89 protein-coding genes (1 of these 89 running past the window's edge) are annotated in these 115,343 nt (G+C 61.5%); 42 read left to right on the top strand and 47 right to left on the bottom strand.

Going from position 1 to position 115,343, the window contains the following annotated elements; translation table 11 throughout:
- The 3 genes from JFN91_RS12810 to JFN91_RS12800 form a co-directional block, all read right to left on the bottom strand.
- A protein-coding gene (locus JFN91_RS12810) for a glycyl-radical enzyme activating protein (protein ID WP_199389587.1) crosses the window boundary here: on the bottom strand, nucleotides 1-577 show its 5' portion. It extends 314 nt beyond the left edge of the window; 577 of the gene's 891 nt are visible here — the first part of the coding sequence; it begins with the start codon at nucleotides 575-577; the stop codon falls past the left edge of the window.
- A 161-nt stretch (nucleotides 578-738) separates the two neighbouring features.
- A complete protein-coding gene (locus JFN91_RS12805; RefSeq protein ID WP_199389586.1) occupies nucleotides 739-1,689 on the bottom strand; it encodes an aldo/keto reductase in 951 nt (316 codons plus the stop codon).
- 15 nt (nucleotides 1,690-1,704) lie between these two features.
- Entirely contained in the window at nucleotides 1,705-1,908 is a 204-nt protein-coding gene (locus tag JFN91_RS12800) for a SlyX family protein (protein ID WP_199389585.1), read from the bottom strand.
- 150 nt (nucleotides 1,909-2,058) lie between these two features.
- Between JFN91_RS12800 and JFN91_RS12795 the strand changes: the two genes are divergently transcribed.
- On the top strand, nucleotides 2,059-2,727 hold the full coding sequence (locus tag JFN91_RS12795; RefSeq protein ID WP_199389584.1) for a hypothetical protein: 669 nt from the start codon (nucleotides 2,059-2,061) through the stop codon (nucleotides 2,725-2,727).
- A gap of 217 nt (nucleotides 2,728-2,944) precedes the next feature.
- Here the strand turns inward: JFN91_RS12795 and JFN91_RS12790 are convergent, their stop codons facing one another.
- The 6 genes from JFN91_RS12790 to JFN91_RS12765 form a co-directional block, all read right to left on the bottom strand.
- The gene (locus tag JFN91_RS12790) at nucleotides 2,945-3,706 is read right to left on the bottom strand and encodes a TSUP family transporter (protein WP_199389583.1); all 762 of its coding nucleotides are present in this window, start codon (nucleotides 3,704-3,706) and stop codon (nucleotides 2,945-2,947) included.
- The gene (locus tag JFN91_RS12785; protein ID WP_199389582.1) at nucleotides 3,707-5,911 is read right to left on the bottom strand and encodes a hypothetical protein; all 2,205 of its coding nucleotides are present in this window, start codon (nucleotides 5,909-5,911) and stop codon (nucleotides 3,707-3,709) included.
- 96 nt (nucleotides 5,912-6,007) lie between these two features.
- Nucleotides 6,008-6,592 carry a D-glycero-beta-D-manno-heptose 1,7-bisphosphate 7-phosphatase gene (gene gmhB, locus JFN91_RS12780; RefSeq protein ID WP_199389581.1) on the bottom strand — a complete coding sequence of 195 codons (585 nt, stop codon included), beginning with the start codon at nucleotides 6,590-6,592 and terminating at the stop codon, nucleotides 6,008-6,010.
- A gap of 42 nt (nucleotides 6,593-6,634) precedes the next feature.
- Entirely contained in the window at nucleotides 6,635-7,204 is a 570-nt protein-coding gene (gene gmhA / locus JFN91_RS12775) for a D-sedoheptulose 7-phosphate isomerase (RefSeq protein WP_199389580.1), read from the bottom strand.
- Nucleotides 7,205-7,237: 33 nt separating this feature from the next.
- The gene (locus JFN91_RS12770) at nucleotides 7,238-8,251 is read right to left on the bottom strand and encodes a glycosyltransferase family 2 protein (protein WP_199389579.1); all 1,014 of its coding nucleotides are present in this window, start codon (nucleotides 8,249-8,251) and stop codon (nucleotides 7,238-7,240) included.
- A gap of 42 nt (nucleotides 8,252-8,293) precedes the next feature.
- Nucleotides 8,294-9,337, bottom strand: a complete 1,044-nt coding sequence (locus JFN91_RS12765; protein ID WP_015720676.1) for a rod shape-determining protein — start codon at nucleotides 9,335-9,337, stop codon at nucleotides 8,294-8,296.
- Between the two features lie 240 nt (nucleotides 9,338-9,577).
- On the opposite strand from JFN91_RS12765, the gene JFN91_RS12760 reads away from it, so the two are divergent.
- Nucleotides 9,578-11,158 carry a peptidylprolyl isomerase gene (locus tag JFN91_RS12760; RefSeq protein WP_199389578.1) on the top strand — a complete coding sequence of 527 codons (1,581 nt, stop codon included), beginning with the start codon at nucleotides 9,578-9,580 and terminating at the stop codon, nucleotides 11,156-11,158.
- 99 nt (nucleotides 11,159-11,257) lie between these two features.
- A complete protein-coding gene (locus tag JFN91_RS12755) occupies nucleotides 11,258-12,148 on the top strand; it encodes a phosphoribosylaminoimidazolesuccinocarboxamide synthase (protein WP_199389577.1) in 891 nt (296 codons plus the stop codon).
- Between the two features lie 139 nt (nucleotides 12,149-12,287).
- Here the strand turns inward: JFN91_RS12755 and JFN91_RS12750 are convergent, their stop codons facing one another.
- Nucleotides 12,288-12,644, bottom strand: a complete 357-nt coding sequence (locus JFN91_RS12750; RefSeq protein WP_199389576.1) for a YtxH domain-containing protein — start codon at nucleotides 12,642-12,644, stop codon at nucleotides 12,288-12,290.
- A gap of 167 nt (nucleotides 12,645-12,811) precedes the next feature.
- Between JFN91_RS12750 and JFN91_RS12745 the strand changes: the two genes are divergently transcribed.
- On the top strand, nucleotides 12,812-13,915 hold the full coding sequence (locus JFN91_RS12745; RefSeq protein ID WP_199389575.1) for an NAD(P)-binding domain-containing protein: 1,104 nt from the start codon (nucleotides 12,812-12,814) through the stop codon (nucleotides 13,913-13,915).
- A 121-nt stretch (nucleotides 13,916-14,036) separates the two neighbouring features.
- Here the strand turns inward: JFN91_RS12745 and JFN91_RS12740 are convergent, their stop codons facing one another.
- The 10 genes from JFN91_RS12740 to JFN91_RS12695 form a co-directional block, all read right to left on the bottom strand.
- Complete coding sequence (locus JFN91_RS12740) at nucleotides 14,037-15,254, bottom strand: hypothetical protein (protein ID WP_199389574.1); 1,218 nt, start codon at nucleotides 15,252-15,254, stop codon at nucleotides 14,037-14,039.
- A gap of 45 nt (nucleotides 15,255-15,299) precedes the next feature.
- A complete protein-coding gene (locus JFN91_RS12735) occupies nucleotides 15,300-22,688 on the bottom strand; it encodes a PKD domain-containing protein (RefSeq protein WP_199389573.1) in 7,389 nt (2,462 codons plus the stop codon).
- 214 nt (nucleotides 22,689-22,902) lie between these two features.
- A complete protein-coding gene (locus JFN91_RS12730) occupies nucleotides 22,903-23,385 on the bottom strand; it encodes a hypothetical protein (protein WP_199389572.1) in 483 nt (160 codons plus the stop codon).
- A gap of 29 nt (nucleotides 23,386-23,414) precedes the next feature.
- Nucleotides 23,415-24,116 carry a C39 family peptidase gene (locus JFN91_RS12725; RefSeq protein WP_199389571.1) on the bottom strand — a complete coding sequence of 234 codons (702 nt, stop codon included), beginning with the start codon at nucleotides 24,114-24,116 and terminating at the stop codon, nucleotides 23,415-23,417.
- Between the two features lie 11 nt (nucleotides 24,117-24,127).
- The gene (locus JFN91_RS12720; protein WP_199389570.1) at nucleotides 24,128-24,481 is read right to left on the bottom strand and encodes a hypothetical protein; all 354 of its coding nucleotides are present in this window, start codon (nucleotides 24,479-24,481) and stop codon (nucleotides 24,128-24,130) included.
- A gap of 105 nt (nucleotides 24,482-24,586) precedes the next feature.
- Nucleotides 24,587-25,726 carry a hypothetical protein gene (locus JFN91_RS12715; protein WP_199389569.1) on the bottom strand — a complete coding sequence of 380 codons (1,140 nt, stop codon included), beginning with the start codon at nucleotides 25,724-25,726 and terminating at the stop codon, nucleotides 24,587-24,589.
- Between the two features lie 117 nt (nucleotides 25,727-25,843).
- The gene (locus tag JFN91_RS12710; RefSeq protein ID WP_199389568.1) at nucleotides 25,844-26,188 is read right to left on the bottom strand and encodes a hypothetical protein; all 345 of its coding nucleotides are present in this window, start codon (nucleotides 26,186-26,188) and stop codon (nucleotides 25,844-25,846) included.
- 251 nt (nucleotides 26,189-26,439) lie between these two features.
- A complete protein-coding gene (locus JFN91_RS12705) occupies nucleotides 26,440-27,957 on the bottom strand; it encodes a sigma-54 interaction domain-containing protein (RefSeq protein WP_199389567.1) in 1,518 nt (505 codons plus the stop codon).
- Between the two features lie 87 nt (nucleotides 27,958-28,044).
- Nucleotides 28,045-29,034 carry a transporter gene (locus JFN91_RS12700; protein ID WP_199389566.1) on the bottom strand — a complete coding sequence of 330 codons (990 nt, stop codon included), beginning with the start codon at nucleotides 29,032-29,034 and terminating at the stop codon, nucleotides 28,045-28,047.
- A gap of 514 nt (nucleotides 29,035-29,548) precedes the next feature.
- Nucleotides 29,549-30,340 carry a tetratricopeptide repeat protein gene (locus JFN91_RS12695; RefSeq protein ID WP_199389565.1) on the bottom strand — a complete coding sequence of 264 codons (792 nt, stop codon included), beginning with the start codon at nucleotides 30,338-30,340 and terminating at the stop codon, nucleotides 29,549-29,551.
- A 155-nt stretch (nucleotides 30,341-30,495) separates the two neighbouring features.
- On the opposite strand from JFN91_RS12695, the gene ptsP reads away from it, so the two are divergent.
- The gene (gene ptsP / locus JFN91_RS12690) at nucleotides 30,496-32,838 is read left to right on the top strand and encodes a phosphoenolpyruvate--protein phosphotransferase (protein WP_199389564.1); all 2,343 of its coding nucleotides are present in this window, start codon (nucleotides 30,496-30,498) and stop codon (nucleotides 32,836-32,838) included.
- A gap of 41 nt (nucleotides 32,839-32,879) precedes the next feature.
- Here ptsP and JFN91_RS12685 read toward each other — a convergent pair whose 3' ends face one another.
- Nucleotides 32,880-33,116, bottom strand: coding sequence for a YtxH domain-containing protein (locus JFN91_RS12685; protein WP_199389563.1), 237 nt, complete (start codon nucleotides 33,114-33,116; stop codon nucleotides 32,880-32,882).
- A gap of 192 nt (nucleotides 33,117-33,308) precedes the next feature.
- On the opposite strand from JFN91_RS12685, the gene JFN91_RS12680 reads away from it, so the two are divergent.
- Nucleotides 33,309-34,649 (top strand): peptidylprolyl isomerase, encoded by a 1,341-nt coding sequence (locus JFN91_RS12680; protein WP_199389562.1) that lies wholly within the window; start codon nucleotides 33,309-33,311, stop codon nucleotides 34,647-34,649.
- A gap of 328 nt (nucleotides 34,650-34,977) precedes the next feature.
- Here JFN91_RS12680 and JFN91_RS12675 read toward each other — a convergent pair whose 3' ends face one another.
- From JFN91_RS12675 to JFN91_RS12660, 4 genes are all read right to left on the bottom strand, one after another.
- Nucleotides 34,978-35,493, bottom strand: coding sequence for a ferritin (locus JFN91_RS12675; RefSeq protein ID WP_199389561.1), 516 nt, complete (start codon nucleotides 35,491-35,493; stop codon nucleotides 34,978-34,980).
- 127 nt (nucleotides 35,494-35,620) lie between these two features.
- Entirely contained in the window at nucleotides 35,621-36,427 is an 807-nt protein-coding gene (locus tag JFN91_RS12670) for a glycosyltransferase (protein WP_199389560.1), read from the bottom strand.
- Nucleotides 36,409-37,146 (bottom strand): class I SAM-dependent methyltransferase, encoded by a 738-nt coding sequence (locus JFN91_RS12665; RefSeq protein ID WP_199389559.1) that lies wholly within the window; start codon nucleotides 37,144-37,146, stop codon nucleotides 36,409-36,411. Before JFN91_RS12665 ends, JFN91_RS12670 begins: the two co-directional genes overlap by 19 nt.
- 171 nt (nucleotides 37,147-37,317) lie before the next feature.
- On the bottom strand, nucleotides 37,318-38,079 hold the full coding sequence (locus JFN91_RS12660; RefSeq protein ID WP_199389558.1) for a slipin family protein: 762 nt from the start codon (nucleotides 38,077-38,079) through the stop codon (nucleotides 37,318-37,320).
- Between the two features lie 144 nt (nucleotides 38,080-38,223).
- On the opposite strand from JFN91_RS12660, the gene JFN91_RS12655 reads away from it, so the two are divergent.
- From JFN91_RS12655 to JFN91_RS12635, 5 genes are all read left to right on the top strand, one after another.
- Complete coding sequence (locus tag JFN91_RS12655; protein ID WP_199389557.1) at nucleotides 38,224-39,600, top strand: sigma-54-dependent transcriptional regulator; 1,377 nt, start codon at nucleotides 38,224-38,226, stop codon at nucleotides 39,598-39,600.
- 325 nt (nucleotides 39,601-39,925) lie between these two features.
- Nucleotides 39,926-40,537 (top strand): hypothetical protein, encoded by a 612-nt coding sequence (locus JFN91_RS12650; RefSeq protein WP_199389556.1) that lies wholly within the window; start codon nucleotides 39,926-39,928, stop codon nucleotides 40,535-40,537.
- A 109-nt stretch (nucleotides 40,538-40,646) separates the two neighbouring features.
- Complete coding sequence (locus JFN91_RS12645) at nucleotides 40,647-41,009, top strand: hypothetical protein (protein WP_199389555.1); 363 nt, start codon at nucleotides 40,647-40,649, stop codon at nucleotides 41,007-41,009.
- Between the two features lie 14 nt (nucleotides 41,010-41,023).
- Nucleotides 41,024-41,653: a DUF3592 domain-containing protein gene (locus JFN91_RS12640; protein WP_199389554.1), complete on the top strand. Its 630-nt coding sequence runs from the start codon at nucleotides 41,024-41,026 to the stop codon at nucleotides 41,651-41,653.
- Nucleotides 41,654-41,726: 73 nt separating this feature from the next.
- Nucleotides 41,727-42,095 carry a hypothetical protein gene (locus JFN91_RS12635; RefSeq protein ID WP_199389553.1) on the top strand — a complete coding sequence of 123 codons (369 nt, stop codon included), beginning with the start codon at nucleotides 41,727-41,729 and terminating at the stop codon, nucleotides 42,093-42,095.
- A gap of 77 nt (nucleotides 42,096-42,172) precedes the next feature.
- Here the strand turns inward: JFN91_RS12635 and JFN91_RS12630 are convergent, their stop codons facing one another.
- Nucleotides 42,173-42,511: a type II toxin-antitoxin system HicB family antitoxin gene (locus tag JFN91_RS12630; RefSeq protein ID WP_199389552.1), complete on the bottom strand. Its 339-nt coding sequence runs from the start codon at nucleotides 42,509-42,511 to the stop codon at nucleotides 42,173-42,175.
- Between the two features lie 113 nt (nucleotides 42,512-42,624).
- Here JFN91_RS12630 and JFN91_RS12625 point away from each other — a divergent pair, with 113 nt between their 5' ends.
- The gene (locus JFN91_RS12625) at nucleotides 42,625-43,794 is read left to right on the top strand and encodes a hypothetical protein (RefSeq protein ID WP_199389551.1); all 1,170 of its coding nucleotides are present in this window, start codon (nucleotides 42,625-42,627) and stop codon (nucleotides 43,792-43,794) included.
- A 428-nt stretch (nucleotides 43,795-44,222) separates the two neighbouring features.
- Here JFN91_RS12625 and JFN91_RS12620 read toward each other — a convergent pair whose 3' ends face one another.
- The gene (locus JFN91_RS12620; RefSeq protein ID WP_199389550.1) at nucleotides 44,223-50,696 is read right to left on the bottom strand and encodes a fibronectin type III domain-containing protein; all 6,474 of its coding nucleotides are present in this window, start codon (nucleotides 50,694-50,696) and stop codon (nucleotides 44,223-44,225) included.
- 987 nt (nucleotides 50,697-51,683) lie between these two features.
- On the opposite strand from JFN91_RS12620, the gene JFN91_RS12615 reads away from it, so the two are divergent.
- Nucleotides 51,684-52,214: a GNAT family N-acetyltransferase gene (locus JFN91_RS12615; protein WP_236015119.1), complete on the top strand. Its 531-nt coding sequence runs from the start codon at nucleotides 51,684-51,686 to the stop codon at nucleotides 52,212-52,214.
- Between the two features lie 34 nt (nucleotides 52,215-52,248).
- Here JFN91_RS12615 and JFN91_RS12610 read toward each other — a convergent pair whose 3' ends face one another.
- The 3 genes from JFN91_RS12610 to JFN91_RS12600 form a co-directional block, all read right to left on the bottom strand.
- Complete coding sequence (locus tag JFN91_RS12610; protein WP_199389548.1) at nucleotides 52,249-52,605, bottom strand: DUF1622 domain-containing protein; 357 nt, start codon at nucleotides 52,603-52,605, stop codon at nucleotides 52,249-52,251.
- A gap of 745 nt (nucleotides 52,606-53,350) precedes the next feature.
- Nucleotides 53,351-54,004, bottom strand: coding sequence for a hypothetical protein (locus JFN91_RS12605; RefSeq protein WP_236015118.1), 654 nt, complete (start codon nucleotides 54,002-54,004; stop codon nucleotides 53,351-53,353).
- Nucleotides 54,005-54,162: 158 nt separating this feature from the next.
- Complete coding sequence (locus JFN91_RS12600; protein ID WP_199389547.1) at nucleotides 54,163-54,483, bottom strand: hypothetical protein; 321 nt, start codon at nucleotides 54,481-54,483, stop codon at nucleotides 54,163-54,165.
- A 34-nt stretch (nucleotides 54,484-54,517) separates the two neighbouring features.
- On the opposite strand from JFN91_RS12600, the gene JFN91_RS12595 reads away from it, so the two are divergent.
- Nucleotides 54,518-54,955, top strand: coding sequence for a PaaI family thioesterase (locus JFN91_RS12595; protein WP_199389546.1), 438 nt, complete (start codon nucleotides 54,518-54,520; stop codon nucleotides 54,953-54,955).
- Between the two features lie 11 nt (nucleotides 54,956-54,966).
- Here the strand turns inward: JFN91_RS12595 and JFN91_RS12590 are convergent, their stop codons facing one another.
- The 16 genes from JFN91_RS12590 to JFN91_RS12515 all read right to left on the bottom strand — a co-directional run bounded on the left by JFN91_RS12590 (nucleotide 54,967) and on the right by JFN91_RS12515 (nucleotide 73,371).
- Nucleotides 54,967-56,091 carry a phosphatase PAP2 family protein gene (locus JFN91_RS12590; RefSeq protein ID WP_199389545.1) on the bottom strand — a complete coding sequence of 375 codons (1,125 nt, stop codon included), beginning with the start codon at nucleotides 56,089-56,091 and terminating at the stop codon, nucleotides 54,967-54,969.
- A gap of 86 nt (nucleotides 56,092-56,177) precedes the next feature.
- Nucleotides 56,178-58,619 (bottom strand): hypothetical protein, encoded by a 2,442-nt coding sequence (locus JFN91_RS12585; RefSeq protein WP_199389544.1) that lies wholly within the window; start codon nucleotides 58,617-58,619, stop codon nucleotides 56,178-56,180.
- A 62-nt stretch (nucleotides 58,620-58,681) separates the two neighbouring features.
- The gene (locus tag JFN91_RS12580; protein ID WP_236015117.1) at nucleotides 58,682-60,169 is read right to left on the bottom strand and encodes a hypothetical protein; all 1,488 of its coding nucleotides are present in this window, start codon (nucleotides 60,167-60,169) and stop codon (nucleotides 58,682-58,684) included.
- A gap of 196 nt (nucleotides 60,170-60,365) precedes the next feature.
- Complete coding sequence (locus JFN91_RS12575) at nucleotides 60,366-60,707, bottom strand: DUF192 domain-containing protein (protein ID WP_199389542.1); 342 nt, start codon at nucleotides 60,705-60,707, stop codon at nucleotides 60,366-60,368.
- A complete protein-coding gene (locus tag JFN91_RS12570) occupies nucleotides 60,708-61,310 on the bottom strand; it encodes an outer membrane beta-barrel protein (protein WP_199389541.1) in 603 nt (200 codons plus the stop codon).
- Nucleotides 61,311-61,352: 42 nt separating this feature from the next.
- Nucleotides 61,353-62,267, bottom strand: a complete 915-nt coding sequence (locus JFN91_RS12565; RefSeq protein ID WP_199389540.1) for an Ig-like domain-containing protein — start codon at nucleotides 62,265-62,267, stop codon at nucleotides 61,353-61,355.
- 151 nt (nucleotides 62,268-62,418) lie between these two features.
- Nucleotides 62,419-63,330, bottom strand: a complete 912-nt coding sequence (locus JFN91_RS12560) for a type II secretion system F family protein (protein WP_199389539.1) — start codon at nucleotides 63,328-63,330, stop codon at nucleotides 62,419-62,421.
- Between the two features lie 9 nt (nucleotides 63,331-63,339).
- Complete coding sequence (locus JFN91_RS12555; RefSeq protein ID WP_199389538.1) at nucleotides 63,340-64,302, bottom strand: type II secretion system F family protein; 963 nt, start codon at nucleotides 64,300-64,302, stop codon at nucleotides 63,340-63,342.
- Nucleotides 64,303-64,316: 14 nt separating this feature from the next.
- Nucleotides 64,317-65,621, bottom strand: coding sequence for a CpaF family protein (locus tag JFN91_RS12550; protein WP_199389537.1), 1,305 nt, complete (start codon nucleotides 65,619-65,621; stop codon nucleotides 64,317-64,319).
- A 26-nt stretch (nucleotides 65,622-65,647) separates the two neighbouring features.
- The gene (locus tag JFN91_RS12545; protein WP_199389536.1) at nucleotides 65,648-66,766 is read right to left on the bottom strand and encodes a response regulator; all 1,119 of its coding nucleotides are present in this window, start codon (nucleotides 66,764-66,766) and stop codon (nucleotides 65,648-65,650) included.
- 24 nt (nucleotides 66,767-66,790) lie between these two features.
- On the bottom strand, nucleotides 66,791-67,882 hold the full coding sequence (locus JFN91_RS12540; RefSeq protein ID WP_199389535.1) for a TadE/TadG family type IV pilus assembly protein: 1,092 nt from the start codon (nucleotides 67,880-67,882) through the stop codon (nucleotides 66,791-66,793).
- Nucleotides 67,861-69,411, bottom strand: a complete 1,551-nt coding sequence (locus JFN91_RS12535) for a type II and III secretion system protein family protein (protein WP_199389534.1) — start codon at nucleotides 69,409-69,411, stop codon at nucleotides 67,861-67,863. The genes JFN91_RS12540 and JFN91_RS12535 overlap by 22 nt, the downstream gene beginning before the upstream one ends.
- 36 nt (nucleotides 69,412-69,447) lie before the next feature.
- Nucleotides 69,448-70,368: a Flp pilus assembly protein CpaB gene (gene cpaB, locus JFN91_RS12530; protein WP_199389533.1), complete on the bottom strand. Its 921-nt coding sequence runs from the start codon at nucleotides 70,366-70,368 to the stop codon at nucleotides 69,448-69,450.
- Between the two features lie 24 nt (nucleotides 70,369-70,392).
- Nucleotides 70,393-70,872, bottom strand: coding sequence for a TadE family protein (locus JFN91_RS12525; RefSeq protein WP_199389532.1), 480 nt, complete (start codon nucleotides 70,870-70,872; stop codon nucleotides 70,393-70,395).
- A 189-nt stretch (nucleotides 70,873-71,061) separates the two neighbouring features.
- Nucleotides 71,062-71,262, bottom strand: coding sequence for a Flp family type IVb pilin (locus tag JFN91_RS12520; RefSeq protein WP_215907373.1), 201 nt, complete (start codon nucleotides 71,260-71,262; stop codon nucleotides 71,062-71,064).
- A gap of 642 nt (nucleotides 71,263-71,904) precedes the next feature.
- On the bottom strand, nucleotides 71,905-73,371 hold the full coding sequence (locus JFN91_RS12515; protein WP_199389531.1) for a sigma-54 interaction domain-containing protein: 1,467 nt from the start codon (nucleotides 73,369-73,371) through the stop codon (nucleotides 71,905-71,907).
- Between the two features lie 189 nt (nucleotides 73,372-73,560).
- Here JFN91_RS12515 and JFN91_RS12510 point away from each other — a divergent pair, with 189 nt between their 5' ends.
- From JFN91_RS12510 to JFN91_RS12420, 19 genes are all read left to right on the top strand, one after another.
- Nucleotides 73,561-74,970, top strand: a complete 1,410-nt coding sequence (locus tag JFN91_RS12510; protein ID WP_199389530.1) for an ATP-binding protein — start codon at nucleotides 73,561-73,563, stop codon at nucleotides 74,968-74,970.
- 173 nt (nucleotides 74,971-75,143) lie between these two features.
- Nucleotides 75,144-75,341, top strand: coding sequence for a GSU3473 family protein (locus JFN91_RS12505; protein WP_199389529.1), 198 nt, complete (start codon nucleotides 75,144-75,146; stop codon nucleotides 75,339-75,341).
- 849 nt (nucleotides 75,342-76,190) lie between these two features.
- Nucleotides 76,191-76,823, top strand: coding sequence for a DUF4255 domain-containing protein (locus JFN91_RS12500; protein WP_199389528.1), 633 nt, complete (start codon nucleotides 76,191-76,193; stop codon nucleotides 76,821-76,823).
- A gap of 52 nt (nucleotides 76,824-76,875) precedes the next feature.
- The gene (locus tag JFN91_RS12495; protein ID WP_199389527.1) at nucleotides 76,876-78,312 is read left to right on the top strand and encodes a phage tail sheath family protein; all 1,437 of its coding nucleotides are present in this window, start codon (nucleotides 76,876-76,878) and stop codon (nucleotides 78,310-78,312) included.
- 139 nt (nucleotides 78,313-78,451) lie between these two features.
- Nucleotides 78,452-78,889, top strand: coding sequence for a phage tail protein (locus JFN91_RS12490; protein ID WP_199389526.1), 438 nt, complete (start codon nucleotides 78,452-78,454; stop codon nucleotides 78,887-78,889).
- Between the two features lie 10 nt (nucleotides 78,890-78,899).
- Nucleotides 78,900-79,337: a phage tail protein gene (locus JFN91_RS12485; protein ID WP_199389525.1), complete on the top strand. Its 438-nt coding sequence runs from the start codon at nucleotides 78,900-78,902 to the stop codon at nucleotides 79,335-79,337.
- Between the two features lie 116 nt (nucleotides 79,338-79,453).
- A complete protein-coding gene (locus JFN91_RS12480; RefSeq protein ID WP_199389524.1) occupies nucleotides 79,454-79,609 on the top strand; it encodes a DUF5908 family protein in 156 nt (51 codons plus the stop codon).
- Nucleotides 79,609-80,313: a CIS tube protein gene (locus JFN91_RS12475; RefSeq protein WP_199389523.1), complete on the top strand. Its 705-nt coding sequence runs from the start codon at nucleotides 79,609-79,611 to the stop codon at nucleotides 80,311-80,313. Before JFN91_RS12480 ends, JFN91_RS12475 begins: the two co-directional genes overlap by 1 nt.
- Entirely contained in the window at nucleotides 80,310-82,079 is a 1,770-nt protein-coding gene (gene vgrG / locus JFN91_RS12470; RefSeq protein WP_199389522.1) for a type VI secretion system tip protein VgrG, read from the top strand. The genes JFN91_RS12475 and vgrG overlap by 4 nt, the downstream gene beginning before the upstream one ends.
- Nucleotides 82,080-82,277: 198 nt before the next feature.
- Nucleotides 82,278-82,547 carry a PAAR domain-containing protein gene (locus tag JFN91_RS12465; RefSeq protein WP_199389521.1) on the top strand — a complete coding sequence of 90 codons (270 nt, stop codon included), beginning with the start codon at nucleotides 82,278-82,280 and terminating at the stop codon, nucleotides 82,545-82,547.
- 3 nt (nucleotides 82,548-82,550) lie between these two features.
- Nucleotides 82,551-82,994, top strand: coding sequence for a GPW/gp25 family protein (locus JFN91_RS12460; RefSeq protein ID WP_199389520.1), 444 nt, complete (start codon nucleotides 82,551-82,553; stop codon nucleotides 82,992-82,994).
- A gap of 5 nt (nucleotides 82,995-82,999) precedes the next feature.
- On the top strand, nucleotides 83,000-86,713 hold the full coding sequence (locus tag JFN91_RS12455) for a baseplate J/gp47 family protein (RefSeq protein WP_199389519.1): 3,714 nt from the start codon (nucleotides 83,000-83,002) through the stop codon (nucleotides 86,711-86,713).
- Nucleotides 86,710-90,132 carry a hypothetical protein gene (locus JFN91_RS12450; RefSeq protein ID WP_199389518.1) on the top strand — a complete coding sequence of 1,141 codons (3,423 nt, stop codon included), beginning with the start codon at nucleotides 86,710-86,712 and terminating at the stop codon, nucleotides 90,130-90,132. The genes JFN91_RS12455 and JFN91_RS12450 overlap by 4 nt, the downstream gene beginning before the upstream one ends.
- Before the next feature lie 15 nt (nucleotides 90,133-90,147).
- Nucleotides 90,148-94,545, top strand: coding sequence for a SprB repeat-containing protein (locus tag JFN91_RS12445; protein ID WP_199389517.1), 4,398 nt, complete (start codon nucleotides 90,148-90,150; stop codon nucleotides 94,543-94,545).
- Between the two features lie 137 nt (nucleotides 94,546-94,682).
- Nucleotides 94,683-95,213 (top strand): REP-associated tyrosine transposase, encoded by a 531-nt coding sequence (locus tag JFN91_RS22290; protein WP_199389516.1) that lies wholly within the window; start codon nucleotides 94,683-94,685, stop codon nucleotides 95,211-95,213.
- A 117-nt stretch (nucleotides 95,214-95,330) separates the two neighbouring features.
- A complete protein-coding gene (locus JFN91_RS12435; RefSeq protein WP_199389515.1) occupies nucleotides 95,331-96,716 on the top strand; it encodes a contractile injection system tape measure protein in 1,386 nt (461 codons plus the stop codon).
- 10 nt (nucleotides 96,717-96,726) lie between these two features.
- Nucleotides 96,727-100,335: an eCIS core domain-containing protein gene (locus JFN91_RS12430; protein WP_199389514.1), complete on the top strand. Its 3,609-nt coding sequence runs from the start codon at nucleotides 96,727-96,729 to the stop codon at nucleotides 100,333-100,335.
- Complete coding sequence (locus JFN91_RS12425; protein ID WP_199389513.1) at nucleotides 100,332-100,961, top strand: hypothetical protein; 630 nt, start codon at nucleotides 100,332-100,334, stop codon at nucleotides 100,959-100,961. The genes JFN91_RS12430 and JFN91_RS12425 overlap by 4 nt, the downstream gene beginning before the upstream one ends.
- Complete coding sequence (locus JFN91_RS12420) at nucleotides 100,948-102,300, top strand: ATP-binding protein (protein ID WP_199389512.1); 1,353 nt, start codon at nucleotides 100,948-100,950, stop codon at nucleotides 102,298-102,300. The genes JFN91_RS12425 and JFN91_RS12420 overlap by 14 nt, the downstream gene beginning before the upstream one ends.
- 112 nt (nucleotides 102,301-102,412) lie before the next feature.
- On the opposite strand, the gene JFN91_RS12415 is transcribed toward JFN91_RS12420, so the two are convergent.
- Nucleotides 102,413-102,919 carry a hypothetical protein gene (locus JFN91_RS12415; RefSeq protein WP_199389511.1) on the bottom strand — a complete coding sequence of 169 codons (507 nt, stop codon included), beginning with the start codon at nucleotides 102,917-102,919 and terminating at the stop codon, nucleotides 102,413-102,415.
- A gap of 181 nt (nucleotides 102,920-103,100) precedes the next feature.
- On the opposite strand from JFN91_RS12415, the gene JFN91_RS12410 reads away from it, so the two are divergent.
- From JFN91_RS12410 to JFN91_RS12370, 9 genes are all read left to right on the top strand, one after another.
- Nucleotides 103,101-104,315 (top strand): molybdopterin molybdotransferase MoeA, encoded by a 1,215-nt coding sequence (locus tag JFN91_RS12410; protein WP_199389510.1) that lies wholly within the window; start codon nucleotides 103,101-103,103, stop codon nucleotides 104,313-104,315.
- Between the two features lie 320 nt (nucleotides 104,316-104,635).
- Nucleotides 104,636-105,466: a c-type cytochrome gene (locus tag JFN91_RS12405; RefSeq protein ID WP_199389509.1), complete on the top strand. Its 831-nt coding sequence runs from the start codon at nucleotides 104,636-104,638 to the stop codon at nucleotides 105,464-105,466.
- A complete protein-coding gene (locus JFN91_RS12400; RefSeq protein WP_199389508.1) occupies nucleotides 105,466-109,074 on the top strand; it encodes a nitrate reductase subunit alpha in 3,609 nt (1,202 codons plus the stop codon). The genes JFN91_RS12405 and JFN91_RS12400 overlap by 1 nt, the downstream gene beginning before the upstream one ends.
- Nucleotides 109,075-109,243: 169 nt before the next feature.
- A complete protein-coding gene (narH, locus tag JFN91_RS12395) occupies nucleotides 109,244-110,698 on the top strand; it encodes a nitrate reductase subunit beta (protein WP_199389507.1) in 1,455 nt (484 codons plus the stop codon).
- Complete coding sequence (gene narJ / locus JFN91_RS12390; protein WP_199389506.1) at nucleotides 110,695-111,240, top strand: nitrate reductase molybdenum cofactor assembly chaperone; 546 nt, start codon at nucleotides 110,695-110,697, stop codon at nucleotides 111,238-111,240. The genes narH and narJ overlap by 4 nt, the downstream gene beginning before the upstream one ends.
- On the top strand, nucleotides 111,234-111,899 hold the full coding sequence (locus tag JFN91_RS12385; RefSeq protein ID WP_199389505.1) for a respiratory nitrate reductase subunit gamma: 666 nt from the start codon (nucleotides 111,234-111,236) through the stop codon (nucleotides 111,897-111,899). The genes narJ and JFN91_RS12385 overlap by 7 nt, the downstream gene beginning before the upstream one ends.
- A gap of 287 nt (nucleotides 111,900-112,186) precedes the next feature.
- Nucleotides 112,187-113,572: a NarK family nitrate/nitrite MFS transporter gene (locus JFN91_RS12380; protein ID WP_199389504.1), complete on the top strand. Its 1,386-nt coding sequence runs from the start codon at nucleotides 112,187-112,189 to the stop codon at nucleotides 113,570-113,572.
- Nucleotides 113,573-113,689: 117 nt separating this feature from the next.
- A complete protein-coding gene (locus JFN91_RS12375) occupies nucleotides 113,690-114,427 on the top strand; it encodes a sulfite exporter TauE/SafE family protein (protein ID WP_199389503.1) in 738 nt (245 codons plus the stop codon).
- Between the two features lie 265 nt (nucleotides 114,428-114,692).
- Complete coding sequence (locus JFN91_RS12370) at nucleotides 114,693-115,073, top strand: endonuclease domain-containing protein (protein WP_199389502.1); 381 nt, start codon at nucleotides 114,693-114,695, stop codon at nucleotides 115,071-115,073.
- The last annotated feature ends 270 nt before the right edge of the window (nucleotides 115,074-115,343 follow it).

Raw genomic sequence — 115,343 nt, 5'->3', positions numbered from 1 at the left:
GGGCGTTGCCGAGGCCGGTTCCCTTTTGGTGCAGCGCGTCGTCGGCGCACTTCAGGTCGAAGAGGAAGAGGTCCACCAGCGGGGCGATCTCGATGAGGGTTTCCGGTGGGCAGAGCGCGGCCGTGTCGACGGCGGTATGGATGTCGTGAGAGCGGCAGGCAGTGAGAAGCGCTTTCAGGAAGGCCGGTTGGCAGAGCGGTTCGCCCCCCGAGAAGGTGACCCCGCCCCCCGACTCCTCGAAGAACATGCGATCCTTGAGGATGTTCTGCAGCACCTGGTCCACGGTAGTTTCGGCCCCGAGCAGTTCGCGAGCCCCGGTGGGGCAGGCCTCCGCGCAGTCGCCGCAGGCCCGGCACGCCTCGCGTGGTTGCAGTCCATCGTGGCAGGCGAGCAGGCAGGCGTCGCACGAGATGCAGCGGTTTTGCGACCAGGCCGTTTGGGGCGTGGCGGTATGGCTTTCCGGGTTATGGCACCACCAGCACCGTGCCGGGCACCCTTTCAGGAAGACCGTAGTGCGTATGCCGGGTCCGTCGTGCAGCGAGTAGCGTTGCACGTTGAAGATGATACCCGTACTCATAGCCTTCTCTCCCCCTCAGCCCCTTACGCTCTGCCAGCTTTCACCAGCTTTCACCAGCTTTCACCAACTTCACACGCTCTCACCAACTCTTTCGGTGTCCACTGCGTCCACCGGGTCCACCAGGTCCACCGCGTCCACAAAAAGACCGACCGACCGACCGCCTACACCACCCTAATCATAAACTCCGGGCACGCCGCCCCGCAGTACCCGCACAGGATGCAGGTGTCGTCGTCCACCTTCGCCTTGCCGTCCACCATGGCCAGGGCGTTGTTGGTGCAGGCCGGCACGCAGGCGCCGCACCCCTTGCAGAAGGCCTCCATGATGGTCAGCTTGCGCCGCCTCCCCTCCAGGGTGTTCCACAGTGTCTCGTCGGCGCGCCCTTCCTGGAACAGCGCCAGGTTCCCGTCGATCTCCGCCTCCGACAGCATGCCCAGGGCGATGCCGTGCACCCCGGTGAGCCCCAGCACGAAGCGCAGGCTTTCCCGCGCCGTGGAGATGAGGTTTCCCCCGGCCAGCGCCTTCATGGCGTAGACGCCCTTCCCCGCCGCGGCGCAGGCCGCGATGGCGGCGGCCATCTCCTCCTGCGTGCCGTCGATGATCCCCATGCCGGTCCGGTTGATGAGGGGATGCACCACCTCGATCTCCGGATGCTGCACGGACTTCACCATGGCACTCACGAAGTGCGAGGAGAGCCCGACGTGGGCGATCTTCCCCTCCTCCTTCATGGCGAGCAGCGCCTCGATCACCTCCGGGCGCTCCACGAACGGATCGGCCACCCGGGCGCCGTGCAGGTGCACGATGTCCAGCCGCTCCAGGCCCAGTTCGGTAAGCGCCCGCTCCACGTGGCCGCGCGCCGCCTGCGCCGTGTTGGCGTGGGTCTTGGAGGCGATGAAGACCTCGCCGGTGAAGCCGGCCAGGGCGGCACGGATATGCGGGTAGGTCTGGTACAGTTCGGCGGTGTCCAGGAGGTTCACGCCGCGCTCCAGCGCGTAGCGGATCAGGCGCCCCCCCTCTTCAGGGGAGAGCGCGGCCTGCAGGGGGCCGAGCGGAAGGGTGCCGAAAACGAGGGGATTGATGCTGAGACCGGTACAGCCGAGGGCAACTTTCTTCATGTGATTCCTGTTCGGTTAGTAATGGGGCGGAGGCTCTTCTTCGGAGGGGAGCCTGTTTTCGGAAGCGCTCAGGCCGCGCAGGTGTTCCTTGATGATCTTCAATTCCTTGGTGAGCTGGTCGATGAGGGCCTGGTGCCCGGTGACCACCTCGTTCAACTGGTCGATGATGTGACCCTGGTGCATGATCAGCATCTCCATGTCAGTCAGACGCTGTTCCATAGTGAGCTCCTTGTATGCCGGTAGTGAAGCAGGCAAAAGTTTAACCTGATTCAGAGCGATAGCCAAGATAAAAAACTTCAAAAACCGGACGGATTCTGATAATTTCGCTGTCGCTTTGAGCACGAAAAGTGCGCGGCACAGGAGGAAGCGATGCAGGAAACACCGAAGTCGAGCAGCGAGCGTCATATCGAAGCCATCATGCAGCACCTGGAGCCGGGGAGCGACCGGTACGAGGTGTTGGACAAGGCGAAAAGGTTCAAGTCGTCGTGGGTCGAGCTGGGCGAGAAGCTGCTGGATGTCAGCAAGAGGGGTCGTTTTCGCGAGTGGGGTTACGGGACCTTTGAAGAGTACTGCGTGCAGGAGATACGCATCAAGCGCGGCACCGCCGAAAAGCTCACCATGGCCTACCGGTTCATGGAGAAGGAAGAGCCGCAGTTATTGGACCGCCGCGAGGAGTTGCGTCCCCTGCCCGACTTCAGGTCCATCGACCTGTTGCGTCAGGCCAAGGAAGAAAAGGGGTTTACCGCCGAAGAGTATGGCGATTTGAGAAAGCGAGTGGTCGAGGACGACAAGAGTCACCCCACCGTATTGAAGAAGTTCAAGGAAGTAGCCGCGCTGCGTGAAGAGCCCAACCCGTTGGTGCCCTTGAAAGCCGCCGTATCGGCCGCGAAGCGGTTGGACAACGCGTTGCGTCTTTTGGAAAGTGTGCCGCAGGCCTATGTGCAGCAGGTAGCCGAGCTATTGGGTCACCTGGAGCAGGAGTTGAACGCCCACGACCTGGGTGCCGAAACCGAAGCCGGCAACCTGCGCGAGCTATAGCCGCGCAGGAGCCGCCCCACGCTTTAGTCCACCGGTTTTCTGAGTCCCCCGTCCACTTTTGTCCATCGTGTCCACCGGGTCCATGTCGTCCACCTGCGGTTGCCACCACCGGTCCCTGTGGCGGCTCTACCGCCCCCGTCCACCCGCAGTTGCCACCACCGGTCCCTGTGGCGGCTGCGCCGCCCCCGTCCACCAGTAGCCCCCGGCTGCGCCGGTGCTACCGGTAGCTGTCCCAAAACAGCTTCGCCGTCACCGCCAGCACCGAGCAGATGAACACCGGTCTCACGAACCGGGTCCCCTTGTGGATCACCAGCCTCGCCCCCATGCGTGCGCCGACCGCCTGCCCCGCCCCCATCAGCAGTCCCGCCCAGATCAGCACGTGGCCGCCCGCCACGAACACCACCAGCGACACGATGTTGCTCACGAAGTTGAACAGCTTGGTGTACCCGGTCCCCTTGCGCATGTCGAAGCCGAGCCCGAGCATGATGGCGATCACCCAGAAGGAACCGGTCCCCGGTCCCAGGAAGCCGTCGTAGAAGCCGAGCCCCAGCCCGGCTATGGTGTAGAAGAGCCGGCGCGGCAGGCGCGGGTGCACCTCTTCTGCGCCCAGCTTGGGCGTGAAGATGGTGTAGCAGAGGATGCCGAGCAGCAGGAACGGGATGCACTTCTTCAGAAAACCCGGGTCGATCTGCTGCACCGTGTAGGAGCCGAGGATGGCGCCGATGGTGGTCCAGATGACGCCGGGGAGCGCGTCGCGCAGGTTGACCGTGCCCGCCTTGACGAAGTGCGCCATGGCGGAGCAGGAGCCGAAACTTGCCTGCAGCTTGTTGGTGCCCAGCGCCGCCTGCGGCGGCAGGCCGATGCCGAGCAGCACCGGGATGGTAATGAGGCCGCCACCGCCTGCGATGGCGTCGATACAACCGGCGACCGCGCCGGTAAGGAACAATACGGGAAAAAGAACCGGTGAAACTTCCATCATCTAACTGCCACTCCCCTGCCTGCTGTTTTCGTTGCGTTTGCGGTATGCCGTGTAACTCTGCCGTGCTATCGATACTGCCAATGGAATCTCTTTCAATGCGATGCTTTCATCAGCTACTGCCTGCGCCACGTGGTACATCCGTTGCCAGGGGATGGGCGCCTCCCCCGCTGCCGCCTTCAGCCAGAGCGTTTGCAGCACCAGCCGCTCCAACAGGACCGGTCGCTGCTGCTCCAGCACCTGGTCGCACAGCCGCTCCAGCACCGTGGCCGCCTTGACCGGCTTGCCCGCGCCACGGGCCGCCTCGATGACCCGATCCACCGCGCTCCCCTCCACCCGCCAGTTCCCGAACAGGGCGCGGTAGCGGTGCCACTGTCCCGACTCCTCCAGGGCGAGCAGCTCCTCGCTGGCCGGGGACCGGCTCCGCAGCTGCCTGTCCCCCTCAGCCTTGCTGCCCCCTTTAACCTCTTCGGCCAGTTGCTGCAGCATGTCCGCAGGGTCCAACTGGATCCCCTTCCAGTGGTCCCTCCCCAAAAGCTCCGCCGCCCGCACCAGCCAATGTCCCGGCACCCGCCCCGCCTCGGTGCCGGCGGCAAGCGCCATGCCCAGGCGCAGGTCGAGGTACTCCCCCGTTGACGCAAGGCAGCAGCGCCGGCTGCGGGCACCCCTGACGAAATCCTCCCGGTCCCTGCGCGTCTCCAGGCGCACCACGGAACAGTCGGTGATGCCGCCCCCTTCCTGCAGGGTCAGCGTGCAGCCGGCATAGGCAGCCTGGTCGGCGACGATGACGTGAAAAACCTGGGACCCGGAGCCGTCCAGGCAGCTCGCGTAGACGGTCTCCTCGCCCGGCGCCTCCAGGTGGGCGCACGGCACTCGCGCCCGGCGCGCGTTGTTGATGGTCTGGTCCACGATGCCCCGGGTCGGCTCGGCAAACCAGTTGCGCGCCATGATCAGGCGCCTGAGCGTTGAGGGAGTCACCGTCGCCCCCGCCACCGCGACCAGCATCCGGGCCACCTCGCGGGAAAGCTCCGGTTCCGGATTGAAGACGAGCAGCGCGGCGATCTCGCGCAGAAAGGGTGCATCGGCGGTCAGAAGTTCCCAGGTCAGCCCCGGCCTCAGCTCCGGGTCGTTCACCGAGAACAGCTCCAGGATCTCCTGGGCACCGGCAAAGGGACAGGCAATCCCCGCCGAGGCGAAATGCCGCAGTATGCCGGAGACGAACTCCTCGCTGGAGCCAGCGCGGGGGTCGAGTTGCCCCTGCGCCTCGCCCTCGCCCTCCCCAGCCCGGCAGATGGCCTGCAGCTCGGGGATCAGGTTCAGGCGGCTGTTGAGCAGGATATCGGTCACCGAGAGGCGCAGCTCCATGCTGCTTCGCTCACGGTATATCCGCAGCGCCAGCGCGCTTTGCAGCCGCTGCAGCTGCTGCCGCGCCCCCGGGCGCCCCCCCTCCGCTTCCACCTGGTAAAACTCAAGGGCCAGGGAGAGGATCCTCAGCGCCGCGGAGACCCGGTCGTGGTCCGCCGCCGCGTCGCGCCCCAGGGCCGCCAGCAGGGTCGCCAGTTCCTCAACCGCCAGGGGATCGGCCAACAGGTGGCGGTGCAGTTCGTCCTGCAGGCTGAGCAGGATGGAGATGGACGCGCTCACCCCGGCCCGGGCAAACAGCTCCACCAGGCGCATGGTCCCCGACGGTCCGCCCTGCGTGGTGCAGGTGGGCTGGGGGCAGCCGGGGGTGAAACCGTGCCGGACCGACTCGGTCAGCATGGTCTCCAGGTCGGGTGCCGGCATGGCGCGGTAGAAGAGGTCTCCGGGCAGGGGGAACGGAGTGCCGCGGTAGGGCATGCCGTCGATCAGTTCCCGCACCTCGCCGTAGCGCTGCTTCATGCGCGCCACCCACTCCGGACGCGCATTCAGGGTGTGCACGCAGAAGTCGAGCAGTTCGTCGGCGTAGGGGACCTGGTAGCTGGAGCCGTCCAGGTAGGGGCCGGTGAAGGGGCCGTCGCAGTCGAAGCCCAGGCAGATCATCGCCTTCTGGCGCTGCTTCTGGTCCAGCACCAAGAGGGCGACGCGGCGGCAGTCGCAGCCGGGGCTGGTGCAGTAGCACTCGACGAAGGCGTAGCTCCCCTTCGGGATCCGTCCGCTCTGCGCCAGCAGTTCCAGGGTCATGATCGACTCGGCTGCATTCGGAAAGATCTGGTGGTACGGCTTCATGCCCACTCCATCGAAAAAGGCCGCTCCGGACGGTTTTCAAAACCGGTCCGGTAGCGGCCGCTAAAAGGAGGCGGTCGTCACTGCTGCGCTGCCGGTTCAGCGTTTCTTGCGCTTCCCCTTCCCTTCGGCGACCAGGATCGCCTCGACCGCCGCCTGCAGGTCCTCGTAGGCCCGCACCCCCTTGGGGAGACGCGCCGAATCGGTGGCGCCGTAGCCGGTCCGGACCATGAGCGCGCGGCAGCCGGCGTTGAGTCCCGCCTCGATGTCGGCCAGCTTGTCGCCGATCATGTAGGAGCGGGCCAGGTCGATGTCGAAATCGCGGGCCGCCTGCACCAGCATGCCGGGCGAGGGTTTGCGGCAGGAGCACTCCACCCGGTAGTCGCCGACGCCGTGCTCGGGGTGGTGCGGGCAGAAGTAACAGGCGTCGATGGTGATGCCGAAGTCGCCCAGTTCCTCGTGCATGCGGTCGTGGATCGCCGCCAGCGCCGCCTCGTCGTACAGGCCGCGCCCGATGCCGGACTGGTTGGTCACCACGATCAGGAGAAAACCGGCGTCCTTGAGCCGCTGCAGGGCGTAGGGGACCCCGGGGATGAGGCGGAACTCTTCCACCCTGCTCAGGTACTGCACCTCTTGATTGATGGTCCCGTCCCGGTCGAGAAAAACCGCCCGCCGCTGCTCCATGGTGCCCCTGGCCTTTCCCGCTGCCTTAATCCCGCCGCGCCGTCATGAAAAAAGTTTCCGTTCCACCAGGTCGCACAGGATGTGGATCATGGTGATGTGCCCCTCCTGGATCCTGGGGGTGTCGTTACTGGGGACCACCAGGGAGAGCTCGGCCACGTCCTTGATGCTCCCGCCATCCTTGCCCAGGAGGGCCACGGTGCGACACCCCAGGCCCTTGCCGGTCTCCAGGGCCAGCTGCACGTTGGGCGAGTTGCCGCTGGTCGAGATCCCCACCAGCACGTCTCCCGGGCCGGCATGCGCCTCCACCTGGCGGGAGAAGATGCGTTCGAAGCCGTAGTCGTTGCCCACGGCGGTGAGGATCGAGGTGTCGGTGGAGAGGGCGATGGCCGGCAGCGCGCGCCGCTCCAGCTTGAAGCGCCCGACTATCTCGGCGGCGAAGTGCTGCGCGTCGGCAGCCGAACCGCCGTTGCCGAACACGAGGAGCTTCCTCCCCTCGGCCAGCGCCCGGGCCAAAAGCGAAACGGCGCTCTCCAGGGACGGACAGAGGTCCCTTTCGAGCGCCGCAATGACTTGGGCGTGGGCCTGGAGCTGGGCCTTGATCTCTTCTTTCATCAACCCTCCGCGCCGCGGCTCCCCGCGGCGATGCTAGTGAACCCGGCCCCTGATCCGCTCGGTGAGCTCGGAGAACGAGAGGTAGCGCTCGCTCCAGGGGAACGGCATGCCGTCCACCGCGGTCACCGGCATGGTGCCGGGGCGTTCGCCGATCAGCTTCTCGTAGAGGCGGCGCTTCATGCCGTCCCAGGACAGCCGTGGCAGCGGCACCAGTTTCACGTTCTCGTGCAGGCAGCAAAGCCCGGACTGCCGGGCCGCCTGGCTCAGCGCGTGGGGGAGCAGCACGGTGTAGCTGTCGCCGTGGCGCGCCCCCTGCACCAGCAGGTCGAGCTTCTGGCGCAAAAGCTCCACTTCGACCCCCTTGGGCACGTGCAAGAGGAAACTCCCCCCCTCGCCCCAACGGTCGCGGAACGCGGTCATGCTGCGCTGCAGGGTCTCCTGGCGCCTGAGTTCCGACCCCAGCGGCACCTCCTCCTGGTGGTGCACCGCGGGACCCGGCACCTGGACGGTGAAGTACCCCTTGGCGCAGGCGCGCCGGGTGAAGTCTTTGAGGCACCAGGCGCCGCCGTCCAGGTGCTCGTCCAGCCCACCGATCTCGCGGTAGAGCTCGCGGCGGATCACCATGGCGGCGAAGGAGCCGCTCTCCACCTCGCAGGGGCCCTCGCACGGGTCGCCCGGATCGAGGCAGGGAAGCAGGATACCCGCCTCGGGATGCTGCTCGGCAAATTGCAGCAGCGGATCGAGCCAGCGGGCGGTTACTATGCTGGTGTTGCGCACCAGGGCCAGGAAAGGGGCCTTTGAGCTGTCGAAACCGCGGTTCACGGCACGCACGAACCCGATGTTGCTGTCGTCGCGCATCAACAGGGCGCGCTCTTCCAGCCCGTCCGCGAACTCCTGCAACATCCTCTCGGTGTCGCGCTCGGAGCCGCAATCAACGATGATGAGCCGGGCGTTCGGGGTGTGGTTGATCAGGTTGACCAGGCAGTTTCGAGTCTCGTCGGGCCGGTTCCATACGGGTATGATGACGTCTATGATAGCGTCGGTCATGGGCATCCCTCGGGCAGAAACGGCAAATGGGAGAACGGGAAACTAGGAGCTGACCGCTACGTTGCGCAACAGCGCGAGTTCGTCGAGCACCTTGCCGGACCCGAGCACGACGCAGGAGAGCGGGTCTTCCGCGGTCACCACGGGAAGCCCGGTCTCCTCGCGCAGCAGCACGTCGAGGTTTCGGAGCAGCGCGCCGCCGCCGGCCAGCACGATACCCTTGTCCACCAGGTCGGCCGCCAGTTCGGGCGGGGTACGCTCCAGGCAGTTGCGCACCGCGTCCACGATGGCGGTAACCGGCTCGGAGAGCGCCTCGCGGATCTCGTTGGAATCGATCTCGGTGGTCTTGGGGATCCCGGAGACCAGGTCGCGCCCCTTGACCTCCATGTGCAGCAACTGGGTGCCCGGGTATGCCTCGCCGATCTCGATCTTGATCAGCTCCGCCATGCGGTCGCCGATGAGCAGGTTGTACTTGCGCTTGATGTACTGAACGATCGCCTCGTCCATCTTGTCGCCACCCACGCGGACGCTCTTGGTGTAGACGATGCCGGCCAGGGAGATCACGGCCACCTCGGTGGTGCCGCCGCCGATATCGACGATCATGTTGCCCGAGGCCTCGGTGATGGGAAGCCCGGCGCCGATAGCGGCCGCCATCGGCTCCTCGATCAGGTACACCTCGCGGGCGCCGGCGGACTCGGCACTCTCCTTGACGGCGCGCTTCTCCACCTGGGTGATCCCGGAGGGGACGCAGATGACGATCCTGGGACGGACCAGGGTCTTTCTGTTATGGACCTTGTGAATGAAGTAGCGCAGCATCTCTTCGGTGATGTCGAAGTCGGCGATGACCCCGTCCTTCATGGGCCGGATGGCCGTGATGGTGCCGGGGGTGCGACCGAGCATCTTCTTTGCCTCCATCCCTACGGCAAGCACCTTCTGCTGGCCGTTTGGCATCTTCTGGACCGCCACCACGGAAGGCTCGCGCACCACGATCCCCTTGCCCTTGAGGTAGACGAGGGTATTGGCCGTGCCGAGGTCGATGGCGAGGTCGTTAGAAAACATGCCGAAAAGGGCATCGAAAATCTTGAGCATGCAAGAACTCCTTTGAATTTACGCGATAACCGGGCCCGTGCCCGGCTCAAAGGTGGAAATATAGCAAATGGGACAGGCGCTTGCAACAAAGAAAACCCGTGTCATGGCACACGCCTGGCACGGGCCGGCCGGTATACTGCTTCATTCTACCGTTGCTTTTGCGATTAAAGTATATTATCATTCGCCACTCTTGATTATGAAATAGACTCAATCTTATCAGCACAAAGGAGCCGAACCGGAATGCTAGGCGTAATGAGGAAGTACAAGCAATCCATCGTCATCAAGGTTGTATTCATTGTCATCGTTCTTTCTTTCATAGGGACCATCTTCCTGGTCTGGGGCAAGGGCGGCAGTGACGGGCGCGGTGGCAAGAGCTATGCGGCAACGGTAAACGGCACCAAGATTTCCCTGGATGAATTCCAGAAGAGCTACTACCGCACCCGCGGCCTCTACGAGCAGATCTACGGCCGCACCCTTACCCCGGAACTGGAAAAGCAGATGGGGATCAAGAAGCTCACCATCGACACCCTGATCGACAACGTCCTCATCCTGGCCCAGGCTGACAAGATGGGCATCAAGGTCAAGAAGGACGAGGTTGCCGCCGAGATCGCCAAGATCCCCGCCTTCCAGAAAAACGGCGCCTTCGACTTCGGTGTCTACCAGCAGACCCTGAAGGCCAACCGCATCACCCCCAAGGACTTCGAGGAGTCCCAGGAGCAGGAGATGCTGCTGCAGAAGACCCGCAACAAGATCAAGGAAGCCGCCACGGTGACCGACGCCGAGGTTAAGGAAGCCTACAAGAAGCAGAACGACAAGGTGAACCTTGCCTATGTCTCCTTCTCCCCCGCCGACGTCAAGGGGAGCATCAAGCTGACCGACCAGGAGCTCACCACCTACCTGCAGGACCACCAGAACGAGTTCAAAACCCCGGAGCAGGTATCCGTCGCCTACACCCTGGTCAACCCGGCCCAGCTGGCTGCCAAGGTGAACGTCACCCCGGAAGAGGTGCAGACCTACTACCAGAAGAACATCGACCGCTACCAGGGCAAAGGGGGCATCCTTCCCTTCGCCGAGGTGAAGGACAAGGCCACCGCCGACGCCCAGAAGCAGAAGGCCGCCAAGGAGGCCTACGAGCAGGCCGCCGCCGCGGTCAACAAGTTCAAGGGCAACGCGGACCTGGACGGCGCCGCGGCTTCCCTGGGCGGCAAGGTGGAAAAGACCCCGCTGTTCACCGCCAAGGCACCGGCAGCAGCGCTGGCCGGCGAGAACGAGGTGGTTGCCCGCGCCTTCGCCCTGAAGCAGGGTGAGCTGGGTGGCCCGGTGGAAACCGCCAAGGGGATCTACCTGGTCAAGGTGCTGGACAGGAAGCCGGCCGCCGTTCCGCCGCTGGCCCAGATCAAGGGCGCCGTCGAAGCCAAGGCCGTCGAGGTCAAGGCCGCCGATCTGGCCAAGAAGAAGGCCGAAGAGGCGCTGGCACAGCTCGCCAAGGGTGGCGTCGCCGCCAAGGAGACCGGCAGCTTCGGCTTCGCTCCCACCGGCCAGGTGCCCACCATCGGCGCCTCCCCCGAGATGATGGAGGCGGCCTTCACCCTGAACGCTCCCAACCAGGCCGCCAAGCAGCCCTTCAAGGTAGGCGACCGCTGGTACGCCGTTGCGCTCAAGTCCCGCACCGAGGCGCCGCTAACCGGCCTCGCCAAGGATTCCGGCACCATCAAGGCGGCCCTTCTGCCCAAGAAGCAGCAGGAGGCCCTGGACAAGTGGGTCAAGGAGCTGCGCAGCAAGGCCAAGATCGACATCAACCCGCTGGTGCTCCAGGACTAAACGGGAAACAACACAGGTTACAGTGCGAGGTGGAGGGTGCGGGTGCACTCTTCACCTTTCACTTTTCACGCTCAGCGCGAATAAAAGGAGAATGCACCAATGACAACACCGGTACTCAACACTGACTTCCCCGGCCTCAAACTTGCCGCACGCGGGAAGGTGCGCGACATCTACGACCTCGGGGAGACGCTGCTCATCGTCACCACCGACAGGATCTCCGCGTTCGACGTCATCATGAACGAGGGAATTCCCCACAAGGGATACGTCCTGACCCAGATCTCCGCCTACTGGTTTCGCCAAATGGAAGACATCATCAAGAACCACATCATCTCCACCGATGTGGCCGATTTCCCCGCCGAGTGCCAGCCCTACGCCGACGTCCTGGCCGGCCGCTCCATGTGGGTGAAGAAGGCCCAGCCGCTGGCGGCCGAGTGCATCGTGCGCGGCTACATCTCCGGCTCCGGCTGGAAGGACTACCAGCAGACCGGCGCCATCTGCGGCATCAAGCTCCCGGAAGGGCTCAAGGAGAGCGACCGCCTGCCGCAGCCGATCTTCACCCCCTCCACCAAGGCCGAGCTCGGCACCCACGACGAGAACATCTCCTTCGAGCGGATGTGCGAGATCTGCGGCAAGGAGATCTCCGAGAAGGTGCGCGACGTCACGCTCAAGATCTACGAGAAGGCGCGCGACCTGGCCGACCAGAAAGGGATCATCATCGCCGACACCAAGTTCGAGTACGGCATTTACGAAGGCGAGCTGATCATCATCGACGAGTGCATGACCCCGGACTCCAGCCGTTTCTGGCCCAAGGACAGCTACCAGCCGGGTGGTCCGCAGCCCTCCTTCGACAAGCAGTTCCTGCGTGATTACCTGGAGACCCTGGACTGGGGTAAGACCGCTCCCGCCCCGGCGCTTCCCGAGGAGATCGTCAGGAAAACCGGCGAGAAGTACATGGAAGCCCTGGTGAAGCTCACCGGCAAGGGGATTTAAGGCAGATTGAGACAAAGATTAAGATAAGGTAGAGGCAACAAAAAGGCCCCGCGTCGTCAGATGCGGGGCCTTTCTTTCGTTCAGAGTACCCTCGCCCTTTGGGAGAGGGTGGCCGAAGGCCGGGTGAGGGCGCTTGCCCCTACCCTATTAATTTGGCCAGCCTCGACCTCTCCTTCATCAGCCGCGCCTCGCCGTCCTCGAGGGCCTTCAGGAGCCCCTTCTTGGCACCGTAGGCCATGTCCTTGCCGCGGTCCAGGATCTCTGAGGCCCGCTCGCCGACCGCCTCGGCCATCTCCCCCACCTGCTCGGTGAAGTCCTCTACCGCCTCCAGGGCATCCTCACCTTTGCGGCGCGCCTTCTTGGCGTAGCGACCGAGTTCCTTGCGGGTTTTCTCGCCGCTTTGCGGCGCATACATAAGTGCCACCCCTGCCCCGATGATCCCTCCGGCCAGGAGCAGCAGCGCCCCAACCATCACCTTGTTGTCTCTTTCGGCCATAGCCCCCTCCTCCTTCGCCAGCGTTGTTTTTTTCGGACTGCCTCCCTATACTACCCGATGCCGACTCTTTGCCAAGCCCGCTTCTCATTATTGCTAGGAAGCACCCGGCCAAACGTGTATAGTTGTACCGTTATAGAACACCCAGTAAGAGACCCGCGAGGAGCACCATGGATCAAAAATACGATGTACTTATCGTCGGCGGAGGCCCCGGTGGAGTGGCCGCCGCCTACTTGTGTCACAAAAACGGCCTGAGCCATATCCTGATCGAGTCCGGCAAGTCGATCTTCCAGGGCATCGCCAACACCTATCCCGAAGGGAAGAACGTCTATCCGTCCAAACCTAAGGAAAACCCGGAGCCGTTCCTGGTGGAAGAGCTGCGTCCGCCCGACAAACCGGTCACCGTGGAGAAGTACATCCAGTACGTGCAGCACTTCGTCCAGCACGAGGGGCTCAACGTACTCACCGACACCCAGTTCGAGAACATCGAGGAAGGGCGCGAGTACCTGAAGGTGCACACCTCCCGGGGCACCTTCCAGGCGAAGAAGGTGCTGCTCGCCTTCGGCAGCTCCATCCCCAAGGAGCTCTCCGTGTACGGCGACGCCAAGATGGTCGCCAAGGGGCTCGACGATCCCAAGAAGTACATCGGGGTGCGCACCCTGGTGATCGGCGGGGGCAACTCCGCCGCCGACGTCATCATCTCCATCCTGAAGGAGAAGCGTAACGCCAACGACAAGGAACCGGTGTACTGGGCGCACATGGCCGAAACCTTCGACGTCAACAAGGAAACCGCGCAGCGTTTGGGCGAGGAGATCCTGTTGGGTGGCAACATCAGGCTCTTGCCCGGCGCCACCCCGAGGATCGGCGAGGTCGATGACGAGGGTGTGGACCGGCTGGTAATCCGGGTCAGCGAGGACAAGATGGCCGGCGGTATCGAGCGCTACCACGCCATGAGTTTCCCGATGAAGAACGTCATCGCCTGCATCGGCAGCCAGGGCCCGACCTCCATCTACGACAAGATCGGCGTACAGACCATCGCCTGCGCCGAAGGTGTCTGCCAGGTTGCCAAGGAAGGCGATCGGTTACTGCTACTCACTGCCGATTTCGAATCCACCAGGAAGGGGGTCTACGTGATCGGCGGGGCTATCTCCCCGAGCTACATGCGTATCAACCAGGGAGCCATCCAGGAAGAGCGTCATCCCAACCTGATCTACACCGCCGTCAACGACGCCCACCACGTCATCGAGGCCATGCTCAAGAAGATCAAGAAGTAAGCAAGAGGGACAGGCTCCATGAGGTGCCTGTCCCTTTGGCGGAACGCTTCTTTCAGCTCAGCCAGCTTCCCCAGACACTAAAGCGCATCCTTTCAGCTCACCCAAGCACTCCCCTCCCTTATCACTGGCCGATCTCCACCCGCAACCCCGCGATCTCCGCGCCGTATTTATCCACCGCCTTGAACCAAAGCACCCCGAAATCCGAGGGAAGATAGCTAACCCCCACGGGGAGGTCGCAGACCACGGTCAGGAACTCACCTGTCGGCGACCCCGTGGCCTGGGGTATGGAGACGGTGAGCGTCGCCGGAGCCGTCTGGCTTGCCGGTTGGAATACCCCCATGGTGTAGAGATCCGAGGGGAAGACGCCGCTGGCCACCACGGCCAGTGCATCCGTCTGCCGGTATGCGAAGTCGGTGACCTTGACCGACGCCCCCGGCGGGAAGGCGAGACGCACCGTGATGCCGTAGATGGAGCTCCCCGGCGCTAGGGTGCCTGCCGTGGCCAGATGCAGGGTCATGGTACCGCCGCCGGCATTGGCGAGATTGGTGGCCGCGGCATCGGTCACGCCCGTCTGATTCTGCGGCGAGGCAAGGTATGCCGACAGGGAGCTCTGAAAGCGCTGGCCCAGGTCGGGAGAAAGCGTGCTGTCCCCGGCGAGGTCGGCGCCGTACGCGGCCAGGCAGGCGTCGAGGTTCCCCCCGTAGTAGTCTCGCACCATCTGGGAGAAGGCGGCCAGCGCCAGGGCGTAGTCCTTCTGCTCCTGCCCGGTGCCGACCTCGGCGAAGTCGCTCGCCGTGGCGGCGATGGGCTGCGTGGTGAGAATGTCGACCTTGAAGAGCTTGGAGATGAGCTTGTTTGCGCTGTCGATGCGGGTGGCGATAAGCGGCGTCCCGGCCGCGCGCACGGCGAGTTCCGTCAAGGGGGTGATGGCGACCTGCATGGTGCCGGCTACGGTCGTGGTTGCCGCCCTTAGGGGCGCCGTCGCCGGGATGGTTTGCGGTTGCCCGGTGGCCTCGTCGAGGTAGCTGCCTCCGGACACGGTGAACAGCGCCGCCCCGGTGATGTTGACGCTGGTCGTGTACTGGCCGAAGCCGTTGGTGACGGTCCCCCCCAGCCGCGCCCCCACCGCGCCGTTGCTCGCCAGGGCATAGATCTCGACATTCCCGTTTTGTATGATCCCCTTCGAGGCGGTTCCTCCAACCCTCTTCAGCACCGCATTAGGTGCCGTACCTCCGCCGGTGTTGTTTTCCGGACCCTGGAAGCCACCCGCGCTGCATCCCGCAAGCAGCCCCGCCATACCCACCACCAGCACCGCGCACACATTCAGACCTTTCCCCATGCCGATCCTCCCCTGTGATGATCCCCCTTGCGCCCCCACGCCAACCTATCCCGGCGGCGCCAGCGATCCGACGATGACGCGCAGGATCAGCACCGCGTCGCCGATGTCTATGTTCCAGTCGGGTGCGGGTGCCCCTCCCACCAGGGGGGCCAGGTCCCCTGAGACCAGGAAGCCGTCCAACTGAGGCCGCATGCCGACGGAGACCTGCAGGGCCAGCAGGGCGTCGCTTATGTCCGTCTTGCCGTCCCCGTTCAGGTCCCCGGTCGGGGTGGCGTAGATGACTCTCCTGGTGGCGACCGTGGCGCCTCCGGTCTCGTTGGTTGCGGTGACGGTGACCGGATAGAGCCCCTTGACGGTGAGCGGTACGGTCTGGCTGAACTGCCCGTCCACCACCGGCGGGGTATAGAACTGTCCGTTGACCGCTATGGTCACCCTCACTGTCGTCACCGTGTCCGTCGCCGTCCCCGCTATCAGGAGAGAGTTCTGCCCCGGCCGCACGTCGCCAGCCGGAGCGGTAAGGGTCAGTATCGGCACTTGCGTCTCGTAGGTGACCGTGATGACGCGGGTCGAAGAAAGATTCGCCTGTGTGACGGCCGTAAGCGTAACGGTGGTCACTCCCAGCGCAAGGTTGTCGACGAGCTGGCTGAACAGGGAGCCCGCCAGCACGGATATGCTGTAGTCGCGCACGCCGGAAGGGCCGGAGACATGGATCCCCAGGGCACAGTCGTGGTCGACGCTCCCGGTAATCATGAGCTGGGACATGTTGGTCTTGTATTCGCTGCCCCCCGGTGCGGTGAGCGTAATGGTGGGCACCGCCTGATCGAGGACCACGCTGCTGGTCGAGTGGCTCGCGTTCCCGGCGAGATCTATGGCCACCACCGTGATCACGTTGGTTCCCGAGTTGAGCTGGATGGTTTTGCTGAAATTCCCCTCTGGGTCCACCGTCAAGCTGGCGCCGTTTAGCTGCAGCGACTGAAGACCGCTCAGGGCGTCGACGACGCTGCCCGAAACCGTGAACTGCTGCAAGCTGGTGTAACTGTGGTCGGGCGGCAGAGCAAGCGAGAGCGACGGAGAGGCCAGGTCCCAGATCAGCGTGGCGTCGCTGGTGGAAACGTTGCCGGCCTGGTCGGTGCTGGTGAGCCTGAGCAGGTAGGTACCCTGCTGGTCCGCGCTCACGGTGGTGGCGAGAGCGTCGGGAGAACCGAAGGTAAGGCTCCCCGGCCCGCTCGCCTGGCTCCACCGGAAGGTGAGCTGCGTGGTGCCGCTGGCAAAGCCGTACTGGGTGAACGTCGCATTGTGGGCGCTGCTTGGACCGGCGCTTACCACAGGAAGCTGCGTGGTCCAAAGCAGGGCCAGGGTGTCGCTGGAGCGGTTGCCGGCCACGTCGGTCGCGGTGAGGCGCAGCGAATAGCTGCCGTCCGCGGTGGCCGATATCTGCGGCGCCAAGGCGGTCACATCGGAAAAGGCGATGTTCCCCGGTCCTGAGAGCTGCTCCCAGCGGTAGCTGAGAGGGGTCGCATCGCCGGCCGAGGCGGCCGGAATAAAGGGAGCGTTGACCACCCGGCTCCCCCCCGCCGCGACCTGGGGCGCCGTGGTATCCCAGGTGAAGGAGACCTCGATCATACTGCTGTTTCCGGCGGCGTCGGTCGCGGTGCATTGCAGCCGGTAGGCGCCGTCCTGGTCAGCGCTGGCGCTCGTGGTGGCGCTCCCGGGCGATCCGAGAGACACGGTTCCCGGTCCGGATAGCTGCTGCCACAGATAGCCAAGCGGTGTGGCATCGCTTGCGCTCACCGTGACATCGACGGCGACGGCGGTAGTGACCGGCAGCGGCTGGACCATGAACGGCGCCGTAGTGTCCCAGGTGATGGCGACGTCGCTGCTGCTGCTGTTGCCGGCTGCATCTGCGGCGGTCAACCGGAGCACGTAGACGCCATCGCGATCCATGGCGACCGTCGAGCTCGCCGCTGAGGGGGGATCGAAGGTGACGGCACCGGGGCCGCTGACCTTGCTCCAGGAAAGCGTGGTGCCGGTTGCGTCGACGACGCTTCCGGACTGGAGAAAGGGTGCGTTGGCGGTACGCCCCGCTCCCGCGTTCACCGTCGGACGGGTGGTGTCCCAGACCATGGTGCTGTCGGAAGAGGCGCTGTTGCCGGCGGCATCGGTCGCGGTCAGCCGCAGGGTATAGCTGCCGTCCGCGTTGGCGGAAATCTGCGGTGCCAGGGCTTCGGGGTCGGAGAAGGCAACCGAACCAGGCCCGGACAGCTGCTGCCAGCGGTAGGTGATGGCATTGGCGTCGCTTGCGGTCGCAGCGGGGGCGTAGGGGGAGTTGCTCACCCGGCTCCCCCCCGCATCGACCCGGGGCTGGGTGGTGTCCCAGGTGAGGGTCACATCGGCCGACGCGCTGTTCAAAGCTTCGTCCGTAGCGGTCAGGCGCACAACGTAGGTACCGTCCAGGTCCATGGAAACCGTTGTGCTGACCGAGGCGGGGGAACTGAAGACGACCGTTCCCGGCCCGCTCACCTTGCTCCAGGACAGCGTCGTCGCCGTGGCGTCGGACACGCTCCCGTTCTGGCTGAACGCGCTGTTTGCTGCATGCGCAGGACCTGCGCTGACCGTCGGGGAGGTGGTGTCCCATACCACAGCGACATCGGATGAGGCGCTGTTCCCCGCGGAGTCGGTTGCCGTCAGGCGAAGCGTGTAGCTGCCGTCCTTATCCATCGCGACCGTCGTACCGGCGGCTGACGGGGAGCCGAAGCTGACCGTCCCCGGCCCGCTCACCTTGCTCCAGGAAAGCGTGGTGGCCGTCGCGTCGGATACGCTCCCGGTCTGAGTGAAGGCGCTTCCCGCGGTGCGCCCTGCCCCGGCCCCGACTGCGGGAAGCGTCGTATCCCAGACGATGATCACTTCGCCGTAGCCCCTGTTGCCGGCGCCATCCGTTGCCGTCAGTCGAAGCAGGTAGCTGCCGTCCTTGTCCATGGACACCGTCGTACTGGCGGCTGACGGGGAGCCGAAGCTGACCGTACCGGGTCCGCTCTCCTGACTCCAGGAAAGCGCGGTGCCGGTGCTGTCGGCAACGCTCCCGGACTGGGTGAAGGCTGTGTTGGCCGTGCGGGGCGTACCGGCACTGACCGACGGGAGCGTGGTGTCCCAGATCAAGGTAACATCCGAGGAGGCGCTGTTCCCTGCGGCGTCGGTGGCCGTCAGGCGCAGCAGGTAGCTGCCGTCCTTATCCATGGATACCGTCGTGCTAGCGGCGGACGGGGAATTGATGACAACGGCACCCGGTCCGCTCACCTTGCTCCAGGAAAGAGTGGTGGCAGTAGCGTCGGACACGCTGCCGGTCTGGACGAATGGGGCGCTCGCCGTGCGACTGGAACCTGCACTGACGGTCGGGGGGGTGCTGTCCCACACCACGGCGACATCGGCGGACGCGCTGTTGCCCGCGGCGTCGGTGGCCGTCAGGCGCAGCAGGTAGCTGCCGTCCTTATCCATGGATACCGTCGTTGCGGCGGCGGACGGGGAGCCGAAGCTGACCGCACCCGGCCCGCTCACCTTGCTCCAGGAGAGCGTGGTCGCCGTCGCGTCGGACACGCTCCCCACCTGGGTGAAGGCGCTCCCCGCGGTACGCCCTCCCCCTGCGCTCACCGCAGGGAGGGAGGTATCCCACACCACCGTAACGTCGGCGGCGGCGCTGTTCCCCGCGGCGTCGGTCGCCGTAAGCCGGAGCAGGTAGCTGCCGTCCTTATCCATGGATACCGTCGTGCTCGCGGCGGACGGGGAGCCGAAGCTGGCCGCCCCCGGGCCGCTCACCTTGCTCCAGGAAAGAGTGGTGGCCGTCGCGTCGGACACGCTCCCCACTTGGGTGAAAGCGCTCCCCGCAGTGCGCCCAGCGCCTGCGCTCACCGTCGGCGAGGTGGTGTCCCACACCACCGTCACGTCGGCGGAGGCGCTGTTCCCCGCGGCATCGGTCGCCGTAAGGCGCAGCAGGTAGCTGCCGTCCTTATCCATGGATACCGTCGTTGCGGCGGAGGACGGGGAGCCGAAACTGACCGCACCCGGGCCGCTCACCTTGCTCCAGGACAGCGTGGTCGCGGTCGCGTCGGATGCGCTCCCGGTCTGGGTGAAGGCGCTCCCTGCGGTGCGCCCTCCCCCCGCGCTCACCGCGGGAAGGGAGGTATCCCACACCACCGTAACGTCGGCGGAGGCGCTGTTCCCCGCGGCGTCCGTTGCCGTCAGGCGCAGCAGGTAGCTGCCGTCCTTATCCATGGATACCGTCGTGCTCGCGGCGGACGGGGAGCCGAAGCTGACCGTCCCCGGCCCGCTCACCTTGCTCCAGGAGAGCGTTGTCGCTGTCGCGTCGGAAACGCTCCCGGTCTGGGTGAAGGCGCTCCCCGCGGTGCGCCCTCCCCCCGCGCTCACCGCGGGGAGGGAGGTGTCCCACACCACCGTAACGTCGGCGGAGGCGCTGTTGCCCGCGGCGTCCGTCGCTGTCAGGCGGAGTGTGTAGCTGCCGTCCGTATCCATGGATACCGTCGTGCTCGCTGTGGACGGTGAATTGATAACGACGCTACCGGGCCCGCTCACCTTGCTCCAGGACAGCGTGGTGGCCGTCGCGTCGGATACGCTGCCGGTCTGGACGAATGGGGCGCTCGCCGTGCGGCTGGAACCTGCACTGACGGTCGGGGGGGTGCTGTCCCAGACCACGGCGACATCGGCGGACGCGCTGTTGCCCGCGGCGTCGGTGGCCGTCAGGCGCAGCAGATAGCTGCCGTCCTTATCCATGGATACCGTCGTTGCGGCGGAGGACGGGGAGCCGAAGCTGACTGCACCCGGCCCGCTCACCTTGCTCCAGGACAGCGTGGTCGCCGTAGCGTCGGAAACGCTCCCGGTCTGGGTGAAGGCGCTCCCCGCGGTGCGCCCTCCCCCGGCGCTCACCGCGGGAAGGGAGGTGTCCCAAACCACCGTAACGTCGGCGGAGGCGCTGTTCCCGGCGGCGTCGGTCGCCGTCAGGCGCAGCACGTAACTGCCGTCCTTATCAATGGATACCGTCGTGCTCGCGGCGGACGGGGAGCCGAAGCTGACCGTCCCCGGGCCGCTCACCTTGCTCCAGGACAGCGTGGTCGCCGTAGCGTCGGACACGCTCCCGGTCTGGGTGAAGACGCTCCCCGCGGTGCGCCCTCCCCCCGCGCTCACCGCGGGAAGGGAGGAATCCCACACCACCGTAACGTCGGCGGAGGCGCTGTTCCCGGCGGCGTCCGTCGCCGTCAGGCGCAGCACGTAGCTGCCGTCCTTATCCATGGATACGGTCGTTGCGGCGGCGGACGGGGAGCCGAAGCTGACCGCCCCCGGGCCGCTCACCTTGCTCCAGGACAGCGTGGTGGCCGTCGCGTCGGACACGCTCCCGGTCTGGGTAAAGGCGTTCCCCGCGGTGCGCCCTCCCCCGGCGCTCACCGCAGGAAGTGTGCTGTCCCACACCACCGTAACATCGGCGGAGGCGCTGTTCCCGGCGGCGTCCGTCGCCGTCAGGCGCAGCACGTAGCTGCCGTCCTTATCCATGGATACCGTCGTTGCGGCGGAGGACGGGGAGCCGAAGCTGACCACACCCGGGCCGCTCACCTTGCTCCAGGACAGCGTGGTCGCCGTCGCGTCGGAAACGCTCCCGGTCTGGGTAAAGGCGCTCCCCGCGGTGCGCCCTCCCCCGGCGCTCACCGCCGGAGGCGCCGTGTCGATGGTCCAGCTCCAGCTCACCGCCGCACCCACGTTGCCGGTAGGATCGATGCCCCTCACCGCGAAGGTGTGCCGGCCGTCGGGCCTGCCCGAAAGATCCAGAACCACCGGCGAACTGCAGGAGGCGAACGCTCCCGCGTCCAGGCTGCAGGCAAAGCTTGAGCCGGCCTCGTCGCTGGCGAAAGTGAAGGTGGCGCTTTGCTGCGCCGTCGGATCTGAAGGATGCCCGGTGATGGTGGCAGTGGGCGCGTCCGTGTCGATGATCAGGACTTTGGAGGCGCTCAGGTTCGCCTGGGCGCTTACCGTCGGCCCGGTCACCTGGTTACCGGCGCTGTCGACGAGCGACCCGCTGACCGAGACGACATCCAGCGCAGCGCTCATCTGTCCGGCTGCGACGGTGTAGACCGCGATGCAACTGGTCCCTCCCGCAATGGCGCCGCAGTTCGCACTGCCGCCGCTCGAGAGGGCGAGGGTCACTCCCGTTGAGGTCACGGCCTCGCTGAAGGAGAGCGTGAGAGGGATCTGGGCCCCTTCACCGTAGTGTCCCGCCGGCGATGTCGTCGTGACCGCCGTTACCGCCGGGGCGGTCGTGTCCAGAAGCAGGGTCCGCACCACCGTCGCTTGGTTCCCGGCCTGGTCAGCGCAGGTGACCGTCACGGGGTAGGAGCCGTCTCCCCCCAGCGAAAGTTGCTGGCTGAAGCCCCCACCCGCCACCGCGGGCGAGTAATTCTGCCCCCCCGCGGCGATGGTCACCGAAACGGCGCTGTCCGCATCGCTCGCGCTCCCGGCGATGAACGGTGTCCGTATGTTGGTACTCTGGTCCTGGGGCGGCTGGGTCACCTGCAGGTTCGGCATGCTGCTATCGTACAGAACAGTTCGCTTGGCGACGGCGCTGTTTCCGGCCAGGTCGGTTGCAGTGACAGTGATGGTATTGAGTCCGTGCCCGAGGTTGACGGGGGCGGTAAACGACGTGCCCTCCTGCTCGGCCGCCTGGGGGCTCCCGGTGCCGAGGGCGACGGTCACCACCGATTCCTCGTCGACGGTGCCGGCGACCGTTACCCCCCCCTGCGAGGTGACGACGTTGTCGGCGGGCGAGGTAATGGTAAGGTGCGGAGCCGAAAGGTCGAGCCGGATCACGCGGCTGTCGGTCACGCTGTTGCCAACCTGGTCGGTAGCTACCACGGCTATGGTGTTGGGGCCGCTGACGAGGGTGACTGCGCCGCTGAAGGCGCCGTCGGGCTGGACCTGAACGGCGTCTCCGTTGATGTTCACCACTGCCGGGCCGCTGGCGGCGTCGGTCGCGCTGCCGGCGATGTTCAGCAGGGCGACGTTGGTGACCGCTCCGCCGGGGAGGGTCGAGACGGTAAGGACGGGGGCGTTCGCGTCGACGAAGACCTCGACGCTGGCTGAGGCGGGCTCGTCCCGGTCGCTTGTGGCGGTGATGGTGTGACTGCCGTCGGCCAGGCCGGAAACGGCTGCCGACCAGGCAGTTGGGGAGGGGTAGCTGACCGGCCCGACCACCGCTCCCGGGACGTCGAGGGTTACGGTTGCCTCCTCCGCACAGGTACCCGTGACCGTGAGGCTTGCGTTAAGGGAGGGAGAAGGAAGTGGGTCGATGGTCAGCGCGCCCCACGCGGAAACAGGGGTCGCAAAAAGAAAGGCCAGCATCAGCGCTCTCGCCAGCTTACGCAAGTTGCCGTAGTGCATCTTGTCACCCCTCCTGTCCCGGAGATCGCATCGAGCTTGCTGCTAAAACAGGAAAACTACGCGCCCTGCGCACTATTTGACGCAGGACTGCGTAGCAAGCTGCAACGGCAGCCTCATGCCAACCGGCCGCACGCGGACCGTCTCGCTGAGGTTGCCGCAATGATAGCCGGGTACGGCGCCGGTCCGGTCGGCTCGCACCCAACAATGGGCAGGACTACCTCACGGCGTTGATCATCTGCTGCCGCAGCGCCGACTGAAGGCTTATGTCCCGGAAGACCGACATGTTCGCTAACTGGGCGTTGATGGCCAGGTGGTTGCTGATGACCTGCCTGTCGAGCGTGTTCTGGATCACCGCCAACCCTCCGGGCAGCGAACCCGTTCCCTGCGTTGCATGGAAGAGGTTGCTCCCCTCCGGCCCGATCTGCACCAGGGTAGTGCCCGCGCCGCTCTTCGAGGCCCCGGCTGATGAGAAGTTGAAGCTGCTGGATGCGCTCAGGACGCCGTTGACGTAGACCGCACGCTCTATGCCGAAGGAGACGAGGAGGCCGTCCTGTCCGAAAAAGCCGCCCCTGCTTGCCGCGAGCTCAGCATCGGCCACGGCCGGCGCGGCCATCATATCCTGCGCCGGTCCCGCCCCTGCCAGGGAAGCGCACAGCAGCGCCAGGGACGTTATCAAGATGATCCCTTTGCTTTTCATGGTGTTACCCCTTTAAGCGTACTGACCGCTCAAAAACCTCTGCGTGCCGTCAGGAACAGGGTCGGATCCAACAACTGTGCGCTGGTGAGCGGCTCCACCCCGGCCAGCCTGCTCCTTGCCGGCCACTCGCCCGGCTCGTTGAAGTGCCGGCTCGCCAGGTCCTTGTGACTGCGCACCAGGAACACCAGGCCGTTCCACCACCGCTCGAACTCCCCGCGCGGCACGGTCTTCGCTCCCTGCGCCGGATCCCCCAGCAGCACCTCGGCTGCCGTGACCCCCTTCACCACAACGAAGTGGCGGTACCCCCGGATGTTGACCAGGGCAATGGCGGGAATACCGACCTTTTCCAGCTTGTCCAGCGTGATGCGGTAGCCGTCGGCCTGGTAGCCGCGCCGCTCCAGGTACTTTTTCATGTCGAGCAGGGAAAAACCTTCGCGGCGGATCTTTTCCTTGTCGCCGTTTTCGAACATGGCGAGGAACACTGCGTCCTCGCTGACCCGGTCCTCGTAGTGGTAGGTCAAAAGGGTGGCAAGGGCCGCCGAACCGCAACTGAAATCGTACTGTTGCTGCACGGTCCGCTTGAAGCGGAGCTCCTTCACGCTGGTCACGGGAACGTTCACGCTGCCCAGGAAAGCGCCGGGCACGGCGACGGTTCCGGCCATGCCCGGCATGGGCGCCGCCAAAAGCGAGGCGGCAAAGAGCAGCGCGGTCTTGATAGCGGAACGTGACATAACGCCTCCGGTCAGCGTACGCTCAGATTGAGGATGAAAGAACTCTGGATCACGTTCTGGTTGCCCGAGTTCTGGATGATGGTCGCGACCCCGTTGGTGGCGCCGAACGCGTTGTCGCCGACCACGTTGGTCCCGGTGCCGGCCGAGGTGAGCAGGTTGCTCGCCACACTGGCGTTCGACTCGGAACTGTTGATCGTGTTCACCATCTCTTCGACCTGCACCCCTTGTCGCCCGGTCTGCTGGGCCATGGCGCCCTCGGCAAGCGGCGCGCCCAGATCAGCCTGCCCGATTTCCGAGGCGACCACCGGCGGGGCGAAGGCCATGCCAAGCATCACTGCAAAGGTAACTATGTGCTTGCGTATCATGGCCGCTTCCTTTCTTGGGCCACGGGGAGCCCGTCTGGTACGCAGTGCGGGCCCCGGTTGGTGCCGGGGCCCGCTCCTTCCTGTGGCGGCAGGTCCGCCCCCCTGTTACTGCCCCGGGTTCAGGCTGAGGTTAGACTGAACGTTTATCGAAGGCTGGATCAGCGAATTCATGCCGCTGTTCTGGGTCACGGTGGTGATCCCGGCTGCGCTCTGGAATGCGGAGCCGGAGATGTCGTTGTTGCCGGTCGTGATGTAGGCGCGCTTGCCGAGGTCGACGGAGTTGGCGGAAACGGCGCCTTCGAGCTGGGTGCTCGACACGGCCACGGCCACGTCGCCGATGGTGATGCTCAGGTCATGGCTGTCGGTTGCGCTTTCGGACTTGCTGACCGAGACGGTATTGTAGGAGTCCTCGTACTTGGTCTCGTTTTTGGTCTCGTTCTCGGTTTTGCTGAAGTTGCGGTTATCGCTTCTGGTCACGTTGGTGGTATTGAAGGAATCCTCGTTCTCGGTCTTGGTGTTGCCCGAGGCGACGGTATTGCCCGACTCCTTGTTGGCAACCGAGTTATCCGTGTTGAAGGAGCCCTTGTTCTCGGTGGAGTTGTCGGTCTTGGTCACGGTGACGGTCTTGCTGTTGCCCGAGGCGATCTGGTTGCCGGACTCCTTGGAGACGTTGACGTTCTCGGTCTCGGTGGAGGTGTTGTACGACCCCTTGGTGTTGACCGAGTTGTCGGTCGGGGTGATGGTCACGGTCTTGGTGGCGCTGTTGCCCGAGGCGATCGAGTTGCCCGACTCCTTGCTGACGTTCACGTTCTCGGTCGAGGTGTTGTACGACCCCTTGGTGTTGACCGAGTTGTCGGTCGGGGTGATGGTCACGGTCTTGGTGGCACTGTTGCCCGAGGCGATCTGGTTCCCGGACTCCTTGTTCACGGAGGTGTTCTCGGTCTCGGTCTTGGTGAAGGTGTTGAACGATTCCTTGTTGGTGGTGGAGTTGTCGGTCGGGGTGATGGTCACCGTCTTGGTGGCGGTATTGCCCGAAGCGATAGTGTTGCCGTTTTCCTTGCTCACGGAGGTGTTCTCGGTGGAGCTCAAGGTATTGCTGTTGCTGGTGGTGCTGCTTGCGCTGCTGCCATCCACGGCGACGGCAGCGCCCAGGGCGCCGTCGTTGGAAGCATCTATGGCGTAGGCGAAACCGGAAAGGGATACCACTGCTGCTGCGGCCAGGATGGCGACGATACGTGATTTCATGACTTCCTCCTTTTGATGTGTTGACTGCATTGGAATGAGGACCCTGCTACGTGAACCACTCCCCGCCGGGCCATGGCCCCGGCGTAAAACTGTTTGCTGCCTCTTCGATGAGTCGACTCAGTGCATCTGCTGCGGCTTGGCAACTCCCCTCCCCTCGTCCCACAGCTTCACGTCGCTTAGCTGCAGCGAGGATTGCAGGGGCACTCCACCCAGGAGGTAGCGCCCGTGCACCGCGTTCAGTTCCTCAGTGGCAAGCGGCGTCCCCTCCAGTTGATTAAAACCCTGCTGCTTGACGGCTAGCGCTTCCCGTACATCCGCCCCCTGTGCAACGTGAGGCAGTTCCTCGCAGAGGTTGAGCGCGACCAGGTCCGTCGTCGTGGCCGGAGAACCGGCCGGCTTCATCTCCGCATGGGCCGCTGCCGCCGTCAGCAGCAGGGCAAGCATCAGCGTGCATCGTTTCATGACCACCTCCGCTACGTGTCACGTGAATACAGCCTCATACCTAGCACGCACCGTGCCAGTTTTTTAAGTTAGTGATTACGTCTAGTTACAGCCCGCCCCCGGCACGGCTTTGTAAAAAGGAGCGGAACACTCTTTTTACACTGTTCGTCGATTATTCGTGATTTCGGCCACTTGAGTGTAAAGGGTGTAAGCGGTCCCGCTTCCCTCCCCGGCATGGGGAGGAAGGCGGCGGAAGATCAGCGCAAATAGGGTCAGGAAATGGTCAGCGGGATGGGTGTCGAGGCGAGGGAAGCGCCGGGGCCGGTGTGGGGGCCGCTGGGGTCGATGCCGTGGCGGCGCATGGACGCGTAGAGGGTTGGCCTGCTTACTCCGAGCACGCGTGCGGCACGGGTGACGCAGTACCCGGTCTGCTCAAGGACGTCGATGATCTGTTCGCGGCTGCTTGCCAGGGCGCAGGATTGCTTTTGCCGCGTGAACGGGACCACCCTTGGCAACTCCAGGTCTTCGGGCTCGATGGCCTTGCCGCTGGCCATCACCAGGGCGCGGCGCACCTTGTTGATGAGCTCCCGGACGTTGCCGGGCCAATGGTAGGCGCTGATGGCCGCCAGCGCCGCGGGCGAGAATCCCTGCAGCTCGTTTTGTTCCACGGCGCCGAAGCGCTGGAAGAAGTACTTGGCAAGCACGACAACGTCGTCTCCGCGCTCGCGCAGCGGGGGAAGCGTGATGCTGATCGTGTTCAGACGGTAATAGAGGTCGCGGCGGAAAGTACCCTGGTCAACCATCGCGGCCAGGTTGCAGTTGGTCGCGGCGATGATGCGGACGTCAACGAGGGTGCCGCGCTTGCCCCCGACACGCTCCACGGTGTGGTCCTCGAGAAAGCGCAAAAGCTTCGCCTGGAGCGGCGTGGGGAGCTCGCCGATCTCGTCCAGGAAAATGGTGCCGCGGTCGGCAAGTTCGAAGCGCCCCGCCTTTCTCGCATAGGCGCCGGTGAAGGCTCCCTTCTCGTAGCCGAACAGTTCGCTCTCCAGCAACTGCTCGGGGATGGCGGCACAATTCACCACCACCATCGGCTGGTCCCGGCGCGGACTCCTCTCGTGAATGGCCTGGGCGGTCAACTCCTTGCCGGTACCGCTTTCGCCGAGGATCAGGATGTTCATGTCGGTGCAGGCCGCTTTGCGTATGGTGGCAAAGACTTCCCGAAGGGCCGGGGCGGTCCCGACGAATTCGTCGTCGCCGCAACCAGGTGGCATCCCGACGATGCTCTGGTCGACGGTGGTGAGCAGCCGCAGCACGAGTCCCGCGTCGCAGCGGGAAAGTCTGGTCTCCAGGCGGGCCAGCAAGGTGGCATGAAGGTGGCGCTCCAGGTAGCCGCTATCCAAAACGTCCACAGGTCCGCGGCAGGAGCCGCACAGCGTGCAATCGGCCTGCAATTCCCCGCCGCAGTACGGGCATCTGCCGTTTACCGGGGCCTGCTGCCGCAGAAAGGACCAGACCGCATCATATGCCTGCCTTTCCGGGAAATAGAGTCTGAACACGGTGCTCTTGAGGGAACTGCGCAGCGGTTGTGCGGGAAGCTCCACCCTGGTGCGGGGCGAGAGGCTGATGTTGAGGGTACAGGTCTCGTCGGAGATGGGGCCCATGCCGCTCACCATGGCGCTGCTCAGGCTCAGCTCGTTCACCACAACCGCCTCTTCCACGCGGCGTTTGCCTGAAAAATGAACGGCACGACCGCTCAAACGGGTCTTGACGCGTATATCCATGCGCGGCATTACGGTTTCTCCTGTTTCCCGACGGTGCCCTCGCCACCTCCGGCCGAATTGGCGCTACAGCGCGCTCGCCCCCGCGCAGTCGCGCGGTCAGAGGTTGAAGGGAACCTTTATGGTCAGTTGCACGTCGGGCGCTGCCTGGGTGAGGCCCGCGCCCAGGGAGAAAATGTAGCTCATCCTGTCGCTTGCGCGGAAGGAAAAGCCGATGAGAAGGGTGCCCAACTGGGTCACCATGGTCCCCGGAAGGTAGCTCTCGTTGCGCTTGACGCGGCCGACAATGCTGTGGTCGTAGCCAAGGCTGATCGAAGTCTTGTCGTTGAGGGCGAACCCCAGGCCGAAATTGGCGTCCACGATGTCACCGGGATCGACGTCGCCGACGCCGGATATGCTGCGCGGTACGTTGACCATGTAGCTCACACTGCCGAAGAAAACCGCAGGATCGGAGGGGACGATGAGGGTAAGTCCGGGCTGTATGCCCCAGAAACCGGAGCCGGTGGGGAGTTTGGTGTAAAACCCGGTAGCCTGGTCTACCGGCATTTCGAAGGGGTCTTTCCCCGTGTTGGACTTGACCCGCAAACCGAGCAGCCAGTAAGACGGTCCGGTGCGGTTCAACTGGTAGCGCAGCCCGAATTCTATGTCACCGAGATCGTTGCCGTCGGCCGTGAATACGCTGGTGACGTTTTGCCCACCGGTGCCGGCCGAGTCGGTCGAGGTGGACTCGGACCGGTAGACGTAGGGAACCTTGACCTCCGCCTCCAGCCTGCTCATCAGCCCGTAGCGCAGCCCCAGCGCGCCGACGAGGGTGTTACTCTCGACGTTCTTTATGTTGATGAGGCCGACCGTGATGGAAGGGATAATGGTATAGCCGACCACGGAGACGAGGTTGGTCGAAGAGTGGGAGTACTGGAAGGAAGGTTCGAAGACGAGCTGGCCGCGAGGAGTGAGAGCCCCCCCCTGCTCAAAGAGCGCGGCGCCGTCCACGGCCGGCTTCTCGTCCTTGGGCTTGACCCCGACAGGTTGCGCCGGAAGTTGGCTGCCGGCGCCTTTCACGTCAGTCACGGCGCGCTGTTCCTCACTCATAGCCTCGGTAGAGGTTGCAAGCAGCACTGCGAAAGCAATCAGTAATGACAGAGATCTCACTAGTCGACTCATAGCATTCCTTTCCTCTGCACAAGTGACCGTCTGCGAGATATATTTCCATTAATTTTTTACATGTCAAGGCTCCTTTATACACAAAATTCAAACTTTACACTTCGTGTAAAGAGAGTGTAAATGTGTAAATTAACGCAGGAGAGAGAAGTTGAAACTTTCTTTGGCAGGAAAACGACCGGCAATTACTTATAGTATTTATTTATTAACAATATGTTGCAGTTCAGGTTCCACATCGTGTACGGGCTGAGCGATGAACGGGACGTCGGGACAGTCCTGCAGCGGGGTTACGGCATGATGCCGAGGGCAAACGGCGTGGCGCTGGGGGCCCTCCCATGGCGCTGAGCGCGCGAAAAAACCCGGCGGCCACGTGGACCGACGGGTTAGTATTTTTCTGCGGGAGCCCCTTTGAAGGCACATCCCGCATGGAAAAGCGGCGCCTTTTTTACTTCATTTCCTCCTTGAGCCCCTCGATCACCGCCTTCACCTCTGCGATCATCTCCCTGGCCTGCGGCGAGTGCTCCCGCTTCAGGTAGTTCTCGAAGTGCTTGATGGCCTCGGCGGTGCGGTCCTGGTCGATGCAGATGTTGCCCAGGGTCAGGTAGCTCATGGTGAAGTCCGGGTCGAGGCGGATCGCCTCCAGCGTCTCGCGCTCGGCCGCCTCCAGGTCGTCCATGTCATAGTAGAGCTCGCCCAGGTTGAAGCGGGCGGTGGCGTCGGTGGGGTCGATCTCGATGCCGCGGTGGTAGGCGGCGATCGCCTTCTCGTTGTCGCCCAGGCCGTAGTAGAGGTCCCCCATGGCGTTCAGGGCGAAGACGTTGGAGGGATCGAGCTCGAGCGCCTTCTGGAAGGCCTTCAGCGCGTCGTCGGCGCGCTCCATGGCGTTGTAGACCAGCCCCATGCTGACGTAGCCGTCGCAATCCTTGGGCTGCAGCTCGGTCACCTTGCGGTAGCAGGCCAGCGCGTCCTTGTGCTTGCCCGACTCGAAGTACACGTCGCCCAGCGCGGTCAGGCCGTCCAGGTCCTGCGGGGCCAGCTCCAGTCCCTTCTTCAGCGCCGCGATGGCGTCATCGACGTGACCGGCCTCGGAGTGTGCCTCGCCGAGGTAGAAGTACCCTTCGGCGTTCTGGGGCTCCAGCGCGATGCAACCCTTGAAAGCCTCGATGGCCTGGGCGTAATCGCCGGACTCCATCTGCGCTATGCCGCTTGCCAGCTTTTCCTCAAAAGTTGTTGCCATTGCCACCTCCACGACTCCAATCGGATTTCATTGGCGCACACTATAACAGAGATCCCCCCCCTTTGCCAACTCAAGAGCGACGAAATTGCATTAAAAGCTTTCACATATCATTTTACTCATCTATACTGCGACCATCACACGCAAAGGGGAAGGCAATGCCAGAGGAGGCTGGTGAGCAACTGGGACTGAGGACACTGGAGGATATCAGCGCGCTGATTCTCCAGTCCCACGATCTGCAGGAGACTCTGGACAACATCGTTAACCTGGTCGCTAAGAGGATGTCCTCCGACGTCTGCTCCATCTACCTGTTGGAGGAGGACGGCGAGACACTGCGCCTGCACGCCACCCGCGGCCTTTCCAGGCTCTCGGTCGGCATCACCATGAAGATTTCCGAGGGCCTGACCGGCCTGGTCGTGGAGCAGCGCGGCGTGGTCGCCACCGACAACGCCCCCCGCCACCCCCGCTACAAGTACTTCAGAAAGACCAAGGAGGAGAAGGTACTCTCCTTCCTCGGCGTCCCCTTCTTCGAACGCGACACCCCGATGGGGGTCCTGGTCATCCAGAACCGCGAGGCGCGCACCTTCACCCCCCAGGAGATCAGCGCCGTCTCCACCATCGCCTGGCAGATATCCAGCATCGTCTCCAACGCCAAGTTGCTCGACTCGGTACGCAAGAAGGAGGAGGAACGCGCCTTCTTCGCCGCCGAGGTGGACCGCCTCAAAAAGAGCGGCGTCCTGAAGGAAGGGGGGCGGCCGGCACGCAAGTCCCCCTCTTCCGCCGCCCTGACCGGGATCGGCATCTCCCCCGGCTTCGCCCTGGGCAAGGTCTCCATCCTGCATCACCGGGGACCCACCGAAGAAGCGGTCCTGGAACGGGTCCGCCCGCGCGCCGAAGAACTGAACATGTTCCAGCAGGCCCTGGAAAAGGCGCGCATCCACACCATCTACATGGAAAAGCGGATGGGCGAGATCCTCTCCGAGGCGGACGCGGCCATCTTCCACAGCCACCTGATGATCCTCGAGGACCGCGGTTTCATCGCCAAGATCACCGCCCTCATCGAAGAGGGGCTCGGCGCGCACCGCGCGGTGAACCAGGTGGTCGAGGCCTACGTCTCCGCCTTCGCCCGCATGGAAGATCCCTATTTGCGCGAGCGTTCCGCCGACATGGAGGACATCGGCCGCCGGATCTGCGACGCCCTGAACGGCCACAGCAAGCACCGCGAGCGGCTGCGCGAGGAGCGCATCATCGTGGCGCGCGAACTGCTCCCCTCCGACCTGGCCATTATGGACCACGGCAAGGTGATCGGCATCGCCACCGAGAAGGGGAACCAGAACGCCCACTCCGCCATCATGGCACGCGCCCTCGGCATCCCCGCGGTCTTCGGCGTGGAGGGCCTCCTGCAGCGGGTCGGCGTGCGCAGCGAGGTGGTGGTGGACGGCAACTCGGGCTGCGTCTACGTGAACCCCGACCAAAGCGTCAAGCAGGAGTACGTGCGGCTGCAGGGCGAGTTCGACCAGAAGCAGCGCGCCCTGGAGGAGATTCGCGACCTCCCCGCCCAAACCCCGGACGGCTGCACCGTCTCCCTTCTGGCCAACATCGGTCTTTTGAGCGACCTCAAGGTGGCCCACCTGCACGGTGCCGAGGGGGTAGGCCTGTACCGCACCGAGTTCCCCTTCATGACCCGCTCCTCGCTCCCCACGCGCCAGGTGCAGGCGTCGGTCTACCGCAAGGTGCTGGAAGGATTCCCGGACCTGCCGGTGCACATCAGGACCCTGGACATCGGAGGCGACAAGGGACTCTCCTACTTCCCCCACCCCAAGGAGGACAACCCGTTTCTGGGGTGGCGCTCCATGCGCCTGTCGCTGGACCGGGAGGACATCCTGCGTGAGCAGTTGGCCGCCATCCTCATCGCCTCGGCGTCCGGGAAATGCAACCTCATGTTCCCGATGATCTCCGGGGTGGACGAGGTGCGCCGCATCAAGGCGATTCTGTCACAGGTAAAAGACGAACTGACCCGTGAGGGAAGAAGCTTCGACCCGGAGATAGGCTTCGGCGTGATGGTGGAACTCCCGGCGGCGATCCTGGTGATCGACATGCTGGTCAGGGAGGTCGACTACGTCAGCATCGGCACCAACGACCTGATCCAATACACGCTTGCCTGCGACAGGAACAACCCCAGGGTGAGGAAGTGGTACGACCCGTACCATCCGGCGGTGCTGCATTCGATAAAGAAGGTGGCGGATGCCGCCGCGGGCGCGGGAAAACCGGCCTCCTTGTGCGGCGAGATGGCGGGAGAGCCTATCAACGCGGTGCTGCTCATGGGGCTTGGGCTGCGCTGTTTCAGCCTGTCGGCGCCCAACATCCCCAAGGTGAAGGAAGCGGTGCGGCGCGTCAGCCTGCAAAAGGCGCGGGAGATCGGCGACCGGGTGCTCGCCATGGAGAGCGCCCAGTCGATAAGGGAATACCTGGAAGCGGCCCAGCGGGAGCTGGGGCTTTAAAAACAAAGGCCGGGGCCCATCAGGGACCCGGCCTTGTTACGTTATATCCAGCAGTCGCCGCCGTCGTAGTTCATCTGATCGGTGCCGTTCTTCCTGGAACGCATCTTCGCGTTTTTCACGCACCCTTTCAGCTTGTCCAGCGCCTCGTCTTTCGCTTCGCCCAGCTTCTCGCGGACCTCGCGACCGGTTTTCGGGGTAAAGAGGAGAGCGGCACCCGCAGCTACCGCGGCTCCGGCCAGGAAGGCCAGCAGAGCGGCCTGTTCGCTTTTCTTCGACATGTCGTATGCTCCTTTTGGTTCTGGAAGTTGTAACCGGAGAAAAATGTGCAGTCATTCTTATCACATTCCGCGGCGCATTAAAACCCCCAACAGCAAATAATGACGCTTTTCCTGCCATTCTGTTTTCTGATTTGAATTGACAACCGTTAGGTGCTACTATCCGTTGATAAAAAATTCCCAAAGGAGATGTGCATGTTTTCCTTCAAGAAATCCTCTGTGCCTGCCGTTGCCGCCCTCCTGATGGCCTTGACACTTCCCGCAGCCGCGCTTGCCGAAGAAGCTGCCGGTAGCGCCGCGGCGGAGCCGGCTGCCAAGACGGCGCCGAAGCCTGCCAAGAAAGCGCACAAGAAGCACGTAAAGAAAGGAGCCAAGCCCGCCGCCAAGGCCAAGGCCAAGACAGCGGCCAAGGCGACCGCACCCGCCGCGAAACCGGCAGCGAAGACCGCCGCGCAGGAGCCCGTCAAAGAGGCGGCCAAGGAGCCCGTCAAGGAAGCGGCCAAGGCCCCGGCTCAGGAAGCGGCCAAAGAGCCGGTCAAGGAAGCGACCAAGGCGCCTGCCAAGGACCAGGGCAAGGACCCGCTCAAGGAAGCCACCGAGCTTGCCAAGGAGCAGCAGCAGAGGGAGCAATCCCAGCAGTCGCAGCACCCGGCCAACATCGCGGTACTCCACGTCAACAACTCCGTCATCACCAAGCTCGATATGGATCGCGCCCTCAAGGTTATGCTGGCGCAAAGCCAGGTGAAGCAGCCCTTGGCGCCCGATGCCCAGAAAGAGGCTGAAGCCGCGGTACTGGAGCAGCTCACCTCCGTGGAACTGCTGTACCAGGAGGCGGTCAAGCTCGAAGTACCCGACCTGGACAAGCAGGTCACTGACAAAGTCGCCCAGAACCGGGCCAAGTTCAAGACTGACCAGGAGTTCATCGATGCGTTGAAGAGCGTCGACATGACCATGCAGGACATGCAGGACTTCACCCGCAAGGACATCGTCATCAACAACTTCATCGAGCAGAAATTCACCGCCAAGGCGGCCGCCACCGACGCCGAGGCCAAGAAGTTCTACGAAGACAACAAGAACCAGTACTTCATGCAGCCCGAAGGGGTTCGTGCCAGCCACATCCTGGTGAGCGTCGACGAGAAGGCGACCCCGGAGGAGCGCAAGCGCGCCAAGGAGAAAGCCGAGGCGCTGCTCAAGCGCGTCAAGGCCGGTGAAGATTTCGCCGCCGTCGCCAAGGCCGAGTCCTCCTGCCCCTCCGCGAGCCAGGGAGGCGACCTCGGTGCCTTCGGTCGTGGCGAGATGGTACCCGCCTTCGAGAAAGCCGCTTTCGCCCTCAAGACCGGTGAAGTGAGCGGAGTCGTCGAATCCGAGTTCGGTTATCACATCATCAAGGTCACCGACAAGCAGGAAGCCGGCGCCGAGAAGTTCGACAACGTGAAAGACAAGATCGCCGACTTCCTCAAGCGTCAGAAAGTACAGCAGGAAGTCACCAGTCTGGTCGAGCAGCTGAAGAAGACCGCCAAGATCCAGAAGGACTAGTCCCCTCCCCTGATCTGAATAAAAAAGGGGCCCCGTGGTTACGGGGCCCTTTTTTTTATTCCTGGTTCCCAAGCTCCAGCTTGGGAACCCCATATTGATGCAAAGCTCCAGCTTTGCATCCGAGGGAAGTTGGAGCTTCGGAGAGACTTTATGTTCCCAAGGCGACCTTGGGAACGAGATCAAGACTAAAAGACAGGCATTAACGCAAAGGCGCCAAGGCGCGGAGGCGCTAAGAAGGCTCAAGGTTTTACCCGTTTACTCTTTGCGACTTTGCGGCTCCGCGTCTTTGCGTTGAGGCTAGGAACCTTTGGGGGGATTTCGCCTGTAATTATGCCGCCGTAGTCGGCGGCGGCACGAACACCCTGGCCGCCAGCTCATTGTCCAGCATCAAAAGCCCCTGCCCGTTGTCCCCGATCAGCTTCAGCTTTCCGATGATATCCCTATCGTTCTCCTCCTCCTCGATCTGCTCGGTCACGAACCACTGCAGGAAGATATTGGTCGCATGGTCCTTCTCCGATAGGGCAAGGTCGGTAAGTTCGTTGATGGAGCTAGTAATGGTGAGTTCATGCTTCAAGGTCTGCTCGAACATGTCCAAAAGGCTCTTGAACTCGGCCGGAGGGGCGTCGATCGCCTGCAGCTTCACGTGCTCGCCGCGGCTGTTGATGTAGTTGTAAAACTTCATGGCATGAACCATCTCTTCCTGGTACTGGACCATGAACCAGTTGGCACTCCCTTTGAGTCCGATGGACGAGGCATAGGAAGACATGGAGAGGTAAAGATAGGCAGAGTAAAGTTCGTTGTTCAGTTGTTTGTTGAGAGCGGCGCACAGCTTTTCGGTCAGCATCAGGTTTTCCTCCTTGTAATCAAATAGCACGAAGTCTTGAACATCCTGTCTTTGTCATCCACGTACTATGTTACCGAAGGCTGTGCGGTTGGCAAGCAGGGTATACGCAAGGCAGGTAGTGTGGCGGTCAGCCCCGTGATTCTACAGGACGGCTGCTCCAGCCATCCAGGTAGCGCTTGTACCCCTTCCGGGCCGGCGTCCTCAGGTAGACGAACAAGGTGGCGAACTCCGCCATGGCCTTCAGGTAATCCGCCATGGCAACCTTGGACCCCTTCACGTCACGCCATTCCTCCAGGGGGAACTCCACCCAGTTGGCGCACGCCTCGTCACTGGATGCTTCCAGCACCAGCGGGAACCTGGCCAGCAGTTCGACATCGAAGGTCCAACTCACCTTGAAGGGACTGGAGAAGACGATTTTCAACGCGGTGGAATTGCGGAAGATCTTGGCGCCGCACTGGGTGTCGTAGACATTCATGCCGAGGAGCAGAGAGGCGAAGGTGGCGAAGATCCTGCCCAGGTAGTGCCTCATGGGCCTGCGCTTGATCCTCCTGCCCAAGAGCCGGACCCGCGCCCCCAGCACGGCGTCTACCTGGCGCTGTTCCAGCACCGCGCAGAACTCCGGGATGACCTCGAGCGGCGTAGCAAGGTCGGCGTCCCAGTAACCGACGTAATCGAAAGGCCCCTCGCTCGCCTCAAGCACCCCGCGCCGGACCGCCTCCGCTTTGCCGCAGTTGGTCTCGAGGTCGAGCACCTCGACCTGAGCGGGATTCTTGTCCCTGATGGCATTGAGGACCCGCAGCGTGTCGTCGTTGCTGCCGTCGTTAACGAAGAGAAATGACAAGGAGGGATCGTTATGCAGGGCCGCGAGGAAGGAGTTCGGCTGCAGGCGCTGTGCTTCGTTGTAACAGGGGACGACTATCCTTGTTTTTCGCACAGCACCCATCCTGTCAGGCCCGGTATCTTGACACCCAACCGTCCTGCGGCAAGGAGAATCTTGTTGTCCAGCTTAAGAGCCCGGTGGACCAGGGAGGTGAGCAGCGGCCCTTTGCGCCAATGTCCGACCCCTTCCGAAGCGTCGGCGCATTTCAGCAGCTTGAACAGCACCAGCTTTGGCAACAGCAACGAGAAGAACAGGTAACCGCAACGGCGGGACCGCAACCCAGCCTCCTCGACCACCCGCAGTAACTGCGGCAGGCTATAGCGCCTGTAGTGCCCCAGGAAGTAGTCGTGTCCGCTGAAGATGGCCTGAAACGCCGGCACCGTGATCAGGATCAGCCCTTTGCCGGCAACGTGGCGCTCGGCGATATCCGCGAGAAATGAGAGATCATTCTGGACATGTTCCATCACGTCAAGCAGCAGCACCAAATCGAAGGTTCCCTCTTCGGGCAATTCCTTCCGGAATGAGATCCCCCCCTTGGTTGCAGCGAACTCGGCAAGCTGTTTGTCGGAGAGGTTGGTATCAACCGCGGTGATTTTCACCCCGGGAACCTCTTTATACAGAAACTCGGCAACGAAGCCGTCCCCGCACCCGATATCAAGGATGCGCATGCCGGGAGTCACATAATCAAAGAGAATCTCCTGCAAAGCATCCAGTCGGGATGTTTCCCAGGGATGTCTATTCTGGTTGTCCGCCTGTGCCTCTTTAAGGTCCATGCCGCCGTAACCATGCCTTTGTCAGCCTTTTTAAGATGGCGCCAATGTCTCACATCGACACTGCGTAGTCAACGATTCCTGGGCAATCAGTGGTGCCCTGAATGGCTGGACCAGGTAAGCCAGGACATATTTGCCCACGAAGCGTTGCACCTCGCCTCACGTCCCCCTCCCCTACTTCCCCATCCTATCCATGAACATCTTGATCAGATCAATAGGCACCGGGAAGATGGTGGTAGAGTTCTTCTCCGCCGCGATCTCCGTCAGCGTCTGCAGATAGCGCAGTTGCAGCGACATCGGCTCGTTGCCCATGATCGTTGCCGCCTGCGCCAGCTTCTCGGAGGCCTGCAGTTCCCCTTCGGCATGGATAACCTTGGCGCGCCGCTCGCGCTCCGCCTCCGCCTGCCGCGCAATGGCCCGCTGCATCTCCTGCGGCAGGTCGATATTCTTCACCTCCACCGTGGAAACCTTCACCCCCCACGGCTCCGTCTGCCGGTCCAGGATCTCCTGCAGTTCCTTGTTGATCTTCTCCCGGTTGGCGAGGAGTTCGTCCAGGTCCACCTGCCCCAGCACGCTCCTGAGCGTGGTCTGCGAAAGCTGGCTGGTGGCGTAGAGGTAATTCTCCATCTCGACCACCGCCCGCACCGCGTCCACCACGCGGAAGTAGATGACCGCAGAAACCTTGACCGTCACGTTGTCATGGGTGATCACGTCCTGGGAGGGAACGTCCATGGCCACGATGCGTAGCGAGACCCGCACCAGCCTGTCAATGCCGGGAATGATCAATACGAGACCCGGACCGCGCACCTTCTTGACCCGGCCCAGCCGGAACAGCACCCCGCGCTCGTACTCAGGCAGGATGCGGATCGCGTTGGCCAGAAACGCGACAATCAGAAACAGGACAATAAGCACCGGAAACAGGTTCACGACGTTCATGATTCCCTCCGCGGAAAGTTCTTAATAAAAGAGCGAAAAAACCCGGGTAAGTATATCGGAACAAGGCTTTACGTCAAATTGCCGTCTTGCCAAATAGAGCCATCCATGTTATTGAAGAAATCTCTAACACTGGGAACTTACCGAATGAAACCCACCATCAAAATACTGCTCATAGAAGACGACGACGGCAGCCGCGAGGCGATGCTCATCCTGCTCAAGGCGAGCGGGTTTGCCATCAAGGGATGCTCCAGCGGCAAGGAAGGTCTGGACCAGTTGGCCGGCGAGCCGTTCGACATCGTCATCAGCGACCTGTTCCTGCCCGACATGAACGGCATCGACATCCTGACGCGGGTCAAGCAGGACTCCCCGCGCACCGAGGTCATCCTGGTCACCGGCCACGGTTCCGCCGAGACCGCCGTGCAGGCGATGAAGAAAGGCGCCTACGACTACATCACCAAGCCCCTCAACATCGAAGAGCTGCGCATCATCATCGATAAGGCCGTCGAGAAGGGGCAGCTGTTAAGCGAGAACGTCTACCTCAAGAAGCAGTTGCAGGACAAGTACGAGTTCGCCAACATCATCGGCAACTCCCAGGCCATGCAGCAGCTCTTCTCGCGCATGAAGCGCATCATCAAGACTGACTCCACCGTCCTCATCCTGGGCGAATCCGGCACCGGCAAGGAGCTGGTCGCCAAGGCGATTCACTTCAACGGCAACCGCAAGGACAAACCCTTCATCGCCGTGAACTGCTCCGCCATCCCGGAGAACCTCCTGGAGAGCGAACTGTTCGGGCATGTGAAAGGGGCCTTCACCGGCGCGGTGAAGGAGAAGGTGGGCAAGTTCGAGGCCGCCAACTACGGCACCATCTTCCTCGACGAGATCGGCACCCTTCCCATGCACCTGCAGACCAAGCTGCTGCGCGTGCTGCAGGAGCAGGAAGTCGAGCGCGTCGGGTCCAACAAGCAGATCAAGCTGGACGTGCGCGTCGTGTCCGCCACCAACGTGAACCTCGAGGAAGAAGTCGCGCGCGGCAATTTCCGTGAAGACCTCTTCTACCGGCTCAACGTCATCCCGGTCCTCATTCCGCCCCTGCGCGAGCGCATCGAGGACATCCTCCCCCTCACCCGTCATTTCCTGGAGAAGAACTGCCGGAGCATGCAGCGTCCCATCATGCACCTCGACAAGGAGGCCCTGGAGGCGCTGGAGGCGTATCCCTGGAACGGCAACGTGCGCGAACTGGAGAACATCATGGAGCGCATCGTCGCCTTAACCGAAGGCGACGTCATCACCCTGCGCGACCTCCCCGCCAACATCGCCAAGAGTTACCAGGAAGGCGCCCACTCCGTCAGCGTGACCCCGGCCGGGATCGACATGGTCCAGGCCATCAGCGAGATCGAAAAGCGCATGATCGGCGAGGCCCTTCAGTTAGCCGGAGGCGTTAAGGCCCGTGCCGCCGCCATGCTCAGCATCAACCGCACCACCCTCGTCGAAAAGATGCGCCGCCTCGGTATGCCGCTTTAGTCCTTTTCTGAGGAGGAGGCGCGGCCTGCCCCTCCTAGCCTCTCCCCTCCCCTCACCACCCGTTGCAGCCATCAGCCAGTAAAAGCGTCTAAAGCTTCGCCTTTACACCGATGAAGTATTTTTATATATTGCGATCTAACCCGTTTAAGGATGTGATGGGGAGATGGCCAGTTTTCTGGCCATCCCCCCAATCGGCACAAATTCGATCCATTGGCATGTATCACATCAGCATGTTACGTCAGCAGGTCTATTAGCTTAATCAATATATAAGCGCCAATGTGGGAGGATGACGGCAATTTCCCACTAATAAGTAGTTGGCAAAAGGATGAAAAAGAAAATCATGAGCCTTGAACTGCCAGGCGTAAGGAAGCGCCGAAAGATTCTTACAGCCCCTGAACTCCTGAAAGTTGAGGCGGAGGGTATGCAGTTGTCGAAGTTCACTAGAGTGCTAATGGTGGGCACCTTGACGCTTCTGTACTGCATGTTTATTGGCGGCTCAGTCTACAATATTGTGAACCACAGGATCAAAAATACAGAAGCATACCTCCAAGTCTTTGTACCGATGTCTGTCATCGCCACAGCTTTTCTTGCTGTTGCCAGTCTGTTGATTATCAAAATGAATCGTTCCTCGCTTGTATTTACCGAAATTGGAATCGCAGGGACTGCAATGTTTTCAGCGGTGTATGAGGATTTGGGCGGCTATGCTTGGGAGGCAAGCAGTGGCCTCCTTGCAACAGGTCAAACATCAAGAGAACCGAAAAAAACTCTATTCATAACCGCCAACAAAGGATGGTTTCCAGAAGTTAGGTACGTAACACGTATGGGGACATCAGTATTGGCAAGTTTTGGCTACTACTTTAAACCTGATCAGATTCAGAAAGCTGAAGAGATTTTAGCTAGCCGTGGGATTAAGCGGCTTCCTGATAGAGGGAAATAGCCAACCAAGCGCTAGACCGGCCAAATAACTAAACCAGCCGGTCAGCTCTCAGCGTTGGCCACAAGCTACTCTAAAGATAAGTGAAGAAGGTCTCAAGGCGGAGATTGTGATGGAATGGAGGTCGGGATTAGAGTGGCAGCGACATGACGGAATGGCTCCGAATTCAGAGCAATTGGATGTGTGGTCTGCAGACAGCAATTTAAATGACCTCGATATCTTCGTCGACCTGTTGGACCGCATAAAGAAGAAATGTTGCGCATCCGTCGTCAAGGAGGCAGGCAGCGCTATTTTTGAGGAGTGGCTTGTCTTCCTTGAATCCAACGGACGGAGAGTTTCCGCTAAATGGGACTGGACAGGCATCGATTTTTTTGCCGAGGACGAGGCCGGACGGGAATTCCTGTCGGAAATAGAAGATGTGCTGAGGGCGGCAAAGTATTGGAAATTACCACGGTGGTTGCGCTTATTTTTCTGAGCATGCCGTGAACTTTGGACAAATTGGACACATTCCCAACCAAGCGCGTAGACCAGGTCTCCGCAGTCGATGAGAGCGGGAGAAAGCTGAAAGGGGGCGGGTGCTCCGCCGGTCACGCCGCGCCGTTGGCCAAAGAGCGACAAGACACGGGACAAATGCTGCTCCTAGGAATTTCAGTAATTACGATTGCTATAGCCCTTTATCTGATCGTTCAGATCTTGTTGGGAAAGGCGGCAGAACGCTGGCCAACAGCCAGAGGCAATCTTGAAAAATTCCGCTCTAGGACGTGGACAGCTACATCGAAATTCCCATCGATACAGGGAGACTCCGAGCAGTGCCTCCTAGACGTGACCTATTCCTATGAAGTGGGAGGGAAAGTCTACAGAAGCAAGAGGTTTAACTTCGGAGTCGACAAGTACTATTTAACTGAGCAAGGACTTTACCGAACACCGCAAGAACTCGAAAATGATGAACTAACGAGACAACTTAAAACCAATAATTTTACGGTGCGATATTGGCCGCTTGTGCCATCGGTTGCGGTACTCGTCCCAGGCATTATTAACGAGAAAAGGCACTATGCGACAGCAGGCGTTGTAATGGTCATTGGTGTCATCTTGTCGCTTGCTGTAATTGCACTGCAATAATGCCCAACCACAATCTCCGCTAACGCTCCGTGGGTCAGCCTCCACCCGTTATATCGAAAAAGGAAAAACAAAAATGAAAGCTAAAGAAATGCACCGTGTGTTGGCGCAGCAGGGAATCCGGCTTTTTGCGCTTACCTTGGGGGCGGATCGGATGACCTATATCCATGAAAACAAGACAGTCAAAGAGTGGCGAGAAGACATCAGTAGGTTTATCTCGGAAATCAACCACCACAGAGACGAAAGTGGACATGCAGAAGATGAAGTTTTCAATCGGGTGATGTCAAAGCTGGACGAAGCTGGCTACATTGAAGTGGCTGACCTCGTTGCGGATGTTTATGAAGGTAGAATTGCAGTCTACACGGCTGGCGTCGTGGACGATCCAGCCCATGATGAGCAGGCAGATGGGTTTGGCCACTATGGATGGGAATCAAAGGGGGGCTAGGATAATGCCTGCAACGCATATCCATGGCAGAGCCGGGAGGACACAGATTAGTCAGGGCGAGGGGGGAGATTGGACGATCAGTGATGGTGCGTGGCGCACTCAGAAAGAAGTTCCACGATCCATGCATTAATGCTCTTGCCGTGAGCTGCAGCTTGGGTGGCTAAACGCTGGTGTAGCACAGGAGGGACCCTCAAATTGAACTTCCCGGAGAATTGCTTGCGAGGCTCGACTCCATCCTCGGCACACATCTCCAGGAAAGCCTTCAGTGAAAGCTCGCCCTCTTTCCGAAGATCGTCTACTGTACTGGCATAAAAATCAGCACCACCGTTGATGCCCACAAATTCCCCCCGGAACATGTTGATCTCGGGGTCGTATGAGATAACAGCATCAAAACCGTTAATGTTCATATTGTTCATGGTCTTACTCCGTTCGTTTCATCTTATTCTAGTACCACCATGATGGTGCCACGGTCAAGACTGATGGGTTTCTGCCCCAGTTCCCATGCTTCAAAATCCTTGGAGATTTCTACATGAAAAAACTACCTATTATTTGCCTTATCCTGGCTTCCCTGCTTTCGGCCTGCACTAACTACATGTACGGCGTACCCCAGGAAAGCTGGGACCGGATGAGCGAAGCGGAGCGGGTAGAGGCGATACGGGTGTACGAGCAGGAGCAGCGGGCACGCCACCTGGCTGAAGAGGAACAGGCGCGCCGTCAGGCGTTGGAACGGGAGCGGGAACGGGCACGTCGTGCCGCGCTGGAGCGGGAACGACAGGAACGCATTGATGCGATACACCGGGGTGAGGGAGCCTTTGGGGAGCTGATTCGGGTTCGCTTGCAGGGGGGCGAGATCAAAATCGGCGACCGGCATCACCACTACGAACCCTTGACCTTCACCATCGCCGACGGCGAAACCCGCACCATCGGCGTGGCGGACAGAAAAGGGAGAGAGGCAGAACTCACGGTAACCTATGCCGGCGGCGCCCTATCCTTCGAAGGGCTCCGTTTCCCCTACGACCGACGCTGGGGAAGGGGTGAACTCTATACCGACACCGGCACTTCCGGCCCCCTGGCGTTACGGGGGGTGGATGTCTTCATCCAGGTCCACGACCGTTCTTCTCGATTTGACCGTGAGATGCCGCGACTGATCATCGTCCGGGAGGAACCGCCGGTGGTAATACGCGAACGCGAACGGGAGCGGGAACGGGAAAGATCAACGCCTCCACCTGCGATCATAGTCGAGAAGGATCGGCCAAAGCCGCAACCGGTAACGCCCGTCCCCCCTCCGCCGGTGCGTCAGCCCGCTCCCCCTCCGCCGGTGCGTCAGCCGGCCAGCCAACCGCCGGTCGGTCAGCCGGCCAGCCAAGCGGCGGTGCATCCTCCGCGCACCGTGGCAGTCGCCCTCCTCTCGGGTGAGTTGAAGGTGCGGGGCAAGACGCAGCAGGTGGAGCAGTCCGCACTGCGCATCGCCGAGGGAGAGAGCCGGGAATTGCTGGTAAAGTCCGGTACTGAAACCCGCACCATCTCGGTCCAATACCGAAACGGTGAGCTCCTCATCAACGAGCCCCCGGCAAAGGGACGCAACGACATCCGCCTGCGCTTTGAGAAGGATTGGAAGACGGGTAAGATTTACCGCTTTGACCTGAAGGGCAGGACGGGCCTGGAGAAGCTGGAAATGAAGGTTACAGGGGTCGAATGAGGCCCCTCGTCAGACTATCCTGAGACCGTCACGTCGATTTTTAAGCTACCGGCCTGAGCAGTAAGTGTTCTTCTTCGCCAACGGGTTCTTTAGACGTGGTGAGGGCGCCGATATCCAGTGCACCGGTATTTCCTGGTTCCCAAGCTCCAGCTTGGGAACCCCAGATAGCGCAAAGCTCCAGCTTTGCATCCGAGGGAAGTTTTTCCTGGTTCCCAAGCTCCAGCTTGGGAACCCCAGATAGCGCAAAGCTCCAGCTTTGCATCCGAGGGAAGTTGGAGCATCGGAGAGGCTCTGCGTTCCCAAGACGGACCTTGGGAACGAGATCAAGGGGAATACCAACACGGATCGCTAACACAGCCTTTACCGAAGACTGAATAAAAAAGGGGGCACGCGAGCGTGCCCCCAAAGAAACCACAGGAGAGACTACATTACCTCGACACAATCACCGTTGTCGGCCCGGCGACTGCACTGTCGACATACCCGGTCTTGACTGCCTTGACCGTGTAAAGGTAGGTGCCGTTGGCTTTGCCGGCTACGCTGAACGAGGTGCCGATACCGCTGTAGACCTCGTTTGCGCCCTCGTAGAGTTTGTAGGTCACTCCCGGCGTGGCGCTGGCGGTCCAACTGACCTTGTAACCACCTGTGCTGCTGACAGCCGAGGCCCAGATGCTGCCAATGCTGCTGCAGGTGAGCGTTACTTTGGTGGTGACGGGTCCCTTGAGGGCACTGTCGGTATAACCCGCCTTGATGGCTTTTACGCTGTAGCTGTAGTTGCCGTTGGATCTGCCGGTCACGTTGAACGAGGTGTTGGGACCGCTGTAGATCTCGGTCGTACCTTCGTACAGCTTATAGGTCACGCCCGTGGTGGTACTTGCGGTCCACCCCACCTGGTAATTGCCGGAAGCGCTGGTTGTGGGCACCCAGATGCTGGCCACGCCGCTGCAGGCAAGGGTGACGGTGACGCCGGCTGGGCCGGTGCTGGCGCTGTCAAGATAGCCCGCCTTTACTGCTTTCACTGTGTAGTTGTAGTTGCCGCCTGTTTTGCCGGTCACGTTGAAGGAGGTGTTGGGGCCGCTGTAGATCTCGACGCCCCCCTCATACAGCTTGTAGGTCACCCCCACAGTGGTACTGGCGGTCCAGCCCACCTGATAGCTGCCGGTGGTGTTGGTAACAGGTGCCCAGATGCTGCCGACGCTGCCGCAAGCAAGGGTTACCGTGGTGCTGACGGGCCCTTTGACGGCGCTGTCACCGTATCCGGTCTTGATCGCCTTCACGGTGTAGCTGTAGTCACCATTGGTCTTGCCTGCCACCATGAAGGAGGTGTTGGGACCGCTGTAGATCTCGGTCGTACCTTCGTACAGCTTATAGGTCACGCCCGTGGTGGAACTTGCGGTCCAGCCGACCTGGTAACTACCCGTGGAGCTGCTGGCAGGCGTCCAGAGGCTGTCGATGCCGCCGCAGGCAAGGAGTATTTCGACAGTGGCAGGGCCGGTGCTGGGGCTGTCGACGTACCCTGCCTTGATGGCTTTGACCGTGTAGCTGTACTTGCCGTTGGCCTTGCCGGTCACGTTGAAGGAGGTGGCAGGTCCGCTGTAGATTTCGGTCGCCCCCTCGAACAGCTTATAGGTAACCCCCGAAGTGGCACTGGCGGTCCAGCCGACTTCGTAATTGCCGGAGTTGCTGGTCGCAGGCGTCCAGATGCTGCCGATACTGCCGCAGGTAAGGTTAACGTCGACGGTGACAGGCCCCTTAACGGCACTGTCGGCATATCCAGCCTTGCTCGCCTTCACCGTGTAGTTGTACTTGCCGTTGGCTTTACCGGTCACGTTGAAGGAGGTGTTGGTGCCGCTGTAGATCTCGGTCCCCCCCTCGTACAGTTTGTAGGTAACACCCTTGGTCGCACTGGCGGTCCAGCCGACCTGGTAACTGCCGGAGGTGCTGCTCGACGGTGCCCACATGCTGACGATGGCGCTGCACGGCTGTAATCCGCCCGCCAAGGAGGCCTGTTGCCACGTGCTGTCCAGGTAACCGTTTTTCCTGGCCTTGACGCGGTAAGCGTATGAGGCTGCCAGGCGGTCAGTCAGGCTGAGACTGGTCAAGGTGCCAAGGTAGACGGTTTCGTAGGCGCCGCCTTCCACGCTCTCTTCCAGTACATAACTCGCGCCGGGAGTGACGGATGAGGTCCAGGCGAGGGTTACCGTCCCGGAGGCCCGGTTTGCGGTTACCGTGCTGGGAGTCCCGCACTGCAGTGCCACGGTAACGGAAAGAGGAGCAGTGCTGGCGCTGTCGGCAACTCCGGCTCTGCGTGCCTTGACGCGGAACTGGAAGCTCCCATTGCCCAAAGAGGTCTCGGTGCTCTTCTGGGTGGTCGTGGTCAGCAACACGAATCCGTTGCCGTTGTCGATGTCAACCTCGTAGAAGGTCCCCACGGGCTCGGAAGATTGCCAGGACAAGAGGACCTTGCCGACGGTGTTGTCAACGCGGGCGGCAAGGCTGGTGGGGGTGGCACAGGCAAGGCTGACGGTAACGGAACTGCTGGCTGTCCAGGCGCTGGGGTTGAAGCCTGCCTTCCCTGCCCTGACCCTATACCAGTAGGCACCGTTGCTCCTGCCGCTCAGAGTTACGGCAAGAGAGGGACCATCGTAGACGGTCTTTACGTTCTGGGTGAAGTTGCTGTCCGTCGCCTCCTCTACCAGGTAGACCCCCGCGCCGGTTACCCCCAACCACGATACGGCGTAGCTTCCCGTGGAGGAGTTGACAGGGACGGTCACCTGCGCGGGAGCCTCTGCCTGGGGCAGTGTCTCGTTGCCCCCCAGACCGAACAGGGAGAAATGCGAGGTAGTTGCGGACACCGTGCTCTGGTCCTGGTTGACGCTGTTGGAAGCCAGGGGTTCCCAGGACTGGGTGTCGGCATTCCAGGTCGTAACGAGAAGGTCGCCGGCGGCCTGCCCGGAATTGTCCACGAAGCCGTCCTTGTTGGCATCCTGGTAGCTAAAGGTGATGACCGGCTCGGAGCCGGCCGGGAAGGTGGTTTGGCCGGAGGACAGCTGCAATTCCACGGCATTAAGCAGGGTCGGGGTGGTTGTTGCCAGATCCTCCCTCGCCTTCACCACCAGTTGTGCATCCGTGCTAAGCGAGGTTGACGGGAAGTTGATGTCCGCGCCGGTGTCACCGGTGGAGACGGAAACCAGATTTTGCCGGTCGCTCTGCACCACTTCCGTCGTGGTGGTCACGCCGCCGATATCGATGCTTTCCCGGTAGTCCGGGTTGACGTGATCAATGGTGAACACGGTCACCGCCGGTTCTGCGTCGTATGCCCCCACTGCATCAGAGGCGATAGCACGCAACTGGTAATCGCCTGCACTCAACGAGGTGACGTCCCACTTGGTCGAGAAGACGGAGCCCTCGGTATCTGGGTTGGGATAGAGCGGCGATGCGGACAGGACATCCAACCAATCGCTGGTCCCGGCAGCCCGGTACTGGAACAGAACCTTGGAGGGCAACTCCGCTGTGCAGGTAGAGACTTTTGCATCGACAGTCAGGTAGTTGCCGGACACCCTGCTGCCGGGCTGCGGGATGCCCACTGTCGCTTCAGGCAGGCCCCAACCGGCAGGTATGTTGACCGTCACCACGACATTCTGATTGAGATCGAGGGAGCCGGCCACGGTCCTGACCCCGAAGGTGTAGACACCCGGATCGAGGACAGGCGAGGTCCATGACGTTGCGTCTGCGCCAACCATTGTGACCGGGGAGAGGTAGTCGAGAGCGGTGCCCGGCTGGGAGTAGACGTTGAAGCCTACTACGTTGGAGGAGGCTGGCTTGATCCAGTTCAAGGTCACTTTCCGGTCGCAGAGCAGCGTGGCCTGCAACTCTTTAGGCGGATCAGGCATGGTTGCAGCGGGAGTCGCCTCTACCGGAGCATTGCCGTCACCTTCCACGCCGGCATTGTTCACCGCACGCACGAAGTAACTGTAGCTGGTTCCGTTGGTGAGACCGCTGTCGGTGTAGGTGTTGGAAACAAGGAAGCCGGGGTTGATCCTTACAGCGGCGCCCCCGGAGCTCTGACGGTAGACGTTGTACCCCGCGAGATCCCCATCGCTGACCCCGCCCCAGGTAATGGTTACCCTGGCATCGCCTGCTACAACCGTCAGGGGACCGGGTACGCTGGGAGGAAGGACCGCCTTGACGGCCAGTTGCGCGTCAAGCCGCACCATCTGCCCTGCCGCGACGGTCTCTGTTTTTTGGGCGCTGAAGAAGCGAAGCTCCGGATTTTCACTGAAGGTGATAGTGTGGCTGCCGGTAGCAGCACCCGTGATGAAGTAGAATCCCTTTGCATCAGTGCTGACAGAGGTTTTTACACCATCGACTCTTACATCGATCGACTGCAGTGGTTTCCCGGAGGTAGCGTCAGTTACATAACCTTCGAACCCCTGGCGCGTCGGGACGACACGTACCGGCGTAACGGCGCTGTTGAAAAGGCCGACGTTGTCTACTGCCACGACAGCGAAGTAGGCCGGCTTGTCGTTGGGCAAGCCCTTGGCATAGGACCCCATGTTGCCCGGTGCGAGGGTGCGGTATGGCACCATGTCAGCGACACTGGTAAACGGTTCGGGAGAGTAATAGATCCGGTAATTCGCCACGCTAAGCCACTCGGCGTATCCCGACCAGTCCAAAGTGACAAAACCACCCATAAACGTGTCGCTAGCCGAAAGGGTCGATACGGGCGGGAGTTTGACTGCAACCTGCAAGGCAGCAGTTGCGGTTGTACTCACGTTGCCGACGGCATCAGTTTCCTGGACGCTGATGTCCAACTGACCGCTCTGCAGCCCCGACAAGGTGCAACTCCAGGTATCGCCCTCCACCACAACCTGGCCGATGGTCACGGCCGGGGACGTGTTGACGTACACCGTTGAGCCGACTTCGGTTTTACCAGTCAGGGTATACGTCCCGTTCTCCCATAAAAGCGGCAACGGATCGATGGAAGGGGGGTAGGCGATGCTGTCGACCTGGATGGTCACTTCCTGGAAGCCGGTGTTGCCTGCTGCATCGCTGGCTTCCAGTCGAATTACATTGGTCCCCTCCCCTAGCACCAGGGTATTGGCCGGTTGAGTCTCGGAGACCGTCTTGCCGTTGACCTTGAGACGGTATCCCTTCACGCCCATTTCGTCCGTGGCACTGTAGGTGAAGCTGACCGGGTTCCTGTAGGTCAGACCTGCCACAGGGGAGGTAATGGCAACAATCGGTGCCTGGGCATCTTTAACAATTACAACCTGCTGGGTTGCGCTACCTGCACTATTGCTGGCCACGATCAGGATGGTGTTGCTGCCCTCGAGGAGCGGCACCTCTGCCAGCCATGAGCCCAGAGTTACGTTTGCGGTTCCGGTAATCCCGGTGGTAGTATTCACGACACTTACGGTTGCGCCTACCTCGATCGCCCCACCCAGGGTGACCGTTGTCGCATTGGTGGGAGAGGCCGTCGGATTGACGGTGAGGGTCACGTCGATGCCGTCGCGCTGCGCGTACGGGATGGTGTGCGGCACGATGGTCAAGTCGGTAAGAGAAAAGTCGCCAGTTACGCTCTGGTTCTTGGACATCTCAACCACGACCTGAAGGTATCTGCCATCAGGGGTGGCGGTGAGGAAATCGCCGTTGACCGCGGTTTCCCAAGCAGACCAGGTTGCCAGGTCTTCGGAGCTCCTTACCTTAACCGTAAGCAACGCTCCCGTAGGAACAGTTGCATTCCAGGAAAGCTTGCCCCACGGTTTTCCGGCTGCCCCGCTGTCATGCTCCACGCTCCAGGAACCTTGGTATTGAGCGGTCGCATTGGAGACGGTGCCGACCATGTCGCTATAGCCATAATGGGTGCCTGCCCCAATGAGCGGTTTGACTAGATCAACCGAGTCTGTGCTGGGAGAGATCCTTAAGATGTTCTCCGACATCAGGTCTACCGCCCAGACCTTCCCGTCCCGGTCAACCGAGACACCTGCCGGCCCGCCTGCCGGGATCACAGCTTTGAAGCTCCCGTCACTGCCGAACCTGCTCACCCCTGTGCCCCCTGAGTTGGCAGTCCAGATATCACCATCGGGAGACACCGCTACACCGCGCGGGCAAGACAGCGATGGGTCGTATTTCACCCACTCTTCGGAATAGGTGTGAGTATTGAACTTGCCGACGGTTCCGCTGCAGAACCCGGTGAAGACGATGTTGTCGTTGTGATCCGGAGCGATACCGTATGCGGTGCCGCCTGGCACGGGGTAGCTGCTAACGGTAGGTGGGTCCACATTAGGATCGATGCGTGTGAAATAGCTCCAGTTGGTAGACCAGATGATGCCATTACTGTCAGCAAAAGCTCCGTAGGAGTTCCCTCCCCCGGGGACGACAGAGGCATCCAGCGACCGGATGATTTGTCCGGTGTTAGCATCGATGTTGTAAAAGAGAGGGCTTCCCCACCCACCAACCCAAATGTTGTTTTTCTTGTCGATGGCTATGCCGCGGGTCCCGAAGGACCAGTTATAAGCGACACCTGGGGTTCCAGGCACATAGGTGCCGGAAGCCGCCGGGTTGTAGGGATCGAGCAGCACCTCGAAAAGAACGCATTCATCCTGACCCCAAGGGAGCATCTCGTTGTCTTGAATGTCACCGTCACCGTTGAGATCGGTAGACGTTTCGATGACTCCGTTACCGTTGCGGTCACGGCACTGGTTATTTTCGTTGAGGCCGATTTTAATTGCGGTCCCCAAGTTCCGGTTGCCGAACCAGACGTTGCCATACATGTCAACGGTGGTTCGCGAAGGGCTGCCGTACTGCCCCTCCGGTGCGGTCCTGTAACGCCCCAGTTCCCTGCCTGTGACTGTGTCGACCTTGGAAATGGTCCCGGTATCTGAGTTGGGAACCCATATCACGGGGATAACGGTCGATGTCCCGGAACTGGTAGCGACCTGGAGACCGGTCGAGTCACAGGTGGTGTTAGTGCCCCCCGCGAAATCGGTGCACCCTGTGAAGACCGATTTTGTTGTAACTGCAGCATATGTCGGCCCTACCCATAGCTGCATTGCCACAAGCAGACTGCATAACCTCATGATTACCCGCAACCACATAGCCCCCTCCTCTTTTTGATGCCAAAGATTTCACTGCACTTGGGTTTTTGCCCAACTGATATAAATTCGCACCGGGATGATGCAGATGTACCTACAGGGCGCGCAGGGATCGGATAATGGATGCCCTGCAAGCGAGCAATAAACCGCCTTCGGGTAACCGAAGGCGGCACGCAAAACTCACCTGGGTGGAAGTGACCTCTGGTAAAGGAGAGAAGCGGGTTCTCTTCGGGAAGCGGTTTCTGCGTAGGAAGTAGTCGGTGGCTAACGGTGTTTGTAACGGTTGGGCAAATCATATAACACAAAAATTTAACTAAACAATTATGTTTAACATTATTTTGTATACATTAAATAACAAGACAGGATCTTGTGTACTATACCCCACAAAAATTGAGGACTTTAGTCCTCAAATAGCTGTATTAACGCTTTTATGGCCGGTTGACCGATTAAGTGACCAGCGGAGAGCAAAGGTATAATATTGCCCTGTCACAGAACTCTAAATGCATTTGAATCTTGATTGTATAGTTTTTTTTCAATGAGGCAGCAGCTACCAGCACCACGCGGACTAAACACAAAAATAAAGAGGTGTTTTGAGAGCAAATGTAACTCGAGAGGGGGCCCCCATGAACGGTACGGAACGCAGCGTGTCATGAATGTCCCTGATTGTTGTCTCTGCTCGTGCGGAAGCCTGAGGGGCCAGCGGGGTGCGAGGGGGTTGAAATGCAGGCGTGAGTTGATGTAGGTTGCTTCACGTGGAGCTTAGCGAAAAGGTTTCTGTAATTTGGGGGAATGCCTATGACTGACCATACCGTTGTCCGCTGCGATTACGAACAGCATGGGAATGCGATACTGGAGATTTTTAACGACGCGATCGTGCACTCGACTGCGCTCTACGAGTACAAGCCGCGGACACGGCAATTCATGCAAAATTGGTTCGAGGCCAAATCGACGGGCGGCTTCCCGGTTATCGGTATCGAGGACGGTGCGGGGGCGCTGCTGGCATTTGGAAGCTACGGCACCTTCCGTGCTTTTCCTGCCTTCAAGTACACGGTAGAACACTCCGTTTATGTGCACAAAGATCATCGCGGCCGCGGCCTCGGCCGGACCGTCATGCAGGAATTGATTGCAGCGGCACGAGAGAGTGACGTGCATGCCATGATAGGCGGCATCGATGCGACCAACTCTGGAAGCATCGCGCTGCACGAGCAGCTTGGCTTCAAGCACGTCGGCACCCTGCCCCAAGTCGGCTTCAAGTTCGGCCGCTGGCTCGACCTCGCTTTTTACCAGCTGTTGCTGGATACCCCCGCCCACCCAATCGACGGCTGATTTACTTAGCTGGGAGTTGTCCTGACGGGGTCTGTCAGGTCGGAGGCACTTCCTCAGGTTTCCGCTGCCATGGCCAGTGCCCTTCCAGTTCCACTTGCAAGGCCATGCTCAGGAAGGTACGGATGATTACGATGACGCCGAGGACCAGCACCCCTCCCAGGGTGGGGGTCACGGCCACGGTGCGGATGATGTCGGCGGCGACCAGGAATTCAAGGCCGAGGAGGATGCCGCGGCCAAGGTCCTGTCGCAACTGCCTGAATCCGTCCTCCACCCTGCGCCCCTGCATGGCATACCTCGTTACCGCCACCACGAGCCCGGCACAAATGGCTATCACGCCTGCCCCGTCGATGACGACGCCGACTGCCTCGGCGATTTCCTTGAATGTCAGCATGTCAGCCACTTGCCCTCCGGTGTGTTCCCACTCAGCCCATAATTGGCACGCTCCAACTTTACCAAAGTTTATACATGCCACCAAAACAAAATCCCCCCTGCCCCCCCTTCGCAAAGCGGGGAACGTTGCGGCCGTCATCTTCATGGAGCGGCCGGCGTCATTTTCCTGTAACCAATGGCATTTACACACAATCCTATACACGCCCCTTACAGGCCTTCGTTAGGCGACGTGGCATCCTAGTTAGGAGACACGACCTCCTGTTTAGGGGACACGACCCCCTAGTTAGGAGACACGACCTCCTAGTTAGGGGACACGACCTCCTAGTTAGGGGACACGACCTCCTAGTTAGGTGGCACGACCTCCTAGTTAGGGGACACGACCCCCTAGTTAGGGGACACGACCCCCTAGTTAGGGGACGCGACATCCTAGTTAGGGGACGCGACATCCTAGTTAGGGGACGCGACATCCTAGTTAGGGGACGCGACCCCCTAGTTAGGGGACGCGACATCCTAGTTAGGGGACGCAGCACCCTGGTTAGGGGGCGCAGCACCCTGGTTAGGGGGCGTGGCAACTCATTAAGGGCGTGAAGCCTCGCTTGAGGAAGAGGAAACCGGGAGGTGCCCGCTTACGGCATAGAGAATGCGGTGCCGGACTACGAAAGAGTTAACGATGGAGGAAGGCGGTTGTGCGTGGGGAGGAGTAGAGGGTGCCGTGGACGGCACCCTCTGGTGGTGAGCAACAGAAATCAGGAGATCAGCACGCTGGTGATCGAGGACCAGGGACCTGGGCCATCGGGTCCGTGGTGTCTCATCCGAAAGAAGGTATTGCCCGGATCCAGGTTCTCCAGGACCATGTTCTTGGAGTCCGGGAAGATTGACTTGTGGAACCACTCTGCCTCGACCGCAGGGTCCTTGGTGTTGATATGGATCTCGTGGTTATAGGCGCCCGGCGGTGAACTTGCGCTGGCCACAGCCTTTCTCGGTTCCCCCGAGTTAACCACGATGAAATCCGGGGGAGAGATCAGGGGCAACCTGTTCCTGCGGAAACTTCTACGCTCCTGGGCGATGTTAAAGCCGGTGGTGTACAGGGCATCCGGATTGCGCATCGACACCGCTTCCAGAAACGAGGCCATCTCATCGAGGAGGGCAATGATCTCTTCCATGAGCTTGTCCCGCTCGCGGATCAGGAGCCTGTCACCATTACTTGCCAGCCGGTAGGCTGTTGCAAACGCTGGCACCAATTCGGCGAGCTTTTGCAGCAGCGCGATGTTGGTTCCCCAGACCGAGTCAGGATAATTTTTGTTGCCGAACAGGCTGAGCTGCACCTTCTGTGCAAATGAGAGAAACTCCTTGGGACCATACCGGCGATAGTCCCTCTTTATCCGCCTCTGCATGACCATTAATGCCTCCTTTGCCGTTATGCGCTGGCTATCCGTTAAGATTAACCTGCACTAATCATGGACTAAAGGATATAGAGCACCTTCCGGGATGTCAAGCACAGAGCGATGTCTTTTCATTGCGGTGCGACTACAGGATATGCGCCACACTTTGGGGCAGGTCACTCCGATACCGGCGGTGCCCATTTCAGCTTCGGACCTGACTTTCTGGGCCCTTCCGACGACTCCTTCGCGCCAGCGGGAGCGGACTGCTTCCCGAGCAGGAGTGCCCTTACCTTTTCGGAGAGGGGAACTGACGTCTCGCCGACAGTGATACCCTGGATATCTTTGGCGTGCCCGGCCAACGGGATGGTCTGCACCTCTCCGGAGGCGTACGTGATCACCAGCGTGTCGGCAAGTGCCGTCCCGCTAATGGCCAGAGAGATGACGGCTGCCCCCAACGATTTTAGTTTCCACTTCGTACGTACTCGGTTAAGCTTCATGCGCTACTCCTATTTCGAGATTGAGGACACTACTGTGTACAAATACGACGACGACATGACGGGCACGACACCAAAGTTCACCCTCCCTGGTTGGGTAGCATGCGCGCCTTTCGAGGAATACCTGGGGATGCATATCGAGGAGGCTGCGGATGGACGCGCGGTGCTCAGCATGCCCTTCAAAGTGAAATTGGCCCAGGGGGTCGGGCTCATGCACGGGGGCGCCATCACCTCGCTGGCGGACACCGCCGTCGCCATGGCCATCAAGAGCATTCTCCCGGAGGGCTCCGACTTCGTCACCGTGGACCTGCACCTGAAGTTCTTCGCGGCGGTACGGGAGGGCTCGGTCCGCGCGGTCGCCCGCGCCATACCCAAGGACGAACGCAAGATCGTCGGGGAGGCGGAGATCTTCAACGGCGAGACCAAGGTGGCAGAGTTCAACGCCTTCTTTATTGTCAAGAAAAAGGCTCCCTAGGCTGCCATTGCTTACCAACCCGCGTCAGCCCTTGGCCGTATCTCCGTTTCTCCCTGAAACCAGATGGTGCTGATCCTGTAGGCCGCCCAGCCAAGCGCGATACCGCCAACCCCGTCGAGCAGGTAGTGCCATCCCAGATAGACGGTGTCGACCACAAACAGGAGGGTAAGCCCCCATGCGAGGTATCGAAGCCTCGGGAAGACCTCCCCTATGACAAGACTCGACAGATAACAAAGAGCAATGTGCAGGCTTGGCATTCCCACGATCCCATTGGCGCTGATGATCGGCGTTCCCAGTGGATCCATCGTGAAAGAGCGATAGTGCGTCAACAAACCTTCCATCGTCATTGCGGTGTGGGTACCGCTTATGTGGGTATACAGCTCCGGTTTGAAAAAGGCAGGACCAAGAGTAGGGAAAAGTATCGAAATCGGAATCGAAAAGCCGAAAGCGATGCACCATGCGGATGTGTAACGCCAGAAGATTAAGCCTTTACGGCAGGAGATGAGAAGAGTGAGACATGCAAGCGGCCAGAGCATGAAATAAACCGAATCGAATCGCGTTGTAATTGGTGGTATCTTTGGAATTGTGCAAAGACCGCCAAATGAGAGCAAATCGAGTATTCTGTTATCGCATTTGAATAAAATATCGTCATAGAGGACGTTGTTAAGAAGTGGAATGGTCGGCTTAAGGTTGGTATATCCTATCAACGTGCAATACACCAGCAGGTAGGACAATGCACCTTTGAAGACATAATCGCGAATATATCGTCTGAGGAAATCTTTCAAAAATGCTTTCGGTCTGAGATGTTGATCTTTAGACAATAACAGCATGATTTGACGTACTACTTCGCAAACCATGACGAACAGCGGTCCGATAGTGGCGTTGAAGAACAGGAAGAAAAATATGCTTATTCTCCCCAGGTTGTATGGAAGCCACTCAAAATTCCAGGAGTGGTAACCGAATATGGCTCTCGCGATTCCCAAAAATATAAAAATGTAGCCCAGAAGATAACAAATTCCTGCCCGGGCAGGAGTTACCGCATCACATGTGCCATCGAACCGGGGCTGTTCCTGCCCCCAGCTTACAGCCTCCACTAACGTACTGTCATCGCCCGGCGCTTTATACTGCATCGACATAAAGATCCCCTTGGGACGCCCCCCACTTCTTACAACGATCAAGCCAGCCGTTCACTAGTTCTACGTCGCCCGCGAAGAAAGCTCGTTTACTGAGAATACTCCTTCCAGACCAGGCCAGTCTCCGCGTTGAACTTGGTGACGCCTTCGCTGTCCTGCATGGTGCCGGTGAAGGCTTCATCGTCTTCCCATAGAATCCCTTCCGGCATCAGCACCCTGGCCACTACTCCCTTGCCGGTGATGGTCTTGGCCCCCAACTGCTTCGTCTTGGCGGCCTTGCTCTGCTCAAAAATCTTCAGGGTGAACTTCAGAGGGGACGCCTCTTTACCCTCTGTTTCCACGGCAAACGTGTAGATCCCCTCCCCGGCCTTCTCGACGATCACTTCCTTTGTCTTCTCCGGCGTCTTGACCACGATGGGCGATAGCTGCTTTTCACGCCGGGATTCGTTGCGGGTCAGCGCCCTCCCCCTCTTCGACCTCGTATACTCCTTGAACGAGACGCTGAGCTTGACGTCGTGTGCGCCGGCCACGATCAGCTTCAGATCCCCGTGTATGGAGGGGATCACCAACCCCTTCTCTTCCGGCGGCTTCTCGGACGGCCTCGGCCCTGCCGTTTCCTTCTTTGCCTCGACCGGCTTCACGGCTGCCGGCAACTGTGCGGCTGCCGCTACTGCGGCACGTCGGGCCTGCTCCGCCTTTTCCGCGGCCATGCGCTCACGGGCCAACTGTTCCGCCTGGCCGCGCATGGCGGCCAGACGCTCGGTTTCGGCCCTCTTGCGTTCCTGCAGTTCCTGCTCCACCCTCTTCTTCTCGGCTGCCGCCAGGCGCGCCAGTTCGGCCTGCCGGGCGGCGGCCTGCACACGTTCCTGCGCCAGTTTTTCCTGCTGGGCCTTTACGGCTGCCAGGCGCTCCTGCTCCGCTTTTCTTTTATCCAGCAACGCCTGCTCGGCGAGCCTCTTTTTCTCTGCGGCTTCCTGACGCTGCTTTTCCGCCTTCTCCGCTGCCAGGCGCTCACGCTCCCGCGCCACCCTTTCCGCCTCGGCGCGCTGGGCCGCCTTACGCTCCTGTTCAGCCCGGCGCTTATCCTGCAAGGCTTGCTCGGCCAGTCGCTTTTTCTCGGCCGCCGCCTGGCGGCGCTGTTGCGCCTCCCGGGCTGCCTGTTGTTCCCGCTCGCGCGCCTGCCTCTGCGCCTCGGCACGCTGGGCCGCTTTCCGCTCCTGCTCGGCTCTTTTCTTCTCCTCGGCAAGCCGTTTGCTCTCCGCTGCCGCCTGGCGCCGCTGCTCCGCTTGCTCGGCTTCCAGTTGCTCCCGCTCGCGGGCAAGCCTCTCGGCCTCGGCGCGCCGGGCGGCTTGGCGCTCCTGTTCGGCCTTGCGTTTTTCCTGGAGGGCCTGGTCGGCAAGACGTTTTCTCTCGGCCGCGGCTTCCCGTTCCTGCCGGACCTTTTCCGCGGCCTGCTGTTGCCGCTCGCGGGCTAACTGCTCGGCCTGCGCCCGCTCGGCGGCAACACGCTCCCGTTCCGCTTCCCGCTGTTCCTGCTGTTCCAACTCCGCCTTGGCGGCAGCCACACGGCGCTCCTGCTCCGCCTTTTCCGTAGCCGCCCGCTCGCGCTCCCGGACCAGCCGCTCCTGCTTTGCCCTCTCCGCGGCGCGCCGCTGCAACTCAGCCTGTCTTTTTTCCTGCCGCTCCTGCTCGGCTCTTTTTGCCTCGGCGGCGTTGCGCTCCTGCTCGGCTTTCGCGGCAGCCGCTTTTTCCCGCTCGAGCGCCAGCTTTTCCTGTCGCGCCCTTTCGGCTGCCTTGCGCTCCTGCAGAGCCTTCTCGCGGGCCACCTTCTCCTGTTCGACTTTCGCCTTGGCGGCTTCGGCTGCTTTACGTTCCGCCTCTTTTTTCTCCGCGGCCTTGCGCTCTGCCTCTTGTTTCTCGGCTACTTTGCGCAGACGCCTCGCCTCTTCCTCGGCCTGCCGTTCCTGCTCCGCCTGCAACGCGGCGAGCCGCTTGCGCTCTGTCTCTTCGCGTACCTTGGCCTCCTCGGCGGGGTCTGGTGCTGGCGGCTCTGGTTCCTCGACCGCGTCGGTGTCGTCATCCTGCTCTTCCGCTTTGGCCGTTGCTACCAGGGCCGGCGTTTTTATGGGACCGGGAGCCGGTCGTTTCGCCTTCGGGGTGGCGAGCCTGGCGGTGACCATCTCTACCTGGGATTCACCCGCCTGGACCTGCGCCGTCTCGGCGGGCGCATCCGGCTCTGCAGCAGCATCGGGCACGGCAGCAGATGGGGGAACCGCCGCAGGGGCATCTGCGGGACCTTCGGCCGCCGGGGCGGCGCTTGTTGTGTCCAGTGCCGCCGTGGCAGCCATGGGAAGGGAAGAAGGCGTTATCCAGAGGATGTCGAACTTTGCGGCAGCGCCGGTCTGGGGATAGCAGAGGGAAGTCGACGTCAGCACGAAAAAGAGCAGGGTGTGGACCGCAAGGGAGCCCACGGTGGCCCACCCGATGCCCCCCCGGTCTACCCTTCTGTTCAACCACACGTAATCATCCATAACTCCGTCGACTCCACATGATGCCGCGCTCGATCCGTTCCCGCGGCGCTACCAGCTATCGGTTAGGCCGCGCCTTTTTTCTCGTCCCGTACCACAGGGCGCACGTCGCGATACTTCTCCATGAGATACCGGTGTTGTGCGTTGTTCCTGACAAAGATATTGGTAACCTCGTCGGCGTAGATCAGTTTCCAGTCCGGATGGATCAGCAAATGGCGCGAAAGCGTGGCGTCCGCAGGGAAAATGATCCACGATATCTGGTATTTTTCCAAGATCTTTTCCCACCCCGGCTGGAAAGCAGTCACCTTGAAATACTCCTTCAGGCGCTCTGCGCCGTACATATCGAGCCTTCCATCGATGAACACCTTGTAGGCCGGCGCCGCGCCATAGATCAGGCAATCCCCGAATTCGTCGTTGTTGAACATGTTGCCGGGAATCCGCTCCCTTTTCAGGAACTCGATGGCCGCCATGGGCTTGATCTTCGGGTCGAACTGGAAAGTGATCCTTCCGGAGTGCACCATGATGACCACCGCAGCGACCGCCGCCAGCGGCCACAGGTAGCCCGTGGTGCAGTCATCGATGGCAGCGATGTTGCGGGATCTTTGTTTGACGAAGCGGGCAAACCCGGAATCGGACTCCCGGAGCACCCGGGTCAGCCTTCTGGCGATGACAGGGGCAACGATGATGGCAAAAAGAGGGATGTACCGCGCCGAGAACAGGGACATGTGGGTAAAGAGCAGGATCAGAATCATCTCTACCAAGTTCAGCTTGTACCTGGACAATCCTACCGTGGCAAGCAACACGAAGAGCAGCAGTTCGAAGTACTTTATGTAGTATTCGTGAAAGTTGGGAGAAAGGAACTCGGAAACGCCGTCCATGAGGTCCTTGGACGAGGTGAGCTGGAATGGGAACAGCAGGATGTGGAACCCGTAAGGGTTGACCACGCTGGCCGCACCGCACGCGAGAATGGCGAGGCCGAGACCGCGCAGCCTAGGCAGGCTCTCCCCCCTCCCCTCACCTTGACTGAAGAAGGCGTCGAGCAGGTTGCCGAGAAAATACGCTCCCAAGAGGATGAAGCCGACCATGAAGCCGCCGTGCAGGTTGGCCCACGGGATCATGATCAACGGCAGCAGGAAGAGAAGGTTCCTGCCCTGGTATTGGTACTGGTCCAGGATGTAGTACCAGGCCACCATGATGACCAGCGAGAAGACGTGCGGCCGGGCCAGCCAGTGCAGTTGCGCGGCGCCACCGACCAGGAGGACCACCAACAGCGAAACGAGGATGTCGCTGTCATCCGATTGCATCATCCTGAAGAGCAGGAAACAGGACAACGCCAGCAAAAAGGCGAAGAAGATCACCACGCCGCTCAACCCCCAGCCCTGGTGCACCAGCGCCATGATGACCTCGGAGAGCCATTCATGGGCGGTCCAGGGGAGCGGCGGGGAGAGGAAGGAGAACATGTCCTGATGCGGGATGCTATGGGTGCCGAGCATGTACTCGCCGGCGCGGATGTGGTAACCGGTGTCGCCGTCGCTCAGCAGCTTTTGGCCCAAGTTTAGCGTTATCAACAGGAAGATGGAGGTAAAAAGGAAGTCACCAATGGAAGGGAGCATGAAGCCTATTTTGTTATCACAATCTTTCACTTGCAAACCTTTAGAGGAGGCCGGTAGTTGTTCCCGCAGGAAAGAGCGTCTGCTAGAAAGGTTTAGGGAGATCAACGCGAGGGCAGATCTAAACCTGAAGCATGGCCTAGCCGATCTCGATCCTGTTACCTATGGTAGTCAAAGCTGCGTCCAGTGTCCCCGCCGGAAGTTCAAGGACACTGGACGCTTTGGGGTAAAAACCGGAAAGCCTGTTGGGACTGAGTGTTGTCGACACCGCAACAACCCGCAGTTCAACATCTAAAAACGCGACGTCTATTGGAAATTTCATGCCGAAGGTATGGACGCTGTTGCAGGGCTTGATCCACAGCCCCTGCCCCTGCGGCAACTCTCCTTTCCCAAGGAGTCCCCTGAGCCTTGACAGGAACGTATCCGCGACTGACACGTCCTGAGCGAGCTCGGTGCCTGAGTTGACGTCGACGGCTCTCATCTACTCGATGATCTTGTCAGGCAGGAACAGGCGCAGCCCGATCATGCCGACGAAACTGTTGGGGTTATATTCCTGCGGGGTGGCCTTAATGTTTCCCGCAGGGGCAAAGACGCCCTTGAGTTCTGCGGTGAGAGCAACGCCTCTCGTAGCAAAATAATCAAGGCCTGCACTCACATGCCCACCGGTAGTCCACTCCAGCCCGTACCTGCGGTCGGACATATTGTTGAATTTCCCAGTGATGAAATCGACCCCTGCGCCCAGGTAGGGTACCAGGTTGCTGTCCGGAGTGAAGCGGTACTGCAGCCCCAGGGAAATGTCGGTCAGCGAAGCCTCCCCCACCTTCCCGCCGGCCGCTTGAACATTGAGGACTGGGGCATGCGTGATATCAAGCTCAGCGGCAAGGTTGTCGCCGAGGCCGTAGATGACGCCTCCACCTGCGGCGAACCCGGTGTTGGTTTCGTCGACACCGGTGATGAAGTCATCTTGGATGGGCATGAGGAATCCGACCTTGCCGTTGAGGCCAATCCGCCCCTGGATGCTTTCGGCCAAGGCGTTGGAGAAAAGCAGGAGCAGCAGAACCAGTGTGAACGAGATGACGCGCATCAGACCTCCTTCAGAACTGTACAAGATGTTGCCAAATCAGCGTCAGTTCGGCTGCAGATTCTCCAGGGTGGCGATAAATCCGCCGTAGGAGAATATTGTAGCCGCCAAGTTGTTGATGTCAGGCGCCTCGGCCTTATAGATCACCGAGCAGGAGTTTTGACTCCCCATGGGCGGGACGTCCAGGGAGACCCCTGCATTGAAGATGCCCCGACCCGTGTCATCAGTGGTCACGGTCTGGCTGGTCGTTTCAGGGGAATCGATGAAGACTGGGCAATTCCCTATCCGGCTGTAGATGTTGACCGTCACCGGCACGCGCGTCCTGGGGACGCCGTTGTTATCAAGGATCTGGAATGGGACCAACTGCAGTATCGTTCTGGGCGGCGAAGGAAGCACCACTGCATCCAACGTCACCTTGAGGGTGTTCAGAGTACCGTCGGGGTCAGTGGGGGCCTTGTTCGTTATGAACTTGATGACGTTGGTCTCGCTGACAACGATCTTGAAAATGGCCACCGAGGTCACCAACTGGTTTTGGACCGTGGAGGACGCCTTCACGATGACATCGACCGCCGAGGAGGTGGCGGGTGTCCCGGCCCTGAGGAAGTTGACGGCCTTGCCGTTGGAATCCGTGTAGACGATAACGGGGTCTACGGAGACTGGTCCGTCCACCGACTCGAACTTGACCGGCTGGTTGGCAACCGGTTTGCCCGCGGAATCGATCAGAGTCGCGGTGGCGATGACGATGCTGTTCGCCCCGACGGTCGTTCCGGTGCCGGAGGCAGGGGTCACCCCGAGAGTGAGGTTGTAAGAAAGTACTGTCCCGGCGCCGCTTGGGACGGTGGGATTTCCTGACCCGGGGGTGAACGGATCGGCACTACCACTGGAATTGCCGCCGCAGCCAGCCAGCGCAAGCATTAGAACGGTAATCAATATGCTAGCTATAGTCTTTAAATAACGCATACCTCCTCCTCACGCTTTAGGACCAGCCTGCAACTATTTTCACTTCTTGCAAAGTCTGGAATATATCAGGGCAAGTTCGACCGCGATTACCATCAAAACAGCGCTGTTTAAATCGAAATGCATAACCTACCTCCTTGCTAGTGGGAAAGGACTATTTAAAAAGAATCTTGGTGATCTGGACATAGGCCGGCCCCAAGATGACGACCAACAGTGCGGGGAAAACGAACACTACCAACGGGAAAATCATCTTGATAGTAGTCTTGGCTGCGGCCTCTTCAGCGAGTTGCCTCCGCTTGGTTCGCAGAGTGTCGGCATGAACGGTCAGGGCTTGGCTTAGGCTGGTACCAAACCTCTCGGTCTGCGCCAGCATGGTGACGAAGGACTTGACATCATCCACCATGGTTCGTTCAGCCATGTCCTTGAGCGCCTCAATACGTGGTTTCCCTGCCCTGGTTTCCATGCTGGCGACCTTTATCTCCCTTGCAAGCGGATCGTTCGAGAACTGCGGGACTTCCGTAGTCTTGATCATGGCGGCATCCATGCTGAGCCCGGCATTAACGCACACAGTCAAGAGGTCGAGGACGTCTGGCAAGGTATGGAAGATTTTCAGCTTTCTTTCGTTGTACTGGTGGAACAGCCAGTAACTCGGTGCCAGATAGCCGATGATCGCCAGCATAATCGCTACCAGGAGCAGCATGCGGTCAAGCGCTAGTCCCTTCGCAATGATGTAGAAAAAAACGAAGAGGCTTGGCAGGAGTAAGGCGAGCAAGATTTTGCAACCGAAAAAGACGTGTATGCTCTCCCGTTTGTACCCTGCGGCAACAAGCAATCTGGTGTATTTCCCCTGCTCCTTAGGCGACAGTTTTAGTGACTTCCCCACCTGCCCCAACTGGTCGTACCATTTGGGGGGCTCAGACACCAACTCGACCTTGCTTGCTTCCTTCACTTCGAATTTCTCGAGCCTGCCCTGCACCGCGCTGCGCCGCGCTAGGTACGGGTATATTGCGGCTACGGTAAGGAGCAAGATAGCGATAAACATGACTGCTGTTATTGCTAAAACCATCGTCGTCCCCTATATCCGTATCCTGATGATCTTCCTTATGACCAGAAAGCCCAGAACCTGCAGCACCACAGCCAGAGCGAGCACGAACATCCCCTTGGTCTCTTTGTAAAGCAGCGACTCGTACTTAGGATTCAGGATGTTGAAGATCAAAAAAGTAAAAACCGGCAAAACACCAAGAACGTAACCGGTCATGCGCCCTTGTGCTGTATAAACCCGGACCTGTCTTCTGATCTTCAGTCGTTCACGGATCGTCACCGCGAGATTTTCAAGAATGTCGGAAAGGTTGCCGCCGACATCGTTGTTTATCGAGATCGCGGTGGTGAAGAATCTTAAGTCGAGGCTTTCGACTCTCTCGTTCAAGTTGCTGAGCGTCTCGGTTATTCTCAGCCCCAGCAACTGCTGTTCGTAAGCAGTCTTGAAAAGTTCCCCGACCGGGTCCTGGATCTCCTCCCCGACTAACTGGATGGCACTGTTAAAGGAGTGCCCGGCTCTCAGTGAGCGCGAAATCATGGTGAGGGCATCCGGGAACAATTCCGTGAACCGCTCAAGACGCTGGCTGATCTTGAATGAGAGGAAAACGAACGGGATCAGCGATATCATCACAGCACACAGCAGCGCGATCAAGAATGATTTGGATAAAAGCAGGATGACCAAAAAACCGATGACGGTACCCGCTACGGCGAGCATGAGAAAACGCGAGGCTGTCATGTTGAGCCCGGCATGATCAAGCTTCTTGTCCAAGTCCCGGGTCAGGGGCAGCTTGGCAAGAATCTGGTCCAGTGGCGGAATCTCCCTGATGATTTCGGCGCGCAGGTCTTCCGGCAATCCCTGGGCACTGGTATCCCTGGCAAGTCGCTGCAGGCGCCTTTTCAATTCGTACTTCGGGGAGGACCGCACCGACGTAACGCCGAAGTACAGGGCCAACAATAGAAAGAATACGGCCAGGAATGTAACGACAATAATCGGTAACATCGAAATACCTGCCTCTAATTCTCGAAGATGCCCTGGGGCAGTTCGAATCCGTACACCCTGAAGCGTTCCGCGAACATCGGCCTGACCCCGGTGGCCCGGTACTCGCCGACCACCCTCCCCTCCTTGTCGATCCCCTTCTGGTCGAACACGAATACGTCGTGCATGACGATGGTGTTGCCTTCCATGCCGGTGACCTCGGATAGTTTCACCACCTTCCTGGTACCGTCGGAGAAGCGAACCAGCTGCACCACCACGTTGAGCGCGGAGGACACCTGTTCCCTGATCGCGCGCTCGGGGAGGTCCATCCCCGCCATGAGAACCATGGTTTCGATACGGGCCAGCGCGTCGCGGGTCGTGTTGGCATGGACGGTGGAGATGGAACCGTCATGACCGGTGTTCATGGCCTGAAGCATGTCCAGCGCCTCGCCGCCGCGGATCTCGCCCAGGACGATCCGGTCCGGCCTCATCCTCAGGGCGTTGCGCACCAGGTCGCGCTGGGTGACTTCGCCCCTCCCCTCGATATTCGGCGGCCTCGTTTCCAGCCGCACCACGTGCTCCTGCTTGAGCTGCAGCTCGGCCGAATCCTCGATGGTGACCACGCGCTCGTCGTGCGGGATGTAGGCCGAGAGCACGTTGAGCATGGTGGTCTTACCGGTGCCGGTACCACCCGAGATGAGGATATTGAGCCTGGTTTTGACCGCTCCCTCGAGGAGCCGCTGCATCCTCTGGTCGAGCGTCCCCAGGGTGAGCAGGTCCTCCATCTTGAGGGGATCCTGGCCGAAGCGCCGGATGGAGAGCACCGGACCATCCAGGGCCAGCGGCGGAATGATCGCATTAACGCGGGAGCCGTCGGGAAGCCGCGCGTCGACGTAGGGGGAGGACTCGTCGATGCGGCGTCCCACCTTGGAGACGATGCGCTCGATAATCTGCAACAGGTGGGCGTTGTCCTTGAAGCAGACGTCGGTCTTGACCAGCTTACCGAAGCGCTCCACGTAGACCTGTGAGGCCTTGTTGACCAGGATGTCGGAGACGTGGGGATCGGCTAACAGCGGCTCCAGTGGCCCCAGGCCGAAGGTCTCGTGCTGGATCTCGACCACGAGGCGGTCGCGCTCGAACTGGTTCAGCGGCACTCCTTCCTCGATGATCAGGTTCTCGATGACGAAGCCGATCTCCCGGTTGAGCTCGTTGCTCCCTAAAAGATCCAGCTTGGCGAGATCGAGCCGCTCGATCAGGCGCCGGTGGATGCGGCTCTTGAGATCCTGGAAGAATTCCTGGTCCTGGATTGTGCCTGGGATGCGAAATGGGTCGTTAGGCGTCATGGTGGCCTCTCGTAGCGGTAGTCTGTTTACTTGACCAGCTCGGCAAGCGACAACATCGCCTTGCTGACCGGCGACCGGGGCGACATCTTCACCACCGGCATCCCCTTGTTTATGGAACCGACCACGTCCAGGTACTCATTGGGTATGGTCTGGAACACGGTGTGGCCAAGCACCTTCTCGGCATCCTTCACCTGGATGTCGGCCTTGGGGAGGTAGCGGTTGACCACCAGTTTCAGCCGGTCCTTGCGCAGCCCCTTGCGCTCCATGGCGGTCAGGTAACGCTTGGAGTTCTTGAGCGCCGGGAGGCTCAGCGCGGTGGTAAACAGGATCAGGTCTGAGGACTCGAATATAGTCATGTTGCACCCGGCCAGCGGCCCGCCGCAGTCAACCACGACGTAGGTGAAGACGCCCTTGAGGAATTCCAGGATGCGGCGCACCTGATCCGGGGTGATGGAAATGGCGTCGTCCACTTCGTTGGGCTCCGTGAGAACGAAGGGACCGGAGGAGTGCCGGGTCATCACCGTCATCAGGAAGTTGGCATCGAGCCGATCGATGTTGCTGGTGACGCTGCTCAAGGTATAGGTCGGGTTGACGTCGAGGAAGGTGCTGATGTCGCCGGAATAGATGTTGAGATCCACCAGCGCAACCTTGGTCCCCTCCGAGGCGAGGCTCGCGGCGAGGTTTACCGCCACAGTTGTGGTCCCGGCCCCCCCGGTCGGGTAGTACACCGAGATGAGCTTGCCGTTGGGGGCCTTCTCTGGTGTAGAGAAGAAGAAGCGCCCCACCTTCTGCAGGGCCTGTTTCAGTTCCTCCTGGGTGATGGGTCGCAGCATGTACTCCACGGCGCCGGCACGCATGAGCGAGAGGATCCAGTCGGAGCTTTTTTCCGAGGAGCAGACGATGACCGAGGTCCGGGGGAAATTGGAGGTAATATGCTGTACCTCCTGCATGCCGCGCTGGATGTCGTTCACCTCGAGCATTACCACGTTGGGCGAACCCTTCTCGATGATCCTCAGGCCTGCGCTGAAATTATCAACGGACCCGACTATACTGATCGTCTCGGAAAAGGGTTTCAGCGTCGCCTCGATAGATTCCCGGGCAGAAGCTTCACTGTCGATGATGGCTAAACTGATACGTGGCGGCATACGGTGGCGATTCCTTTTTTTCCGTTATTTAACCAGGGTCGGTATACCGCCCACCAGCCGCGGATCTCCGCAGGGCAGGCACTCGATCTTGCTGAAGGTTACACCGGGTGAAGATCCTTTGACGACGGAGGTGATCCACGCTATGGCGAAATTCGCTAGTGGATACGGGATGGGCTGGTCACCTGGCGGACAAGCAGAAACGGTTTTCCCATCCTTCCCCACTCCGTCAGAAACTATCGGGACAATAACTTCCCAGTAGCCGGAATCATTCTTGCGGGCATCGAACTCATCAATCAATTCATTGACTGCCTCACCGATGCCGTTGTTGGTATAAATTTCTTTATTGCACACGTCGGGAGGATGCAACTCTCCGTGTATGTATTTAGCGATATCGCTTTTGGGACCAAGGTCGGTTGCCTGGGAAGTAAAAGAGAATTCGGTCCATCCAAGTGTGAGCTCAGCTGGAGGCGGGGGAGGAGGATCTTTCCCCTTGCCCGAGTCGATCTTGGTGGGGTCGTTCTCTTTGAAGAAAAATTTGACTGCAGGAGGAATCGTCTTGGAGCACACCGTCTGACAAAGGGCAATGGGTATCGTAGGCCGGGGAGGCCTGCTAGCGATAGCCTGCGCTGCTGCCGACATCTCAGCCCACCCCTCGCCACCGCCTGGGAGCAGCGAGAAGATATTGCCAAAGAAAGTGTGAACGCGCCCCTGCTCCGCGGCAGTGGCACCAGCTTCCGTCCGGCGCGCCACAACTTTGACAGCATTGACCACCTTGCCGGACGGCAGGGGAGGTGCGGTGAACGTAGAGGTTTTTGCCTCCCAATTACCCACGGTGACATCGTCGTCGGTTATGACCACCGGATCTCCGGCAGCCTTGTTGGCGGCCGCGAATTCCTTTGCCTTCGCCTTGACATCGGTAGGTACGGAAAGGTTCATGGCGGCACCGGCAAGCGCGGCTGCATCAGCTGCGTTCTGCAGTTGCCCTTTGGCGACGTACATGTAGCCCATATCCACCGCCAAACTGACGAACCCAACCAGGACCACGATCATCAGCGCAATGTAGACCAGCGCGAAACCTCTTTCATTTCTTTTCTTTACTGTCCCAAAGGCATCCATGACAGTTCCTTCTCCTGCTCAGGAGTAAGCTTCTTGTCAGTCGGCAGTTCAGTCTTTACCCCAGGCGCCGTAGGCTTCACTATTTTCGGAGTGATGAAGAACACAAGTTCTTTTTCCTTTATGTCCTTGCTGCTGGAGCGAAACAGGGCTCCCAGGATCGGGATGTCCCCCAACACGGGGATCTTGGACATGTTCCTGACCTCTTCCTCCTGGAGCAGGCCTGCGAGGATCAGGCTTTCCCCGTCTCTAAGTTCCACGCTGGTGTCGACGGTCCTGGAGTCGATGATCGGGTAACCGTTGACTGGCAGATATCCTTGGATGCTGCTGACCTCGGCAGGGTTTATCTTGAGCGAGATCATGCCACTTTCCATTACTTCCGGTTTGAACTTAAGCTTTATGCCGATGGTCTCGTAGTGGATCGTCGTGGTAGAGGTCCCTTCTTTGCTTTCCAAGATGGCAATGGGGACCTTGCTTCCCGCCAAGAAGTTCCCTTCCTGGCTGCTCTTGACCAAAAGATTCGGCTCGGCGAGGACTTTGGCGAGCCCTTTCGAGCTCAAGGCCTGTAAAACGGAGCCGATGCCGGCGGGGAAGTACGAAACGCCGGCTTGGAACGCACCGAGCGGGGTTATGTTGCCCAGCCCCGCAACCGTTGCCGTCGACGTCCCGGAGGTCGTTCCGGTAGTGGCCCCGGAAGTGGTCCCGGAAGTAGTACCCGAAGTTGTAGTCGTGCCTGCACCTGCCCCAGCCCCGGTTATGGCGCCGTTGGGCGCCGCAACGATGTTGGAAAAACCTTCAGCGGTGCTTCCCTTTACGAGAAAGCTGAAACCCAATTTCTTAAGGGAGGTCTTGTCCACCTGGGCGACCTTTACCTGCAGCAACACCTGCTGAGGTTCGTTGACCGTGATGCTGTTGATGACCTTGGCGGAGAAGGCCTTGGCTATCTCCTGCGCCTTGCTTCTGGTCTGGTCGTTGGCGACGTTGCCCGAGAGCACCACCGTGTCGTTGGCGTACTGCACCTCGATGGTGTCGTTGGGAGCCATCTCCTTCAACTGACTCTGGATCGTCTCTCGGTCGCCGACCACCCTCAGGTCGAAGAAGGTGGGCACGGGACGTTCGTCCCCTTCCCCTCTGGTCCAGATGATCATGCTGGTGCTGCCGATATTGATGCCGTCGAGTTTCAGCACGTACTCGGAGAGCACCTCGGGCACCACAAACTTGTTGGTGTTCCCCGTGTCTGTTTCCGAGGTCCTCTTTCTGACCGCACTGGCCGGTACCACGTTGGACGCATCGGCCATACCGGGCCTTGCCACGGGGACTGTCTCGTCAACGTCCTTTTCCTTCGCCTCTTTTTTGGTGTTGGCAAGGGTCACCAGCACGATCTTCTTGTTCTGGCTCTTGAAGTCCACCAGGATGCTCTTATAAAGTCCTACCTCCAGAGGTACGCCGGCGTATGCCGCCGTCACACTTGCACAGGTCACCAACAGCGCCCACACCAGCAACTGCAGTTGTTTTTTAAGGACGATGATCATCAAAGCACCTCATTCGTGAGCTGAAGGTCAGCCGATCTATTGAAGGACGAATTCCTTGGTGGTACGCACGCCGCCGTCTATGAGCGTGACGGTGTGGCCACTGCGCGGAGGGGGCACGGTAGCCTGCGGCCTCGGGGCCGCCACGACGCGCTGCTTCTTGGCCGCAGGGCGCTTGGCCGCGACCGTCACCGCTTTCGGCGCGGGTGCCGCTGCCGGGGCTGCAACAGGCGGCTGGGCCGAACCGGCAAGCACCTTGGCTATAGTTGCTCCCCTGGCCTCTGTTGGGCCCGTATCGGCTATATTGCGCAGCAAAAGTTGCAAGGATCCCCTGCTGGCCCCCAAGACCAGCCGCTCGGAGTCATCGGGAGTGAGGTCTAGTGTTACGGTAGGAACCACCACCGGTTTGCCTTCTTTTTGTTCTGTAATCTGACCGGTGGCCAGGACAGGCACGTTCTGCAGGATGATCTTGCTAATCTTTTCGGCTTGGACGCCTGGAATGGGTGTAGTGAGTACCACGTCGACGCGGTCGTTGGGGGTGACGAAGCCGGCTACGCCGGCAACTTCGTTAACGGCCACCGTGACGGCCCGGTGACCGACGGGAATGATGTAGGTCATGAAGCCAGCACCCTGCGCGGCAGCTTTGGGTTTAAGCTTCTGTTCGGTCACCGCGTCACCCTTGGAGATGGCGCGGATGGCGACACGCCCAACCAAGGGCTTAGGTTCAAGTGAACTGCCAGGAGGGATGCTGTCCTTGGGCCAGGAGGTCACCTTCAATTGGGACTCGCTGATCATGCTGCCGATGGGGATGTCCGTTGCAGCGACAACGATCTTCTGCGGCTGGACCGCTTTGGTCTTATCCATCTCCCCTTGCAGGTAGTGGAAGGTGAGCCAGGCTGCAATCCCTGCAAAGACAAGAGCAAGAATAGCCACAATGATCACTGCCTTGGGTCGAGTCATAGCACCTCCTGAAGATAACCAAAACTATTCATAACGCATCGAGGCTTGAGCGGTGATCAGGTTTGTAATGGGAATAAGGAGAGGAAGTATAGCCTCGTACTTATCCCAACTAATAGTGACGGATACGCTGTCGCCAGAGCTCAGGCCCACCGGGGATGCTAACTCGGTGTAAGCGACAGAGACAACCACCTCGTTTTTCGGAATACCATTGTAAATGGCGTCGCAAACAGCTCGATATACAGCACCATCCTCGGCTTTATATTCGTCGGAGGTGCAAGCCAGAGTGTGGGCGTCTTTCCCGGTGCTCGCCATCCCGCCAGGATGCAACGTGGCATCATATTTGGGAGTAACCACGGCAGTGCGAACGGCGGCTCTGGCGGCACTGGTAAGCGTGTTCCTTAGATACAGGTACCGGCCAAACTCAAAGAGCCCCATGACTAAAAGGATCAAGATAGGAATCACTATTGCAGTTTCGACCAATGCTTGTCCTTTTTGGTATTTCATTGTTTTGCCTTAATAATATGGATAATGTTGATACTTTCTATTGGTATTCTTTTATACAACCAAAACAATATGTCAAGCACTCTAATACAAAAAAGAGAATCTGATTCTGAATAAGTACTAATCTTCAGAAAAAGATTCTCCTTTATGAACTCCACCAACCACCTCAACTACAACCACGAACGACAACCTCTATTTCTGCTTCAGTGCGTTGTTAACGGTACAGAAGGCTTTGCAAGTTTCCTTCCCTAGCGCGGTCATGATCGCGATAACAACGATGGCGATGAGCACGAGGATGAGGGCGTACTCAACCAAGCCCTGACCTTTTTCGGTCTTGAGGGAGTCTAAGCAGGTGAGAAGGCGCACGTACTGAAACTTGATCCAATCGAGCATGACAATCTCCTTTTTTTTGGTGAGATATGAGACCGACACCCACAAAAAGATGTCGCGGAAAACTATTGTGATACTCATTTCCCGGCATTTTTCACAGAAGAGTTTATTACCTCATAGGTATTGCCAACCTGTCGGCCGAATGCTACGACCATGGCGAAGATCACCATGGTTATCAAAACCAGCAACAGCGCGTACTCGACGAGCCCCTGCCCTTTACAGCCGCCCAGCCTCGACCGCAGGCAAGATAAACAGTTTTTAAATTTTTCCATAGATAGTCACGTCGAATTCTCTGAGGGCACGATCAGCCGCTGTGTAATATTTATATTTCTGTTATTAATTATAGTCAATACCACTATCGACCAAAAAAAAATTATTGTTTTATAATGTTACGTTTACACTATGCCAATACATTAACTTTCTATAATTTAACAATCATCGTTTAGTTCAGCAAACCATCAGCATAATGTGTGCCGCACCTCGTCCATGTGAGATATTTTTCTTAAGTACTATCTGATTACGGGAAATTAGAGATAGGTTGGGCTGTCACGGGGATGCGGGCGCGACCGGAAAGTGTCAGGAAGGTGTAAGGGACTGTAAAGCTGACTGTAAAGGAGGTGTAAAGCAGGTGCGGAGGCCGGCGGGCTATTTCATGTCGCCCCTGTTTATCCCGTGCTTCTTGATGAGGGCGTACATGCTGGGGCGGCTGATGTTCAACTGGCGGGCGGCCCTGGCAATGACGTAATCATTTTGCTCCAGCACCTTGATGACTTGGTCCTTCCGGACCGGGCCGGACTTGCAGTCGACAGCACCAACCCCGGGGTCTTCGTACCGGGCGAGTTCCATCTCTTCCGGGTCGACCACCGTTCCCGCCGCCATCAAAAAGCCACGCCTCACCTTGTTCTCCAACTCCCTTACGTTGCCCGGCCAAGAATGATTGCGGATGGCATCCAGTGCGTCATCGGAAAACTCCATGGACCGATTTTCGCTGCAGGAGAACTTCTCCAGAAAATACTTCGCCAGGCGCACCTTGTCCTCTCCCCGCTCGCGCAAGGGGGGGAGCTTGATGGTGAAGGAGTTGAGTCGGTAGAAGAGGTCGGTACGGAAATGCCCCTGCGTTATCGCCCGCTGCAGGTCGCAGTTGGTGGCGGCGACGATCCTTACGTCGATTTTTCTGGAGTGCGCCGACCCCACCGGCTGAACCAGCCTGTCCTCGAGAAAGCGCAGCAGTTTCGCCTGCAGGCTGGCCGGAAGGTCTCCGATTTCGTCCAAAAACAGCGTGCCGCCGTCGGCGGACTCGAATTTCCCTTTCTTGGTGGCGTAGGCCCCCGTGAACGCCCCCTTCTCGTACCCGAACAGCTCGGCCTCCAGAAGGGTCTCGGGAATAGCTGCGCAGTTCACAGCGACGAATGGACCGTCCCTGCGCGTGCTGAGATGGTGCAGGGACTTCGCGGTCAGTTCCTTGCCGGTCCCGCTCTCGCCCAGAAGGAGCACGCTCATTTCCGTGGGAGCCACCTTCCTGATCATGGAAAACACGGAGAGCATCCCCTCGGAGGTGCCCACGAACTCCTTGTCTGGGGAGCGGTGCTGGATCTTCAGGAGCTTGGAATCGACGAAGTGGATGATTTTCTGGATGTGTTCCAGGTTGAGCCGGCTCAGGCGGATGTTGAGCCGCTGGGCGAAGGTGTTCTCGATGTGCCGTTCGAGGTAGTTGTTTTTGGCGAAGTTGAGGTAGAGGTTGCACTTGTCGCAGGAGCCTTCACGGGAGCCGTCGGGGTGGCCGCAGTAGGGGCAGGAATTCTCCTCGGAGAGGTTGTCCCTGATGTGGACCCAAAGTGCCTGCATGGTGTCGTGGTCGGAGTAGAACAGGCGGATGGCGGCGCCTGTTTTACCCTGGCGGACCAGTTTGGCCAGAAGCTCCACCTCGCCGCTACCGGGGAGAACCGGCCTGATAGCGAAGATCTCGCTCAGCTGGGTGGAAAGGCCGTCCACCAGGGCGCCACTGAGGCTCAGTTCCCTGATGGTTACCTGCTCTTGCGGCCTGTCTTCCCGTGCGATGTAGCAAACAGTGGAGTCAAGATGCGTGCGGGCTCTGACATCAAGTCTACCCATGCCGCCCCCTAGAGAGTCAGCGACATCACTGGACTCTTTAGTTAAAATATGACAATACTATAAACACAGTGACATGCTTACACAAGGACTAAGTTTTGAGAGACGCGATTCAGGCCAGTCCTTTACATGTTGAAGTTTTGAGGTAAATCTTACCACGAAGCCGCGCATATGACAGTCATGGGGGAAACAATGTTCATTCTCGGTGAGAAACTGGTTAAGGAAAACATCATTACCCAGCCACAACTTGACGAGGCGCTGGATCGGCAGCGCCGGCTCGGGGGGAGGCTCGGGCAGAACCTGGTCGCCCTGGGGCACGTCACCGAACAGGACATTAAGAAGCAGTACCAACGAAATCCCCCACCCCCAAAATGCGTGGAGGACACCGGGCTCGACCTCTCCTTCATTACCGATCTGGTCCTGAAGCACATCGTCTTCATGGGGGAGTTCCGCATGGGGGACGTCGTGGAGCGGATCAAGCTCCCCATGACCATCGTGAACCGTGCGCTGGAAATCCTGAAGCGGGAGAAGTTCGTCGAGATCAAGGGCGCCACGAGCTACGCGTCGGCTACCTACACCTTCAAGGTCACCGAATCCGGACAAAAGCGCAGCCTGGAGCTGATGGACCTGTGCCGCTACGCCGGCCCGGCGCCGGTCACCCTGGACGAGTACCAGACCATGGTGGAACTGCAGACCGTGAAGTGCGTCACCATCAGCGATGAGACGCTGCGGGATGCCTTTTCCCACCTGGTGTGCCGGGAGGACCTGTTCCGCCGCCTGGGACCGGCCATCACCTCGGGGAAAACCGTCTTCATCTACGGCCCCCCCGGCAACGGCAAGACGGCGATCGCGGAGGCGGTGGGGCGCGTCCCGACGGACTTCGTCTACGTCCCCTACGCCATCGATGTCGGCGGCCAGATCATCAGCGTCTTCGACCCGGTGAACCATATCCCGGTCCCCCCTGCCATGCTGACCGAGAACGTGGACCAGCGCTGGGTGCTGGTGCGCAGGCCGGTGGTGATGGTGGGGGGCGAGCTCACCATGAGGATGCTCGACCTCGACTTCAACCGCATATCCAAGTACTACGAGGCATCGCTGCAGCTGAAGGCCAACAACGGCATCTTCATCCTGGACGACTTCGGCAGGCAGCAGATCGAGCCGCGGGACATCCTGAACCGCTGGATCGTCCCGCTGGACCGGCATATCGACTTCATGACCCTGCACACCGGCATGAAGTTCGCCGTCCCCTTCGACATGCTGGTCATCTTCGCCACCAACCTCGAGCCGACCGAGTTGCTGGACGAGGCCTTCCTGCGCAGGATCAGGTACAAGGTGGAGATAGACCGCCCCACTGAACCGGAGTACCAGAAGATCTTCAAGGGGGTCTGCAGCGCCAGCGACGTGCCCTTCAGCCAGGAGGCGTATGACTACCTGATGAGTTACTGCTACAAGCAGTACGGCGCGATCCCGAATGCGTGCCACCCGCGCGACCTCATAGAGCAGATCATCGTCGAGTCCCGCTACAACAACCAGCCCGCGCGACTGACTAAGGAAAGTATTGAGATGGCATGTTCCAATTATTTTGTTAGAATGGAGACATGACGCAGGCCGTTCGCACTACCGGTCTGTCTGCAAGCGGCACTGCGATGTTGTTTTGTAACAGTCCTGGAGGGATTCGTAACACAGCAGTTGGCATCCATTGTCATTCACACCGGTCCGGTTGTCCATGCCATGCGATTTCAGTATGAAAGGATGCCATCCGCGGGGAGAGGACGATGCTGATACGCGTGGTGTACGATGAGTTCCAGAGCGCAAAGGTGCACGACTACATGCTCGACTCCCTGATCATGCAGCGCAAGATCGTGGGGTTCTTCCGCGCCGACGGCTACGTCCGCGTCGGCCAGGACCCGGTGCGCGGTTCGGGTGGGAGCTACGCCGGGCATGACCGCAGGCGGGTGCTGAAGGCGGCGTGACCGCCCGTATATGCGCCCACCAATGCATGGTCTCCTTCGCAACGTCCCTGTTGCGGCACTGCTCCACTAGCAGGTGCCGGGGGGGGCGTTGTTGTTTTTCCCCTCGACAAATCCCTCAAAGACAAATCCCCCCTGTCCCCCCTTCGCAAAGGGGGGAACGCTGGTTCAGGTGCTGCGCTTCGTGGACGGCATCTCCACGCTGCGAAAAAGCCCAGTAACCTCAGGCAAATCCCCCCTGCCCCCCTTCGCAAAGGGGGGAACGCTGGTTCAGGTGCTGCGCTTCGTGGACGGCATCTCCACGCTGCGAAAAGGCCCCGTCGCCTCTTGCTCAGGCACGTCTTTCACTTGAACTAATTGTCACCCATGTCCCCGAACACCTGTCACCCATGTCCCCGAACACCTGTCACCCATGTCCCCGCACACCTGTAACCCATGTCCCCGCACACCTGTAACCCATTTCCCCGCATATCCTAAATTTAGGCCCCATGGATTGAGTTCCCGGAGGCATCGACTCAATTACCACGTAGCGCCGACCGCGCACAGGGCTCCCCCCCTTTGCGAAGGGGGGACAGGGGGGATTTTCCCTGTGATGCTGACAACAGGTTCTGCATGAAGGACATGCCCCAAAGGACCCTTTTTTTGTCGACATTGTTGACACCTCAACAATGCACGATAGATTATAGTATCCTAATTATAATTACCACACTTACTCTTTCATTACCGCGCCGGACGTTCAACGGGCTCCTGTCGTGCGGAGTGCGCCGAGCTTCCTGCGGTTTCAGCCTCACGCAGCCACTTGCTTTTATTGCCTTTTACGCGGCCACCCACACAGACACCGAGACGAGGACTATGATCTCCCACGCACTCACCATTGTAATGAACGAGCTGAACAAGCATCTTCATGATGTCTACAACTCGGTGGACGCCGTGAGTCTCGGCAACGTTTCGGACATCTTCGCGGCCGGCGGGGGGAGCGGTGCCGTATCCCGCGACAAGCTGTACCTGTCCGCCGTCAATGTAAAAGAAGAGAAGACGCTGAAAAACCTCCCCAACTATGTGCGCGATGAAGCGGCCCTTAAGGCGAGCTACCAGAACCCGCCGGTGTTTCTCAACTTCCTGATCCTGATGACGGCAACCCATAGCGACTACGTCAACGCGCTGTCGGTGCTCTCGCGGGCCATCCGCTTCTTCCAGTTCAAAAACGTCTTCACCGAGACCACGGTCGACCCGGCCTCCATCACCACGTCGAGCGTACCCATCAACCCCCTGGATCAGCTGCAAACCTTCAAGCTGATCTTCGACATCTATTCACCGACACTGGAGGAGGTAAACCACCTCTGGGGCACCCTGGGCGGCAAACAGTACCCCTTTGTCCTCTACATCATGCGCATGCTCGACCTGAAGTTCACCTTCGTGGAGAAGGAGGAGAGCCTGATCCTCGAGGTGGACCGTAACATCCATCACAAACCAGCGGTTTCGTAATAACCCATACGCGATCGATCAACACTGTGAGCTCAAAAGGAGGGAGACGAAAATGGCCACACTGTACAAGACACCGGGAGTTTACATCGAGGAGATCCCCAAGCTGCCCCCTTCCGTGGCCCCGGTGGAAACCGCGATCCCGGCCTTCATCGGTTACACGGAAAAGGCCGACGACGTCACTCCCGGCGACCTCACGTTGAAGCCGACACGCATCTCCTCCCTGGTGGAGTACGAGAAGTATTTCGGCGGGCCGCAGAAGGAGCAGGACATCAACGTGGACGTGCAGGAGACCCAGGTCAACGGGGTCACCACCGACCTGAAGTCGACGGCGACCCTTACCGAGGCAGCCCGTTCCAAGCACGTCATGTACTACGCCATGCAGATGTTCTTCGCCAACGGCGGCGGCCCCTGCTACATCGTCTCGGTCGCCCCCTACAAGACGACCTTCGGCAGCGCACTGGTGGAGACGGAACTGAAGGCGGGGCTCGATACCCTGGTGAAAAAGGACGAGCCTACGCTGATCGTTTTCCCCGAGGCGCAGAGTCTCTCCATCGCCGATTTCAAGGCCCTGCACGACGCAGCACTGGCACAGTGCGCGGACCTGAAAGACCGGTTCGTGATCATGGACCTGCACGGCGACTCTATTTCCCTGTCCGATCCCAACGCCAACCTGCTCAATGCGGTGGACAACTTCCGCAGTAACGGCATCGGGACCAACAACCTGAAGTACGGTGCCGTGTACGCGCCCAATATCGATACCATCCTCGACTTTCTCTACGACGACAGCACCGTCGACGTCACCATCACCACCAACGGTTCGGCAGCCGCGCCGGTGAAGTTGGACACGCTGAAGGTCGCCAACAACCGCGTCTACGAGCAGGCCCGAGCCGCCATCACCGACATGGCGTGCAGGCTCCCCCCCTCTTCCACCATGGCCGGCATCTACGCCGCGGTGGACAACGCCCGCGGCGTCTGGAAGGCGCCGGCCAACGTGAGCGTCAACTCGATAATCCAGCCCACCATCCAGTTCTCCAATGTGGAGCAGGACCAGATGAACGTCGACCCGGTGGCGGGCAAGTCGGTGAACGCCATCCGCGCCTTCACCGGCAAGGGGACCCTGGTCTGGGGGGCGCGGACGCTGGCCGGCAACGACAACGAGTGGCGTTACGTGAACGTGCGCCGGCTCTTCAACTTCGTGGAGGAGTCGGTGAAGCGGGCGACAGAGCCGTTCGTCTTCGAGGCCAACGACGCCAACACCTGGGTGCGCGTGCAGGGGATGGTGGAGAACTTCCTGACCGTGATCTGGCGCCAGGGGGCGCTGCAGGGGGTGAAGCCGGAGCACGCCTTCTTCGTGGCGGTGGGACTGGGCAAGACCATGACCGCCATCGACATCCTGGAGGGACGCATGATCGCCGAGGTGGGGCTTGCCGCGGTGCGTCCCGCCGAATTCATCATCTTCAGGTTCTCGCACAAGATGGCAGAGTCGTAGGGTCCTCCCCCGGGGGGGGAGTTGAGAGGAGGGAGAGGCACCTTCCGCCACAGAAGTAACGCCTCCACCTCCCCAACCCTCCCCCTCCGGGGGCAGGAATATGGACAAGTGGCGTGAAACGAATGCAAAGGAGGACGACATGGCGCAAGAGTATCCTTTACCGCGGTTCCATTTCCAGGTCGACTGGGGCGGGGCCAAGATCAGCTTCACCGAGGTGACCGGCCTGGTCATGGAGCGGGAAAAGATAGAGTACCGGCACAGCGACAGCAGGGACTTCAACAAGATCGCCATGCCCGGCCTGGTGAAGAACAACAACATAAGCCTGAAGAGGGGCAAGTTCGAGAAGGACTTCGACTACAACACCTGGCTCGAGGACGTGGCCAACGAGCGGGTGGACAAGCGGCGCGACATCATCATCCGCCTGTTGAACGAGAAGCACGAACCGGTGGCGGCGTGGACTGCCACCCGCTGCTTCCCGGTCAAGGTCACCGCACCGGACCTGAAATCGGACGCCAACGAGGCGGCCATCGAGACCCTCGAGATCGCCCACGAAGGGCTCAAACTGATGAAGGTCTAGGTTCGAAGTCATGGTCGATTACTACCCGCCATGGGGGTTCTATTTCCGGGTCGAGTTCGGCATCAGCAAGGACAAGAACGACGTCCGCTTCCAGATGGTGTCCGGTCTTTCGGTGGAGTACGACACCGAGGAATACAAGGAGGGGGGCGAGAACCGCTTCACCCACAAGCTCCCGGTGCGCACCAAGTACGCCGACCTGGTGCTGAAACGCGGCATGCTGACCGATTCGGAGGTGATCAAGTGGTTCCTGCGCGCCTTCCGGGACCGCGACTTCGAGCCGACGGACCTGAACGTGATCCTGATGAACGAGAAGGGTGAGCCGCTGAAGACCTGGCAGGTGTCGCACGCGATCCCCAGGAAGTGGCAGGTGAGCGACTTGAACTCGGGGGAGAATGCGCTGGTGATCGAGACGATGGAGTTGACGTACAGATATTTTACGGTGGCTTGATTGCATCAGGGAATCATCTCCCATTGCTTGTCCATTCCCCTCCCCCCTCCGGGGGGAGGAGCGTGGACACACCCATTCAGTGCAGCCCATCTGTGCAAGATACCAACGGAAACGACATGCCCATCGAGATCAAGGAACTGCACATAAAGGTCGCGCTGACCTCCTCCCCTGCCCCACCGGCCAGAACGGGTGACGCGGCGGGCAGGGAGGCTATGGTCGCGGAGTGCGTGGAACAGGTGCTGCAGATACTGAAAAACAAGGCGGAACGCTGATGGCGGATAACGGCAAACTGGAAAAGCTCCTGATCCTTGCCTTCGATACCTCGGAGGACGCGGAACGCGGCACGAAGAGCGAGGCGAAGGAGACCTTCGAGGCGCTCATCAACCCGGAGAGCTACACCCTGGAATACAAGGTGAAGACCTCGGACGGCCAGGGCCAGGGGACCAGCGGGGCGCAGGCCAAGTACGAGTTCACCCTCCCGGAGGAGCTGACCATCGAGTTCCTGTTCGACAACACCGGCATCATCGACGGCAAACCGAACAAGGACGGCGTGAACAAGGACGTGGACCAGTTCCGCAAGATGCTGACCGGATACCAGGGCAAATCGCACGAACCCTACCACCTGAAACTGGTCTGGGGGAGCCTCGTCTTCACCGGCCGCGCCATAGAGCTTTCCCTGACCCACAAACTGTTCAACCCGGACGGGCAGCCGATCCGCACCGTCGCGAAGGTGAAGTTCAAGAAGAGCATTGAGGAGAAGAAACGCGCACGCAAGGAGGACAAGTCCTCCCCGGACCTCACCCACCGGCGCACGGTGAAGGGGGGCGACACGCTGCCGCTGCTCTGCTACCGGATCTACGGCGACCCCAAGTATTACCTGCAGGTGGCGCAGGTGAACGGGCTGAACAACTTCAGGAAGCTTGTGCCCAACACGAGCCTGCTGTTCCCGCCCCTCGACAAAGGGACCACGCCGTGAGCACCGGGTCGACCATCCCCACGCCCGCTACGCCGGACGTGTGCAGCATCGAACTGCTCATGGATGGCGCGGCCGTTCCCGGGGAATACCACGTGCTTTCGGTAGCGGTGCGCAAAGAGGTGAACCGCATCCCGACGGCTACACTGCAGATCCGCGACGGCGAGGCTGCCAAGGCGACCTTCCAGGCCAGCAACAGCGATCTCTTCGTCCCGGGCAAAAAGATCGAGATCAAGCTCGGCTACCGCTCGCACAACGACACCGTGTTCAAGGGGATCGTGGTGAGGCACGGCATCAGCGTGCGCAAAAGCGGCAGCATCCTCACCGTCGAGTGCCGCGACGAGGCGGTGAAGATGAGCGTCGGCCTGAAGAGCCGCTACTTCGTGAACATGAAGGACAGCGACGTCATCGAGCAGGTGATCGACTCCTACCAACTCGGTAAGGATGTCCAGACCACCAAGCCGGACCTGAAGGAAATCACGCAGTACAACGCCACCGACTGGGATTTCCTGCTGCTGCGCGCCGAGGCCAACGGCATGGTGGTGATGGCAAGCGACGGCAAGATCACGGTGAACACCCCCACGACGGACGGCGACGCGGTGGTCACGGTCGGGTTCGGCAGCACGCTCCTGGAACTCGATGCAGACATCGATGCACGCAGGCAGAGCAAGGGGATCGTGGCCAAGAGTTGGAATGCCTCGGAGCAGCAGATTGTGGAGGCCGAGGCCAGGGAACCCGGGCGCTCCTCCAGCGGCAACCTGGCACCCGCCGATCTGGCAGGAATACTGGGGAGCGACCCTCACGAGCTCCGACACGGCGGGAAGCTGGGGCAGCCGGAACTGCAGGCTTGGGCGGACGGCAGGCTCCTGACCGAGCGGCTGGCCCAGGTGCGGGGGCGGGCCCGGTTCCAAGGATTCGCGGCGGTGGCTCCGGGCAAGGTCATGGAGCTTACCGGCGTCGGCGAGAGGTTCCAGGGGAAGCTGTACGTCTCGGGGGTGCGCCACGTGGTGGACAACGGAAACTGGGAAACCGACGTACAGTTCGGCCTCTGCACCGAGACCTTTGCCGAGAGCTTCGACCTGCGGCCGATGCCGGCGGCGGGGCTGATCCCGGCGGTCGCGGGGCTACAGATGGGGGTGGTCACCGTGCTGGAGAAGGACCCGCAGGGGGAGGACCGCATCAAGGTGCGGCTGCCGCTGGTGAGCAAGGCCGAGGAAGGTATCTGGGCGCGGCTCGCCACGCTCGACGCGGGTAAGGGGCGCGGCACCTTCTTCAGGCCGGAGATCGGCGACGAGGTGGTGGTGGGCTTTCTCTGGGACGATCCCCGTCACCCGGTAGTGCTCGGTATGTGCCACAGTTCGGCGAAACCCGCGCCGGAACCGGCCAAGGACAAGAACGACCACAAGGGGTACGTGAGCCGTTCCAAGATGAAGTTCACCTTCGATGACAGCAGGAAGGCGGTGCAGTTGGAGACGCCGAAGGGGAACAAGCTCACCCTCGCGGAGGACAAGAAGGGGATCGTCATAGAGGATCAAAACGGCAACAAGATCACCCTGGACGACCAGGGGGTAAGGATCGAGAGCAGCAAGGATCTCACCCTGAAGGCGGCCAAGAACCTGAAGATAGAGTGCGGCTCTAACCTGGACCTCTCTGCGCAGATGGCGCTGAAGGCGGCGGGCAGCGCCAGCACCGAGCTGTCCGGCGCCAGCACCACCATCAAGGGAAGCGCCAAGACAGTGATCCAGGGGGGGATCGTGCAGATCAACTAGGACGAGGCACCAGCGTCCCCTCACCCGGAGGGGGAGGGACAGGGAGGGGGCGCGTAGCGGCTTACACAGGCAAAGCCCCCCTCCCAGCCTCCCCCCTCCGGGGGGAGGAGTGTGGACCGGTGCTGCCGCATTTTGACCGAAGTCGCGAGCCTCCCCCCTCCGGGGGGAGGAGTGTGCAGACCGCAAGGAGTAAATCAGATGCTTCCTGCCGCACGCGTCACCGATCTCATCGTAAGCTCGGCCACCCTCGGGGTGCCGACGCCGATCATTCCGCCGGGGGCACCCAACGTGCTCATCGCGGGACTGCCGGCGGCACGCATGGGGGATACCTGCGGCGCGGACGTGATCATCATGGGCTCCATGACGGTGTTCATCGGCGGCCTGCCGGCGGCACGCATGGCGGACCCGACGGCTGGCGGCGGCGTGATCCTCCCCCCCTGCGCACTGACCGTCCTCATCGGAGGCTGACGCATGAACCTCGATTTCCTGGGGCGCGGCTGGTCGTTCCCGCCCGAGTTCGACAAGACGCTGCCGGGGGTGGTGCTGCTGGAGCAGGAGGCGGACATCGTGGCCAGCCTGCAGGCTCTCCTCAGCACCTCGCAGGGTGAGCGGGTCATGCTGCCGCAGTACGGCTGCAACCTGGACGACCTGATCTTCGAAAGCCTCGACACCGGGACCAAGACCCTGATGGCGGACAAGATCGAGACCGCCATCCTGTACCATGAGCCGCGCATCGAGCTGGAAAGCGTCAACCTGGACGACACCCGCGAGCTGGAGGGTGTGATCCTGATCGAGGTCACCTACCGGGTCAAGACGACCAACTCGCGCTTCAACTTCGTCTTCCCCTATTACAAGCTGGAAGGGACCGACCTCGACCTCGGGGTAACGGTGAACCTCCTGCCGGAAAGCGATTAGGCCCTATGCCGCAAACCACCGACTGCACACAGAACAGGGATGCGCTGAAACCGGTACGGGAAGGTGTCAGCCAGGACCAGCGCCTCGCCCTTCCCCTCGACCCGGCCTTCGCACCGGTGGACCAGCGCGACATCGCACACGGCATGGTCTTCGCCAAGGCCTATGCCTCCTTCCTCAACTACTTCAATACCGACAACGTCCTCGACGGCAACTGGACCCCCTTTTTCGGCAGCGATGTCTCGGTGCAACTCGCCCTCGCCGCGGTGCAGGACGTGGCGTTCTACCGCCAGAGGATCAAGGAATACCTGGATTTCCTGAAGGACCTCGGTTTCGGATCGGACGAGACCAAGGCAAAAGATTACCTCGGTTACCTTTTCAGCAGCGCCGGGAGCCTGGCACGCGAACTGGACCGGCTTAAAGACGCCCTGCCGGCGGATATTCCCCTGAAGGGGATGCTGCGCAACCTGATCGTCAGCCAACTGGCACCGGCCTTAAACCGGCTCATTTCCTACTACAAGGCCGACCTCGCCATCACTCCGGACACGGATCGCCTCATCGCGGACCTGCAGCCTGGACTGGAGCTGTTCGGCAACAATACAGTTCCCTTCAGCGCGGTGTACCAGGCGGGGCTCAGTAAGGACTGGATCACCGACGGCTCGCCGGACTGGACGAGCTACACCGGCGCAATCGCGGCGGACGCCTCCGTGTACGGCACCGGCATCGAGCCTTTCCAGCGCATCAACCACATCGCGACCCACAACCTCTTCACCTCCGTTTTGGACCAGTTCCTCAAGGCCTACGCCAAGGTGGCGGGCGAAGGGGAACGGTCACTGGAGCAAAGCCTCACCGGGCGAGACGACCACCAGCCCCATTACGCCCTCTTCCTTGCTTTCCTGCGCCTGTTCGCCTACGCGCGCGACGCCGCCAACACGCTCACCGCGCGCCACCTCGACTTCTACTACCGCGAGATCCTGCGGCTCAAGGAGAAGCCGGCCCAGCCGGGACACGCGCACCTGCTGGCGGAACTGGCCAAGCAGGTCGAGACACGGCTCTTCCCGGCAGGAGAGCTGTTCAAGGCGGGCAAGGATGCCTTGGGCAAGGACGCCTTTTACGCCGGTGACCTGGACTTCGTGGCGAACCAGGCCAAGGTGGCCGACCTGAAGACGCTGTACCGGCACGGCACGGAAAAGGTGGGAGTCCTGGCACCGAGCGACAGGGACCAGGGGCGGCTGTTCGCCTCCCCCGTCGCCAACTCCGCCGACGGCAAGGGTGCGGAACTGACTACGGAGGACAAGTCCTGGCACCCCTTCCACAACAAGCGCTACCAGGACGGCGTGCTGGCCGCCATCGACATGCCCCGCGCCACGGTCGGTTTCGCCATCGCGTCCCACTACCTGTTCCTCGCCCAGGGCGAGCGCGGCATCGCGGTCACCTTCCAGCAGCCGGTGCCGGTATCCGGCGACTTCAGTAACGATGTCACCTGCTACCTGACCACCGCCAAGGGGTGGCTCGCCAAGGCCCCGGCCTCGTTCAGCCAGGTGACCGGGGGGCTCAGGCTGGAGTTGTCCCTTACCGGCGCGGACCCGGCCGTGGCCCCCTACTCTGCCGACATCCACGGCTACACCTTCGACACCGACCTTCCCGTGTTGATGGTGCAGCTAAGGCACCGGGATGACGGCAAGTTCGTCTACCCGGGACTGGAGGATGTCACCATCACCGGGTTCGAACTGGACGTTGACGTGCAAAACCTGAAGACGGCCGCGCTGGCCAACGACTTCGGACCCGTGGATGCCTCGAAACCCTTCCAGCCTTTTGGTCCCTCGCCGGTCGCCAACGCTGCCTTCGTGATCGGCTCCAAGGAACTGTTCCAGAAGAAGCTGTCCAGCGCCTCGCTCGACGTGACCTGGCAGGCCACACCTGCCCCCTACGGCGGCAAGACGGTGAACGCGGTGACTGAGTACCTGCAGGGGGGAAGCTGGCACCCCTACCAGACCGCGGTGCAGGCCTCCGTTACCGGCACGACGTTCAACCTCTTGGGGGATCCGCAGTCAGCCGGTGCACCGCCTTACCAGGATGCGCCTGACCCGACGCAGAACGAGCAGTTCACCACCGACTCCCGCTACGGCTTCGTCCGGCTGCGCCTTTCCGACGACTTCGGCCAGGCGAGTTACGAACAGGCACTCATCGACTACATCAAGCGGGTGACCGACGCCGATCCCAACAACGACGGCACCAAGCCGACCCCGCCGGTGGGACCGGTGGTCACCGGGTTGAGCCTGGATTACTCGGCTAACCAGACGGTAGCGTTGAGCAGCGCCGACCAGGGGCAGTTCCAGAGCCGCACCGCCCGGTTCTTCACGGTGGCGCCCTTCGGGACGGCAGAACAGCATGGCCACCTCAAGTCCGCGCTGCCGGTGGATAGCGCCATTTACCTGCTGCCCCAGATGAAACACGCCAACCGCGACGACCAGAAGATCCCCCAGGGGCAGCCGGTAAAGCACGAGGCGGAGTTCTACATCGGGGTCACCGACCTGCAGCCTCCGCAAAACCTCTCCCTGCTGTTCCAGGTGGTGGACGGGAGCGCCGATCCCCTCTCCATAAAGCCAAAGCCGCACCTCAACTGGAGCTACCTGCGCCAAAACGAGTGGCTCCCGTTCGGGAAGGACCAGGTGAGCGACGCCACCGGGGAACTGCTCGATTCCGGCATCATCACCTTGTCCGTACCGCGCGAGGCGTCCGCCGACAACAGCGTGCTCCCCCCGGGGATGCACTGGCTGCGCGCTTCGGTCGCCAGCAATGCCGACTCGGTGTGCCGGCTCATCATGGTGGCGGCACAGGCGCTCAGGGCCACCTTCACCGACCGCGGCAACGACCCAGCCTTCGGCGCCACGCCGCTTCCCGCCGGGACCATCACCAAGCTGGACCAGCCGGACGCGGCCGTGAAGGGGATCACGCAGCCCTTTGCCGGCTTCGGCGGGCGGGGCAAGGAGGCGCCCCGGGACTTCTACACCCGCATATCGGAGCGGTTGCGCCACAAGGACCGCGCCATCGCGCTCTGGGACTACGAGCGCCTGGTACTGGAAGCGTTCCCCCGGGTGTACCGGGTCAAGTGCCTGAACCACACCCAGTACGAGCCGGACCATAGCGGCACCGGCATCTACCGGGAACTGGCGCCCGGGCACGTCACCGTGGTCACCATCCCCAACCAGCGCTTTCTGAACCTGCGCGACCCGCTGCGTCCCTACACCAGCCTCGGGCTTTTGGAGCAGATCGCGCAGTTCCTGAAGGGCCGCACCTCCTGCTTCGTGAGGCTGCACGTGAAGAACCCGCAGTTCGAGGAGGTCCGGGTGGTCTGCAAGGTGCGCCTGCAGCCCGGGCTGGACCAGTCCTTTTATGAAAAACAGATCTCCGACCAGTTGGTCCGCTTCCTTTCCCCCTGGGCCTTTCCCGGCGGCGGCAGTCCGAGCTTCGGAGGCCGCGTGCGCAAGTCGGTGCTGATCAACTTCCTGGAGGACCTCCCCTACGTGGATTGCGTCACCGACTTCCAGCTCTTCCACAGCTACCAGGATGACAACAACAACCAAAGGACGGACGAGGTGAACGAGGCTTCCGGCTCCAAGGCGGTCTCGGTCCTCGTTTCGGCGAGGAAACACCTGGTCAGCGTCATCGACCCGGCGCTGGAAGCCACGCCCGTCGAGATATGCAGGTGCGCCCCATGACCCGGCTCCCGGCAACCATACCCTCCAAGCCCGCCTTGCCGCCGGAGCAGGATTTCTACCGGCTGCGCCGAGAAGGAATCGGCTTCATCGAGCAGATGGCGAGCCGGCTCTGGACCGATTACAACGAAAGCGACTCGGGCATCGCCATCCATGAGGCGCTGTGCTACGCCATCACCGACCTCGGTTACCGCACCGGCTGGGATATCCGCGACCTCCTGGCGCCCGCCACCCCCTCCGGCGACCCGAAGCACCCCTTCCCGAACCAGTCCTTCTTCACCGCCCGCACCATCCTCACCGTCAACCCGTGGACCGAAAGCGATTTCCGGCGGCTGCTGATCGACCTGGAGCCGGTCAGAAACGCCTGGATCGTCTGCAAGGAATGCGCGTGCGACACCGCCTATTACGCCTGGTGCGGCGACGAGGGGCTGACGCTCTCGTACCGGGCACCGGAACTGGTCCGACGTGCGCCGCTGCAGGTCTGGCCGCTGGGATTGTACGAGGCGCTCCTGGAACTGGAGGCGGATCCGGACGCGGGGGATCTCAATGACAGAAAGATCGAAGCCAACGCGACTGTCACCGATGCGGCGGGAAGCGATCAGCTCATCTTGGAACTGCGCTTCGAGGAGATGTCGCTGGCCGACCGCGAGCAGTGGCAACTCTTCCTGGACAGCGACGATGCCTTTGCCGGCCGCAACGGCGGGTCCATCGACCTGAAGCTGATTCGCTTCGGCGCCACCAAGAGTTACGACCTGTTGACCGATCCCGCCCTCGACGACCAGGGACGCAACGAGTACCTGCGGGGTCACTGGCGCACCGTCTTCTACGCGACCTTCGAGATCACCGTCGCGCCCTCCGGGCAAAAGATCGTCCTGCACGCCGCCCTGCGCCTACTCGGCACCACGGCCATAAGAGACGCACTCACCGTCACCACCTTGAAAGCGCTGCTTGAAGAAGCGTCAGTCAACGGCCTGATCCAGCGCTACCGGCGCAAGGAGCGCTTGAAGGATGCCGCGGTGGCGCTGGCCAGGACGGAGCTCATGGCGCACCGCAACCTGGACGAGGATTATTGCCGGGTACAGGTGATCGAGATCGAGGAGGTGGCGGCCTGCGCCGACGTCGAGGTGTCGCCCGACGCGGACATCGAACTGGTGCAGGCGCGCATCTGGTTCGAGATCGAGCAGTACTTCAACCCGCCGGTCCCCTTCTACACGCTGCAGGAACTCATGGACCAGGGGATGCCGGCGGAGGAGATCTTCAACGGACCGGAACTTGCCAGCGGCTTTCTGAGGCAGGAGGATCTCGATGCCGCGGTGCTCCGGTCGGTCTTGTGCGTTTCCGACCTGATCAACCGGCTCATGGACATCGAGGGGGTTATCGCAGTGAACCAGTTGCAACTCACGGCGTACGACTCCGAGGGAAACGCGTTCAAGGGGGTCTACGATCCGGTCTTTTCCAGCGACGGCACACCGATCTTCGATCCCGGCAAGGCGAGCGGCAACTGGCTTTTGTACCTGTCCAGTCAGCACCTGCCGCGGCTGTACCGCAACGCCTCACGCTTTCTCTTCTACAAGAACGGACTCCCTTTCCTCCCCAGGATGGACGAGGCACTGGACACGCTCACCCTTTTGAATGGCGAGGCGGAGCGCCTGAAGAACCCGGGTGCGGCGGATGACCTCGCCATCCCCGCCGGGACCTACCGCGAGCCGGAGGAGCATTTCCCGGTGCAGTACAGCTTCCCGCTCACCTACGGCATCGGCCCGAACCAGCTTTCCACCACCGCATCGGCGCGGCGACGGGCCCAGGCCCGCCAGATGAAGGCCTACCTCATGGTGTTCGAGCAGATCCTTGCCGACGCCTTCGCCCAGGTTGCCCACACCGCCGACCTGTTCTCGCTCGACCCCGCCGTAAGCAGGACCTACTTTGCCGCCCTGCTCAACGAAGCCATGATCCAGGGATACTCGGAGCTGGTGACCGGTCTTACCCAGCCGATCCTGGAGGGGATGCTGGAGACGGTGCAGGAGTTCCGGCAGCGGCGCAACCGCTTCCTGGACCACCTGCTGGCGCGCTTCGGCGAGGAGTTCAGCGAGTACGGCCTGTTGCTGGTGAAGGTCCTCGGGCAGGAAATCGCCCTGGACCAGCTCATCAAGGACAAGATCGCCTTCCTGGCCGACTATCCGAGGATCAGCCACGACCGCGGCAAGGGGTTCGACTACCAGCACGACCCATGCAACCCGGACAACCAGCCCGGGCTCCGGCGGCGCATCGCCCTGCTCCTGGGCTACCCCGAGCTGGACCAGCGCATGATCGTCGTGGAGCACCTGCTTTTGCGCCCGAAGTTCCCGGGCGACGCCCTCTACCCCGCCTGCACCGAAGGGGCGTGCAGCACCTGCGGCGCCGAGGATCCCTACTCCTTCCGGCTCACCCTGGTCATGCCCGGCTGGCTCGACCCGTTCCACACCGACCTGGAAATGCGCGGCTACGCCGACCGGGTCATACAGCAGGAAGTCCCGGCGCACCTGGTCGCCAAGATCTGCTGGGTGGGCAACGACGGCTATGTGGAGGATCCCTGTGATCCGGTATTAGGTAAGTTGGCGACCCTCCTGGAGCGTAACGGGCACAAGGCGGATGGTCTTCCCCCCGGCGCCGACGAGTCGTGTGCCTGCGCCATCCTCATTTTCCGGGCCTTCTCACAGGTGTTCCAGGCCTGGTACCAGGACAAGTCCCTGGAGCACTTCCACGCCGACGCCCTGAAGATGGAGCTGGAGCTGCTCTTCGACGCCCAGGTGAAACCGGAGCAGATCGCCTGCGTGGTGCTGCTTCCCTTCGAACTCTGGTCGCAGGTGCTGGCCATCATGGTGCAGCACTTCGGCAACATCGCCCGCTACGGTTGGCAGTACCAGCGTTTCCAGAAGGCGTGGTGCGACTGGCTTACGGTGAACGCGACATTCGACTGGATGGAGGAGCGCCTGGAAGAGCGGGTTGAGGCGATCCTGACCAGGAACCTTCTGTCGGTGGCGCCGTCAGGGAGTAAGGGGACAGGCACCTGGCGGAGCCAGTCCCCTCGCCTGTGCAGCTGCGCCCGCGCCATCCTCACCGGCTTCGGCATGGAGTTCTACCAGTGGCTGGACGGGCTGTTCCGCTCCGGCAGCTTCACCCCGGACACGAAGCTCCCCACCTTCCCCATCGAACTGCCGCCGCAGTGTGCGGGCCTCACCTTCCAGGCGGGGACGCTGGACCAGGTCCGGGCCCTGCTCGAGGAGCGCTACCACGCCTACAGCGAGGTCTCCTACCGCCTGCGCGTGGTGCTCGACCTCTTGGGTGCATTGAGCAACAGCTATCCCCCCGCGACGCTGCACGACTGCGACGAGGGCAACGACAAAAACCCGGTCCGTCTGGGTACCACGGCTCTAGGAAGCTGATCGAGGTGCTGCGCGATGAAACCTTCACAAGATAACTTCCCGGTTTTCGAGACGAATCAGGTGCTCTCGTCCACCCACTTGAACCAGGTCTTCGACTACCTGGACGAGCAGGAGCGGCTCACCCGCGCCGACCTGATCGGCATCGGCATCGTCTGCGGGCTGGACATTTCGCTGTCGCAGGACGTCGACGGGGGGCTCGCGGTGCTGCTCACCAAGGGGTGCGGCGTCACCTCGCAGGGCTACCTGATCGTGGAACCTGAGGACGTGGCATTGGTGAGTTACCGGCAGTACCTGCCCCCCAGCGACCGCGCCTATCCCCCCTTCATGAAGGACGACAACCCGTATCCACTCTGGGAACTGTTCCCGGCGGGGGAGCCCGACACCACACTCCTCACGACGCCGCAGGGCTTTCTGGCCGACAAGGCGGTGCTCCTGTTCCTGGAACTGAAGAAGGAGGGTCTGCGCAACTGCAGCATGAACAACTGCGACGACAAGGGGAGCGAGGTCACCATCACCCTGCGCCGCCTGCTGATTGGCATCAGCGACCTCAAGGAGATCATCGCCAAGGCCAACGCCATCGAGGACAGCCTGAGCGTGACCGAACTGGCGGAGGCGCTCCTGGAGCGGCTGAACCTCCCGGAGCTGCACCTGCCCCGGGTGGACGTCCCCAACACCGCCCCCGCCACCTCGCAGGACGTCTACAACGCCTTCCATGCCGCCTTCACCTCGGAGAAGCTGGTGCAGCAGGCCCAGACTGCGCTCAGCGCCGCCTACGACGCCTTCAAGCCGCTGGTGGCACAGAAGTACCCGGACAACCCCTTTGCCGGGTTCACCGGCCGCTTCGGTTTCCTGGACAACGTGCCGGTCAACACGGTCCAGGTGAAATTCCTGCAGTATTACTACGACCTCTTCGACGACATCGCCCGCGCCCTGCGCGACCTCTCCCGCAAGGGGGCGGAGCTGTTCGCGGTCTGCTGCCCGCCGGAGATGCTCTTCCCGCGCCACCTGATGCTGGGCGTTTTGTTCCCGAACCAGGTGACCACCCCGGAGCTGTACCGGACACCGTTCTGGCCCTCCCCCGCGCTCTCCGGCGGTGAGGGACGGCTTTTGGAACTGGGACAGCTCTTCGCGCGCCTGGTGGAGATGGCGGCGCGCTTCAGCGACGCGCCCCCGCTGCCGCTTTCCGGCTTCTCGCGCCTGCCCGGAGACAGCGCCATCCGTATCACCCCGAGCCGGCTGGGGGACGGGCCGCTCTCCGGCAAGGCGATTCCGTACTACTACCTGTTCACCGGCGATCCCCCGCTGTACCGGCTCTGGGACCCGGACAAGACGCGCCGCAACCGGGCCAACCAGAATCTCGGCTACCGGTCCGACTCCTACCAGCCGCCGGCGCCCCCCTTCGTGACCCAGGCGCTGCGCTACGACCTGGAGCCGTACAACTTCCTGCGCGTCGAGGGGCACCTGGGCAAGAACTACCAGGGGGTGATGAGCACCCTTTTGGCGCTGAAGTCACGCTACCGCCTTCCCATCGAGGTGATCGCCCTACGTACCGGCGCCTTCGACGAAAACGTGCCGGTGGACCCGACCAAGGATGCCTGCCGCTTCCAGGACCTGGAGGCGTTGTACGAGACGGTCAAGGCGGAGACGACCTGCTTCATCTGTCTGGAGATCCAGTACTTTTACGCGCTACCTTTCGAGTCGCGCTCGAAGATCACCACGCCGGTCAAACCGCAGCTGTCCCTGCTGGCGCAGTGCGCCCCGGACTTCCTGGTACAGCCGCAGACGCTGGGGCGCCTGTTCGAGGATTTCCTCGCCAACCAGCCTGGCGGCGCCGTTCCCGAGATCGACCCCAACGTCATCATCAATTTCCTGAACAGCCAGAACGTCGGGCAGACCAACCTGATCATCTTCTACGTCATCGTCTACCTGGTGAAGCTCTACGGGGAGTTCACCCCGACCCTGGCGCAGTTGAACGAGGCATCCTTCGAGAAGCGCTACCATGACCTGGTGCGGGTAACCGAGGCGGTGGAGAAGGAGCGCGAGGGAGCGGCCGGGACCATCGACGGCACGGTGAACCTCTTGCGCTGGGAGGAGCTTGACGACCGGCTGGAGGCGATCCTGTACCAGTGCCGCCTGGACGTGATCAAGGCGCTGGAGGGGGAATACCAGGATCGGCTCCGGGAGGTGAAGCAGAAGCTGTACCTGAGTACCTTCCTGCGCGACAACCCCGGCATCCAGCACAAGGCCGGCGTGCCGCTGGGGGGGACCTTCATCGTGGTCTACCACGAGGCGCCGCCGAAGATATTCAGCCCCGGCCGGGGTATCGACCTGGGGGGCTTGCGCAACCGGTTCAACGTCGACGGCCGCCTCGGTGCAGGCCGCGTCACCACCATGACCTCACCGTCCGGCGCCACTTCGCTTTGTGCCGAGGTGGAACCGGCCGCCATGATGGACGCCTTCGACCGCATCGGCGCGCGGCCGGAATTGGCCGCGGACCCGGACATACGCCTCGTGCTGGGCGCCTTCACCGGGCGGGTACCCGATCCGGGTGTGGTCCGTCCTCCGCGGCCGGTGGCGGTCGACATCATTGAACAGGCGGTGGGCGAGCTTGCCGACGGCACGGTCATCGCCGACTTCTACCTCCCTTACCTCTGCTGCTCTGACTGTGCCCCGGTGCAGTTCGTGCTGCCGACACCCCCACTGGGCTTCTCACTGAAGATCGGCTGCACCAACGCCAACAACCAGGCCGAAGTGACCGTCACCCCGGAAGGAGGTGTCGCTCCCTACAGCATCAAGGTGGACCAGCAGGATTTCCAGCCACTGGATGGCGTGCTGGCGCTGGCAGCGGGGAGCCACACCCTGTCCCTGCGGGACCAGGAGGCGACCGTGTCGGCGCCGCAGACCATCGAGATCCCGCAGCGGCTGGTGTTGGGAGAGGCGAGGTTCGACTGCATCGGCGACACCGGGGCATACGTCGCCCTGTTCTCCATCAGCGGCGGCACCGCGCCGTACACGGCCAACCGCGGCACGGTGAACGGTACCGATTACGCCAGCGGCAATCTTCCGGTCGACACCGACATCGAGATCGACATCACCGATGCCCGCAACTGCAGTGCCTCCGTCACCTTGAGGCATTCCTGCGTGCAACCGCTGGCGTTTACCGCCAAGCCGAGCTGCATCGGAGCGGACGGTCAGGCCTCGGTGGAGATCACGGCCACCGGCGGCACAGCACCGTACCAGGTGCAGGTTGACACCGCGGCACCGTCACCGCTTACCGGCCCGGTCAAGCTCGGCGTGGGTGGGCACAATGTCAGCGTGCACGATGCTGCCGGGGCCGCCACGGCTTCCCAGACGGTGGTGATCGCACCGCAGTTGGTGCTGAGAGAGACCGATTTCACCTGCGAGGGTAACGCGAACTTCCGCTCTTTCATACGCATCGAGGGCGGCACACCGCCTTTCATGGCCAACAACCAGCCGGTCACCGGCAACTTCTTCAGCACCGATCCCATCCCGAGCGGAAACAGCTTCTCGGTCACGGTCGCCGACCACAACAACTGCAGCGCCACCATCCAGGTGCAGCACAGTTGCGAACAGGCCTGCGACCTCCCCTGTGGCGGCGAGTCGCGCCGGTGCGCTTACCGGCTCTGGGTGCAGCCGCCTTTCGGCGACGCGCGCTACGAGAGCTACCGGCAGGAGCCTGCGGTCCGGCTGCGGTTCAACGGCAGGGACATCAACCTGCGCACGGACGGGCTGCCGGTACCGGACGCCGGGCAATTGAACGGCAACTTCAACGACGCCATCGGCCGGTACGTGAAGGGACTCAACGATGTAGTGAACCAGGCGCTGGTGGAACAGGCGGGTGCGCTGCAGGGCCGCTTGATCATGAGTTACCAGCCGAGCGACGCGTACCCGTTCGCCGTTCTCTTCATCGAATACTTTGCCTGCGACAGCTTCGACCTCGAGTTCCGTTACAGCTATGCGCGGCCGAACCCCGCCTTCTCCATGCTGATCCGTTACAGCAACGAGCCGGACCCCGCCGGTGCGCCCTTCGACGGCGCCGTGTTCCTGAACCAGCGTCTGAACAAGGAGACCCGCGTGCCGTCGTTCGATTGCAGCGAGCGCAACCAGTGCACCAGGGTGGACTACCACAAGCTCTGCGATGGGCCGCAGCCGGAGCTGGACATGAACATCGCCCGCGCAGGGGACAACGGCATTGCACTGGAAGGGAAAGTGGGCAACATGCAGCCGACCGACGTGGTGGCCTGGGTGTGGGAACTGCCGCTGGCCAACAGCAGCGAGCCCTTCTACCAGGGAGAGAAAGTGGAGGTGCAGGTGCAGCACGCGACAGGTCCGGTGCTGCTGGCAGGCATTACGCGGAAGGGGTGTTTTGGTAGTACGAAGAAGGATTTGTAAGGGAGTCACACGGAATAGTTGCCATAACCGCTGCACGTGGCCTAAGGTCCCCCCCTTTGCGAAGGGGGGTTTCTCGTTCCCAAGCTCCAGCTTGGGAACGCAATGCGGTAGAAAGCTCCAGCTTTGAAGGAGTCGACGTGAGAAGCCGCTACAAAGCCAGTGACGTGAGCTGCCCTTACTTCGTCACGTCCACCATTGTGGAGTGGATCCCTCTCTTCACCTCGACGCGCTACTGCAGCATCGTCACCGACTCGCTGTGTTTTTGCAGAGAACGTAAAGGGCTACAGCTTCATGCCTATGTCATCATGGACAACCACGTCCATCTGATAGTAACCGCCCCGAATGCAACGGTATTCATGCGTGATTTCAAAAGCTTCACCGGCAAGAAGATTATAGAGTTCCTGGAAGCTGACAAAAAGAATTGGCTTCTGGGAAGGCTGGAATTCTTCAAGAAGGAGTACAAAACTGAAAGCCAGCACCAGGTCTGGCAGGAAGGATTTCATCCGCAGGTGATTTTCTCTGAGGAGATGTACCGGCAGAAGTTGGATTATGTACATTCAAATCCGGTACGCCGGGGAATCATCTCTTCGCCGGAGCATTGGGTTTACTCTAGCGCCTCCAATTACTTTCAGGGAGCGGGAATCATTGATGTTGATCAGAGCAGTTAAAGCTGGAGCTTCAACATCGACCGTACGTTCCCAAGCTGGAGCTTGGGAACGAGACTAAAAGACCTGTAAAGCGCCATCAGACTGGTCGGACTGGTCAGACAAAGGTGAAAGGCAGATATGTCACACGTGATTCAACAACAGCACCTGCACGTCGACTTCGACGGCCCGGAGGCCGAGGCGGCGGTGCTGCAGCGGCGCCTGCAGCGCTTCTGCAATGACTATCTGCTCCCGGTCATCGAGGTGACCCTGAACGAACAGGTCCCGGAAGACGAACACCTATTCCTGGAACAATTGGTCATCGACGCGGGCGCTATCCCACTGGAGCGGCTGGAGGCGGACTTGGCCCCTTCGATCCGCAAAGAACTGCAACAATCGCTGCGCGAGGAGCTTGCGGCGCCGCGGACAAACTCCCGGCGCAGGAACAGCGTGCAGGCCCTGACGGAGGTCTTCCTGCACTTCCTTGAACACGGCGCCCTACCCTGGTGGTTCCAACTCCCGACGGGAAAGGAGTTGGAGCAGGTACTGCTGGAATGCTGGCTGGAGGGAAACCTCCACGATGCTGTGGTCGTCGCGCTGGAGGATGCCCTGATCCCGCTTCGGAGGGAAGAGGCTCAAACACGGCTGATCCTGCAGTTCTCGGAGAGTTTCCGTGCGCTGCTGCTGCCACTCCTGGCCCCGCAGATCGGCAGTCGGGTCAGCGCAGCACTGGAAGAGTTGGCGCACATCGCACTGCCGGAGGCGGTCCTCTCCCGGATCCGCAATGCGGTCTGGCGACACGGTTTCGCTGCGGCCGCACATGGCATCAGCGCCACGGAATACGAACTCGTCTCGCGGGCCTTGCTGGTACTGCCCCTGTCGATCAGGGAAAACGAGGCGGTCATGGCGGCGTTGCAGCGGCACTGGCCGGCAGCGCCGCCAACCGTCAGCACGGTCGCAGCGGCAGTCGCGTCCGGCGACGGTACGTCCCGACATGAGCAATCGCCCCGCAAACAGGAAGAGGCAGCGCAGGACGGGATCTACGTCGACAACGGCGGCATCGTCCTCTTGCACCCCTACCTGAAGCAACTCTTCGAGGGGCTGGAGATCTGCAGTGAAGACCGCATGGTCGAGCCCGAGCGCGGCGTCGCGGTTTTGAATTACCTCGCCTGCGGTTCGCTGGACCAGCCGGAATACCGCCTGGCGCTGGCCAAGGTGTTATGCGATATCCCGCTCCATGCCTCGTTCCCCCGCAATGTCGAGCTGAGCGACCAGGGCATGGAGATGTGCGATTCCCTGCTGCAGGCGCTGGTCAAGCACTGGGGGGCACTGGGGAACAGCTCGCCGGATGGGCTGCGCGGCTCCTTCCTGATGCGGCCTGCGAAGCTCACCCTGCGCGGCAACGATGAATGGCTGCTGCAGGTGGAGAGGAACAGCTACGACATATTGCTGGACCAACTGCCCTTCAGCATCTCCATGGTGAAACTGCCGTGGATGCCGAAGCTTTTGTGGGTGGAGTGGAACTAGGAGAGCGGCGATGAAATCGTGCGCGGAAAAATCTTCCTCCAGTTCGACCAACGCGGCACAGCTGTCGAGGCAGCCCTTCATCGCGCCGACGCTGCAAAGGAAGCTGACAGTCAGCAAGCCGGGCGACAAGATGGAACAGGAGGCGGACCGCAGCGCCGACCGCGTCATGCGCATGGGGCAACCGGCAGAAGCTGGAGCCGAGCGGTTGGACCGACAGCAGGAACAGTTACCGCGACAGCAGGAGCAGTTGCCAAGGCCACAGGAGCAGTTGCCCAGGCAGGCAAACGAGGAGAAGCTGCAGCGCCAGGGGACCGAAAGACTGGAACGCCAAGAGGAGCGGCTGCAGAGGGAAGCAAAGAGCGACGAGCAACTGGGCCGGCAGGCAAAGCTAGGCCAGGGGGACGGCACAGGGGAGGAAAAGCTGGCCCGCGCGGATTCAGGTCCGGCGCCGGCCGTCAGCGATTCGGTGCAGTCGGCGGTCAAGGATAGCACCTCGGGAGGGCAACCTCTGGCAGGGCCGGTGCGCGACTTCATGGAGCCGCGTTTCGGGAGCGATTTCAGCGGGGTCCGGGTGCATAACGACGACCGCGCCGCCGGTCTCTCCGAAGATCTTTCGGCGCGTGCCTTCACCTATGGCAACCACGTCTTTTTCGCCCGCGACGCCTACCAGCCGGGAACGAGTGAAGGCAAGAGGCTGATCGCCCACGAACTGGCCCACACGGAACAGCAAGGCGCCGCTGTCGCCCGGCAGGGAAACCCGCATCGGGACAGGGACCAGCAGGGTCCTTCAGTCATGAGGGCTACGGCCCCGGCCGCGGCCAAGGGAGCGCCTCCTGCCGCGGAGGGACCGGTCAGTTCGGAGCTGGTCGATCTATCCTCCGCCGTTTTCGCCCCGTCGGAGAAAGTTAAAGCAGAGATCGAGGCGGCAAAGGGCAAAGGGCTGGAAGTACGCGTCATCGTCAAGGGGCTCACCAGCGAGGGACGGGTCAAAGTCCGGATGGACAGCAAGAAGAACCTGGACTCGATCGGCAAGGGGAGCATGCCCCTGCAGAACCCGTGGACCGACCAGTTGGGCGGCATGCACGTCAACTTCACCATCCGCAACAACGAGGTGAAGGACGGCTACGCCTCGCTCACCCCCAAGGGAGGCAACACCAACGACTGGCTGCGGGCGCTGCAGAAAAACTCGGAGCTGCTCGGCGGTCTCGGCCTCAGGGTGGAGAAACTTCCCAAGCCCATCAACAGCTTCGAGTCCGGGAAACTCACCCTGGGAGTCGAGGGGCTCAAGGTTGAGATCGGCGGCTTCCTGGACGCGAGCCTGAACCTCAGCGTCGAGAACGTGAGCAAGCCGAAGATCGACGCCAGCGCCACCGTCGACGTGAAGGGGGTGGTGAAGGGGGAGCTGCAGCTCGACAACACCAAGGGCTCCCTCGCCGGCCAGCTCACCCTCGCGGTGAACCACAAGTCCTTCAGCGGCATGGCGACCGTCATCTACAAGCCGGACGGCACGGTCGATATCGGCGGCAAGGCAGCCTACAACGCGGACAAGCTCTCCGGCGAGGTGGCCTTTGTCGCCACCGACATGGACTCGGCCAACAAGTTCGCCAAGGACGCCATCGCCGCTGCGGGGGGGAAGGAGAACATCGAGGCGACCGGCCCTCCCCCGCCGGTGCCGGCGCCCAAGCCGAACAACAAGACCCGCGCCATCGCCGCCACCGGGCAGCTGCAGTTTCACCTGACGCAGTGGTTCGCCGGAACGGTGTGGGTGGTGGTGGACGGGCGCGGGCTTCTGACCGTGGTGAGCAAGATCGCTCCACCGGGCGAGATCCCGCTCTTCCCGGAGAAGAACTTCGACCGGGAAATCGTCAAGTTCGAGGCCAAGGCGTACTACGGCATCCCCGTGGTCGGCAACCTGAACCTGTTCGCCAACATCAGCCTGACCGCCCTGGCGCGCCTGGGCCCGGCGAAGATCTACAACATCGAGATCCTGGGTACCTACTCCACCGATCCCGAGGTGCAGAAGTTCATCCAGATCTCCGCCTCGTTCAATATCTCGGCCTACGCAGGGCTCAGACTGCGCGCCGAGGGAGGCGCCGGGGTCGAGATCGCTTCGCACGATCTGAAGTTCGGCATCGGCATCCAGGTGGACGTGGGGCTCAAGGCGTACGCCGACGCGCGCCCGACCATCGGCTACCGTGATCCGGGGGTGTTTTACGTCGGCGGGACACTGGACATAGTGGCGCAACCAATGCTCGACCTGGGCGGCGACTTCTTCATCGCCCTGGAGACGCCGTGGTGGTCTCCCATCTCGGACCACCGCTGGACCTGGCCGCTGTTCGCCAAGCAGTGGCCTCTTTCCGACCCGGTCGGCATCAGCGCGGTGGTGAAGGAGTACGTGCTCGGCTCGGGGCAGGTGCCGGAGATCGAACTGAAGAAGCCGGAGTTCGATCCGTCCAAGTTCATGACCAGCATGGTGGACGACAAGCTGCCGGACAAGTCGGGCGGCAAGGGGAGCGGCAGCGGCAGCTTCAAGGATGACGGCAGTATCCCTCCCCCCACCATCCCACCCAAGAAGCCGGCGCCGAAAAAACCGGAGGCGAAGCCGACCAAGAAGGGGGCGAAACCTCCCGCCGGGACGAAATCGGCCAAGCCCGATCCCAAGGCGGCAAAGGATCAGGATGTGGCCAAGATCTTCCAGGCGGCGGCCAAGCCGCTGGGGGGACTTCGTGCCGGCGGCCCCTTCACCCGCGCGATGTTGGACGCGGAGCTGGGCAAGATCAAGGCTTCCGTAAAGGGGGTGAGCTTCGACATCCAGGCCAAGGGGGACAGCTGGATCGTCACACCCAAGGCGGGAGGGAAAAGCGCCAAACCGGTGCAACTGAAAGGGAAGAACATAGACAAAGAAGCCAAGGACGGCAAGAAGGACGAAAGGACGGAGGCGCAAAAGCAGGCCGACCTTGAGGCGGCACTGTCCGAGGCCAACAAGCTGTTGGACGATGAGAACAAGGACGCTCCGCAGATCACTATTGCCCTGGTGGTGATCAAGACGAAGTACAAGCTGACCGCGCTGGAACTGGTCGAGGCAACGGCGGACGAGGACGAGGTCTACGACTCGGTCCAGGGGAGCATTAATCCGAAGAAGGCTGGGCCCAAGAAGAAACGGCTCAAGAAACACAAGTCCGCGCTGGTCACCCGCAAGGGGCACAAGTACGTGTTGAAAGACGGGTACGACACCAAGGAAGTCATTCGCGACAGCTTCTACGGCAAGAGCTACCGCAAGGACGTCTACGAGTGGCGCGACGAACGGGTCAACAACCCGAACAAACTGCGGCACCCGACCAACCCGAAGCTGTACTGGTGGAAGAACCGGTACTGGGACAAGACCAAGACCTATGACGAGTCGCCCACGGTGGACCACAAGAAACAGGCGGTGGTCGACCACTGGAACAGCGACGGCAGGGACACCCACCAGGACGCTCGCAAAGACTATTTCAACGACATCAAGGGGCTCGATGTGGTGCCGTACCGTGAGAACAGTTCCATGGGGGCCAACCTCCCCGACAGCTACAAGAAGACGGTAACCATCAATTTCCGCGGGCCAGGAGAGGGACGAAAATGAGCATGCTATACCTGTGGCATCCTTCGGTAAGCGCAGATGGCACTGTGGTGGACTTCATCCTGACCAGGGGCGACTCCGACCAGGTGGGAGGCGGTTCGGAGAGATTCGTCAGCGCCCTGATCGGCGCCCTGGACATCGGTGCGCAACCGCTGAAGTGGGGCATCAAGCCGTACCGCTGCAACTACTACAGCGAGTACTGGGAGGAACAGGGGTGGGAGTCCAAGTGGGACTTCATCTGGCGGGTCACCCTCCACTTCCGGGTACAGGTCGCCATCCAGCCGCTCAAGCTGGGCTACCTGGGCATCGACGATATCGACGACTACTCCCCCGAGGTGGAGAGCTACAAGTTCGAACCCTTCTCCTGCCTTGCCGTCGGGGTCTTCGACTCGGAGAACAAGGCCAAGGAGACGGCCCGGAGGGTGATCAGCGACAAGGAACTGACGGCGGCGAGAAAGGAGGTGTCGGCACCCGACCCGGTGGTCCAGGTAGTGCGGGTAAACCACGGGGCCTTCCACCTGAGGGCCGCCCTCGGCTCGGGGGATGAGAAATTTTTCCATGGTGCGTACCCTGAGTTGGTGCTCTCGTTCCTGCAGACATCAGGAGCCGTGATCCATGCCCCGGCATAGTCCTCACCCACAGCATAGCGATGACGCGGTCAACCTCGAGTTGGCCCTGGATTGGCTTACTCAGCTGGTCACCGGCTATCTCCGGGTGCGGCTGGAGCAGGCCGAAGCATACCTCCCTCCGCCCCTGGAATTTTACAGTGAGGACTCGCCCATCGAGCTGTTCATCAAGAGCCAGGACCCCACCAGGGACGAGTTCGCCGTAGTGATGATCGCCCTGGCGCCCCACCTGCGCCCGGGGTTCTTCAACAAGATCCTGGGAAGGCTGATCCCCGAGGGGGGCGAGCTTGCCGAATTCGGCGGCGTGACCGGAGTCGATCAGCGCTCGATACTGCCGACCGGTGAGACGGCGCAGTTCATCCTGGCCGGGCATGACGTCAGGAGAAGGATCGAGGTGCAGCGCTTCTTCGCAAGCGACCATTGGTTTGCGAAGAAACGGATTCTTTGGCTGGACCAGGTGCGTCCCGGTGAACCGGCGATGGGCGGGCGACTCTGCATCGACCCGGAACTGGTGGAATGGGTCACCCTGGGCACGGTGGGGAGACCGCGTTTCGGTCCCGACTTCCCCGCCCAGGCGATAGAAACCGAGCTTGAGTGGGATGACCTGGTGCTGCATCCCGACACCCTGCGCCAGATCCGTGAGATCGAGAACTGGATCACCCACAACCGCACCCTGATCGAGGAATGGGGCATGGGGCGCAAGCTGCAGCGCGGCTACCGCGCGCTCTTCCACGGCCCTCCCGGCACCGGCAAGACCCTGACCGCGACCCTGTTGGGGAAGTACACCGGCAAGGACGTCTTCCGCATCGACCTGTCGCGGGTCATCTCCAAGTACATCGGGGAAACCGAGAAGAACCTGGCCCTTCTGTTCGAGAAGGCGGAGTTCAAGGACTGGATCCTGTTCTTCGACGAGGCCGACGCCCTGTTCGGCAAGAGGACCGACGTGCGCGACGCCCACGACCGATACGCCAACCAGGAGGTGTCGTACCTGTTGCAGCGCATCGAGCAGTACCACGGCCTGGTGATCCTGGCCACCAACCAGCGCAGCCATTTGGATCCGGCATTCGCGCGGCGCTTCCAGAGCATCATCCATTTTCCCATGCCGCGGCCGGAGGAGCGTTACCGGCTCTGGTGCAACGCCTTTCCGGCCCAGGTGGAGATCGCACCGGAGATCGACTGGCGGCAGATAGCGGCGCGTTACGAGTTGCCCGGGGCCGGGATCATGAACGTGACGCACCACTGCGCGCTGGAGGTGCTGGCAGACCAGACGCTGCGACTGGAACTGAAGCGGCTGGAGGCGGCGATTCTGAGGGAGTTTGTGAAGGAGGGGAAGGTTGTATGAGAAGGGTTCTTCCCCCCTCCCAACCTCCCCCCTCCGGGGGGAGGAGCCGTTTGACATCCCTCCCCTGGAGGGGGAGGTTTAGGGAGGGGGAACGGTTCGGCTGGGGCAAGGATCAGAAATTCCTGCTGTCGTACGCCCAATGCAACAGCGCCTGACGTTGTCTTCTGCGGCAGGTGAGCACACCTTCGGGGCAATTGTGCCTGATCTGGGCGATGTGACGGGTCATTGCCTTCCAGCGCTTGATCTGGCGCGCGTCGTCGGGGCACCTGCGCCCCATGTAATAGCGGCAGTACCACTGGAACCAGCCGCGTGGATCGTCGCTGTAGATCCACCCTTTCTCGCGCCAGTAGGAGAGCGGCTTGGAGGCGTTGACGCCGAAGAAGTTGTACTCCGGCACATGGCGCTCGTGGCAAAGGCGCGCCTTCTCAAACCACTCCTTCGGAAACTCATCCTGACAGTCGGTCATGTACTTGCCGCCGAAGACACCCATCTCCAGCATCTCTTTCGGCGTCAGGTCGGGCTTGAACTCCGGATGAAAGTTCTTCCCTGCCGGCTCGGTACGGTAATAGACGTACCCCTGCTGCATCATGTCATTGACGCACACTTTGATTTTTTCCACTGTGACTTGTGCTCCCAAGGCAGATCGGTAAAATATCCCGACCAAATGTACAATGGGCACAACCAGTGTCAAGCTGCGGAAATGTGTTGCAGGCGCCGCCCCGGTTTTGATACAACCGCCCCTGCTCCGATGCACCGCCGCGTCGGACCGGTATCAACCTTGTGAGGGAGGCAGCGCCGCCATGATCGGCATCGAAGAAGCTCAACGGATCATCCTGGACCAGGCCACTTCATTGGAGACGGAGAAGGTCACCGTCTTCCACGCCCTGAACCGGGTCACCCCGCAGGACCACGTCGCCCCCTGGGACATCCCCGCCGCGGACAACTCGGCCATGGACGGTTTCGCTTTCCTCTTTGCCGGGGTAAAAGAGAACCGGCTCAGGGTATGCGGCTTCCTCCCCGCTGGCGAGGTGCGCAGCGAACCGGTCCCGCCGGGCGAAGCGGTGCGGATCATGACCGGCGCCCCGGTCCCTCCGGGATGCGATACCGTGGTCCCCATCGAGGACGTCGAAGAAGACGGCGCATGGATCGTGCTGCGCGGCAAGGTCAAGGCGGGCGACCACGTACGGCAGCGCGGCGAAGACATAACCAGGGGGGACGTCGTCATCCCCGCCGGATCGCTGCTGCGTCCGCAGGAAATAGGGATGCTGTCCGCCATGGGGAGCACCTCTCTCGCCGTGCACCGGCGCGCACGCGTCGCCATTCTTGCCACCGGGGACGAACTGCTGGAACCGGGTTCGACGCCAGAACCGGGTAAATTGATCAACAGCAACAGCTACAGCCTCGCCGCACAGGTGCTGGATGCCGGTGGAGAACCGGTACTCTTGGGGATCGCCCGGGACACCCTGGAGGCCACCTGCGACAAGATCCGGGCGGGACTCAACGCCGACTTCGTGGTCATCACCGGGGGGGTCTCCGTAGGCGACCGGGATTTCGTGAAGGCCGCCATAGAGGAACTCGGGGGGAGCGTCAGTTTCTGGAAGGTGAACATGAAGCCGGGGAAGCCGCTCGCCTTCGCGATGCTGCAGGGAAAGCCGATCTTCGCCCTGCCGGGGAATCCGGTCGCCGCCATGGTCTCCTTCGAACTCTTCGTGCGCCCGACCCTGCTCAAGGCCATGGGGCACACCCGGGTGTTCCGCCCGGTGGTGCGGGCCGAACTGCAGCAGTCCGCCGCCAACAAGGGAAACCGCCCGCACCTGGTGCGCGGCATCGTGTCGCAGCACGAGGGGCGCTACCTTGTCTCCACCACGGGGAACCAGAGCTCCGGCCGGCTCTCCTCGCTCATCCTCGGCAACGGACTTATGAAACTGGCGCCGGAATCCTCGTATGCCGCCGGTGAACTCATCGACGTGATACTGCTGGACCGTAATTTCGAGATGACCTCCTTGCAAAACTGATCGCTCGTCGCATCCTTTCCTGCCCTTCCCTGCCCTACCTTGCCCGTCGCCCAGCGCGGCGGGGTGGTCTCCAAAACCGCCTCCGGCCGGCTTGTCTCCCCCCGCCTGCAAAACAGATCGCTGCTGCTATAATGAGTGGCGTCGCCATCCTCACCTCATTAGCTAATATTCCATCTCCACTTTTTTGATTTAGGTCAAGAACCTTAGCAAACTACTGTTCTAGAGTCTCCCCTATCCGAACTGTTTACAACATCGCCACCCGCTGCCACAGCCGTACCGGGATGGCGTATCGACACGCCAGAAGCTGAAGGAGAGCATCCATGTCCCAATCGTCGCTGTCGCCCGTCCGTTTTATCGTCGCAGTCATGTTGGTAGCAGCCGTTGCAGGGCCCGCCCGTGCCGACGGGGGGAAGGAACTGTTCGACAAGCACTGTGCCTCCTGCCACACCATAGGCGGCGGCGACGGCGGCGGCCCCGACTTGAAGGGGGTCGGCGCGAAGCACCCGGCTGAGTGGCTGGTGAAGATCATCACCGATCCGGGCAAGCTGACCGCCGAGAAGGATCCCGCCCAGGCGGAACTGGTGAAAAAATTCGGTTTCGAGATGCCCAACGTCGGGGTGAGCCGCGGCGATGCGGAGAAGATCGTCGCGTTCCTGGGAGGTGGCAGCACGCCCGCGGGCAGCGGCGCCAGCGCCGATAAAGGCGCTCCTGCCGCCGCAGCACCGGCCCAGGCCGTGGCGCCGCAGCAGCCGGCCGAGGTCGTGGTGACCAAGGAACTCCTTGCCACCGGCCGCGACCTTTTCACCGGCAAGCGGCGTTTCGCCAAGGGTGGCGCCCCCTGCGTCTCCTGCCACCGCTTCGACTACCCCGGCATCTACGGCGGCGCGCTGGCGGCGGACCTGACCAACCTGTACGGGAAGATGGGAGAGACCGGGGTGCGGGGCGTGCTGAAAAGCCTCAGTTTCCCGGTGATGAAGAAGATCTATGCGGATCGTCCCTTGACCGATGAAGAGTCCACGGCGCTGACCGCGCTGTTCAAGGACGCCGCCGCCAGAAAGCATGTTGCCAGCGATCCCTATCCCGCCGCAGGGCTTGGTTTCTTCGCCCTGTGCCTTGTCGCCGTGCTGCTGTTCAAGAGGAGAACCAAGTAATGTCACATAACAGGATCAAGGACGACTGCTCGGCGCATAACCGCCAGTGGGAAGAGCTGTACCGGAACCGGGCCCAGTACGACAAGGTGGTGCGCTCCACCCACGGCGTCAACTGTACCGGCGGCTGCAGCTGGATGGTGCACGTGAAGGACGGCATCGTCGGCTGGGAGCTGCAGGCCAACGACTATCCGCAGTTCGACGGCACCATCCCCAACCACGAGCCGCGCGGCTGCACCCGCGGCATCAGTTTCTCCTGGTATCTGTACAGCCCGCTGCGCGTGAAACATCCGTACCTGCGCGGCGCGCTCCTGGACCGCTGGAACGAGGCAAAGAAGATCCACGCGGATCCGGTCGAAGCCTGGGCCAGCATCGTCGAGAATCCCGAGTCGCGGGCATCCTACACCGGGCAGCGCGGCATGGGGGGCTTCCGGCGCGGTGACTGGGAGACGGTCACCGAGATCATCGCCGCTTCCAGCATCTACACGGCCAAGAAGCACGGACCGGACCGGGTGGTCGGCTTCTCCCCTATTCCCGCCATGTCCATGATCAGCTATGCGGCGGGGAGCCGTTTCCTGCAGCTCTTCGGCGGCGTCGCCATGAGCTTCTACGACTGGTACTGCGACCTTCCGCCGGCATCGCCGCAGGTCTGGGGCGAGCAGACCGATGTGAACGAGTCGGCGGACTGGTACAACGCCTCCTACATCGTGCTGTGCGGCTCCAACGTCCCGATGACCCGCACGCCCGACGCCCACTACCTCACCGAGGCGCGCTACCGCGGCACGAAGGTGGTGGTGATGTCTCCCGATTATTCCATGGCGAGCAAGTTCGCCGATGCCTGGCTCCCGGTCGAGCAGGGGCACGACGGCGCCTTCTGGATGGCGCTGAACCACGTGATCCTGAAAGAGTTCTACGCCGAGCGCCAGGTCCCCTTCTTCGAGGAATACGTCACCAGGTACACGGACTTCCCCTTCCTGGTCGAGCTGACGCCGGAAGGAGGCCAGCAAGGGGGACAGGCACCTGCGGAGCCAGTCCCCGTGTGGCGGCAGGGGGAACTGGTGCGGGCGGCGCGCTTCGAGCGCTCTGCCTCGCTGGAGCACGCGGAGTGGTGCCTGTGCGTCGCCGACAAGAGCGGCGAGGTGCGCGTCCCCAACGGCAGCCTCGGCTCGCGCTGGAGCAAGCAGGAGGGTAACTGGAACCTCGACATGATGGACGTGGTGGACGGTACCGCGATCGATCCCGCCCTCACCTTCCTCGGGCAGGAGACCCGCAAGGTGCTGTTCCGCTTCGAGGGAGAGAAGGACGCCGTGCGCGAGGTGCCGGTGCGCCGGGTACGGACGGCGGACGGCGAGATCGTGGTGACCACGGTCTTCGACCTGCTCATGGCACAGTTCGGCGTCTCCCGCGGCCTCTCCGGCGACTACCCGCACGGCTACGACTCCGATCTCCCCTTCACGCCCAAGTGGCAGGAAAAGCACACCGGCATCGACGCGGAGACCCTGATCAAGATCGCACGCGAATGGGGCCAGAACGGCGAGCAAAGCCGCGGGCGCAACATGGTCATCATCGGCGCCGGGGTGAACCACTGGTACCACAACGACCTCATCTACCGTGCGGCCATCACGGCGCTGATCCTCACCGGGAGCGTCGGCAGAAACGGCGCGGGACTCGCCCACTACGTCGGCCAGGAGAAGGTGGCGCCGCTCTCGCCGTGGACCTCGATCGCCATGGCGCAGGACTGGGTCAAGGGGTCCCGGCTGCAGAACACGCCCAGCTTCTGGTACATGCACTCGGACCAGTGGCGCTACGACCGCAACTTCGTGGATTACTTCAAGCCGGAAACCGGCGACCGGATGCCCATGCACGCTGCGGACTTCAACGCCAAGGCGGTGCGGCTGGGGTGGCTCCCCTTCGCGCCGCACTTCAACGCCAATCCGCTTGAGCTCATGAAGCAGGCGGCAGCAGAGGGGTGCGGGGATGACGACGCGGTCCGTTCCTGGCTGGTGGACCGGCTGAAGAACGGCAAGAACCGCTTCGCCATCGAGGATCCGGACGCAGCCGGCAACTCCCCCAAGGTCTGGTTCATCTGGCGCGGCAACGCCATCTCCGCTTCCGCCAAGGGGCACGAGTTCTTCCTGAAGCACGTGCTCGGTGCCCCCAATGCCAGCGCTACCGCCAAGGAAGTCGCCAAGGGACAGGTGCAGGACATCGTCTGGCACGACAAGGCGCCCGAGGCGAAGGTGGATCTCGTCGTGGACCTGAACTTCAGGATGGACACCTCGACCCTGTACTCGGACATCGTGCTCCCCGCAGCCACCTGGTACGAGAAGAGCGACCTCAATACCACCGACATGCACTCCTTCGTGAACTGCATGGACGCGGCCGTGCCTCCGTCCTGGGAATCGAAGTCGGACTGGAAGATCTTCAGCAAGATCGCCCAGAAGGTGAGCGAACTGGCGGCAACCCACCTGCCGGAGCCGGTGAAGGACGTGATCGCGGCGCCGCTGTTACACGATACGCCGGGAGAGATCGCCCAGCGCTCGGTCAAGGACTGGAAGCTCGGGGAATGCGAGCCGGTGCCGGGCAAGACCATGCCCAACCTGGCCATCGTCGAGCGCGATTACGTGAACCTCTACAACCGCTTCCTCTCGCTCGGCCCCAACATCGGGCACTTGGGATCGCACGGCAACTACTATGACGCGGACGACGAGCACGAGAAGCTGCTGAGGGAACTTCCCAACCGAAGCTGGAACGGCAAGAGTTACGTCGATCTGGCCGACGAAAAGGTGGTCGCGGACGCCATCCTGTCGCTGGCGCCGGAGACCAACGGCGAACTGGCGCACCGCGCCTACAAGAACCTGGAGAAGCGGGTCGGCAAGCCGCTGGCGCAGATCGCCGAGGGGGCACGCGAAATTCGCGTGAAGTGGGAGGATGTCACCCAGAAGCCGCGCCGGGTCATCAACTCGCCGATCTGGAGCGGGCTCGTCAACGGCGGACGCCCCTACTCTCCCTACACGCTGAACGTGGAGCACCTGGTTCCCTGGCGCACCCTTTCCGGTCGGCAATCGCTCTACCTGGACCACCCCTACTACCGCGAGTTCCACGAGGGGCTCCCCACCTTCAAGGGGAAACTGAACCCGGCGCTTTTGGACGAGACCGAGGGCGAAACGGGGCTGGTGCTGAACTTCCTGACGCCGCACGGCAAGTGGGGCATCCATTCGACCTACTCCGACAACCTCAGGATGCTCACCCTCTCGCGCGGCGGGCAGGCGGTCTGGCTGAACCACCTGGATGCGGCAGGGGCGGGCATCGAGGACAACGAGCAGATCGAGGTCTATAACGCCAACGGCGTCGTGGTCTGCCGCTCCATCGTTTCTTCCAGGATCCCGCGCGGCGCCGCGGTCATGTACCACGCGCCGGAGCGGACGCTGAACATCAAGAAGTCGAAGAAGAGCGGCAAGCGTGGCGGCGTGCATAACAGCCTGTCGCGGATTAGGCTGAAGCCGACGCTGATGCTCGGGGGGTACGCCCAGTTCAGCTATTACTTCAACTACTGGGGGCCAACCGGCGTGAACCGCGACAGTTACGTCGTGGTGAGAAAGCTCAAGTAGGGGCTGACGACGCACACCTCCCCCCGGTTCCACCTCTTCCCCCTCCCTAACCCTCCCCCTCCGGGGGAGGGGACTGGAACGGGGCGTGCACACCTCCCCCCGGAGGGGGGAGGCCGGGAGGGGGGAAGCCGGGGGGGAATCCCCAAAGCAACATTCCAAGGAGCCATATATGGATGTAAGAGCTCAGATAGTGATGGTGTTCAACCTGGACAAGTGCATCGGCTGCCACACCTGTTCCATCTCCTGCAAGAACATCTGGACCGACCGCAAGGGCGCCGAGTACATGTGGTGGAACAACGTCGAGACCAAGCCCGGCGTGGGCTACCCCCGGCAATGGGAAGACCAGGAGCGCTTCAAGGGGGGCTGGGTTGTTGACGGCAAGAAGCTGAAGCTGAAGGCAATGGGTAAAGGCCCCACCTTGGCCAACATGTTCTTCCAACCCAACATGCCCAAGGTAGAGGACTACTACGAGCCCTTCGACTTCGACTACGGCAACCTCGCCGGCGCCAAGGAGGGGAAGGACCAGCCGGTCGCCGAGGCGTTCTCCCAGATCTCCGGGAAGAAGATCGAGGAGATCCAGGGCGGGCCCAACTGGGACGACGACCTCTCCGGGTCCCAGGTGTACGCCGCCAAGGACCTGAACCTCAAGGACAAAAAGGTGATCGAGTCCTACGACTCGATGTTCATGCAGTACCTGCCGCGTATCTGCAACCACTGCCTCAACCCTGCCTGCGTCGCCTCCTGCCCCTCCCGCGCCCTGTACAAGCGTGGCGAGGACGGCATCGTGCTGGTGGACCAGGAGGTGTGCAAGGGGTGGCGCTTCTGTACCAGCGCCTGCCCGTACAAGAAGGTCTATTTCAACTGGAACACCGGCAAGGCGGAGAAGTGCATCTTCTGCTACCCGCGCGTGGAGACGGGACAGTGCAACGCCTGCGCCCATAGCTGCGTCGGGCGCATCCGCTACGTGGGCGTGCTCCTCTACGATGCCGACGCCGTGGAGGCGGCCGCCCTGAAGGGGGATGCCGAGCTCGTCGAGGCGCACCGCGAGGTGATCCTCGACCCGCGCGACCCGGAGGTGTGCCGAAAGGCCAAGGAAAACGGGATCTCCGACAACTGGCTGGAAGCCGCCGCAGCATCGCCGGTCTACACACTGGTGAAGGAATTCGGAATCGCGCTGCCGCTGCACCCGGAGTTCAGGACCATGCCAATGGCCTACTACATCCCTTCCCTTTCGCCGGTGCTATCCACCTGGGGAGACACCCATAAGCTCCTCGAGCACGGCATGATCCCGGCGCTGGAGACCTTGCGCGTACCGATCGGCTATCTGGCGAGCCTGCTGTCCGCCGGTAACGAAGGGGTTATCGAGGAGGCGCTCAAGAAGCTGATCGCCTTGAGGGTCCAGATGAGGGCGGAAAACCTGGGGCTGCCGGCGGACCCGGCACTGCTCCAGGAGGCAGGTCTCGACGAGGCGGCGGCAAAGAGGCTGTACCGGCTCTTCACGGTGGCCGGCTACAACGAGCGCAACGTCATCCCGCCCCAGCAGCGCGAGGAGGATGATCCGCAACGGCGCAAGCAGGAGGCCGGCTTCGGCATCCTCAAGAAGACCAGGGGAGGAAGCAAATGAGCATGCAGCAGAGTTACCATGCCCTGTCGCGGCTTTTCGAGTACCCGCAGCAAAGGGAGGAACTGCAGGAGTGCTACGACGCCCTCGCCTCCTACCTCAGGCGCAGCGGCATCGACGCCCGGGCTCACCTCTTTGGCGAGATGCTGAGCGGCTCCACCCTTGCCGAACTGCAGGAAGATTACGTGGCGCGCTTCGATTTCAACCCCGCGGCGGCACCGTACCTCGGGCACCACCTGTACGGCGACAACCAGAAGAAGGGTGGCTACATGATCCAGGTGAAACAGGAGTACGGCAGGCATGACTTCGAGGCGCCGGGAGACGAGCTGCCGGACCACCTGGGCGTGGTGCTGGCGTTCCTCGCGCACCTCGCCCGCCGCGGCGAGGACAGCTCCCGTCGCGAGTTCATAGGAAAACTGGTCCTGCCCGGCATCAACAAGCTGCTTGCGGCATCGGAGCAGCGCGACACGTCCCCGTGGCTCACCCTGGTCGAGGCGGCCGAGCTTTTGTGCAGCGCCGACTGCCGTGAGGAGGCAACATGCTGAACTCTTTGATCTTCATCGCCCTGCCCTACGTGGCCCTGGCGCTGCTGCTCCTGGTCACCCCGTACCGCTTTTTGAGCAACCGGCTGACCTGGACCGCCTATTCGACCCAGTTCCTGGAGCGCAAGGTGCTCTACTGGGGCATCAACCCGTGGCACTACGGCATCCTCCCCATCCTGCTGGCGCACATAGTCGGCTTTGCCTTTCCCGGCGTCTTCAAGCGCTTCCTCGGCAATCCCGAGACTTTGGTGGGCGTGGAAAGCGTGCTGTTCGGGCTGGGGGCCTTTGCCGTGCTTGGAGTGCTGCTCCTTTTGCTGCGGCGGGTGAACTCGGGGATGCTGAAGCGGGTGACCTTCAGTTCGGACTGGTTGATCCTGTACCTGCTGCTCTTCCAGGCCGGCACCGGGATCTACATCGGCTACTTCATGCGCTGGGGTTCACAGTGGTATCTGCACACGGCAGTGCCCTACCTCTGGTCCATCGTGTCGTTCCAGCCGCAGATAGATTACGTGGCCGACCTCCCGCTGGTGTTCAAGCTGCACGCGGCCTGCGCTTTCCTGATCGTGGCCGTGCTCCCCTTCACCAAGCTGGTGCACATGCTCTACCTGCCGGTCGATTTCCTGAAGGACCCGCCGCTGCTGTACCGGTGGCGGTCGAAATAATAGCTTTTGATAGCAGCATCAGCTTCCCCCTCCCTGTCCGTCCCCCTCTAGGGGAGGGAACGTGGCGCCGGGTGAGCAACATTCATTGCATCTCATAGCTTCTGCAGACTGGAGAGCCTCCCCCCGGAGGGGGGAGGTTGGAGGGGGGCAGCTTGGCTGTGGCAACGGCTTTCCCCCTCCCTGTCCCTCCCCCTCCGGGGGCGGGAACGAGATGGCAGGGACAGGCGGGAATGCAGCAATTGTGTATCTGATCTGGACATTTGGTCTGAAAATCTATGGGAGGGAAGATGTCTTCACGCGTACTGGCAGTATGGGCCCCGGAAGATGCGCAGCTCTGGGAGGAGCAGGGTAAGGCGGCGGCCTACCGAAACTTGTGGATCTCGATCCCCGCCCTCTTCCTTTCCTTTGCGGTCTGGATGGTCTGGAGCGTGGTCGTGGTGAACCTGCAGTCGATCGGCTTCGCCTTCGACGCGGACAAGCTGTTCTGGCTGGCCGCGCTGCCGGGGCTCTCCGGCGCGACGCTGCGCATCTTCTATTCCTTCATGGTCCCCATCTTCGGCGGCAGGACCTGGACCACCATCAGCACCGCGTCGCTGCTGATCCCGGCGGTCGGCATCGGCTTTGCGGTGCGGGACCCGAACACGAGCTACAGCACCATGCTGGTGCTGGCATTTCTGTGCGGCCTGGGCGGCGGCAACTTCGCCTCCAGCATGTCCAACATCAGCTTCTTCTTCCCCAAAGCGCTCAAGGGGACGGCACTGGGGCTGAACGCGGGCCTCGGCAACCTCGGCGTCAGCGCGATGCAGTTCCTGGTGCCGCTGGTGATCACCGGCGGGATGTTCGGCGCCCTGTGCGGCGGCCCCCAACTCTGCGTCGTCAAGGGGGTCGCCACCTCGGTCTGGATGCAGAACGCAGGCTTCGTCTGGGTCCCCTTCATCGTCCTTGCCACCCTGGCCGCCTGGTTCGGCATGAACGACATTGCGGATGCCAAGGCTTCCTTCAAGGAGCAGTCGGTCATCTTCAAGCGCAAGCACAACTGGATCATGTGCTGGCTCTACCTGGGCACCTTCGGTTCGTTCATCGGCTATTCCGCCGGGCTGCCGCTGTTGATCAAGTCGCAGTTCCCTGCCGTCAGTCCGATGCAGTACGCCTTCCTCGGGCCCCTGGTCGGGGCGCTGTTCCGGCCGGTCGGCGGCTGGATCGCGGACAAGCTCGGTGGCGCCCGGGTCACCTTCTGGAACTTCGTGGCCATGACCGCAGCCGCCTTCGGTGTGCTGCACTACCTCCCGAGCCAGGGGAACCCGGGCAGTTTCTGGGGCTTTCTGTCCATGTTCATCCTGTTGTTCGTCACCACGGGCATCGGCAACGGGTCCACCTTCAGGATGATCCCGGTCATCTTCCTTACCGAGCGCCAGCGCGCGGCGGGCGACGTAAGGCGCGAGGCCCAGGCGAAGGCTGCTGCAGAGGCGGGAAAGGAAGCCGCCGCCGTGCTCGGCTTCTGCTCCGCGTTCGCAGCCTACGGCGCCTTCTTCATCCCCAAGGCGTTCGGAACGTCCATCGCCCATACCGGCGGTCCTCAGGCGGCCCTGTGCGGCTTCCTCGCTTTCTACCTGAGCTGTATCGCGCTCACCTGGTACTGGTATTCGCGCAGGAATGCGGAGATGCCTTGTTAGAGGGGAGCGTAGGACAGCGTGGTGAAAGTGTGGTATCTTCTCCCGGTGCCTGAACGGTCAACCTGACGACAACACTGATGGTCCGGGCGCCGAGCCGCCGGACCGCCAGAGGGTTATATGATCCTGGAACTGCTGATACCGATGTTGTTGTGCACCCTGCTGGTCGCGGTCCTCTACTCCTGCGTCGGGCACGGCGGCGCGTCCGGGTACATCGCGGTGCTGGCGCTCTTCAGCGTGGCGCCGGAGGTATTCAAGCCCACGGCGCTCACCCTGAACCTCCTGGTGGCAGGCATCGCAACCTTTTCCTTTGCCCGCGCCGGGCATTTCTCGTGGCGCCTGTTCTGGCCTTTCGCGGTGACCTCGATTCCCTTCAGCTTCCTGGGTGGCTACCTCACCCTCCCCTCGCACATCTACCGGCCGCTGGTCGGGGCGGTGCTGCTACTCTCCGCATCGCGCCTCTTGCTGCAGAAAAACCACGCTCACGTGCGCACGAATCCCCCTGCCACCCTGACCGCCATGGTCATCGGTGCTGCGTTAGGGCTTCTCTCCGGACTGACCGGCGTTGGGGGCGGCATCTTCCTGAGTCCGCTCCTGTTGCTGTGCAAGTGGGGTGAACCGAGGGAGGTCTCGGCGGTGGCCGCGCTCTTCATCCTGGTGAACTCATGCGCGGGACTGCTGGGGCATCTGAGCGGGGTGCAGGCGATTCCGAGCTATGCACCGTTCATGGCGGGGAGCGCGCTCCTGGGGGGCGTGATCGGCTCGCTGCTCGGTAGCCGCCACCTTCCCGTCCCCGCCATCATGCGGGTCCTTTCCCTCGTCCTCGCCATAGCCGGATTCAAGCTGCTGCTGGTTTAGTGTGAGTCCTCACCCCTGCCCTCTCCCGGAGGGCGAGGGGGGGACGCATGGCGCTTGAGGTTCCCTCTCCCCATGGGAGAGGGTGGCCAAAGGCCGGGTGAGGGGTGTTGCCACTTGGCACCATGCAGCCTCACTGCAAGGCCCTCACCCCTGCCCCTCTCCCAAAGGGCGAGGGGGTGGACGCAGAGCAGAGAACAGAGCAACTCATATCCCACTGAACCCACAGCACTCCCTCTCCCTCTGGGAGAGGGCCGGGGTGAGGGCGATGCCACAGGCGACCCATTTGAAACTTCCGGAAAGGCTGCGTGATTTCGCGCACTCCCTGAGAGGCAAGCAGACTGATGCGGAAAGCCTGCTTTGGCTGCTGCTGAGAAACAGAAGAATGGGGTTCAAGTTTCGCAGACAGCACCCAGTCGCCGGATACATCCTCGATTTTTATTGCCACGAGGCAGGGCTGTGCATAGAGCTCGATGGTGGTCAACACAACGAATCCAAATCAGTTGCAAAAGACGAGCAGAGGACAGAAAAACTGAGGATGTTGGGAATTCAGGTGCTGAGGTTCTGGGACGATGAAGTGCTCAGAGATGTGGAGGTCGTGCTTGAAAGGATTTACCTGGAGTTGGTGAAGGACGTGCGAGGCAAGTGACCCCTCACCCCTGCCCCTCTCCCGGAGGGCGAGGGGGTGGACGCATGACCGCTCCAGGTTCCCTCTCCCCCAGGGAGAGGGTGGCCAAAGGCCGGGTGAGGGGTGTTGCCACCTGGCACCTTGTGGCCTCACTGCAAGGCCCTCACCCCTGCCCCTCTCCCAAAGGGCGAGGGGGTGGACGCATGACCGCTCTAGGTTCCCTCTCCCCCAGGGAGAGGGTGGCCAAAGGCCGGGTGAGGGGTGTTGCCACCTGGCACCTTGTGGCCTCAC

Origin of the sequence: Geomonas anaerohicana, from assembly GCF_016458305.1 — a bacterium.
In the GTDB taxonomy this organism is placed as follows: Bacteria; Desulfobacterota; Desulfuromonadia; order Geobacterales; family Geobacteraceae; genus Geomonas; species Geomonas anaerohicana.
The sequence above is the reverse complement of the archived record's forward strand: the minus strand, read 5'-3'. Positions and strand labels throughout refer to the sequence as shown.

What these genes read in the sequence shown, in the direction of transcription:
- JFN91_RS12490 (WP_199389526.1), top strand. Translation starts at nt 78,452, where the DNA reads ATGGCGCAAGAGTATCCTTTACCGCGGTTCCATTTCCAGGTCGACTGG.
- JFN91_RS12575 (WP_199389542.1), bottom strand. Translation starts at nt 60,707, where the DNA reads ATGAGAGCCGTCGACGTCAACTCAGGCACCGAGCTCGCTCAGGACGTG.
- JFN91_RS12375 (WP_199389503.1), top strand. Translation starts at nt 113,690, where the DNA reads ATGATCCTGGAACTGCTGATACCGATGTTGTTGTGCACCCTGCTGGTC.
- JFN91_RS12765 (WP_015720676.1), bottom strand. Translation starts at nt 9,337, where the DNA reads ATGCTCAAGATTTTCGATGCCCTTTTCGGCATGTTTTCTAACGACCTC.
- JFN91_RS12430 (WP_199389514.1), top strand. Translation starts at nt 96,727, where the DNA reads ATGAAATCGTGCGCGGAAAAATCTTCCTCCAGTTCGACCAACGCGGCA.
- JFN91_RS12540 (WP_199389535.1), bottom strand. Translation starts at nt 67,882, where the DNA reads ATGGATGCCTTTGGGACAGTAAAGAAAAGAAATGAAAGAGGTTTCGCG.
- JFN91_RS12750 (WP_199389576.1), bottom strand. Translation starts at nt 12,644, where the DNA reads ATGGCCGAAAGAGACAACAAGGTGATGGTTGGGGCGCTGCTGCTCCTG.
- JFN91_RS12495 (WP_199389527.1), top strand. Translation starts at nt 76,876, where the DNA reads ATGGCCACACTGTACAAGACACCGGGAGTTTACATCGAGGAGATCCCC.
- JFN91_RS12565 (WP_199389540.1), bottom strand. Translation starts at nt 62,267, where the DNA reads ATGCGTTATTTAAAGACTATAGCTAGCATATTGATTACCGTTCTAATG.
- JFN91_RS12655 (WP_199389557.1), top strand. Translation starts at nt 38,224, where the DNA reads ATGAAACCCACCATCAAAATACTGCTCATAGAAGACGACGACGGCAGC.
- JFN91_RS12410 (WP_199389510.1), top strand. Translation starts at nt 103,101, where the DNA reads ATGATCGGCATCGAAGAAGCTCAACGGATCATCCTGGACCAGGCCACT.
- JFN91_RS12730 (WP_199389572.1), bottom strand. Translation starts at nt 23,385, where the DNA reads ATGAAAAGCAAAGGGATCATCTTGATAACGTCCCTGGCGCTGCTGTGC.
- JFN91_RS12425 (WP_199389513.1), top strand. Translation starts at nt 100,332, where the DNA reads ATGAGCATGCTATACCTGTGGCATCCTTCGGTAAGCGCAGATGGCACT.
- JFN91_RS12525 (WP_199389532.1), bottom strand. Translation starts at nt 70,872, where the DNA reads ATGAAATACCAAAAAGGACAAGCATTGGTCGAAACTGCAATAGTGATT.
- JFN91_RS12515 (WP_199389531.1), bottom strand. Translation starts at nt 73,371, where the DNA reads ATGGGTAGACTTGATGTCAGAGCCCGCACGCATCTTGACTCCACTGTT.
- JFN91_RS12785 (WP_199389582.1), bottom strand. Translation starts at nt 5,911, where the DNA reads ATGAAGCCGTACCACCAGATCTTTCCGAATGCAGCCGAGTCGATCATG.
- JFN91_RS12715 (WP_199389569.1), bottom strand. Translation starts at nt 25,726, where the DNA reads ATGAAATCACGTATCGTCGCCATCCTGGCCGCAGCAGCAGTGGTATCC.
- JFN91_RS12535 (WP_199389534.1), bottom strand. Translation starts at nt 69,411, where the DNA reads ATGATCATCGTCCTTAAAAAACAACTGCAGTTGCTGGTGTGGGCGCTG.
- gmhB (WP_199389581.1), bottom strand. Translation starts at nt 6,592, where the DNA reads ATGGAGCAGCGGCGGGCGGTTTTTCTCGACCGGGACGGGACCATCAAT.
- JFN91_RS12685 (WP_199389563.1), bottom strand. Translation starts at nt 33,116, where the DNA reads ATGTCGAAGAAAAGCGAACAGGCCGCTCTGCTGGCCTTCCTGGCCGGA.
- JFN91_RS12585 (WP_199389544.1), bottom strand. Translation starts at nt 58,619, where the DNA reads ATGGATGATTACGTGTGGTTGAACAGAAGGGTAGACCGGGGGGGCATC.
- JFN91_RS12650 (WP_199389556.1), top strand. Translation starts at nt 39,926, where the DNA reads ATGAAAAAGAAAATCATGAGCCTTGAACTGCCAGGCGTAAGGAAGCGC.
- JFN91_RS12505 (WP_199389529.1), top strand. Translation starts at nt 75,144, where the DNA reads ATGCTGATACGCGTGGTGTACGATGAGTTCCAGAGCGCAAAGGTGCAC.
- JFN91_RS12385 (WP_199389505.1), top strand. Translation starts at nt 111,234, where the DNA reads ATGCTGAACTCTTTGATCTTCATCGCCCTGCCCTACGTGGCCCTGGCG.
- JFN91_RS12555 (WP_199389538.1), bottom strand. Translation starts at nt 64,302, where the DNA reads ATGTTACCGATTATTGTCGTTACATTCCTGGCCGTATTCTTTCTATTG.
- JFN91_RS12455 (WP_199389519.1), top strand. Translation starts at nt 83,000, where the DNA reads ATGCCGCAAACCACCGACTGCACACAGAACAGGGATGCGCTGAAACCG.
- JFN91_RS12485 (WP_199389525.1), top strand. Translation starts at nt 78,900, where the DNA reads ATGGTCGATTACTACCCGCCATGGGGGTTCTATTTCCGGGTCGAGTTC.
- JFN91_RS12420 (WP_199389512.1), top strand. Translation starts at nt 100,948, where the DNA reads ATGCCCCGGCATAGTCCTCACCCACAGCATAGCGATGACGCGGTCAAC.
- JFN91_RS12695 (WP_199389565.1), bottom strand. Translation starts at nt 30,340, where the DNA reads ATGGCAACAACTTTTGAGGAAAAGCTGGCAAGCGGCATAGCGCAGATG.
- gmhA (WP_199389580.1), bottom strand. Translation starts at nt 7,204, where the DNA reads ATGAAAGAAGAGATCAAGGCCCAGCTCCAGGCCCACGCCCAAGTCATT.
- JFN91_RS12590 (WP_199389545.1), bottom strand. Translation starts at nt 56,091, where the DNA reads ATGTCGATGCAGTATAAAGCGCCGGGCGATGACAGTACGTTAGTGGAG.
- ptsP (WP_199389564.1), top strand. Translation starts at nt 30,496, where the DNA reads ATGCCAGAGGAGGCTGGTGAGCAACTGGGACTGAGGACACTGGAGGAT.
- JFN91_RS12710 (WP_199389568.1), bottom strand. Translation starts at nt 26,188, where the DNA reads ATGAAACGATGCACGCTGATGCTTGCCCTGCTGCTGACGGCGGCAGCG.
- JFN91_RS12610 (WP_199389548.1), bottom strand. Translation starts at nt 52,605, where the DNA reads ATGCTGACATTCAAGGAAATCGCCGAGGCAGTCGGCGTCGTCATCGAC.
- JFN91_RS12500 (WP_199389528.1), top strand. Translation starts at nt 76,191, where the DNA reads ATGATCTCCCACGCACTCACCATTGTAATGAACGAGCTGAACAAGCAT.
- JFN91_RS12795 (WP_199389584.1), top strand. Translation starts at nt 2,059, where the DNA reads ATGCAGGAAACACCGAAGTCGAGCAGCGAGCGTCATATCGAAGCCATC.
- narH (WP_199389507.1), top strand. Translation starts at nt 109,244, where the DNA reads ATGGATGTAAGAGCTCAGATAGTGATGGTGTTCAACCTGGACAAGTGC.
- JFN91_RS12435 (WP_199389515.1), top strand. Translation starts at nt 95,331, where the DNA reads ATGTCACACGTGATTCAACAACAGCACCTGCACGTCGACTTCGACGGC.
- JFN91_RS12735 (WP_199389573.1), bottom strand. Translation starts at nt 22,688, where the DNA reads ATGCACTACGGCAACTTGCGTAAGCTGGCGAGAGCGCTGATGCTGGCC.
- JFN91_RS12665 (WP_199389559.1), bottom strand. Translation starts at nt 37,146, where the DNA reads ATGGACCTTAAAGAGGCACAGGCGGACAACCAGAATAGACATCCCTGG.
- JFN91_RS12560 (WP_199389539.1), bottom strand. Translation starts at nt 63,330, where the DNA reads ATGGTTTTAGCAATAACAGCAGTCATGTTTATCGCTATCTTGCTCCTT.
- cpaB (WP_199389533.1), bottom strand. Translation starts at nt 70,368, where the DNA reads ATGACTCGACCCAAGGCAGTGATCATTGTGGCTATTCTTGCTCTTGTC.
- JFN91_RS12480 (WP_199389524.1), top strand. Translation starts at nt 79,454, where the DNA reads ATGCCCATCGAGATCAAGGAACTGCACATAAAGGTCGCGCTGACCTCC.
- JFN91_RS12460 (WP_199389520.1), top strand. Translation starts at nt 82,551, where the DNA reads ATGAACCTCGATTTCCTGGGGCGCGGCTGGTCGTTCCCGCCCGAGTTC.
- JFN91_RS12645 (WP_199389555.1), top strand. Translation starts at nt 40,647, where the DNA reads ATGGAATGGAGGTCGGGATTAGAGTGGCAGCGACATGACGGAATGGCT.
- JFN91_RS12800 (WP_199389585.1), bottom strand. Translation starts at nt 1,908, where the DNA reads ATGGAACAGCGTCTGACTGACATGGAGATGCTGATCATGCACCAGGGT.
- JFN91_RS12520 (WP_215907373.1), bottom strand. Translation starts at nt 71,262, where the DNA reads ATGCTCGATTGGATCAAGTTTCAGTACGTGCGCCTTCTCACCTGCTTA.
- JFN91_RS12745 (WP_199389575.1), top strand. Translation starts at nt 12,812, where the DNA reads ATGGATCAAAAATACGATGTACTTATCGTCGGCGGAGGCCCCGGTGGA.
- JFN91_RS12445 (WP_199389517.1), top strand. Translation starts at nt 90,148, where the DNA reads ATGAAACCTTCACAAGATAACTTCCCGGTTTTCGAGACGAATCAGGTG.
- JFN91_RS12760 (WP_199389578.1), top strand. Translation starts at nt 9,578, where the DNA reads ATGCTAGGCGTAATGAGGAAGTACAAGCAATCCATCGTCATCAAGGTT.
- JFN91_RS12370 (WP_199389502.1), top strand. Translation starts at nt 114,693, where the DNA reads ATGCCACAGGCGACCCATTTGAAACTTCCGGAAAGGCTGCGTGATTTC.
- narJ (WP_199389506.1), top strand. Translation starts at nt 110,695, where the DNA reads ATGAGCATGCAGCAGAGTTACCATGCCCTGTCGCGGCTTTTCGAGTAC.
- JFN91_RS12400 (WP_199389508.1), top strand. Translation starts at nt 105,466, where the DNA reads ATGTCACATAACAGGATCAAGGACGACTGCTCGGCGCATAACCGCCAG.
- JFN91_RS12625 (WP_199389551.1), top strand. Translation starts at nt 42,625, where the DNA reads ATGAAAAAACTACCTATTATTTGCCTTATCCTGGCTTCCCTGCTTTCG.
- JFN91_RS12510 (WP_199389530.1), top strand. Translation starts at nt 73,561, where the DNA reads ATGTTCATTCTCGGTGAGAAACTGGTTAAGGAAAACATCATTACCCAG.
- JFN91_RS12675 (WP_199389561.1), bottom strand. Translation starts at nt 35,493, where the DNA reads ATGCTGACCGAAAAGCTGTGCGCCGCTCTCAACAAACAACTGAACAAC.
- JFN91_RS12570 (WP_199389541.1), bottom strand. Translation starts at nt 61,310, where the DNA reads ATGCGCGTCATCTCGTTCACACTGGTTCTGCTGCTCCTGCTTTTCTCC.
- JFN91_RS12465 (WP_199389521.1), top strand. Translation starts at nt 82,278, where the DNA reads ATGCTTCCTGCCGCACGCGTCACCGATCTCATCGTAAGCTCGGCCACC.
- JFN91_RS12475 (WP_199389523.1), top strand. Translation starts at nt 79,609, where the DNA reads ATGGCGGATAACGGCAAACTGGAAAAGCTCCTGATCCTTGCCTTCGAT.
- JFN91_RS12755 (WP_199389577.1), top strand. Translation starts at nt 11,258, where the DNA reads ATGACAACACCGGTACTCAACACTGACTTCCCCGGCCTCAAACTTGCC.
- JFN91_RS12605 (WP_236015118.1), bottom strand. Translation starts at nt 54,004, where the DNA reads ATGGTCATGCAGAGGCGGATAAAGAGGGACTATCGCCGGTATGGTCCC.
- JFN91_RS12630 (WP_199389552.1), bottom strand. Translation starts at nt 42,511, where the DNA reads ATGAACAATATGAACATTAACGGTTTTGATGCTGTTATCTCATACGAC.
- JFN91_RS12380 (WP_199389504.1), top strand. Translation starts at nt 112,187, where the DNA reads ATGTCTTCACGCGTACTGGCAGTATGGGCCCCGGAAGATGCGCAGCTC.
- JFN91_RS12600 (WP_199389547.1), bottom strand. Translation starts at nt 54,483, where the DNA reads ATGAAGCTTAACCGAGTACGTACGAAGTGGAAACTAAAATCGTTGGGG.
- JFN91_RS12720 (WP_199389570.1), bottom strand. Translation starts at nt 24,481, where the DNA reads ATGATACGCAAGCACATAGTTACCTTTGCAGTGATGCTTGGCATGGCC.
- JFN91_RS12635 (WP_199389553.1), top strand. Translation starts at nt 41,727, where the DNA reads ATGAAAGCTAAAGAAATGCACCGTGTGTTGGCGCAGCAGGGAATCCGG.
- JFN91_RS12705 (WP_199389567.1), bottom strand. Translation starts at nt 27,957, where the DNA reads ATGCCGCGCATGGATATACGCGTCAAGACCCGTTTGAGCGGTCGTGCC.
- JFN91_RS12740 (WP_199389574.1), bottom strand. Translation starts at nt 15,254, where the DNA reads ATGGGGAAAGGTCTGAATGTGTGCGCGGTGCTGGTGGTGGGTATGGCG.
- JFN91_RS12545 (WP_199389536.1), bottom strand. Translation starts at nt 66,766, where the DNA reads ATGCCGCCACGTATCAGTTTAGCCATCATCGACAGTGAAGCTTCTGCC.
- JFN91_RS12700 (WP_199389566.1), bottom strand. Translation starts at nt 29,034, where the DNA reads ATGAGTGAGGAACAGCGCGCCGTGACTGACGTGAAAGGCGCCGGCAGC.
- JFN91_RS12405 (WP_199389509.1), top strand. Translation starts at nt 104,636, where the DNA reads ATGTCCCAATCGTCGCTGTCGCCCGTCCGTTTTATCGTCGCAGTCATG.
- JFN91_RS12790 (WP_199389583.1), bottom strand. Translation starts at nt 3,706, where the DNA reads ATGATGGAAGTTTCACCGGTTCTTTTTCCCGTATTGTTCCTTACCGGC.
- JFN91_RS12550 (WP_199389537.1), bottom strand. Translation starts at nt 65,621, where the DNA reads ATGACGCCTAACGACCCATTTCGCATCCCAGGCACAATCCAGGACCAG.
- JFN91_RS12615 (WP_236015119.1), top strand. Translation starts at nt 51,684, where the DNA reads ATGACTGACCATACCGTTGTCCGCTGCGATTACGAACAGCATGGGAAT.
- JFN91_RS12770 (WP_199389579.1), bottom strand. Translation starts at nt 8,251, where the DNA reads ATGACCGACGCTATCATAGACGTCATCATACCCGTATGGAACCGGCCC.
- JFN91_RS12680 (WP_199389562.1), top strand. Translation starts at nt 33,309, where the DNA reads ATGTTTTCCTTCAAGAAATCCTCTGTGCCTGCCGTTGCCGCCCTCCTG.
- JFN91_RS12805 (WP_199389586.1), bottom strand. Translation starts at nt 1,689, where the DNA reads ATGAAGAAAGTTGCCCTCGGCTGTACCGGTCTCAGCATCAATCCCCTC.
- JFN91_RS12660 (WP_199389558.1), bottom strand. Translation starts at nt 38,079, where the DNA reads ATGAACGTCGTGAACCTGTTTCCGGTGCTTATTGTCCTGTTTCTGATT.
- JFN91_RS12725 (WP_199389571.1), bottom strand. Translation starts at nt 24,116, where the DNA reads ATGTCACGTTCCGCTATCAAGACCGCGCTGCTCTTTGCCGCCTCGCTT.
- JFN91_RS12450 (WP_199389518.1), top strand. Translation starts at nt 86,710, where the DNA reads ATGACCCGGCTCCCGGCAACCATACCCTCCAAGCCCGCCTTGCCGCCG.